Source organism: Sphaerochaeta sp., assembly GCA_022482495.1.
Lineage (GTDB): Bacteria > Spirochaetota > Spirochaetia > Sphaerochaetales > Sphaerochaetaceae > RUG023.
On sequence record JAKVPA010000005.1, the window covers coordinates 1 to 114,808 of the forward strand.

General features: G+C 55.0%; 113 protein-coding genes, 3 tRNA genes, 3 rRNA genes and 5 pseudogenes (1 of these 124 cut by a window edge). 108 read left to right on the forward strand and 16 right to left on the reverse strand.

The annotated features are described in order from the left end of the window. From LKE28_06620 to clpB, 15 genes and pseudogenes are all read left to right on the forward strand, one after another. The coding region (locus LKE28_06620) for a carbohydrate ABC transporter permease (protein ID MCH3907911.1) at nt 1-468 on the forward strand (468 nt) is incomplete at its 5' end. 12 nt (nt 469-480) lie between these two features. Next, the gene (locus LKE28_06625) at nt 481-1,209 is read left to right on the forward strand and encodes a glycerophosphodiester phosphodiesterase (GenBank protein ID MCH3907912.1); all 729 of its coding nucleotides are present in this window, start codon (nt 481-483) and stop codon (nt 1,207-1,209) included. Beyond that, a complete protein-coding gene (locus LKE28_06630) occupies nt 1,206-2,153 on the forward strand; it encodes an MBL fold metallo-hydrolase (GenBank protein MCH3907913.1) in 948 nt (315 codons plus the stop codon). Before LKE28_06625 ends, LKE28_06630 begins: the two co-directional genes overlap by 4 nt. A gap of 2 nt (nt 2,154-2,155) precedes the next feature. Next, nucleotides 2,156-2,728 (forward strand): glycerol-3-phosphate responsive antiterminator, encoded by a 573-nt coding sequence (locus LKE28_06635; protein MCH3907914.1) that lies wholly within the window; start codon nt 2,156-2,158, stop codon nt 2,726-2,728. A gap of 332 nt (nt 2,729-3,060) precedes the next feature. Continuing rightward, nucleotides 3,061-4,598, forward strand: a 16S ribosomal RNA gene (locus LKE28_06640). 132 nt (nt 4,599-4,730) lie between these two features. Beyond that, nucleotides 4,731-4,804 (forward strand) — tRNA-Ile (locus LKE28_06645). 44 nt (nt 4,805-4,848) lie between these two features. After that, a 23S ribosomal RNA gene (locus LKE28_06650) occupies nt 4,849-7,790 on the forward strand. 66 nt (nt 7,791-7,856) lie between these two features. Further along, nucleotides 7,857-7,970: ribosomal RNA gene (gene rrf, locus LKE28_06655) — 5S ribosomal RNA — on the forward strand. Together the 16S, 23S and 5S rRNA genes with 1 tRNA gene alongside form the textbook arrangement of a ribosomal RNA operon. Nucleotides 7,971-8,097: 127 nt before the next feature. Next, a pseudogene (locus tag LKE28_06660) lies at nt 8,098-9,107 on the forward strand (methionine ABC transporter ATP-binding protein). Beyond that, complete coding sequence (locus LKE28_06665) at nt 9,097-9,762, forward strand: ABC transporter permease (protein ID MCH3907915.1); 666 nt, start codon at nt 9,097-9,099, stop codon at nt 9,760-9,762. Before LKE28_06660 ends, LKE28_06665 begins: the two are co-directional and overlap by 11 nt. 287 nt (nt 9,763-10,049) lie before the next feature. Further along, nucleotides 10,050-10,868 (forward strand): MetQ/NlpA family ABC transporter substrate-binding protein, encoded by an 819-nt coding sequence (locus LKE28_06670; GenBank protein MCH3907916.1) that lies wholly within the window; start codon nt 10,050-10,052, stop codon nt 10,866-10,868. Between the two features lie 71 nt (nt 10,869-10,939). Continuing rightward, nucleotides 10,940-12,091, forward strand: a complete 1,152-nt coding sequence (gene rmuC / locus LKE28_06675; GenBank protein MCH3907917.1) for a DNA recombination protein RmuC — start codon at nt 10,940-10,942, stop codon at nt 12,089-12,091. A 68-nt stretch (nt 12,092-12,159) separates the two neighbouring features. Then, complete coding sequence (argF, locus tag LKE28_06680) at nt 12,160-13,191, forward strand: ornithine carbamoyltransferase (GenBank protein MCH3907918.1); 1,032 nt, start codon at nt 12,160-12,162, stop codon at nt 13,189-13,191. A gap of 106 nt (nt 13,192-13,297) precedes the next feature. Continuing rightward, the gene (locus LKE28_06685; protein ID MCH3907919.1) at nt 13,298-13,921 is read left to right on the forward strand and encodes a TetR/AcrR family transcriptional regulator; all 624 of its coding nucleotides are present in this window, start codon (nt 13,298-13,300) and stop codon (nt 13,919-13,921) included. Nucleotides 13,922-13,999: 78 nt separating this feature from the next. After that, a pseudogene (clpB, locus tag LKE28_06690) lies at nt 14,000-16,574 on the forward strand (ATP-dependent chaperone ClpB). On the opposite strand, the gene LKE28_06695 reads toward clpB, so the two are convergent. Then, complete coding sequence (locus LKE28_06695; protein MCH3907920.1) at nt 16,546-17,136, reverse strand: nucleotidyltransferase family protein; 591 nt, start codon at nt 17,134-17,136, stop codon at nt 16,546-16,548. The pseudogene clpB and the gene LKE28_06695 overlap by 29 nt on opposite strands. Nucleotides 17,137-17,201: 65 nt before the next feature. Between LKE28_06695 and LKE28_06700 the strand changes: the two genes are divergently transcribed. Further along, nucleotides 17,202-17,888: a DUF554 domain-containing protein gene (locus LKE28_06700; protein MCH3907921.1), complete on the forward strand. Its 687-nt coding sequence runs from the start codon at nt 17,202-17,204 to the stop codon at nt 17,886-17,888. 3 nt (nt 17,889-17,891) lie between these two features. On the opposite strand, the gene LKE28_06705 is transcribed toward LKE28_06700, so the two are convergent. Beyond that, a complete protein-coding gene (locus LKE28_06705; GenBank protein MCH3907922.1) occupies nt 17,892-20,411 on the reverse strand; it encodes a glycogen/starch/alpha-glucan phosphorylase in 2,520 nt (839 codons plus the stop codon). Nucleotides 20,412-20,596: 185 nt separating this feature from the next. Here LKE28_06705 and LKE28_06710 point away from each other — a divergent pair. The 13 genes from LKE28_06710 (at nt 20,597) to rpsG (ending at nt 33,060) form a co-directional block, all read left to right on the forward strand. Then, nucleotides 20,597-20,668, forward strand: a tRNA-Thr gene (locus LKE28_06710). Nucleotides 20,669-20,713: 45 nt separating this feature from the next. Beyond that, nucleotides 20,714-20,890, forward strand: a complete 177-nt coding sequence (rpmG, locus tag LKE28_06715) for a 50S ribosomal protein L33 (GenBank protein MCH3907923.1) — start codon at nt 20,714-20,716, stop codon at nt 20,888-20,890. A 19-nt stretch (nt 20,891-20,909) separates the two neighbouring features. Further along, nucleotides 20,910-20,982, forward strand: a tRNA-Trp gene (locus LKE28_06720). A 34-nt stretch (nt 20,983-21,016) separates the two neighbouring features. After that, entirely contained in the window at nt 21,017-21,196 is a 180-nt protein-coding gene (gene secE, locus LKE28_06725; GenBank protein MCH3907924.1) for a preprotein translocase subunit SecE, read from the forward strand. A gap of 9 nt (nt 21,197-21,205) precedes the next feature. Continuing rightward, nucleotides 21,206-21,775 carry a transcription termination/antitermination protein NusG gene (nusG, locus tag LKE28_06730; protein MCH3907925.1) on the forward strand — a complete coding sequence of 190 codons (570 nt, stop codon included), beginning with the start codon at nt 21,206-21,208 and terminating at the stop codon, nt 21,773-21,775. A 181-nt stretch (nt 21,776-21,956) separates the two neighbouring features. Continuing rightward, on the forward strand, nt 21,957-22,385 hold the full coding sequence (rplK, locus tag LKE28_06735; protein ID MCH3907926.1) for a 50S ribosomal protein L11: 429 nt from the start codon (nt 21,957-21,959) through the stop codon (nt 22,383-22,385). 2 nt (nt 22,386-22,387) lie between these two features. Further along, on the forward strand, nt 22,388-23,086 hold the full coding sequence (rplA, locus tag LKE28_06740; protein ID MCH3907927.1) for a 50S ribosomal protein L1: 699 nt from the start codon (nt 22,388-22,390) through the stop codon (nt 23,084-23,086). Between the two features lie 10 nt (nt 23,087-23,096). Continuing rightward, on the forward strand, nt 23,097-23,642 hold the full coding sequence (gene rplJ, locus LKE28_06745; protein MCH3907928.1) for a 50S ribosomal protein L10: 546 nt from the start codon (nt 23,097-23,099) through the stop codon (nt 23,640-23,642). A 64-nt stretch (nt 23,643-23,706) separates the two neighbouring features. Then, the gene (gene rplL, locus LKE28_06750; GenBank protein MCH3907929.1) at nt 23,707-24,090 is read left to right on the forward strand and encodes a 50S ribosomal protein L7/L12; all 384 of its coding nucleotides are present in this window, start codon (nt 23,707-23,709) and stop codon (nt 24,088-24,090) included. Between the two features lie 120 nt (nt 24,091-24,210). Continuing rightward, complete coding sequence (gene rpoB, locus LKE28_06755) at nt 24,211-27,726, forward strand: DNA-directed RNA polymerase subunit beta (protein ID MCH3907930.1); 3,516 nt, start codon at nt 24,211-24,213, stop codon at nt 27,724-27,726. Between the two features lie 10 nt (nt 27,727-27,736). After that, entirely contained in the window at nt 27,737-32,038 is a 4,302-nt protein-coding gene (gene rpoC / locus LKE28_06760; protein MCH3907931.1) for a DNA-directed RNA polymerase subunit beta', read from the forward strand. 165 nt (nt 32,039-32,203) lie between these two features. Further along, a complete protein-coding gene (rpsL, locus tag LKE28_06765; protein ID MCH3907932.1) occupies nt 32,204-32,578 on the forward strand; it encodes a 30S ribosomal protein S12 in 375 nt (124 codons plus the stop codon). An 11-nt stretch (nt 32,579-32,589) separates the two neighbouring features. Then, nucleotides 32,590-33,060 (forward strand): 30S ribosomal protein S7, encoded by a 471-nt coding sequence (gene rpsG / locus LKE28_06770; GenBank protein ID MCH3907933.1) that lies wholly within the window; start codon nt 32,590-32,592, stop codon nt 33,058-33,060. 58 nt (nt 33,061-33,118) lie between these two features. On the opposite strand, the gene LKE28_06775 is transcribed toward rpsG, so the two are convergent. Next, on the reverse strand, nt 33,119-33,769 hold the full coding sequence (locus LKE28_06775) for a hypothetical protein (protein MCH3907934.1): 651 nt from the start codon (nt 33,767-33,769) through the stop codon (nt 33,119-33,121). A 386-nt stretch (nt 33,770-34,155) separates the two neighbouring features. Here LKE28_06775 and tuf point away from each other — a divergent pair, with 386 nt between their 5' ends. The 32 genes from tuf (at nt 34,156) to LKE28_06935 (ending at nt 52,294) form a co-directional block, all read left to right on the forward strand. Then, on the forward strand, nt 34,156-35,346 hold the full coding sequence (gene tuf, locus LKE28_06780; GenBank protein ID MCH3907935.1) for an elongation factor Tu: 1,191 nt from the start codon (nt 34,156-34,158) through the stop codon (nt 35,344-35,346). A 64-nt stretch (nt 35,347-35,410) separates the two neighbouring features. After that, complete coding sequence (gene rpsJ / locus LKE28_06785) at nt 35,411-35,719, forward strand: 30S ribosomal protein S10 (GenBank protein ID MCH3907936.1); 309 nt, start codon at nt 35,411-35,413, stop codon at nt 35,717-35,719. 15 nt (nt 35,720-35,734) lie between these two features. Then, a complete protein-coding gene (gene rplC / locus LKE28_06790; GenBank protein ID MCH3907937.1) occupies nt 35,735-36,355 on the forward strand; it encodes a 50S ribosomal protein L3 in 621 nt (206 codons plus the stop codon). Nucleotides 36,356-36,366: 11 nt separating this feature from the next. Then, nucleotides 36,367-37,011, forward strand: coding sequence for a 50S ribosomal protein L4 (gene rplD, locus LKE28_06795; GenBank protein ID MCH3907938.1), 645 nt, complete (start codon nt 36,367-36,369; stop codon nt 37,009-37,011). After that, on the forward strand, nt 37,008-37,310 hold the full coding sequence (rplW, locus tag LKE28_06800; GenBank protein MCH3907939.1) for a 50S ribosomal protein L23: 303 nt from the start codon (nt 37,008-37,010) through the stop codon (nt 37,308-37,310). The genes rplD and rplW overlap by 4 nt, the downstream gene beginning before the upstream one ends. A 15-nt stretch (nt 37,311-37,325) precedes the next feature. Further along, the gene (rplB, locus tag LKE28_06805) at nt 37,326-38,150 is read left to right on the forward strand and encodes a 50S ribosomal protein L2 (GenBank protein MCH3907940.1); all 825 of its coding nucleotides are present in this window, start codon (nt 37,326-37,328) and stop codon (nt 38,148-38,150) included. Between the two features lie 9 nt (nt 38,151-38,159). Beyond that, nucleotides 38,160-38,447 (forward strand): 30S ribosomal protein S19, encoded by a 288-nt coding sequence (gene rpsS, locus LKE28_06810; GenBank protein MCH3907941.1) that lies wholly within the window; start codon nt 38,160-38,162, stop codon nt 38,445-38,447. An 11-nt stretch (nt 38,448-38,458) separates the two neighbouring features. Beyond that, nucleotides 38,459-38,821, forward strand: a complete 363-nt coding sequence (gene rplV / locus LKE28_06815) for a 50S ribosomal protein L22 (GenBank protein MCH3907942.1) — start codon at nt 38,459-38,461, stop codon at nt 38,819-38,821. Beyond that, nucleotides 38,822-39,553: a 30S ribosomal protein S3 gene (gene rpsC, locus LKE28_06820; protein MCH3907943.1), complete on the forward strand. Its 732-nt coding sequence runs from the start codon at nt 38,822-38,824 to the stop codon at nt 39,551-39,553. It begins immediately after the preceding gene. 3 nt (nt 39,554-39,556) lie between these two features. Continuing rightward, nucleotides 39,557-39,973, forward strand: coding sequence for a 50S ribosomal protein L16 (gene rplP / locus LKE28_06825; GenBank protein MCH3907944.1), 417 nt, complete (start codon nt 39,557-39,559; stop codon nt 39,971-39,973). 4 nt (nt 39,974-39,977) lie between these two features. Further along, complete coding sequence (rpmC, locus tag LKE28_06830; protein ID MCH3907945.1) at nt 39,978-40,187, forward strand: 50S ribosomal protein L29; 210 nt, start codon at nt 39,978-39,980, stop codon at nt 40,185-40,187. A 10-nt stretch (nt 40,188-40,197) separates the two neighbouring features. Beyond that, nucleotides 40,198-40,452, forward strand: coding sequence for a 30S ribosomal protein S17 (rpsQ, locus tag LKE28_06835; protein ID MCH3907946.1), 255 nt, complete (start codon nt 40,198-40,200; stop codon nt 40,450-40,452). A gap of 18 nt (nt 40,453-40,470) precedes the next feature. Beyond that, nucleotides 40,471-40,836: a 50S ribosomal protein L14 gene (rplN, locus tag LKE28_06840; GenBank protein ID MCH3907947.1), complete on the forward strand. Its 366-nt coding sequence runs from the start codon at nt 40,471-40,473 to the stop codon at nt 40,834-40,836. A gap of 10 nt (nt 40,837-40,846) precedes the next feature. Further along, nucleotides 40,847-41,152, forward strand: coding sequence for a 50S ribosomal protein L24 (gene rplX, locus LKE28_06845; GenBank protein MCH3907948.1), 306 nt, complete (start codon nt 40,847-40,849; stop codon nt 41,150-41,152). 83 nt (nt 41,153-41,235) lie between these two features. Further along, complete coding sequence (gene rplE, locus LKE28_06850; protein ID MCH3907949.1) at nt 41,236-41,778, forward strand: 50S ribosomal protein L5; 543 nt, start codon at nt 41,236-41,238, stop codon at nt 41,776-41,778. 13 nt (nt 41,779-41,791) lie between these two features. Beyond that, a complete protein-coding gene (locus LKE28_06855) occupies nt 41,792-41,977 on the forward strand; it encodes a type Z 30S ribosomal protein S14 (protein MCH3907950.1) in 186 nt (61 codons plus the stop codon). A gap of 10 nt (nt 41,978-41,987) precedes the next feature. After that, nucleotides 41,988-42,386 carry a 30S ribosomal protein S8 gene (rpsH, locus tag LKE28_06860; GenBank protein ID MCH3907951.1) on the forward strand — a complete coding sequence of 133 codons (399 nt, stop codon included), beginning with the start codon at nt 41,988-41,990 and terminating at the stop codon, nt 42,384-42,386. A gap of 11 nt (nt 42,387-42,397) precedes the next feature. Beyond that, nucleotides 42,398-42,946 (forward strand): 50S ribosomal protein L6, encoded by a 549-nt coding sequence (gene rplF, locus LKE28_06865; protein ID MCH3907952.1) that lies wholly within the window; start codon nt 42,398-42,400, stop codon nt 42,944-42,946. Nucleotides 42,947-42,962: 16 nt separating this feature from the next. Then, a complete protein-coding gene (rplR, locus tag LKE28_06870) occupies nt 42,963-43,322 on the forward strand; it encodes a 50S ribosomal protein L18 (GenBank protein ID MCH3907953.1) in 360 nt (119 codons plus the stop codon). A gap of 9 nt (nt 43,323-43,331) precedes the next feature. Continuing rightward, on the forward strand, nt 43,332-43,859 hold the full coding sequence (gene rpsE, locus LKE28_06875; GenBank protein ID MCH3907954.1) for a 30S ribosomal protein S5: 528 nt from the start codon (nt 43,332-43,334) through the stop codon (nt 43,857-43,859). Between the two features lie 3 nt (nt 43,860-43,862). Then, nucleotides 43,863-44,051 carry a 50S ribosomal protein L30 gene (gene rpmD / locus LKE28_06880; GenBank protein MCH3907955.1) on the forward strand — a complete coding sequence of 63 codons (189 nt, stop codon included), beginning with the start codon at nt 43,863-43,865 and terminating at the stop codon, nt 44,049-44,051. A 1-nt stretch (nt 44,052) separates the two neighbouring features. Beyond that, nucleotides 44,053-44,484 carry a 50S ribosomal protein L15 gene (gene rplO, locus LKE28_06885; GenBank protein ID MCH3907956.1) on the forward strand — a complete coding sequence of 144 codons (432 nt, stop codon included), beginning with the start codon at nt 44,053-44,055 and terminating at the stop codon, nt 44,482-44,484. Between the two features lie 11 nt (nt 44,485-44,495). Next, entirely contained in the window at nt 44,496-45,809 is a 1,314-nt protein-coding gene (secY, locus tag LKE28_06890) for a preprotein translocase subunit SecY (protein ID MCH3907957.1), read from the forward strand. A gap of 18 nt (nt 45,810-45,827) precedes the next feature. Further along, on the forward strand, nt 45,828-45,944 hold the full coding sequence (gene rpmJ, locus LKE28_06895) for a 50S ribosomal protein L36 (GenBank protein MCH3907958.1): 117 nt from the start codon (nt 45,828-45,830) through the stop codon (nt 45,942-45,944). 41 nt (nt 45,945-45,985) lie between these two features. Further along, on the forward strand, nt 45,986-46,351 hold the full coding sequence (rpsM, locus tag LKE28_06900) for a 30S ribosomal protein S13 (protein ID MCH3907959.1): 366 nt from the start codon (nt 45,986-45,988) through the stop codon (nt 46,349-46,351). A 14-nt stretch (nt 46,352-46,365) separates the two neighbouring features. Further along, nucleotides 46,366-46,743: a 30S ribosomal protein S11 gene (gene rpsK, locus LKE28_06905; protein ID MCH3907960.1), complete on the forward strand. Its 378-nt coding sequence runs from the start codon at nt 46,366-46,368 to the stop codon at nt 46,741-46,743. A gap of 18 nt (nt 46,744-46,761) precedes the next feature. Then, nucleotides 46,762-47,403 (forward strand): 30S ribosomal protein S4, encoded by a 642-nt coding sequence (rpsD, locus tag LKE28_06910; GenBank protein MCH3907961.1) that lies wholly within the window; start codon nt 46,762-46,764, stop codon nt 47,401-47,403. A 10-nt stretch (nt 47,404-47,413) separates the two neighbouring features. Next, the gene (locus tag LKE28_06915) at nt 47,414-48,481 is read left to right on the forward strand and encodes a DNA-directed RNA polymerase subunit alpha (GenBank protein MCH3907962.1); all 1,068 of its coding nucleotides are present in this window, start codon (nt 47,414-47,416) and stop codon (nt 48,479-48,481) included. After that, a complete protein-coding gene (gene rplQ / locus LKE28_06920; protein ID MCH3907963.1) occupies nt 48,471-49,043 on the forward strand; it encodes a 50S ribosomal protein L17 in 573 nt (190 codons plus the stop codon). The genes LKE28_06915 and rplQ overlap by 11 nt, the downstream gene beginning before the upstream one ends. Before the next feature lie 160 nt (nt 49,044-49,203). Continuing rightward, nucleotides 49,204-50,733, forward strand: a complete 1,530-nt coding sequence (rny, locus tag LKE28_06925) for a ribonuclease Y (protein ID MCH3907964.1) — start codon at nt 49,204-49,206, stop codon at nt 50,731-50,733. Between the two features lie 2 nt (nt 50,734-50,735). Beyond that, nucleotides 50,736-51,533 (forward strand): TIGR00282 family metallophosphoesterase, encoded by a 798-nt coding sequence (locus tag LKE28_06930; protein MCH3907965.1) that lies wholly within the window; start codon nt 50,736-50,738, stop codon nt 51,531-51,533. Further along, nucleotides 51,533-52,294, forward strand: coding sequence for a TlyA family RNA methyltransferase (locus LKE28_06935; GenBank protein ID MCH3907966.1), 762 nt, complete (start codon nt 51,533-51,535; stop codon nt 52,292-52,294). The genes LKE28_06930 and LKE28_06935 overlap by 1 nt, the downstream gene beginning before the upstream one ends. On the opposite strand, the gene LKE28_06940 is transcribed toward LKE28_06935, so the two are convergent. Further along, complete coding sequence (locus LKE28_06940; protein MCH3907967.1) at nt 52,283-52,798, reverse strand: GerMN domain-containing protein; 516 nt, start codon at nt 52,796-52,798, stop codon at nt 52,283-52,285. The genes LKE28_06935 and LKE28_06940 overlap by 12 nt on opposite strands. 67 nt (nt 52,799-52,865) lie before the next feature. Here LKE28_06940 and ptsP point away from each other — a divergent pair, with 67 nt between their 5' ends. From ptsP to LKE28_07010, 14 genes and pseudogenes are all read left to right on the forward strand, one after another. Beyond that, nucleotides 52,866-54,584 (forward strand): phosphoenolpyruvate--protein phosphotransferase, encoded by a 1,719-nt coding sequence (gene ptsP / locus LKE28_06945; protein MCH3907968.1) that lies wholly within the window; start codon nt 52,866-52,868, stop codon nt 54,582-54,584. Then, nucleotides 54,565-56,109 (forward strand): ribosome biogenesis GTPase Der, encoded by a 1,545-nt coding sequence (gene der, locus LKE28_06950; protein MCH3907969.1) that lies wholly within the window; start codon nt 54,565-54,567, stop codon nt 56,107-56,109. Before ptsP ends, der begins: the two co-directional genes overlap by 20 nt. Further along, nucleotides 56,099-56,794: an HAD family hydrolase gene (locus tag LKE28_06955; protein ID MCH3907970.1), complete on the forward strand. Its 696-nt coding sequence runs from the start codon at nt 56,099-56,101 to the stop codon at nt 56,792-56,794. Before der ends, LKE28_06955 begins: the two co-directional genes overlap by 11 nt. Before the next feature lie 11 nt (nt 56,795-56,805). Then, nucleotides 56,806-58,419, forward strand: coding sequence for a hypothetical protein (locus tag LKE28_06960; protein MCH3907971.1), 1,614 nt, complete (start codon nt 56,806-56,808; stop codon nt 58,417-58,419). Between the two features lie 195 nt (nt 58,420-58,614). Further along, a pseudogene (locus LKE28_06965) lies at nt 58,615-59,167 on the forward strand (nucleotide exchange factor GrpE). Between the two features lie 92 nt (nt 59,168-59,259). Beyond that, entirely contained in the window at nt 59,260-61,197 is a 1,938-nt protein-coding gene (gene dnaK / locus LKE28_06970; GenBank protein ID MCH3907972.1) for a molecular chaperone DnaK, read from the forward strand. A 90-nt stretch (nt 61,198-61,287) separates the two neighbouring features. Continuing rightward, nucleotides 61,288-62,427 carry a molecular chaperone DnaJ gene (gene dnaJ, locus LKE28_06975; GenBank protein MCH3907973.1) on the forward strand — a complete coding sequence of 380 codons (1,140 nt, stop codon included), beginning with the start codon at nt 61,288-61,290 and terminating at the stop codon, nt 62,425-62,427. 8 nt (nt 62,428-62,435) lie between these two features. Beyond that, a complete protein-coding gene (gene rlmB, locus LKE28_06980) occupies nt 62,436-63,209 on the forward strand; it encodes a 23S rRNA (guanosine(2251)-2'-O)-methyltransferase RlmB (protein MCH3907974.1) in 774 nt (257 codons plus the stop codon). Between the two features lie 93 nt (nt 63,210-63,302). Continuing rightward, nucleotides 63,303-64,547 (forward strand): DUF3798 domain-containing protein, encoded by a 1,245-nt coding sequence (locus LKE28_06985; GenBank protein ID MCH3907975.1) that lies wholly within the window; start codon nt 63,303-63,305, stop codon nt 64,545-64,547. 116 nt (nt 64,548-64,663) lie between these two features. Beyond that, the gene (locus tag LKE28_06990; protein MCH3907976.1) at nt 64,664-66,289 is read left to right on the forward strand and encodes a sugar ABC transporter ATP-binding protein; all 1,626 of its coding nucleotides are present in this window, start codon (nt 64,664-64,666) and stop codon (nt 66,287-66,289) included. Further along, nucleotides 66,282-67,322: an ABC transporter permease gene (locus tag LKE28_06995; protein MCH3907977.1), complete on the forward strand. Its 1,041-nt coding sequence runs from the start codon at nt 66,282-66,284 to the stop codon at nt 67,320-67,322. The genes LKE28_06990 and LKE28_06995 overlap by 8 nt, the downstream gene beginning before the upstream one ends. After that, nucleotides 67,319-68,440, forward strand: a complete 1,122-nt coding sequence (locus LKE28_07000) for an ABC transporter permease (protein ID MCH3907978.1) — start codon at nt 67,319-67,321, stop codon at nt 68,438-68,440. The genes LKE28_06995 and LKE28_07000 overlap by 4 nt, the downstream gene beginning before the upstream one ends. After that, on the forward strand, nt 68,440-68,625 hold the full coding sequence (locus LKE28_07005) for a hypothetical protein (GenBank protein ID MCH3907979.1): 186 nt from the start codon (nt 68,440-68,442) through the stop codon (nt 68,623-68,625). Before LKE28_07000 ends, LKE28_07005 begins: the two co-directional genes overlap by 1 nt. 18 nt (nt 68,626-68,643) lie before the next feature. Beyond that, a complete protein-coding gene (locus tag LKE28_07010; GenBank protein MCH3907980.1) occupies nt 68,644-68,922 on the forward strand; it encodes a hypothetical protein in 279 nt (92 codons plus the stop codon). 68 nt (nt 68,923-68,990) lie between these two features. Here LKE28_07010 and purD read toward each other — a convergent pair whose 3' ends face one another. Genes purD through LKE28_07025 form a run of 3 tightly spaced genes read right to left on the reverse strand, consistent with a single transcriptional unit; the run spans nt 68,991 to nt 72,057 of the window. Further along, nucleotides 68,991-70,247 carry a phosphoribosylamine--glycine ligase gene (purD, locus tag LKE28_07015; GenBank protein MCH3907981.1) on the reverse strand — a complete coding sequence of 419 codons (1,257 nt, stop codon included), beginning with the start codon at nt 70,245-70,247 and terminating at the stop codon, nt 68,991-68,993. Between the two features lie 26 nt (nt 70,248-70,273). Next, nucleotides 70,274-71,278 carry a tRNA-dihydrouridine synthase family protein gene (locus LKE28_07020; GenBank protein MCH3907982.1) on the reverse strand — a complete coding sequence of 335 codons (1,005 nt, stop codon included), beginning with the start codon at nt 71,276-71,278 and terminating at the stop codon, nt 70,274-70,276. After that, entirely contained in the window at nt 71,275-72,057 is a 783-nt protein-coding gene (locus LKE28_07025) for a TatD family hydrolase (GenBank protein ID MCH3907983.1), read from the reverse strand. The genes LKE28_07020 and LKE28_07025 overlap by 4 nt, the downstream gene beginning before the upstream one ends. Nucleotides 72,058-72,236: 179 nt before the next feature. On the opposite strand from LKE28_07025, the gene LKE28_07030 reads away from it, so the two are divergent. The 13 genes from LKE28_07030 to LKE28_07090 all read left to right on the forward strand — a co-directional run bounded on the left by LKE28_07030 (nt 72,237) and on the right by LKE28_07090 (nt 84,303). Then, nucleotides 72,237-73,355 carry a hypothetical protein gene (locus tag LKE28_07030; GenBank protein ID MCH3907984.1) on the forward strand — a complete coding sequence of 373 codons (1,119 nt, stop codon included), beginning with the start codon at nt 72,237-72,239 and terminating at the stop codon, nt 73,353-73,355. Between the two features lie 133 nt (nt 73,356-73,488). Further along, the gene (gene rpsT, locus LKE28_07035; protein MCH3907985.1) at nt 73,489-73,803 is read left to right on the forward strand and encodes a 30S ribosomal protein S20; all 315 of its coding nucleotides are present in this window, start codon (nt 73,489-73,491) and stop codon (nt 73,801-73,803) included. A gap of 30 nt (nt 73,804-73,833) precedes the next feature. Further along, on the forward strand, nt 73,834-74,151 hold the full coding sequence (locus LKE28_07040; protein MCH3907986.1) for an integration host factor subunit beta: 318 nt from the start codon (nt 73,834-73,836) through the stop codon (nt 74,149-74,151). Nucleotides 74,152-74,224: 73 nt separating this feature from the next. After that, the gene (lnt, locus tag LKE28_07045; GenBank protein MCH3907987.1) at nt 74,225-75,793 is read left to right on the forward strand and encodes an apolipoprotein N-acyltransferase; all 1,569 of its coding nucleotides are present in this window, start codon (nt 74,225-74,227) and stop codon (nt 75,791-75,793) included. 1 nt (nt 75,794) lies between these two features. After that, on the forward strand, nt 75,795-77,045 hold the full coding sequence (locus LKE28_07050; protein ID MCH3907988.1) for a nicotinamide-nucleotide amidohydrolase family protein: 1,251 nt from the start codon (nt 75,795-75,797) through the stop codon (nt 77,043-77,045). 187 nt (nt 77,046-77,232) lie between these two features. Then, nucleotides 77,233-79,026 carry a transcription termination factor Rho gene (gene rho, locus LKE28_07055; protein MCH3907989.1) on the forward strand — a complete coding sequence of 598 codons (1,794 nt, stop codon included), beginning with the start codon at nt 77,233-77,235 and terminating at the stop codon, nt 79,024-79,026. A gap of 73 nt (nt 79,027-79,099) precedes the next feature. After that, nucleotides 79,100-79,312: a 50S ribosomal protein L31 gene (gene rpmE / locus LKE28_07060; GenBank protein ID MCH3907990.1), complete on the forward strand. Its 213-nt coding sequence runs from the start codon at nt 79,100-79,102 to the stop codon at nt 79,310-79,312. 301 nt (nt 79,313-79,613) lie between these two features. Further along, complete coding sequence (locus LKE28_07065; protein ID MCH3907991.1) at nt 79,614-80,780, forward strand: galactokinase; 1,167 nt, start codon at nt 79,614-79,616, stop codon at nt 80,778-80,780. Next, nucleotides 80,781-81,572: a 5'/3'-nucleotidase SurE gene (gene surE / locus LKE28_07070; protein ID MCH3907992.1), complete on the forward strand. Its 792-nt coding sequence runs from the start codon at nt 80,781-80,783 to the stop codon at nt 81,570-81,572. It abuts the gene before it with no gap. After that, entirely contained in the window at nt 81,565-81,813 is a 249-nt protein-coding gene (locus LKE28_07075; protein MCH3907993.1) for a hypothetical protein, read from the forward strand. Before surE ends, LKE28_07075 begins: the two co-directional genes overlap by 8 nt. 44 nt (nt 81,814-81,857) lie before the next feature. Next, nucleotides 81,858-83,042, forward strand: coding sequence for a cysteine desulfurase (locus LKE28_07080; GenBank protein ID MCH3907994.1), 1,185 nt, complete (start codon nt 81,858-81,860; stop codon nt 83,040-83,042). Then, entirely contained in the window at nt 83,035-83,652 is a 618-nt protein-coding gene (locus tag LKE28_07085) for an iron-sulfur cluster assembly scaffold protein (protein MCH3907995.1), read from the forward strand. The genes LKE28_07080 and LKE28_07085 overlap by 8 nt, the downstream gene beginning before the upstream one ends. A 288-nt stretch (nt 83,653-83,940) precedes the next feature. Continuing rightward, a complete protein-coding gene (locus tag LKE28_07090) occupies nt 83,941-84,303 on the forward strand; it encodes a hypothetical protein (protein ID MCH3907996.1) in 363 nt (120 codons plus the stop codon). Between the two features lie 300 nt (nt 84,304-84,603). Here the strand turns inward: LKE28_07090 and LKE28_07095 are convergent, their stop codons facing one another. Beyond that, nucleotides 84,604-85,719, reverse strand: coding sequence for an IS110 family transposase (locus LKE28_07095; GenBank protein MCH3907997.1), 1,116 nt, complete (start codon nt 85,717-85,719; stop codon nt 84,604-84,606). Between the two features lie 171 nt (nt 85,720-85,890). On the opposite strand from LKE28_07095, the gene LKE28_07100 reads away from it, so the two are divergent. Beyond that, complete coding sequence (locus tag LKE28_07100; GenBank protein ID MCH3907998.1) at nt 85,891-86,835, forward strand: hypothetical protein; 945 nt, start codon at nt 85,891-85,893, stop codon at nt 86,833-86,835. A gap of 219 nt (nt 86,836-87,054) precedes the next feature. Here LKE28_07100 and LKE28_07105 read toward each other — a convergent pair. The 3 genes and pseudogenes from LKE28_07105 to LKE28_07115 all read right to left on the reverse strand — a co-directional run bounded on the left by LKE28_07105 (nt 87,055) and on the right by LKE28_07115 (nt 88,568). Beyond that, nucleotides 87,055-87,291, reverse strand: a pseudogene (locus LKE28_07105) (hypothetical protein). Beyond that, a complete protein-coding gene (locus tag LKE28_07110) occupies nt 87,249-87,854 on the reverse strand; it encodes a hypothetical protein (GenBank protein ID MCH3907999.1) in 606 nt (201 codons plus the stop codon). The pseudogene LKE28_07105 and the gene LKE28_07110 overlap by 43 nt, the downstream one beginning before the upstream one ends. A 15-nt stretch (nt 87,855-87,869) precedes the next feature. Beyond that, nucleotides 87,870-88,568, reverse strand: coding sequence for an AAA family ATPase (locus LKE28_07115; GenBank protein MCH3908000.1), 699 nt, complete (start codon nt 88,566-88,568; stop codon nt 87,870-87,872). A gap of 579 nt (nt 88,569-89,147) precedes the next feature. On the opposite strand from LKE28_07115, the gene LKE28_07120 reads away from it, so the two are divergent. The 5 genes from LKE28_07120 to LKE28_07140 all read left to right on the forward strand — a co-directional run bounded on the left by LKE28_07120 (nt 89,148) and on the right by LKE28_07140 (nt 95,130). Next, nucleotides 89,148-90,410 (forward strand): ABC transporter substrate-binding protein, encoded by a 1,263-nt coding sequence (locus tag LKE28_07120; GenBank protein MCH3908001.1) that lies wholly within the window; start codon nt 89,148-89,150, stop codon nt 90,408-90,410. Between the two features lie 62 nt (nt 90,411-90,472). After that, the gene (locus tag LKE28_07125; GenBank protein ID MCH3908002.1) at nt 90,473-91,372 is read left to right on the forward strand and encodes a sugar ABC transporter permease; all 900 of its coding nucleotides are present in this window, start codon (nt 90,473-90,475) and stop codon (nt 91,370-91,372) included. Next, complete coding sequence (locus tag LKE28_07130; protein ID MCH3908003.1) at nt 91,372-92,196, forward strand: carbohydrate ABC transporter permease; 825 nt, start codon at nt 91,372-91,374, stop codon at nt 92,194-92,196. Before LKE28_07125 ends, LKE28_07130 begins: the two co-directional genes overlap by 1 nt. 2 nt (nt 92,197-92,198) lie before the next feature. Next, nucleotides 92,199-93,401, forward strand: a complete 1,203-nt coding sequence (locus tag LKE28_07135; GenBank protein MCH3908004.1) for a family 1 glycosylhydrolase — start codon at nt 92,199-92,201, stop codon at nt 93,399-93,401. Then, a complete protein-coding gene (locus tag LKE28_07140) occupies nt 93,388-95,130 on the forward strand; it encodes a hypothetical protein (GenBank protein MCH3908005.1) in 1,743 nt (580 codons plus the stop codon). The genes LKE28_07135 and LKE28_07140 overlap by 14 nt, the downstream gene beginning before the upstream one ends. Here LKE28_07140 and LKE28_07145 read toward each other — a convergent pair. Then, on the reverse strand, nt 95,104-96,033 hold the full coding sequence (locus LKE28_07145) for a helix-turn-helix domain-containing protein (GenBank protein MCH3908006.1): 930 nt from the start codon (nt 96,031-96,033) through the stop codon (nt 95,104-95,106). The two genes, LKE28_07140 and LKE28_07145, sit on opposite strands and share 27 nt — an antisense overlap. A gap of 200 nt (nt 96,034-96,233) precedes the next feature. On the opposite strand from LKE28_07145, the gene LKE28_07150 reads away from it, so the two are divergent. The 8 genes from LKE28_07150 (at nt 96,234) to LKE28_07185 (ending at nt 105,408) form a co-directional block, all read left to right on the forward strand. Then, on the forward strand, nt 96,234-97,205 hold the full coding sequence (locus LKE28_07150) for a LacI family transcriptional regulator (GenBank protein MCH3908007.1): 972 nt from the start codon (nt 96,234-96,236) through the stop codon (nt 97,203-97,205). 11 nt (nt 97,206-97,216) lie between these two features. After that, a complete protein-coding gene (locus LKE28_07155) occupies nt 97,217-98,485 on the forward strand; it encodes an extracellular solute-binding protein (GenBank protein MCH3908008.1) in 1,269 nt (422 codons plus the stop codon). 20 nt (nt 98,486-98,505) lie between these two features. After that, entirely contained in the window at nt 98,506-99,399 is an 894-nt protein-coding gene (locus tag LKE28_07160; protein MCH3908009.1) for a sugar ABC transporter permease, read from the forward strand. 2 nt (nt 99,400-99,401) lie between these two features. Further along, nucleotides 99,402-100,217, forward strand: a complete 816-nt coding sequence (locus tag LKE28_07165; GenBank protein ID MCH3908010.1) for a carbohydrate ABC transporter permease — start codon at nt 99,402-99,404, stop codon at nt 100,215-100,217. Continuing rightward, complete coding sequence (locus LKE28_07170) at nt 100,214-101,542, forward strand: hypothetical protein (protein MCH3908011.1); 1,329 nt, start codon at nt 100,214-100,216, stop codon at nt 101,540-101,542. The genes LKE28_07165 and LKE28_07170 overlap by 4 nt, the downstream gene beginning before the upstream one ends. Beyond that, a complete protein-coding gene (locus tag LKE28_07175) occupies nt 101,535-102,644 on the forward strand; it encodes a cellulase family glycosylhydrolase (protein MCH3908012.1) in 1,110 nt (369 codons plus the stop codon). Before LKE28_07170 ends, LKE28_07175 begins: the two co-directional genes overlap by 8 nt. Before the next feature lie 234 nt (nt 102,645-102,878). Beyond that, on the forward strand, nt 102,879-104,462 hold the full coding sequence (locus LKE28_07180; GenBank protein MCH3908013.1) for an IS66 family transposase: 1,584 nt from the start codon (nt 102,879-102,881) through the stop codon (nt 104,460-104,462). A 58-nt stretch (nt 104,463-104,520) separates the two neighbouring features. Further along, nucleotides 104,521-105,408: a GIY-YIG nuclease family protein gene (locus tag LKE28_07185; protein ID MCH3908014.1), complete on the forward strand. Its 888-nt coding sequence runs from the start codon at nt 104,521-104,523 to the stop codon at nt 105,406-105,408. A 110-nt stretch (nt 105,409-105,518) separates the two neighbouring features. Here the strand turns inward: LKE28_07185 and LKE28_07190 are convergent, their stop codons facing one another. Then, complete coding sequence (locus LKE28_07190; protein ID MCH3908015.1) at nt 105,519-107,198, reverse strand: nucleoside kinase; 1,680 nt, start codon at nt 107,196-107,198, stop codon at nt 105,519-105,521. A gap of 66 nt (nt 107,199-107,264) precedes the next feature. Between LKE28_07190 and LKE28_07195 the strand changes: the two are divergent. Beyond that, nucleotides 107,265-108,043: pseudogene (locus LKE28_07195) on the forward strand (hypothetical protein). A gap of 18 nt (nt 108,044-108,061) precedes the next feature. Further along, the gene (locus LKE28_07200) at nt 108,062-108,823 is read left to right on the forward strand and encodes a hypothetical protein (protein MCH3908016.1); all 762 of its coding nucleotides are present in this window, start codon (nt 108,062-108,064) and stop codon (nt 108,821-108,823) included. Here the strand turns inward: LKE28_07200 and LKE28_07205 are convergent. Further along, a complete protein-coding gene (locus LKE28_07205; protein MCH3908017.1) occupies nt 108,796-109,320 on the reverse strand; it encodes a YfcE family phosphodiesterase in 525 nt (174 codons plus the stop codon). The genes LKE28_07200 and LKE28_07205 overlap by 28 nt on opposite strands. Before the next feature lie 164 nt (nt 109,321-109,484). On the opposite strand from LKE28_07205, the gene LKE28_07210 reads away from it, so the two are divergent. Genes LKE28_07210 through LKE28_07220 form a run of 3 tightly spaced genes read left to right on the forward strand, consistent with a single transcriptional unit; the run spans nt 109,485 to nt 112,131 of the window. Beyond that, on the forward strand, nt 109,485-110,411 hold the full coding sequence (locus LKE28_07210; protein MCH3908018.1) for a lysophospholipase: 927 nt from the start codon (nt 109,485-109,487) through the stop codon (nt 110,409-110,411). Beyond that, nucleotides 110,411-111,640, forward strand: a complete 1,230-nt coding sequence (locus LKE28_07215; GenBank protein ID MCH3908019.1) for a YihY/virulence factor BrkB family protein — start codon at nt 110,411-110,413, stop codon at nt 111,638-111,640. Before LKE28_07210 ends, LKE28_07215 begins: the two co-directional genes overlap by 1 nt. A 20-nt stretch (nt 111,641-111,660) precedes the next feature. Then, nucleotides 111,661-112,131: a hypothetical protein gene (locus LKE28_07220; GenBank protein MCH3908020.1), complete on the forward strand. Its 471-nt coding sequence runs from the start codon at nt 111,661-111,663 to the stop codon at nt 112,129-112,131. On the opposite strand, the gene LKE28_07225 is transcribed toward LKE28_07220, so the two are convergent. Together LKE28_07225 and LKE28_07230 are read right to left on the reverse strand one after the other, a co-directional pair. Next, nucleotides 112,114-112,749 (reverse strand): Crp/Fnr family transcriptional regulator, encoded by a 636-nt coding sequence (locus LKE28_07225; GenBank protein MCH3908021.1) that lies wholly within the window; start codon nt 112,747-112,749, stop codon nt 112,114-112,116. The genes LKE28_07220 and LKE28_07225 overlap by 18 nt on opposite strands. Next, nucleotides 112,746-113,861: an endonuclease/exonuclease/phosphatase family protein gene (locus LKE28_07230; GenBank protein ID MCH3908022.1), complete on the reverse strand. Its 1,116-nt coding sequence runs from the start codon at nt 113,859-113,861 to the stop codon at nt 112,746-112,748. The genes LKE28_07225 and LKE28_07230 overlap by 4 nt, the downstream gene beginning before the upstream one ends. Nucleotides 113,862-114,089: 228 nt before the next feature. Between LKE28_07230 and LKE28_07235 the strand changes: the two genes are divergently transcribed. Further along, nucleotides 114,090-114,808 carry the 5' portion of a hypothetical protein gene (locus tag LKE28_07235; GenBank protein MCH3908023.1) on the forward strand. Its footprint extends 493 nt past the window's final position, so only the first 719 of its 1,212 coding nucleotides appear in the window; it begins with the start codon at nt 114,090-114,092; the stop codon falls past the right edge of the window.

Sequence of the window (114,808 nt, forward strand, 5' to 3'; positions counted from 1 at the left end):
ATCCCCATCTACGTGATGTTCGCCCATTGGGGGCTGACAGACACCTATCTGGGATTGATCCTTCCGGAAGCGGTCAGTCCATACTACATCTTCATGCTTCGGCAGACATTCCTCTCTATTGATGACAGTTACATCGATGCGGCGAAGATCGACGGGTTGGGAAAGGTGGGGATCATCACCAAGATTTTGGTGCCGATGTGCAGCTCGACGTTGTTCACCGTCACGTTGGTCACCTTCACTTCCGGTTGGAACAGCTATTTCTGGCCGAAAATCATCGCCAAAGAGGAATCCCATCGTGTGCTTACGGTCGGATTGGCCAAGTTGCGGGAGACGTTTGCCGGCCAGGGGACGATGAACAATCATGAGATCATGGCGGGCGCGGTCATGGCGATCCTCCCGGTGGTAATCTTGTTTTTCATATTCCAAAAGTACATGCTTTCCGGGTACAGTAAAGCTGCAATGAAATGAGGAGGCAGTCAGATGCACGTCGTTGCACATCGTGGATATAGTGGGAAATATCCGGAGAATACCATGGTGGCGTTCCGGATGGCGGAAGAGGCCAAAGCCGATGAGATCGAACTGGATGTCCAATTGACCAAGGACGGTACGGTCGTCGTCATTCATGACGAGCAGGTTGATCGGACGACGGATGGAACCGGACCGGTTCGGGAATATACGTTCAAAGAGCTGGAAAAGCTGGATGCTTCCCGGATCCGGCCGGGTGACTATCCCGTCCAGCACATCCCTTCGTTTGAGGAATACTGTGAATGGGCGTCCCATGCCCACATCACCACCAACATCGAGCTGAAGACCGGATTGGTCTACTACCCGGAGATTGAGCGGAAGACCATCGGGATTTTGGACAAATATGGATTGATGGACCGGGTGATGTTCTCGTCGTTCAACCATCTTTCGTTGGTGGAGACGAAGCGGCTCGCGCCACAGATTCCCGTCGGCGCTCTGATTGGCAAACAGGGGATCGTCAATGCGGGCTATTACTGTGAGAAATATGGATTTGAGTACTATCATCCTAGTTATGAGGCGCTCACTGATGCAGCGGTGGCTGAGTTGAAGGCCCATCACGTAAAGATGAATGTATGGACGGTTGACGCCATGGGGCCGCTTGAACAACTTGCAGCCTGGGGTGTTGACGGGGTGATTTCCAACTACTGCACGGTGTGCCGACAGTATCTGGATGGAGCGAAATGAAACGGAAGGTTGTTGCGATCCTTCTCATGCTGGTGGCGGCGTTCTCCCTGTTCGCCGCGGACCGTGCTGACCAATTCGCCGAGGTGGTGGACCGCTCGTCGAATGCGGGAAACCTCACATTGTACTTCGTGGATCTGGATGTTCCGGAAGGCAGCAAGGACAAGAGCGGGGATTGCACCATCATCATCAGTCCGGATGGGAAGGTGATGATGGTCGATTGCGGCCATCCTGATTCGGGTAAGGATGTACGCCGGGTGATGGACGCGCTGGGCTTGAAGCGGATTGACATCTTCCTCAACACCCATCCGCATATTGATCATCTGGGTGCGTTCCCTGAGGTGGCTGACACGTATGAAATCGGAACGGTGTATCGGTCCGCGTTGGCGTACGATACCCAGTACACCCGGGCGTTCGATGCTGCGATCAAGACGCACAATCTCCCGGTCCAGGTAGTGGCGAAAGGGGATTCGTTCATGCTGGGTGATGCGGTGAAGGTTGAGGTGCTGTGGCCTGAGGGAGAAAAGATATCCTATCCGAAGGGATATCCCATGAACGCCACCCAGTTCATCAATGACCATTCCATTGCGTTGCGTCTGACATATGGGACGAGCACCGTGTTGCTCTGCGGGGATCTTTACCGCTCTGCGGAACGCGAGGTGTTGGATCTCTATGGGGATGCGTTGAAGAGCGTTGTAGCCAAGGCGAACCATCATGGGATCGATACGTCCAACCAACGCAAGTGGATCAAAACGGTGCATCCCCAGGTGGTCGTGGCGATGAACGATGTCATGGGAAGCATGGACGTGTATCGTGATTACGTGAAGTATGGAGCTACATTCTACCATACGTTGTACAATGGAACCGTTCGGGTCCGGTTGGATGACAAAAGCCATGTCTCCGTGCTCCCGCAACGGGAAAGTTGGGTGGATAAAGGCGGAACCTAAGCATGGATGTGCGTGGCATCAAGGATCTGTTCGAACAGTCGCCGATCATCGCGGCGGTGAAATCCGAAGAGCTTCTGCAGAAAGCGCTGGAAAGCGAGTGCATGATGGTGTTCATCCTGTACGGCTCGATCTGCACGATTGACGCCATCGTGGACCAGGTCAAGGCTCGGGGGAAGATCGCCATCGTCCACACAGATCTGGTGGCGGGGCTGGCCGGCAAGGATCCGGTCGGGGCGGAATTCATCCGCCGCCACACCAAGGCGGATGGAATCATCAGCACCAAGCAGCAAATGGTCCGGAGGGCAAAGGAACTGGGCTTGATCGCAGGAGAGCGCACCTTCATGATCGACAGCATGGCGTTCGCCACTGTCACCCAGCACCTTGCCACCTGCCGGCCCGATTTTCTGGAAATCATGCCCGGTGTGGCTACAACCATTATCCATGAGCTTCATGAGATGACGGATGTGCCATTGGTCGCAGGAGGGTTGATCCGGAACAAAACGGACATTCTCCGGGCGTTGGATGGGGGCGCCTGCGCCATCTCCACGACGAAAGCCGAGCTTTGGGCGCTGTAAGCCGCCAGAGATAAGAAAAAAAAGAAGAATTCCCCCTTGACATGTTTCAAGAGTTTTGGCTATGTTATTTGGGCACGCTCAAAAAACCAAGTTGATGAGCGATGGGTTTTTGACAGTTTATAAGTGAAGAGAAGAGAAGTAAAAAATTGACTGGACGATTGCCGAAAGGTCGTTGGTCCAGTTGGTGATGTGGAAGCTTGAGGGCTTCCTTGTCAATTCAGATACGAACAGAAAACGGGATCGAATAGAGAACGTTGGTGTTTGTTTGAGGGACTGGGGAGGATTTGAAGCAGAGATTTCCGGCGTGCCCGCGAGGGCTGCGCCGGGTTTCAATGACGGAGAGTTCGATCCTGGCTCAGAACGAACGCTGGCGGCGCGTCTTAAGCATGCAAGTCGGGCGGCAGCCGCAGCGATGCGGCGAGAGCGGCGGACGGGTGAGTAACGCGTGGACAACCGACCCTCCGGACGGGGATAGCCGCGGGAAACTGCGGATAATACCGGATACGACCCGGGGAGCGAAGGCGCTCCGGGGGAAAGCCGCTGCGGCGGCGCCGGGGGACGGGTCTGCGTCCCATCAGCTAGACGGCGGGGTGAAGGCCCACCGTGGCGACGACGGGTAGCCGGCCTGAGAGGGTGGACGGCCACATTGGGACTGAGAACGGCCCAGACTCCTACGGGAGGCAGCAGCTAAGGATCTTCCGCAATGGGCGAAAGCCTGACGGAGCGACGCCGCGTGGACGATGGAGGCCGTGAGGTTGTAAAGTCCTTTTCCGTGGGGTGAAGAGCCGTGCCAGGGAATGGGTGCGGGGTGACGTGACCACGGGAATAAGCCCCGGCTAACTACGTGCCAGCAGCCGCGGTAACACGTAGGGGGCGAGCGTTGTTCGGAATCATTGGGCGTAAAGGGCGCGCAGGCGGCTGCGGGAGCCCGGCGTGAAATCCACAGGCCCAACCTGTGGGGGTCGCCGGGGACTCCGCGGCTGGAGTCCAGGAAGCGGTTCAGGAATTCCCGGTGTAGGGGTGAAATCTGTAGATATCGGGAAGAACACCAATGGCGAAGGCGTGGGCCGGGCCATGGACTGACGCTGAGGCGCGAAGGTGCGGGGAGCGAACAGGTTTAGATACCCTGGTAGTCCGCACAGTAAACGATGTGCACCAGGTGGCGGGGGGCTGACCCCCGGTACCGGAGCGAACGCAGTAAGTGCACCGCCTGGGGAGTATGCCCGCAAGGGTGAAACTCAAAGGAATTGACGGGGGCCCGCACAAGCGGTGGAGCATGTGGTTTAATTCGATGATACGCGAGGAACCTTACCAGGGCTTGACATGCGCCGGGAGGGGGCTGCGAGGCCTCCGCCCTTCGGGGCCGGCGCACAGGTGCTGCATGGCTGTCGTCAGCTCGTGCTGTGAAGTGTTGGGTTAAGTCCCGCAACGAGCGCAACCCCTGCCGCCAGTTGCCACCAGGTGAAGCTGGGCACTCTGGCGGGACCGCCGGCGACAAGCCGGAGGAAGGCGGGGACGACGTCAAGTCATCACGGCCCTTATGTCCTGGGCCACACACGTGCTACAATGGCCGGTACAGAGCGCAGCGGAGCCAAAAGGCCGAGCGAACCGCAGAAAGCCGGTCACAGTACGGACTGGGGTCTGCAACCCGACCCCACGAAGTTGGAATCGCTAGTAATCGCGCATCAGCATGGCGCGGTGAATACGTTCCCGGGCCTTGTACACACCGCCCGTCACACCATCCGAGTCGGGGGCACCCGAAGTCGCCTGGCCAACCGCAAGGGGGCCGGTTCCGAAGGTGTGTCCGGTGAGGGGGGTGAAGTCGTAACAAGGTAGCCGTACCGGAAGGTGCGGCTGGATCACCTCCTTTCTGGAAAGAAAGGGCGCCGGAGGGCCTCACACCCGAAGGCGGAGACTGACGTACGTAGTACAGCCGGTGAGAGTCCGGCAATTCCTCAGGTTTCCACAAAACTTTTCTTCTCTTCTCTTATAGACTGTCAAGGGGACTGTAGCTCAGGTGGTTAGAGCGCGTGCCTGATAAGCACGAGGTCATAAGTTCAAGTCTTATCAGTCCCATGTTGATTTTTTACAGTTGAGCGAGAGGACGGGAAGGATGATATGGTCAAGCGAAGGAAGGGTTCGCGGAGGATGCCTGGGAGCCGCCAGGCGAGGAAGGGCGCGGCAAGCTGCGAAAAGCCGGGGGGAGGAGCCGACATCCCGAGATCCCCGGGTGCCCGAATGGAGTAATCCGCGCGGAGCAATCCGCGCGCCGCGGTGCTGAATACATAGGCGCCGCGGGGAGAGACGCAGGGGAGTGAACCATCTAAGTACCTGCAGGAAAAGAAATCAAACGAGATTCCCCCAGTAGCGGCGAGCGAACGGGGAGGAGCCCAAACCGCGGGCCTTCGGGGCCGCGGGGTTGTAGGGGTGCGCCTGGGATTTGGTCCCGGCGCGCGCCGCATGCACAGCGGAACGGTCTGGGAAGGCCGGCCGGAGCGGGTGAGAGCCCCGTACGCGAAGTGGATGCGGTGGCGCTGGGCGCGCTGCCTGAGTACGCCGGGACACGAGGAATCCCGGCGGAAACAGGGGGGACCACCCTCCAAGGCTGAATACTCGGCGGCTACCGATAGCGTATAGTACCGTGAGGGAAAGGTGAAAAGGACCCCGGGAGGGGAGTGAAAGAGAACCTGAAACCGCGGACCCACAAGCGGTCGGAGCCATGGCGACATGGTGACGGCGTGCCTTTTGTAGAATGAGCCTGCGAGTTGCCGTGCGCGGCGAGGCTAAGGGACAGGAGTCCCGGAGCCGGAGGGAAACCGAGTCCGAAGAGGGCGCGAGTCGCGCGGGGCAGACCCGAAGCCAAGTGATCTAGCCGCGGCCAGGCTGAGGCAGGGGTGGAACCCTGTGGAGGGCCGAACCTAAGTCCGCTGAAAAGGGCTGGGATGAGCTGCGGCTGGGGGTGAAAGGCCAAACAAACTTGGAGATAGCTGGCACTCTCCGAAATAGCTTTAGGGCTAGCGTCGCGCGGACCGCGCGGGAGGTAGAGCACCGGATAGGCGAGGGGCCGTCACTGGCTGCCGAGCTTAACCGAACTCCGAATGCCCGCGCGCCATACGCGGCAGTCAGGCGGCGACTGATAAGGGCCGTCGCCGAGAGGGGAACAGCCCGGACCGCCGGCCAAGGTCCCGAATGCGCGCCGAGTGGGAAAGGAAGTGCGGATGCACAGACAGCCAGGAGGTTGGCTCAGAGGCAGCAACGCCTCCAAGGAGTGCGTAACAGCTCACTGGTCGAGTATCCGCGCGCCGATAATGTAACGGGGCTAAGCGCGCAACCGAAGCCGCGGGGGCGGGCGCCGTAGGGCGTCCGTCCGGTAGGAGAGCATCCCGCATACGGGAGAAGCGGGGGCGGGAGCCCCCGTGGACGGGGCGGGAGAGAGGATGCAGGCATGAGTAACGTGAAAGACGGGTGGGATCCCCGTCCGCCGGAAGCCTGAGGTTTCCAGGGTAAAGGCAATCTGCCCGAGGGTCAGCCGGCCCCTAAGCCGAGGGTGAAGACCGTAGGCGATGGGAAGCGGGTCAACAATCCCGCGCCGCCGGGCGCTTACGATGGGGCGAAGCATTGCGCAGTACGCCGCGGGGCGGCGGTATGCCCCGCCAAAGCCGCGAGGCGCTGAGGGGTCCAGGGAAGTCCGGGCCCCGAGCCGAGCGGTGAGGGAGGGTCCTTACGGGGGCCTGAAGGGTGTGCTGTGCGGTGACGAGAAAGAACCCCTGGGTGCTACGCCCGGGACCGTACCAGAGACCGACACAGGTGGGCGAGCTGAATATGCGAAGGCGACGGAAGAGTTCGCGTCAAGGAACTCGGCAAACTGCATGCGTAACTTCGGGATAAGCATGGCCCCCGCGAGGGGGCCGCAGAGAAACGGCCCATGCGACTGTTTACCAAAAACACAGGTCCGCGCGAACCAGCGATGGGAGGTATGCGGACTGACACCTGCCCGGTACCGGAAGGTCAAGGGGAGCCGTCAGCGCAAGCGAAGCGGCGAGCCCAAGCCCCGGCAAACGGCGGCCGTAACTATAACGGTCCTAAGGTAGCGAAATTCCTTGTCGGGCAAGTTCCGACCCGCACGAATGGTGTAACGATATGGGCGCTGTCTCGACGCGAAATCCGGTGAAATTGAAGTCCAGGTGAAGATGCCTGGTACCCGTGGTTAGACGGAAAGACCCCGTGAACCTTTACTTCAACTTGGCGTCGGCGCGCGGACAGGGATGTGTAGGATAGGTGGGAGGCAACGAAGCGGGGCCGTCAGGCAACGCGGAGCCGCCGGTGAAATACCACCCTTCCCTTTCCGCGCGCCTAACCCGGGCCGCGAACCGGTCCGGGGACTGGGCCAGGCGGGAAGTTTGACTGGGGCGGTCGCCTCCTGAAGGGTAACGGAGGCGCGCGAAGGTCGCCTTAGGACGGTCGGGAATCGTCCGGCAAGCGCAAAGGCACAAGGCGGCCTGACTGCGAGGCGTACATGCCGGGCAGACGCGAAAGCGGGTCTTAGTGATCTGGCGGTGGCGTGTGGAAGCGCCGTCACTTAACGGATAAAAGGTACTCCGGGGATAACAGGCTGATCTTGCCCAAGAGTTCACATCGACGGCAAGGTTTGGCACCTCGATGTCGGCTCATCGCATCCTGGGGCTGGAGCAGGTCCCAAGGGTTTGGCTGTTCGCCAATCAAAGCGGTACGCGAGCTGGGTTCAGAACGTCGTGAGACAGTTCGGTCCCTATCTGCCATGGGCGCTGGACGTCTGAGGGGTCCTGCCTCTAGTACGAGAGGACCGAGGTGGACGGACCTCTGGTGTACCGGTTGTCCCGCCAGGGGCAGCCGCCGGGTAGCCATGTCCGGAAGGGATAAACGCTGAAAGCATCTAAGCGTGAAGCCCCCCCCAAGATGAGACGTCCCCGAGGGTATAACCCTCCTGAAGGAACCAGGGAGACTACCTGGTCGATAGGCCGGGGGTGCAGGCGCCGCAAGACGCACAGCCCACCGGTACTAATCAGCCGTGAGGCTTGGCCATATCATCGTTCCCGCCGTCGCGGGGAGGCTCGGGGGGCGTCCGTCCTGCGGACGGACCCGGAGCCGGCCCGGTGGCCACAGCAAGGCGGACATACCCGTTCCCATCCCGAACACGGTCGTCAAGCGCCTTCGCGCCGATGGTACTGCGGTTCTTCCGCGGGAGAGTAGGTAGCTGCCGGGCCCTTTCTTTTTCCTTTTCCAACACCCTTTCCCAAGGGTGTTTTTCTTTGCCCAATGAACGCTGACTTCTTTGTCTTGAGCAATGATACCATTTCAAGTACTATGGGACAAAGTAAGGAAGCGGTTGTATGCGAATCACGTTGAAGAATCTGAAGCGCTCCTATGGCCAGCTTCACGCGGTGAACGATGTCAGCCTGTCGATTCCCTCCAATACCATATTCGGAATCATCGGAAAAAGTGGTGCAGGGAAATCAACATTGGTGCGTTTGGTGTCACTGTTGGAGAAGCCGGATTCCGGAGAAGTATACTATGACGACAAACGTGTCGATAATTTGTCAAAAAACGAACTCATGATGCGACGCCGTCATATCGGCATGATCTTTCAGAACTTCAACTTGTTTTCAAGTCGGAACTGCGCCCAGAACATCGCATATCCCATGGAGATCAACGGGTACAAACCGGAAGAGATCAAATCGAGGGTGCATGAGTTGCTTTCCTTGGTGGATTTGGAAGGCAGGGAAAATGCCCGTATCAGCACGCTTTCCGGAGGCCAGAAACAACGGGTCGCCATTGCGCGCGCCCTTTCCTGCCGTCCGGACATTCTGTTCTGCGATGAGGCGACCAGCGCGCTGGATCCCCAGACGACCAGCTCAATTCTGGATCTGATCAAGGACATCCAGAAGCGATGAGCCTGACGGTGGTGATGATCACCCACCAGATGGAAGTGGTCCGCGACACCTGCAAGGAAGTGGCAGTCCTGAATGACGGAGAGGTGGTGGAACAGGGCAAGGTTGCCGATATCTTCAGTAATCCGCAGAATCCTGTCACCAAAGATTTTCTTTCCCGTCTGTTGGGGCATGACGAGCGGACCAGCAGGGTATACCAATGGTCCCACCAGAAAGGATCGTACGTGCTTCGCTTCCCCGGCAACGTGACCGACCAGCCGATCATCTCGCAACTGAGCAGGAAGTACGGAGTGGATTTCAACCTCCGTGCCGGTGGCGTCCAGGTGGTGGATGGCGAGGAGATCGGGACGATGATGGTGGATATCCTCAGCCCTGATGAAACAGTGGTTCCGTCCATCCTGAAGGATTTACGTGCGCAGGGCGTCATCGTGGAGGATCATCATGGGAGCTAAGCTTTGGATTCTGGTAGGCCAGGCCACCTGGCAGACGTTGGTCATGGTGTTTTTCTCAACATTGTTCAGTCTGATTCTTGGGCTCCCTTTGGGGATTTTGCTTACCGTCACCAGTCCGGAGGACCAGGGTGGCATCAGCCCGCGCCCGGTGATGAACAACATCATCGGACGTATCGTCAACGTTCTTCGTTCCTTCCCGTTCATCATTCTGATGATTCTGCTGTTCCCCCTTGCCCGGTTGATCTTGGGCACCAGCATCGGGACGGCAGCCACCATTGTGCCGCTTTCCATCGCGGCGGCTCCGTTTGTCGCCCGTGTCATCGAAAGCGCCTTGAAGGAAGTGGACCCCGGTGTCATCCAGGCGGCCCGCGCCATGGGATCGACCAACAGCCAGATCGTCTTCAAGGTGATGATCCCCGAGGCGATGCCGTCGCTGGTAAGCGGTGTGACGCTGACCATCATCAATTTGATCGGCTATTCCGCCATGGCGGGAGCCATCGGTGGTGGAGGCCTGGGAGACTTGGCCATCCGGTACGGATACCAACGGTTCCGCGGGGACGTGATGTTCGTCTCCGTCGTGGTGATTCTGGTGCTGGTCGAAGTGATCCAGATGATCGGCAACCGGATCGCGGCCAAGATGATGGCAAAGCGGTAAGCTGTTGTTTGCAAAGAAGTTGGATCGTTGTGTTGCGCAAAATATGTCAGTGGGCGGGAAATCCTCTTGCATCTCTTCGTAAAATGATGTATGTTGTCGACAACGTAACAAAAAGGAGAGAGATCATGACGAATACATCCATCATCATTCGTTCCACCATGATGTCTCTCATGATGATGCCCGTCAGGGCATAACATCTATACTTCAAATCTATCTTTATTTTTTCGGTCTCAAGGAAAAGCGCTTTGCTTTTAATACCTGTAATCTGTCTCTGAGGAGAGATTTGTATGAAAAAAACATTTGTCATCGTGTTGTCTGTATTGTTGGTGTTGGGTTCTGTCGCGTTCGCGCAGGGCACCAAGGAATCCGCGGCTCCCGTTAAAAACCAGGTGCTGAAAGTCGGCGCCACGCCGGAACCGCATGCCGAGTTGCTCAATCTGGTCAAGGATGACCTGGCCGCCCAGGGCATTACGCTGGATGTCATCGAGTTCACCGATTATGTGACGCCGAACGAGGCGTTGGAGAGTGGCGAGATTGATGCCAACTACTTCCAGCACATCCCGTACCTTGAGAGCTTCAACAAGGAGAAGGGCTATCATCTGGTCAATGCCGGGGGCATCCACGTAGAGCCGTTCGCTGTGTACTCCAAGAAATACACCAAGCTTGCTGATCTTCCCAACGGTGCTACCATCGCCATCCCCAACGATCCGACCAACGAAGGCCGCGCATTGCTGCTTCTGCAGAGCGCAGGGCTCCTGAAGCTGGCCGATGGAGTTGGTCTGACCGCCACTCCGCTGGACATCGCTGAGAACCCGAAGAACTTCAAGTTCAAGGAGATCGAGGCCGCCTCTCTTCCCCGTGTCCTTTCCGATGTTGATGCCGCGACGATCAACGGCAACTACGCCATCCCCGCCGGCTTGATCGCCACCCGGGACGGTCTGTTCATCGAAGGCGCCGACAGCCCGTACGTCAACGTTGTCGCCGTCAAGGCCGGCAACGAGAACGACCCGCGTGTCGTCGCGCTGGTCAAGGCGCTGAAGAGCCAGAAAGTGGCTGACTACGTCGCCAAGCGCTATCCCAACGGGGAAGTCGTCCTGGTGAAATAACCTTACGTTCCGTAATCTGGGGAGACCGGTTTGGTCTCCCTTTTTTTTGTCCGGTACGGTATGCTGGCATCATGGAATATCTTTTCTTCGGATTACTTGGCGTGGTGATCGTCCTCCTTTTGATCCTTGTCTTCCGCTCTGGTCACCGTACGGATACGAGAGAGACGGCCTATCTGAAAGCCTCGCTTGACCAGCTTTCCCGGGAAAACTCCCAGACCCGCAAGGAGTTGCTGGACATGCTGGAGCAGTACCGATTCTCCGTCACCCAGTCGGTGACCACCCTGCAGGGACAGGTGTCCTCCGCTTTGGACCGGATCCGCGCGGACAATGACGCAAAGCTGGAGTTGATGCGCCAGAGCGTCGACACCCGGCTGAAGAGTTCGCTTTCCGAATCATTCTCCCTGGTTTCCCAGCAACTGAACGAAGTGCACAAAGGACTGGGGGAGATGCAGAACCTGGCAAGCGGCGTTGGAGATCTGAAACGGTTGATGGGCAACATCAAGAGCCGGGGGGTCCTGGGGGAAGTGCAGGCAAAGCGCATTCTGGATGACATCCTCACTCCTGGCCAGTATGACACCAACGTGGTGTGCAAGAAGGGAAGCTCCCAGTACGTCGAATTCGCCGTGAAAATGCCTGGAGCCGGTTCGACTCCGGTGTACCTTCCCATTGACTGCAAATTTCCCAAGGAGGATTACGAACGGTTGATGGATGCCCAGGACAAGGCGGACAAGGAAGGGGTGCGGGTTGCCGAGCAGGCGCTCCGCACGCGGTTGCTCTCCGAAGGGAAGGCGATCGCCAAGGGGTATCTCGATCCTCCGAACACGACGGACTTCGCCCTGCTGTTCCTCCCATCCGAAGGACTGTACGCCGAGGTGCTCCACCTGCCAGGTTTGGCTGAGGAGCTGCAGCTGCAGGATAAGGTGGTCGTCGCGGGTCCTACCACGCTGGCCGCCATCCTGAACAGCCTGCAGATGGGCTTCCGCACACTTGCCATCGAGAAACGGACCGACGAAGTGTGGAAGATCCTCTCCGAAGTGAAGACGCTGTTCGCCCGCTTCTCCGAGGATCTGGAGACCACCCACAAGCGGATCACCCAGGCGGCGTCCTCGCTGGACGAGGTGTCACGCAGGACGGAGACGATGGGTCGGAAATTGCGTGATGTGGAAGTGTTGGATACCCACACAATGGATGAAAATACAAAACTACCGGAGAATACCGTATAATTTTGCAAAACTATGGACAGAGTTTGCATAAAAATGTAGGATAGAAGAGTGAGTTTGGAGGAATTGGTATGGAAAAGAAACAGCTGAACCTGAAAGGCCGGAGTTTTCTGACATTGAAGGATTATTCCAAGGAAGAGATCCTGTATCTGTTGGATCTTGCCGCTGACCTGAAGGCGAAGAAGAAAGGGGCGGCCCATTCCGCCCGTGTGGATGGACATCTTTTGGAAGGCAAGAACATTGTCCTGATCTTCGACAAGACATCCACCCGTACCCGTTGTTCCTTCGAAGTCGCCGCGTTTGACGAAGGCGCCTGCGTGACCTACCTGACCAACAGCCAGATGGGGAAGAAAGAGTCCATCGAGGATACGGCGAAGGTGCTGGGCAGGATGTATGACGGCATCGAGTATCGGGGATATTCGATGGACCTGGTCAAGGATTTGGCCACCTACAGCGACATCCCGGTGTGGAACGGACTGACCGATGATGATCACCCCACCCAGGTGCTGGCCGATTTCCTCACCGCCATGGAGCACACCGGCAAGAAGCTTGAGGACATGAAGCTGGCCTACATCGGCGATGGACGGAACAACGTCTCCAACGCCCTGATGATCGGGGCGGCCAAGGTGGGGATGGATTACAGCATCGGCACGCCGATCGAACTGTTCCCGTCCACCAAACTGTTGGAGGAGATGCGGGATGTCGCCGATGATTCCGGTTCCCACATCAAGGTGTACACCGATCCATATGAGGCGGTGCTGGACGCCGACATCATCTACACGGACGTCTGGGTTTCGATGGGGGAGGAGGCGAAAACCGCCGAACGCATCAAACTGCTCAAGCCGTACCAGGTGACGATGAAGATGCTTCAGGCGACGGGCAACGACAAGGTGATCTTCGAGCACTGCCTGCCGTCGTTCCATGATCTGGGGACGACCATCGGGCAGACGATCTACAACGAGTACGGCCTGAAGGAGATGGAAGTGACCGACGAGGTGTTCCGCTCCTCCCACTCGGTGGTGTTCGACGAGGCGGAGAACCGCATGCACACCATCAAGTCGGTGATGGTCGCCACGATGAGCGACGTGCTTGCCGCTCGCTGAAACATGGTTTCCGTTCGGGCAGGGGGATGGACAGCCATCCCCTTGTCGCTTGTGATTATGCTCCGTTCGGAATATGCTATGATACGAAAGACAAGGGTGACGGGCCATGCCAAAACGAATAGATCATGATGAACGGAAAGAACGGATCGTACAGACGGCGCTGAAGGTGTTCGCCCGGGAAGGGTACAAGAACTCCAATCTCAGCCTGATCGCCAGCGAATGCGGGATTTCCCGTCCGACGATCTACCAGTATTTCCATGACAAGGAACAGATCTACTACTATGCGGTGAAGCTGGTCACCGGCCGGATGTTCGCCAAGTACGTCTCCTATGCCTGGGACACCACTTCCAACTGCATCGACCGGATCATCCACATCTGCAACGACATCATCGACACGGCCAAGGTCAGCGAAGGGGAACTGACCAACCTGCTGGACGTGATGTTGCAGATGAAGCGGGAAGGAAAGGACTTCAACGACATCGTGCTCCGCAGGACGGCAAAGCTGACCATCCTGTTCAAGCGTCTCCTCCGGATGGGTATCATGAACCATGAGGTGATCGAATGCGACGTGGACAAGGTGTCCGACCACCTGTTGATCCTCCTGGAGTCCAGCTGTCTCCGGCTGGGATTCTTTGAAGTGGTGGACCTGGAGCGTGACAAACAGTTGATCGACAACTACCTGGAGTTCTACAAGACCCACCCGCGTTCCACATCCGTCGTCAAACGATAGTGGCCGTTCGGCCGTTTTCTTACTATATTCCATGCGTACAAGACAGGTCTCTTTAGCAAGATAAGGAGAATCATCACCATGGATTTTGAAAAAATGACCATCAAACTGCGTCAGGCCATCCAGGACGCTGATCAGATTGCCGCGCAGAACGGCAACCAGGAAATTACCACGGAGCACGTCCTGTTGGCGTTGCTCAGGCAGAAAGATGGGTTGCTTCCGCCGCTGTTGGACAAGATCGGCGTCTCAGCGGGTCAGGCGGAGCAGGCCTTCCGGGAGCTGGTGGACAAACTCCCCAAAGTATATGGCAGCAACGTCCAGCGTTCCCTTTCCGGCGCGCTGGGTACGGAGTTGTATGCCGCGCAGAACGTCGCAACGGAGTTCAAGGACGAATATCTGTCGGCGGAGCATCTGCTCCTTGCCGTCTTGGATGAGGACAATCCCTCTTCCCGGGCGTTGAAAGGATTGGGCGTCTCCAAGGACGCCGTGATGCAGGCGCTGAAGGCCGTCCGGGGCAACCAGACCATCACATCGGAAGATCCGGAAAGCCGCTACCAGAGCTTGGAGAAGTACTGCAAGGACATGACCGCCCTGGCACGCAACGGAAAACTCGACCCGGTCATCGGACGGGACGAGGAAATCCGCCGGGTGATGCAGGTGCTTTCCCGCAGGACGAAGAACAACCCCGTGTTGATCGGAGAGCCGGGTGTCGGCAAGACGGCCATCGTCGAAGGACTGGCCCAGCGGATCACCAGCGGGGATGTGCCTGAGTCGTTGAAGGACAAACGGATCCTTTCGCTGGACGTTGGCTCGCTGGTCGCCGGCGCGAAGTTCCGCGGAGAGTTTGAGGAACGGCTCAAGGCGGTGGTCAACGAAGTGGTTTCCAGCGAGGGCAGGATCATCCTGTTCATCGATGAGCTGCACACCATCGTCGGCGCAGGGCGCCGCGGAAGGTTCCACCGATGCGTCCAACCTGATCAAACCGGCGTTGGCGCGTGGCGAATTGCACGCCATCGGCGCAACGACGCTGGATGAGTACCGCAAGTACATCGAGACGGACAAGGCGCTGGAGCGCCGGTTCCAGCCGGTGTACTGCAAGGAACCGACGGTGGAGGATACCATCGCCATTCTGCGTGGGCTTCGGGACAAGTACGAGGTGCACCATGGCGTGCGGATCAAGGATGATGCCTTGGTCGCCGCGGCGGTGCTGTCCAATCGGTACATCACCAACCGGTTCCTGCCGGACAAAGCCATCGACCTGATCGATGAGGCCGCCAGTCAGCTGAAGATGGAGATCGAGAGCCAGCCGGTCGAACTGGACAAGATCGAACGGAAGATCCTCCAGCTGAACATCGAGGAGAAATCCTTGGAGAAGGAGACGGACACCGCCTCCCTGGCACGGCTTGAGAAGATCAAAGGGGAGCTCGCCGAGCTGAAGAGCAAAGGCGACGCGATGAAGCTGCAGTGGCAGAATGAGCGGTCCGCAATCTTCGGCATCAAAGAGAAGAAGGCAAAGCTGGAGCAACTCAAGGTGGAGGAGCAGCAGGCGGAGCGTCAGGGAGACCTGACCAAGGCCGCCATGATCATGCACGGCGAGATGCCCAAGCTGCAGGCTGAGATCCAGAAGGAAAGCGACAACCTGGCCAAGGCGCAGAAAGACGGGAAACAGCTGCTTCGGGAAGAGGTCAGTGAAGATGACATCGCCCGGATCGTCAGTTCGTGGACCGGGGTGCCGGTAGCCAAGATGCAGTCCAGTGAGAAGGAGAAATACCTCAAACTGGAGGAGACGCTCTCCAAGGAAGTGGTTGGTCAGGACGAGGCCATCAAGGCGGTGGCCAACGCCATCCGCCGGAACAAGGCGGGCATCGGCGACGAGCACCGTCCGTTGGGTTCGTTCCTGTTCGCCGGTCCCACCGGTGTGGGCAAGACGTTGCTTGCCAAAGTACTTGCCGGCTTCCTGTTCGACGACGAGAAGGCGTTGACCAGGATCGACATGTCAGAGTACATGGAAAAGTACTCGGTCAGCCGTCTGATCGGAGCGCCCCCGGGGTACGTGGGGTATGACCAGGGCGGTCAGCTCACCGAAGTGGTGCGGCGCCGGCCGTATTCGGTGATCCTGTTCGATGAGATCGAGAAGGCCCATCCGGATGTGTTCAACATCCTGCTTCAGGTGTTGGATGACGGGCGGCTTACCGATGGACAGGGCAGGGTGGTGGACTTCACCAACACGGTGATCATCATGACGAGCAACCTCGGTTCTTCCGAGTTGTTGTCCGCCACGGATTACCTGCAAGGGAAGAAGGAAGTGATGGAAGCGATCCGTCGCGCCTTCAAGCCGGAGTTCATCAACCGTATCGATGAGATCGTCGTCTTCAAGAGTCTTGGGGAAGCACAGCTTCGGCAGATCGTCACGTTGCAGCTGAATGCTCTTTCCAAGCGGATGGAGGCCAAAGGCCTGCACCTCGTCTGGACGGAGCCGGTGGTCGATATGGTGTTCAAGGCTGGCTACAGCCCTGAGTACGGCGCCCGGCCGATCCGCAGGGCGTTGCAGGATCTGGTTGAGGATCCGCTGGCGATGAAGCTCCTGGAAGGATCGTATCCGGAAGGAAGCACGATCCATCTGGGGATCACCGCGGGAAAACTGGCGATTTCGTAAGGATCTCCTCATAGGCCTGTGCGGTGTCGATGTCCGTCACATACGCGGGATCGTCCGTCGCATAGGCCATGATGTCCGGTCGGGATAGCAGGTGGTGCATCGTTTCCGTTTTGTCTGCGCTTTGGATCAGCGGGATGAACAGGGGACGGAGCAACACCGGGTGTCCCGGCCGTTTTTGTTGGAAGAACGGGCGGACGCCGTTGTAGCCGTCCATCGCCCGGGCCAGCTGAAGATAGTGGTTCGGCTGGATCAGGGGAAGATCCCCCAGAGTGACGAAAAAATCTTCGTCAGGACGGAGGAACCCAACGCCTGCCTGGGTGGAGGAGAACTGTCCGTCCAGGTAGTGGTCGTTGGGGACGAGCAACAGCGACGGGCACGCCAGATCCCTCAGGGACGCCTCCACCCGGGCTTTCTGGAAACCGGTCACCACGATGGTGTACAGGCCCGCTTGGAGTGAAGCCTCCACGCTGTGATGGATGATGTCCTTTCCGTTCCACGGATAAAACAGTTTCTCTCCGCCGCTTCGCGATCCCAGCCCTGCGGCAAGCATGATGTTCTGCATGGACCCATCATACACCAACCGGTCAAATTGACCAAACGCTTTCTTTTCTGGTATTCCTTATCTATATGTTTGCAACCTATGTGAATTGTCTGGCGGTGATCGCGGGAACCTTGGTCGGCTTGCTGCTGAAGAAGGTGATCAAAGAGTCCTTCAAGGAGATCGTCATGACCAGCGCCGGTCTGGTGACGGTGGTCATCGGTCTGGGAATGGCGTTGAAAGCCGGTTCGTATCTGGTGATGATCTTCTCCGTGATCTTGGGTGGTTTCGTCGGATACGCGCTCCGCATCGAGGACCATGTGTTGGGTCTGGGTGGCTGGATCCAGCGCAAGACCAGCAAGAGTGGCGACAGTGTCACGTTCGCCCAGGGATTCCTCAACGCGTCCTTGCTCTTCTGCACCGGCGCGATGTCCATCGTCGGCTCCATCCAGGCGGGGACGGTGGGCGACTACCAGCTGATTCTGGTCAAGTCGGTGATGGATGGATGCATGGCCATCGTCTTCACCGCGGCGTACGGCATCGGCGTGCTGTTCAGTTCGGTGGTGGTGTTGGTCTACCAGGGATTCTTCACGCTGGCGGGAGGATGGTTGCAGCCGCACCTCGGGGAAGTGGGCATCAATGAGATGGGGGCCGTCGGCGGAGTGCTGCTTCTGATGATCGCCGGCAATCTCCTGCAGATAAAAAAATTCAGGACGGGGGATTTCCTCCCCGCCCTGGTGTTCGCGCCGATTCTGGCGCGGTTCATCACCGTCTGATCATCACCTGAGCAGGCTCTTGGCGTTTGAGATCGCCGTATCGTTCTCGATGTCTTTCTGCACCGGACACGGCTTCAGGTTCCAGATCTCCTTGGCGTACTCGTTGATCGTACGGTCACTGGAGAACTTGGCGCTGGAAGCGATGTTCAGCACGGCCATCCGGTTCCATGCCTTGGGATCCGCATGGTACAACGCCGTGGCCTTGTGGTGTTCATCACGATACATGGCCAGGTCTGCGAAGGTGAAGTACCGGTCACCCTGCTCAAACAGGGACTTCCACAGCGGGTCGAAGATGTTCGGCTCATTGATGTTGAAGAATCCGGAGAGCAACAGGTTGACCCCTTCCTTGATTCCTTCGTCCTTGGATATCCACTCCTTCGGTTGATAGGAGGCGCGGAGCGCTTCGATCTGCTGTTCGGTATGGCCGAAGATGAACAGGTTCTCCTGGCCCGCTTCCTGGGCCATCTCGATGTTGGCGCCATCCAGCGTGCCGATGGTCAGCGCGCCGTTGACCATGAACTTCATGTTGCCCGTACCGGAAGCTTCCGTGCCGGCGGTGGATATCTGCTCGGAAAGATTGCTCGCCGGAATGATACGTTCGGCCATGGTGACCCGATAGTTGGGCAGGAACTGTACCCTGAGGATGTGGTTGGTCTGGGGGTCTTCATTGACCGTCTTGGCGATGTTGTTGATCAACTTGATGATCAGCTTGGCGTTGACGTATCCCGGGGCGGCCTTCCCTCCGAAGAAGAAGGTGATCGGCTCCATATCCTTGGTCAGCGGACCGTGGTTCTTCAGGTCGTTGTACAGCAGCACGATATCCAGTGCGTTGAGCAGCTGCCGCTTGTACTCGTGGATCCGTTTGACCTGGGTGTCGAACAGGGAGTCGGGATTGACCAGCACGCCGCAGTCCTTGCGGATGAACGCCGCGGCGCTTTCCTTTGCCTGCCGTTTGATCTTGGCGAAATCGTCCAGAAAGCCTGCGTCCGTTGCGAACGGCTTGAGCTTGGAGATCTGGGAGAAATCGGTGATCCATCCGTCTCCGATCGCTTCGGTGATCTTCGCAGCCAACGCCGGGTTGGCGTCAAGCAGCCAGCGGCGCTGGGTGATGCCGTTGGTCTTGTTGTTGAACCGGTCGGGGAAGATCATGTTGAATTCGGGGAACATCTTGGTCTTCAGCAGTTCCGAATGGAGCGCCGCAACGCCGTTGGTGCTGTGGCTGCCGATGATGGCCAGGTTGGCCATCCGGATCTGCTTGGGGTTGGTCTCTTCGATGATGCTGACTTTGGCCACCTGGTCCCCACGCATCGGGAAGTAGGAGACGGCTTGCTGGAGGAACCTGCGGTTGATCTCGTAGATGATCTGCAGATGGCGTGGCAGCAGGTGCTCGAACATGGGAAGCGACCATTTCTCCAATGCTTCCGGCATCAGGGTGTGGTTGGTGTACCCAAGGGTACGCACCGTCAGGTCCCACGCCTCGTCCCAGGAAAGGTTTTCCTTGTCCAGCAGGAGCCTCATCATCTCCGGTACGGCCAGGGACGGGTGGGTGTCGTTCATCTGGATGGCGGCGTGGTCGGGAAAATCCAGCCAGTCGGTATGGTGCCGTTTGTACCGCTTGAAGATGTCCTGCAGGGAGCAGGAGACGAAGAAGTACTGCTGTTTCAGCCTGAGCTCCTTGCCCAGGTACTGGGTGTCATTGGGGTAGAGCACCTGGGAGAGGTTCTCCGCCTGGACTTTCTGGCGCACCGCTTCGGTGTAGTCGCCTTCATTGAACTCCTGGAAACTGAACTCGCTGGGGGCTTTCGCCGACCACAGGCGGAGCGTGTTGACCGTCTTGCAGCCGTAGCCGATGATCGGGGTGTCGTACGCCATGCCCAGTACGGTTTCGTCGGGAATCCATTTGAACGAGTCGTTTCCGTTCTCCCGGATCATCTGCACGTAGCCGCCGAAATGGACGGGATAGACGGTGTCCGGCCGCTGGATTTCCCAGGGGTTGCCATCCCGGAGCCAGTCATCCGGTTGTTCCTGCTGCCAGCCGTTGACGACCAGCTGGCGGAAAATGCCGTAGTTGTACCGGATGCCATAGCCGTATGCCGGATATTCCAGCGTGGCCAGGGAGTCCAGGAAACAGGCGGCAAGCCTGCCCAGTCCTCCGTTGCCCAGCCCGGCGTCCGGTTCCACGTCGGCCAGTTCCTCGTAGGTGTAGCCCAGGGAAGCCAAGGCGTCCTTGACCTGTTTCTCCAGACCGAGGTTGATGATGTTGTTCGTCATGGCGCGGCCCATCAAAAACTCCAGGGAGAGGTAATACACCCGTTTGGCGTCGGTGGCCCGCTGGGTCTGCCGGCTCTTGTCCCATTGCTGGATGATGCGGTCACGGATGGAAAGGGCCAGGGCGGCATACCTGCCTTCCGGAGTCGTATGGTAAATGTCGGCGTCTTCGCTGTACTTCAGATGTTCCGCGAAATCCTGCGCAATGGCTTCCGCCGTATGCCCGAAACGGGTATTGCTGCTGTGTTTGTTCACGTTTTCCTCCCGAGGGTTGATAAACCGGTTTTGTTCCAATATACCAAGGAGGGAGGAAAATTGCGATACCTCAACGAAAAAAGCCAGGCGAAGAACCGCTCTGGTGTTACTTGACAAAGAAGGCACACCTCTGGTAACGTACCAGATGCGCGTTTGAATTTTGCGCGAGTGGTATGTCCATTCATGCCCTTGTAGCTCAGCGGTAGAGCACCACCTTGGTAAGGTGGGGGTCAACGGTCCAATTCCGTTCGAGGGCTTTTCTTTTTTTTTCAACGGTGATGTTTCGCCGAGGAGCAGGAAGTATGGGTGAGAAGAAGAAAACCAGTGTTGAGAAAGTCGCACTGCAGTGCACGGTATGCCATCGGAAGAACTACACGACCGAGCGGAACCGCAAAAACGGTGGGGAGAAGCTTGAGCTGAACAAGTACTGCCCGTTCGACAAAAAGCATACCCTCCACAAGGAAGCTAAGATCAAATAAGTCCGTTCAAGAAGCAAATAGGCCAATAGCTCCAATGGTAGAGCACTGGTCTCCAAAACCGGGTGTTGGGGGTTCGAGTCCCTCTTGGCCTGTCTGCTTCTTGAGCGTTTTTGAAGGAGTCTTTCGATGAAGAAAATGATGAAGTATTTCAAAGAGTGCCACAACGAACTGAAGAAGGTCGTCTGGCCGACCCGCGAAGTAGTCCTCAATTCGACGAAAGTCGTCATCGTTTCCACAATTTTGGTAGCCATCTTCCTCGGTTTCGTGGATTTTGTGCTGCTGAAGATTTTGTATGTGATGTTCTAAGGATACAACATGGCAAAGGGCTGGTACGTCGTACATACATACTCAGGGTATGAACAGAAGATTGAGAGGATCATCCGCAAGATGCGTGACAATGATCCCAATTTTGCAGCCGTTTGCACCGATGTGAAAGTTCCGTTTGAAACAGTCGTTGAGGTGAAGGATGGCGTGAAGCGTGATGTGAAGCGCAAGATTCTTCCCGGATACATTTTGGTTGAGATGGATCTTCCCGTGGATGCATGGAAGCCGTGGTGCTTCCAGATCAAGCGGATCCCGGGAGTGACGGGTTTCCTTACGTCGGATGATGACCGTCTGAAGCCGCCGGTGCCGCTCACCGCCGCTGAGGTGAAGGGCATCTTCCAGAAAACGGGTGACCTGCCTGCGGACAAGGTGTTCAAGCCGAAGCAGAGTTTCTCCCAGGGCGATCATGTGAAGATCATCGAAGGACCGTTCGAGTCGTTCACCGGTGTGGTGGAAGAGGTGAATGCCGAGAAATCCCGCCTGCGTGTCAGCGTGGGGATTTTTGGACGGTCGACGCCGGTAGACGTTGACTTCCTCCAAGTGGAAAAGGTGGTCATGTAAGCGTTGGACGAACGCTGCTGACCGTGCATCAGTTTTTTTACATTCGTCCATTGTTTCTGTTGTACACTCCCTCGGAGTAATCCGAGGCGTGGGAGCCTGCCGTATGGCAGGCGTTATTACCAGCGTGCAGGCCGGATCTATCAGCCAACTCAGGCAGGCCAGGGCACGTAAGGAGAGAGATATGGCAAAGAAGGTAACTGCGATCATCAAGTTGCAGTGCCCGGCTCAGAAGGCCACACCGGCGCCCCCGATCGGACCGGCTCTTGGTCCTCATGGAGTCAGCGCTCCCAAATTTGTCCAGGAATTCAATGCCCAGTCCAAGGATTATGAACCGGGCTTGGTGGTTCCTGTCGTCATCACCGTCTACGCGGACAAGAGCTTCACGTTCATTCTGAAAACCCCTCCCGCATCCATTCTGATCAAGAAGGAGCTGGGGTTGCAGAAGGCAAGCGCCACGCCGAACAAGGCGAAGGTCGGCAAATTGACCAAGGCGCAGTGCGAGAAGATCGCGAAGATGAAGTTGAACGACCTGAACAGCAATTCGCTGGAGACGGCCATGAAGGTCATCGCCGGAACTGCTCGGAGCATGGGCGTTGAGGTGGAGAAATAACTATGGCGCATGGAAAGAAATATCGCGAAAGCGCGAAAAAGATTAACCACGAGAAGAGCTATTCCTTTGACGAGGCTGCGGCCTTGGTGAAGGAAATGGCGTACGCCAAGTTCGACGAGACGATTGATCTCGCCGTCAAGCTCACCTTGAAGAAGAGCCAGAGTGTCCGTGACACCGTGGTGCTTCCCAACCAGTTCGCCGCCCAGAAACGGGTGTTGGTGTTCGCCAAAGGCGCCAAGGCTGATGAGGCCAAGGCCGCGGGTGCCGCGTACGTTGGGGATGACGATCTGATCGAAAAGATCAAGGGTGGCTGGCTTGACTTCGACGTTGCCGTCGCTACGCCGGACATGATGAAGGATGTCGGTCGTCTCGGCCCGATCCTTGGACGCAAAGGCTTGATGCCGAACCCGAAGACCCAAACGGTTACGTTTGAAGTAGGGAAGGCGGTCGCCGAGTTGTCCAAAGGCCGTACGGAGTTCCGCTCCGACAAGACCAACGTCGTGCACCTGCCGATCGGCAAGGTTTCCATGGAGCCGCAGAAAGTGGCGGAGAACGCCAAGGCGGTCGTCCAGGAGATCATCCGGAAGAAACCCAGTGACGCCAAGGGCGATTACATCGGTTCTGTGGCGCTGTCTTCCAGCATGGGCCCTGGCGTCCACGTGGAAACGGCGAACTTGATGCAGGCTGACGCCGCGGTATAAGGAGAGAGATATGGAAGGATATAAGACTCGTATTACTCCCGAGAAAGAGGCTGCCGTCAAGGCGCTGCATGACGAATTCGCCCAGTACGACGGATTCATCTTCACCGATTACCGTGGGATGACGGTCGAGCAGATCACCAAGGTCCGCAAGAACCTGATGAAGTCCCAGGGCAACTATCGGGTGGTGAAGAACCGCTTCGCCAAGATCGCATTGAACCAGCTGGACTACAAAGGGTGCGACGCGCACCTGAAGGGGCCCACCGGCATCGCGCTGGTCAAGGGAGACACGACCAACGTCGTTGCCAAGGAGCTGTTTGCTGCGAAGGATGACGGTGCGCCGATTGATATCAAGGGCGGCCTTGTGGATGGTCAGATGCTGGATGTCGCGCAACTTGAGGCGTACAGCAAACTGCCTAACCGTGAAGAGCTGCTCTCCATTTTGCTTGGCACGATGAAAGCGCCGGTGCAGAAGCTGGCCGCTACGTTGTTGGCGTATGTGAAGAAGATGGGTGAAGGTGAGCCTGCGAAGCAGGAAGCCGCGCCCGCCGCGAATTAACAGTCTTAGTCTTCGTTTGCAGTAACCTGCTATGACTGTAGAAATAATTGAAGGAGAAGGTAATATGGCTACCAAAGAAGAAATTATTGACGCGATTTCGAAGATGACGGTTCTTGAGATCTCTGATCTCATCAAGATGATGGAAGAGAAGTTCGGCGTTCAGGCCGCTGCGGCTGCCGCCGCACCTGCTGCCGCCGCTGCCGCTGGTCCCGCCAAGGACGAGCCGACCGAGTTCAACGTGATCCTGAAGAGCTCCGATCCGACCAAGAAGATCGCTGCCATCAAGGAAGTCCGTAACCTGACCGGTGTTGGTCTTGGTGATGCCAAGGCGATTGTCGAGGCCGGAAACAAGACCATCAAGGAGAATGTTTCCAAGGCTGACGCGCAGTCCATCAAAGAGAAACTTGAAGCGGCTGGCTGTGTGGTTGAAGTCCAGCCGGCAAGCTGACCTTCATCGATTGCTGTGTGAGCGCGCCACCAATGGGTTTTTCCCCTTGGTGGCCTGCTCTGTCTTTCGAAACTCCGAGAGGAGTGAGTTCGTTTGTCCGAAATGTCTGGAGGGTACATGATGGTTGCCAACGGCAAAGCCATAACACGCACGTACATCGGCTCTGATTTTCAAGAGGTTTGTGAGCTTCCCAACCTGATCGGCGTACAGCTGGACAGCTATGAGCGTTTTCTGCAGCTGGACGGGTACAAGAAAGGCGAGGCTCCCAATCCCGCGTATGGACTGGAAAAAGTGTTTCAGTCCACGTTCCCGATTGAAGTTCCAAATGGCGAGATGCGGCTCGTTTACAAGGGCTACAAGATTGACCTGGACAACATCAAGTTCTCCGAGACCGAATGCAAGAAGAAAGGACGCACCTACAGCGTCCCATTGAAAGCTACCATCAGCCTGGAGTTCAACACCGGGGAGATCCGTGAGAAGGAAATCTTCTTCGGTGACATCCCGTTGATGACCGACCGTGGCACGTTCATCGTCAATGGCGCTGAACGGGTTGTGGTAAGCCAGATCCACCGGAGCCCCGGAGTCATCTTCAGCAATGAGAAGGACGTCTATTCGTCCCGCATCATTCCGTACCGCGGTTCCTGGCTGGAGTTTGAGATTGATGAGAAGAAACGGTTGATCTACACCAAGATCGACCGGAAGAAACGTATCCTGGGCACCCTGTTCCTCAGGGCCATCGGATACGATACCCGGGAAAAGATCGTCGCCGAGTTCTACAAGAGCCAGGCGGTCGAGCTGAGTGACGCCACGAAGAATGAAGTGGAGAACCGCTACCTGTTCAAGGACATCTACGATACGGTGGATGGGGAGCGCAAACGAATCCTTCGTGCCGGTGACCAGCTGCATGCCCACGAGATCGACGAGCTGATCCAGCGGAAGATCACCAGCGTGGAGCTGGTTGACATGGACAACGCCGATACGCTTCACTCGGACATCGTTCTGAACTGCTTCAAGGAAGAAGACGCCAAGTACACGTCCGAAGGGCTGGATGAACCGTCCAAGGAAGATGTGCTGACCCCGATCTTCACCGTGCTGATGCCCGGTGAAATGGTCGCCGTGGATCGTGCCGAGAAGGATCTGCCTGAAATGTTCTTCTCGCCGCGCAAGTATGACCTGGGCGCCGTCGGCCGGTACAAGTTCAACAAGAAGTTCGGCAGCGAGGATGATTCCACGGACATCACGACGTTGCAGCCGAAGGACATCGTCAACACGATGGCCTATTTGATCCGTGTATTCATCCGTGAGAAGAACATCGATGATATCGATCACCTTGGTAACCGTCGTGTCCGCTCCGTCGGCGAGCTGTTGCAGAACGCCCTGAAAGGCGCGTTCGCCCGTATGGACAAGATCGCCAAGGAACGGATGAGCCTGATGATGGCCGACGAGCATTCCAAAGAGTCGGCCAAACCGCAGGATTTCATCTCCATCAAGCCGATCGTGGCCGCGGTGAAGGAATTCTTCGGTTCTTCCCAGTTGTCCCAGTTCATGGATCAGGTCAACCCGCTTTCCGAGCTGACCCACAAGCGTCGTCTGAACGCCCTCGGCCCCGGTGGTCTTTCCCGTGACCGTGCCGGATTCGAAGTCCGTGACGTCCATTACACCCATTATGGTCGTATCTGCCCGATCGAGACTCCTGAAGGTCCGAACATCGGTCTGATCGTCTCTCTGGCCAACTATACCCGGGTCAACGAGTATGGCTTCCTGGAGACGCCGTACCGCAAGGTGGTGGATGGCATCGCGACCAAAGATGTCAAATACCTGGATTCCAACGACGAGGAAAAGTACATCATCGCCATGGCAAACGCCAAGTTGGACAAGGAAGGGCACTTCCTGGACAAGGAAGTCCCTGTCCGCCACGCCGGTGATTACACCACGCGTCCCGCTTCCGAAGTGTCCTGGATGGATGTCTCCCCGAAGCAGGTAATCAGTGTCGCCGCCAGCTTGATTCCGTTCCTGGAACATGATGACGCCAACCGTGCGTTGATGGGTTGTAACATGCAGCGCCAGGCCGTTCCTCTTCTGTTCCCCGAGGTTCCGCGTGTCGGTACCGGTATGGAGCAGAAAGCGGCGTATGACAGCGGTGTGTTGGTCAAGGCCAAACGCGCCGGTGTCATCCAGTACGTCTCCTCCACCAAAGTCATCATCAAGCCGGACAAGAGCGACATTGAAGGCGAGGTGGACTACTACGAACTGCAGAAGTACCAGCGGACCAACCAGGATACCTGCTTCAACCAGCGCCCGATCATCAGTGTCGGCCAGCATGTGGATGCAGGCGGGGTGCTTGCCGATGGACCGGCGACCCAGAACGGGGAGCTTGCCCTGGGACGCAACATTCTGGTCGGATTCGTGCCGTGGAACGGGTACAACTACGAGGACGCTGTTCTGATCAGCGAACGGGTGGTGAAGGATGATATCTTCACGACGATCCATATCAAGGAGTTCACCACCGACATCCGTGAGACCAAGCTCGGACCGGAGAAACTGACCCGTGATATCCCCAACACCAACGAGAAGCTGCTCGAGGCGTTGGATGAGGACGGTATCGTCCGCATCGGGACGATGGTCCGGCCGGGATCGATCCTCGTCGGAAAAGTCACCCCGAAGAGCGAGAGTGACACCACACCGGAGTTCAAGTTGCTCAACTCGATCTTCGGTGAGAAGGCCAAGGAAGTGCGTGACACCTCCCTGAAGGTCCCCCATGGGACGGAAGGGACGGTCATCGACATCCAGCGCCTCTCCCGCGCGGAGAACGATGAGTTGCCCGCCGGTGTCAACGAGACGGTCAAGGTGTTGATCGCCACCAAGCGCAAGCTTCGTGAAGGCGACAAGATGGCTGGACGCCATGGAAACAAGGGTGTCGTCTCCCGGATCCTTCCGGAAGAGGACATGCCGTACATGGAAGACGGCACGCCGCTTGATGTCTGTCTGAATCCGCTGGGCGTACCTTCCCGTATGAACATCGGACAGTTGATGGAAACCCAGCTCGGCTGGGCCGCCGTCTCACTGGACGAGTGGTACTCCTCTCCGGTGTTCCAGAGCGCGTCGATGGACCAGATTGAGGCGAAGATGAAAGAGGCGGGGCTTCCCACCAATTCCAAGGTGACGCTGTACGATGGCAGGACGGGTGTCCCGTTCGTCAACAAGGTGTTCTGCGGGTACATTTACTACCTGAAGCTGCACCACTTGGTCGACGACAAGATGCATGCGCGTTCCACCGGTCCGTACTCGTTGGTCACCCAACAGCCGCTGGGCGGCAAGGCCCAGTTCGGTGGCCAGCGTCTCGGAGAGATGGAGGTCTGGGCGTTGGAGGCGTACGGCGCCGCCAATACCTTGCAGGAACTCCTGACCATCAAGAGCGACGACATGAACGGCCGTGTGAAGATCTATGAGAGCATCGTGAAAGGCGAGCCCGCCACGGCGGTCGGCATGCCTGAGGCGTTCAACGTCCTGGTGCAGGAGATCAGGGGATTGGCATTGGATATGTCCGTGTATGATTCCAATGGGAAACAGGTTCCGCTCACCGAGCGTGATGAAGAGCTGATCAACAAGCAACAGAAAGGCTCACTGAACAACTAGGAGTAGACGGATGAATGAGATTCGTGATTTTGATAGTGTAATGATCCGGCTCGCTTCGCCGGAACAGATCAAAGCGTGGTCCTATGGCGAAGTGAAGAAACCGGAGACGATCAACTACCGGACGTTGCGCCCGGAGCGCGACGGGTTGTTTTGTGAGAAGATTTTCGGAACCACCAAGCAGTGGGAATGCTACTGCGGAAAGTTCAAGTCCATCCGGTACAAGGGCGTGATCTGCGACCGGTGCGGCGTCGAGGTGACGGATACCAAAGTCCGTCGTGAGCGTATGGGGCACATCACCCTTGCCGCTCCCGTGGCCCACATCTGGTACTATCGTGCCGTTCCCTCCAAGATGAACATGTTGCTGGACATCAGCCGCAATGCGTTGCAGAGTGTCCTGTACTACGAGAAATATATCGTCATCGACAAGGGCGACACGACGCTGAAGGACAACCAGATCCTCTCCGAAGAGGACTACCAGAAGTATCTGGAGCAGTTCGGGGAAGGAAGTTTCGACGCCGAAATGGGCGCCGAGGCGATCCGCAAGCTTCTGTCTCGCCTGGATCTGCAGAAACTGTCCACCGAGCTCCGCAACAAGATGCGGGAGCGTGAGGACAAGGCGGACAAGCGGCTTCTGCAACGGATCGAGGTGGTGGAGAACTTCCGCGACAGCGGCAACAAGCCTGAGTGGATGATCCTGACCGTCATTCCGGTCATTCCTCCTGATCTGCGCCCGATGGTCCAGCTGGACGGTGGTCGGTTCGCAACCAGCGACCTGAACGATCTGTACCGCAGGGTGATCAACCGTAACAACCGTCTGGAACGGCTGGAGACGCTGAATGCCCCGGACATCATCATCCGCAACGAGAAACGGATGCTGCAGGAGGCGGTCGACGCCCTGTTCGACAACTCCAAGCGGAAGAAGGTAGTCAAAGGCGCCTCTTCCCGTCCGTTGAAGAGCCTCTCCGACATGCTCAAGGGAAAGCAGGGCCGGTTCCGCCAGAACCTGCTGGGCAAGCGTGTCGACTATTCCGGACGTTCCGTCATCGTCGTCGGACCGGAACTCAGGATGCACCAGTGTGGTCTTCCTTCGAAGATGGCGCTGGAGCTGTACAAGCCGTTCTTGATGAAGAAACTCGTCCAGGACGGTGTGGTGTACAACATCAAGAAAGCAAAAACGCTGGTCGAGGAAGAGACTGAAGCGGTGTGGTCCATTCTGGATGACGTGGTGAAGGAACACCCCGTCATGCTGAACCGTGCCCCTACGCTGCATCGTCTGGGCATCCAGGCGTTTGAGCCGGTGCTGGTGGATGGCAAGGCCATCAAGCTGCACCCGCTGGTATGCCACGCGTTCAACGCTGACTTCGACGGCGACCAGATGGCAATCCACGTACCGCTTACCCATGCGGCCCAGATGGAGTGCTGGACGTTGATGCTCTCCGTCACCAACCTGCTGGATCCGGCGAACGGCAAACCGATCGTTTATCCGTCCCAGGACATGGTGCTTGGCATCTTCTATCTCACCCGTGAGATGAAGGGCGCCAAGGGTACCAACAAGTACTACGACAACATCGGGGAGATGGAAATGGCCATCGAGAGCGGCGCGCTGTCCTACAACGCGGCGATCCGGTACAAGATGCCCAGCGGCGAGAAGATCCAGACCACAGCAGGTCGTGTGATCTTCAACAGCGTACTGCCCGAAGGGATCCCCTACCAGAACAAGTGTCTGGGAGACAAGGATCTGAAGAAGTTGATCGGGGAGACGCTGAAGACCCGTGAGAATTCCGTGGTCGTCCAGATGCTGGACTCCATCAAGGATGTCGGCTACAAGTACTCCACGCTGTTTGGCGCGACGATCGGTCTGTCCGACATGATCGTTCCGGAGGAAAAGAAAGAGCTGGTATCCAAGGCGGAGCAGGAACAACAGAAGATTCTCGACCAGTACCGCCAGGGCCATATCACCCAGGAAGAACGGTACAACCGTGTCATCGACGTCTGGACGCAGACCAACAACAAGCTGTCCAACGTGCTGATGGGCGAGTTGGAAAAGAGCCAGAACAGCTTCAACCCGCTGTTCTTGATGGCCGATTCCGGCGCGCGTGGTTCCAAGACGCAGATCAGCCAGTTGGGCGGTATGCGTGGCTTGATGGCCCGTCCGAACGGCGACGTCATCGAGTTCCCGATCAAGTCCAACTTCAAGGAAGGTCTGTCCATCATCGAGTTCTTCATCTCCACCAACGGTGCCCGTAAGGGATTGTCCGATACGGCGTTGAAGACCAGTGAGGCAGGTTACCTGACCCGTCGTCTCGTCGACATCAGCCAGGACCTCGTCGTCACGATGGATGACTGCCATACGATCAACGGCATCGAGCGATCCGCCATCAGGGATGATACCGGTGAAATCGTCGAGTCGCTGGCTGACCGTATCGTCGGCCGCTGCCCGGCTGAGGATGTGCGCCATCCGTTCACCCATGAGATCATCGCTCCGGCCAACGTGGAGATTTCCGACGCCAAGGCGAAGGAGATCGAGGAAGCCGGTGTGGAGCATGTGCTCCTGCGCACCGTGTTGACCTGTGAGGCGAAGCACGGCGTCTGCCGCAAGTGCTACGGACGCAACCTGGCGACCAACCGGTCGGTGGATATCGGGGAGGCGGTCGGAATCGTGGCCGCCCAGTCCATCGGACAGCCTGGTACCCAGCTGACGCTCCGCACGTTCCACAGCGGCGGTGCCGCTTCGGCAAGCGCTGAGGAGAACAAACTGGTGTTCAAGTTCCCCGTCATCATCGGGGAGATTTCCGGCAGCATGGTGGAGCGTCAGTCCGACAAGGTGGACGTGTTCACCCGCAAAGGCCACATCGAGTGCTACAAGGTCAACTTCGAGTTGTCCAAGGAAAGCTACGACGAGTTACTCGTCCAGGATGGGCAGTCCATCGGACGCGGCACGCCGATGTACAAGAAGGATGGCAAGGAGTTCAACGCTCCGGAGAATGGTTCGGTACGGATCACCGACGGCGTTGTCCGTCTGCTTGACCATCCGACCGACCAGGTGGTCAAGGCCGGCAGTGAGCTGGTCGTCGCCACCGGGAAGTACGTTCCCGCGGGAGCCGCCATCGTCACGTTCGACCCGTTCAGCGAGCCGATCATCACCGAGGAGGGTGGTTTCACCCACTTCGTGGACATCAAGCTTGGCACGACGTTGATCGAAGAGCTCAACTCGGAGACGGGAAACATCGAGAACCGTATCACCGAACATGCGCTGGAGCGGCTCTCGCCGACCATCCAGATCACGACGGAGAAAAACGGAAAAGGTGACGTGCTGGCGTCCTACCAGCTTCCAGGCAACTCCTACCTGCAGGTGAAGGACAATGTTTCTGTCGCCAAGGGTGAAGTACTTGCCAAGATGCTGAAGGAAGGCGTCAAGACCAGTGATATCACCGGTGGTCTTCCCAGAATCGGAGAGCTGTTCGAGGCGCGCAAGCCGAAGAACGCCGCCATCCTCGCCCAGGTCAGTGGAACGGTTTCCATCGGACCGACGGTCAAGGGCAAGCGGAGTGTCATGGTCACCGATGCGTTCGGGCATGAGTACAAGCACCTGGTGCCGATGGGCAAGAACCTGCTGGTTCGTGACGGTGATACCGTCGAGGCGGCGGATCTCCTGTGTGACGGAGCGGTCGATCCCCATGACGTGCTGGATATCTGTGGTGAAAACGCGTTGCAGGCATTCCTGGTGGACGAAGTCCAGCAGGTCTACCGGATGCAGGGCGTTGACATCAACGACAAGCACCTGGGCATCATCGTCCGCCAGATGCTCCGGAAGGTCGAGATCGTCCATGTGGGCGACACCAACCTGATCCAGGGCCAGCGGATCGACAAGTACAAGTTCTTCGAGGAGAACCAGAAGGTCATCAACGAAGGCGGTGAGCCTGCCGTGGCGAGACCGTTGCTGTTGGGCATCACCCACGCATCGCTTGCCATCGACTCGTTCATCAGCGCCGCGTCGTTCCAGGAAACCACCCGGGTCTTGACAAGTGCGGCGATTGCTGGTAGTAAAGATGAGTTGCGCGGTCTCAAGGAGAACGTCATCATCGGACATCTGATTCCCGCCGGCACCGGCATGAAAGTGTATCGGGATATCAAGATGAAGGATGAGGAACTCTTCGCATTGAAGCGGAAAGCGGCTGAGGAGCAGATGAAGGCTGAACGGAAACAACAGCAACAGATGCCCGAAGACGATGACCTCGATGTGGAGAATCTTGCGGATATGAAAACCGTAAGTGACAAAGAGGGAGTGGACGAGGAGAACGACGAGGAGTGATCGGCGCCTGTTGGCGCCAATCGCCTTGGCGGACTGCCCGTCAGGAACACACCTGGCTGTCCATGCTGAGTTGCGGTTTTTGATGAAGTGGCGGCGCTGTGCCGCCACAGACCCCCGTTTGGTGAGGGACGGTGGGCCAAACAATACAAGGGAGTGTATCGAAAGATGCCTACGATTAATCAGCTGGTACGAAAGGGCCGGAAAGATGTCTCCAAGAAGACAAAAGCCCCGGCTCTCGAGGGTTGCCCTCAGAAGCGCGGTGTTTGCACCCGTGTGATGACGGTCACCCCGAAGAAGCCGAACTCCGCTCTGCGGAAGGTCGCACGTGTGCGCCTTTCCAACGGGTATGAAGTCACCGCCTATATCCCCGGTATCGGGCACAACCTCCAGGAGCACTCGGTGGTGCTCATGAGGGGCGGAAGAGTCAAGGACCTTCCTGGTGTGCGGTACCACATCATCCGTGGCGCCAAGGATACCCAGGGCGTTGCCGATCGCAAGAGAAGCCGCAGCAAGTACGGTGCCAAGAAGCCAAAGGCGTGAGGGGGTAGCGTATGTCAAGAAGAGCAAGTGCCCATAACAGGGAAGTGTTGCCTGATCCTCTGTACAAGAGTGTGGTGGTGGAGAAGTTCATCTGCCGCATGATGGAGGATGGGAAGAAGTCCATCAGCAGCGCGATTTTGTACAACGCCATGAAGACGATGGGGGAGAAGACTGGTGAGAAACCGCTTGACGTCTTCCTCAAGGCCGTTGACAACGTCAAGCCGCTCGTCGAGGTGAAGAGCCGCCGTGTCGGTGGTGCAACCTATCAGGTGCCTACCGAGATTCGTGACAGCCGCCGCGAAGCGCTGTCCATGCGCTGGATCATCACCGCTGCCCGCGCCCGCAACGGCCGGAATATGAGCGAGAAGCTCGCCGCCGAGTTGCTGGATGCGATCAACAACACCGGTGCCGCCTTCAAGAAGAAGGAAGACACCCACAGAATGGCAGAGGCCAACAAGGCGTTCAGCCATTATCGCTGGTAGACCTGTTTCAGGCCACACCAAACCACCGACGTTGTGCCGGTGGTTTTTTTGTTTTCTTTTATCGTGTCAGGTGGACGTACAGATGGGAGAGCGTGGCGGATGCCGTCATGTTCTGCCGCTGTGCGTGGATCGTCAGTACTTCCTGCTCCTTGACGGGGAACGAGAATGTGTGTGCAGAGAGGTGTCCTGCGGTCCGGATGGTGGTCTCCCATCGGATGATGCCGTTTTGGTTGGTGATCCAGAGCCGGAGCTCCGGGGTGACCTCATCCCTCACCGGCTCTTTCCCTTTTCCGGCAAAGCCGTCGCAGAACCGGTATCCGGCCGGAACGGTCACCGTCGCTAGGTGGGAGGTGACGCCTTGGTGGCCCGCTTCCAGGGTGCGATCCACCGGGACGTACACCCATTGGGTCGGATCGTCCCGCCTGGGATCGGTCTCCTCGTATCCCCGTTTTTGGAGGATCCGGGCGTACCGCTCCCTGCTGGAGAACGAGAAGAGAAGATTGCACAGGAAGATGCCGGCGTACCCGATTCCTCCGGTGGACAGGCCGATGAAGCCGAACAGAATCGTAGAGCCGAGAAGCGGTATGCCGTATGCCCAGTCACCATGGGGGAGCACGGCCAGCGGGCCGAACAGGAACGTGGGGAAGGACCATCCTTGAGTGATGCGGATGATTCTGCCGTTCTTCTGGAATTCCCTGACGTGACGCATGCTCCAAGTGTACGTTTCTGACGGAAAGAAGGCAACATTCTGAGGCGTGCAACTCATTGGGAGGCAATCAGTTTCCCAAATGCTTGACACAATGATACGATTTCCGTATAGTAGTCGAGTGCGCCTAAGGGGTAGTAGTCTCTTTATGCGCGTAGGGCCAAACCGATTATTGCCAGCGCAATGATAAGGTGGTTCCAGAATGAAAAGTTTTTTCAAAACTTTGCTATGTCGGCCGGATCGCTTCTGCCTTGCCCGTCGACCTCTGGATCCTCTTGTTATACAGCTACCAACAATCAGTGTGTCCCCAAGACAGGTAAAGGCCTTGCCTTTATGGTAACTTATATGATTTGCGGCGATACAAGGATGATCGCCACAAGGAGGAAACGATGGCAAAAGAAAAATTTGTGAGGAATAAGCCGCACGTAAACGTCGGGACCATTGGGCACATCGACCACGGCAAAACGACCCTCACCGCCGCAATTACCTTGCATTGCGCAAGGCTGTACGGTGACAAGGCATTGGACTACGACCAGATTGACAATGCCCCCGAAGAGAAGGCTCGTGGTATCACGATCAACACCAGACATGTTGAGTATCAGACCAAGAACCGCCACTACGCGCACGTTGACTGCCCGGGACACGCCGACTACATCAAGAACATGATCACCGGTGCCGCCCAGATGGACTGCGCAATCGTTGTTGTCGCTGCTACGGACGGACCGATGCCGCAGACTCGTGAGCACATCCTGCTGGCGCACCAGGTTGGTGTACCGTGCATCATCGTGTTCATCAACAAGTGCGACCTTGTCGACGATCCCGAGCTGATCGACCTCGTCGAAGAGGATATGAGAGAGCTGCTGACGAAGAACGGATACGATGGGGAGCATTGCCCTGTAATCCGCGGATCCGCCTTCCAGGCCATGACGCACCCGGATGATCCGGAGAAGACCAAGTGCATCGACGAGCTGCTGGACGCGATGGATACCTACATCCCGCTTCCTGTCCGTGATATGGACAAGCCGTTCCTGATGCCGATCGAAGACATCTTCACCATCAGCGGCCGTGGTACGGTTGTTACCGGTCGTGTGGAGCGTGGAACGGTCAAGGTGAACGATCCGGTTGAGATCGTCGGTATCAAGGAAACCAAGGCTTCCGTCGTTACCGGTGTCGAGATGTTCAACAAGACGTTGGATATCGGCGAGGCTGGCGACAACATTGGTACCTTGCTCCGCGGTGTCGACAAGAAGGACGTCGTCCGTGGTCAGGTTCTGGCCAAGCCGGGTTCCATTCATCCGCATTCCAAGTTCACCGGTGCCCTGTATGTACTGAGCTCCGAGGAAGGTGGACGGCATTCTCCGTTCTTCACTGGGTATCGCCCGCAGTTCTATTTCCGCACCACGGATATCACGGGTACGGTTATGCTGCCCGATGGTGTCCAGATGGTCAAACCGGGCGATCACTGCTCGATCAACGTTGAGTTGATCCACCACATCGCTATGGACAAAGGTCTCCGCTTCGCTATTCGTGAAGGTGGAAAGACCGTTGCTTCCGGCCAGGTCACCGATATTCAGGACTGAGGTTTTTTAGGAATGCCTTGCCGGCATTCAAATGTGCTGGCAAGGCCCGTTTTTTGGAGGAATAATGGCTAAAGAAAGAATCCGGGTAAGACTGAGAGGCTTTGATGTGGAGCTCGTTGAACAGAGCGCCAAAGCCATCGTCGATACCGTAGTGAAGGCCGGTGCTACTGTTTCCGGACCTGTACCGCTCCCGACTCGTATCAATAAGTATACAGTCCTCAGATCGCCCTTTGTTAACAAGAAGTCTCGTGAGCAGTTCGAGATGAGAACCCACAAAAGGCTGATTGACATATTGGATCCCACATCAAAAGTCATGGATGCCCTCATGAAACTTGAGCTCCCTGCCGGTGTTGATGTTGAGATTAAACAGTAAGAGTTGAGGTAAGAAATGTTAGGGCTTATCGGCAAGAAAATTGGAATGACCCAGGTGTTTGACGCGCAAGGCAGGCTCACACCTGTAACGGTTATAAAGATTGAGGATAATGTGGTTGTGGCACAGCGCACCGATGCGAAGAATGGCTATAACGCGGCAGTCCTCGGTTCCATTGACAAGAAGAAAAGCACCGTCACCAAGCCGTATGCCGGCCAGTTCAAGGATATTTGCGAACCGAAGCAGGTTGTTGCTGAGTTCCGTGATTATGAGAAGGACGTGAAGGTCGGGGAAGTGCTTGGAGTTGATGTTTTCAAAGACGCGACGTACGTCGACGTGTCAGGAACATCGAAAGGAAAAGGATTCGCCGGCGCCATAAGGCGTTACGGATTCAGTGGCGGCCGTGATACGCATGGTTCCAAGTTCCATCGTGATCTCGGTGGTACTGCTATGTCATCTACGCCAGCACGCACGTTCAAAGGCCACAGAATGGCCGGCCACATGGGTGTTGATGCAGTTACGGTGCAGAACCTGAAAGTCGTCAGGATTGACGAGGATCTGCAGGTTCTCATGGTGAAGGGAGCGATCCCCGGTCCCGCCCATAGCGTCGTCATCGTGAAGAAAGCGATTAAGAAGTAGGGGCGAGAGATATGGAAGCGAAAGTTTTTTCTACTGATGGGAAGGAAGTCAGAAGCATCGAGCTGAACGATGAGGTGTTTGGCCACAAGGTCAGCAACGGATGCATCTACTACGCCATCAATAACGAGCTTGCCAACCGCCGTGTTGGTACGGCCTGCACCAAAACGCGGGCTGAAGTCAACTACAGCAATACCAAACCGTACAAGCAGAAGGGTACGGGTAACGCCCGTCAGGGTGACAAGAAGTCCCCGTTGCTGGTCGGTGGCGGTACGATCTTCGGACCCCGCCCCCGCGAGTATGGCTGGGTGCTGCCTAAGAAGATGAAGCGGTTGGCCATGAAAAGCCTCCTGACGCTGGGCGTCAAGGAGAATCGTTTGGTGGTTGTTGAGGATTTCACTGCCGCCAATGGCAAGACCAAGGAGTTGATCTCCATCCTGAAGGCGTTCAATCCGGACGAGACCCGCACGCTGGTCGTCCTGAAGGGCAATGACGCGTTGCTTCGCCGTGCCGCACGGAACATTCCGTATGTGCACGTCCAGGCGTACGACAAGCTCAGTGCTCACGAACTCCTCTACGGACGGAAGATTCTGGTCCTTGAGACCGCCGCGAAGAATCTGAACGATTTTTACGGTGAAACCAAAGAGGCCGCGAAATGAGAGCTGACCAAGTGATTATTGCCCCGGTGTTGAGCGAGAAGAGCAATCTTGCCCGTGAAGGGGAGACGAAGAAGTACACGTTCCGGGTGAACATGGACGCGAACAAGCTGCAGATCAAAGAAGCAGTGAAGACGTTGTTCAATGTGACGCCGGTGAAGTGCAACACCATGATTGTGAAAGGAAAGCCTAAATTTACCAGAGGCAAGGCGGGATTCGTCCTCGGTACTACTGGTGACTGGAAAAAGGCTGTCGTGACCCTGGCCAAGGGTGAAAGCATCCAGGCCATCGAAGGCGTATGAGGAGAGAGGTAGCATATGGCTCTTAAAAGTTACAAGCCCAATACTCCTGGCCTTCGCCAACGGACCACTTTGGTCTTCGACGAGTTGACCACGAACAAACCGGAGAAGTCCCTGACCAAGTTCCTGCACAGGACTGCGGGCCGTGACACCTTTGGTCGCATCAGTGTCCGTCGCCGTGGCGCAGGTTGCAAACGGAGATATCGTATCATCGATTTCAAGCGGGACAAGTACGGCGTTCCTGGTACGGTGAAGACCATCGAGTATGATCCCAACCGGACGGTGAACATCGCGCTGGTGTTCTATGCCGATGGCGAGAAGCGGTACATCATCGCTCCGCAGAACCTGAAAGTCGGACAGAAGATCGTCAGTGGACCAGACGCGCCCCTTACCACGGGAAACGCCCTTCCTCTGAAGAACATTCCGCTTGGGTTGATCGTCCACAACGTCGAGCTGACCAAGGGCCGTGGCGGCCAGTTGGTCCGCGCTGCCGGGCTTGGCGCCACGGTGGTCGCCAAGGAAGGCGACTATGTGACGCTCCGCCTGCCTTCCGGTGAAATGCGCATGGTGTTCAACGAATGCTACGCCACCATCGGTACGCTGGGGAACTTCGACCACATGAATACCAACCGTGGCAAAGCCGGTGTGACCCGCCATTTGGGCATCAGACCGTCGGTACGTGGTACGGCAATGAACCCGATCGATCACCCGCATGGTGGTGGTGAGGGCAAGACCCATACCGGTCGTATTCCTGCGACGCCTTGGGGCAAGTTGGCAAAGGGCGGACATACCCGCTCCCTGAAGAAGCCGTCCAACGCATTCATCGTCAAGAAGAGGAAATAGGAGTTTACCGTGGCTAGATCAATCAAGAAAGGACCGTTCGTAGAGCGCAAGTTGTACAAGCGGATCCAGGAATCAAGCAAGACGAATCAGAAGTCGATGATCAAGACGTACTCCCGGGCCTCAACGATCATCCCTGAGATGGTGGGATTCACGATCTCCGTGTACAACGGAAAGACATGGATTCCTGTGTATGTGACCGAGAACCTGGTCGGACACAAACTCGGTGAGTTTGCTCCTACCAGAATTTTCCGCGGGCACTCATTGAACGCCGACAAGGCTGTGCCGGCCGGTAAGTAAGAGGTACCACGATGCAAGAGAAAAAAGGATATACCGCTACGGCAAAATACCTTCTGGTCTCTCCGTCCAAGGTGCGCCCTGTCGCCGACCTGGTGCGGATGAAGCCCTATCCTGAGGCAGTCGCCATTCTGGAGTCAATGCCACAGAAGGGTTCACGTCTGATCCTGAAGGTGCTGCAGAGCGCCTGCGCCAACGCGTTGGATCGCAACAAGAAGATTGACGAGGAAAACCTGGTCGTCTCCGAGCTGCACGTCGACGACGGCCCGAGGCTGAAGAGAGTATGGCCCAGATCCCATGGGAGGAGAGACATTCTCCTTCGCAGGATGTCGCACATTACCGTCACTGTTGACGAGAAAACGAGTGTGAGGAAATAAATGGGCCAGAAAGTTAATCCAATTGGACTTCGGTTGGGCATCAACAAGACCTGGAAGTCGAAGTGGTTTGTGGATCGCAAGGAGTATGCAGACACGCTGCATGAGGACCTGAGGCTTCGCAAGGAGCTTCTGGAATGCCCTGAGGTCCAGGGTGCTGAGATTTCGGATGTGGAAATCATCCGCAAGCCTCAGCGTGTCACCGTGGTCATCACCACCAGCCGGCCGGGGATCATCATCGGCAGCAAGGGTGCCAACGTTGAGAAACTTGGCCTCCGCCTGCAGAAGCTTTCCGACAAGAAGGTGCAGATCAAGATCAAGGAGATCAAGAAGCCCGAGGCTGACGCCCAGCTGATCTCCGCCAACATTGCCCGCCAGTTGGTCGCCCGCGGTTCGTTCCGCAGAGCGATGAAGATGGCGATTTCCAAGGCGATGCAGAGCGGTGCGCAGGGCATCAAGGTACGTCTTTCCGGACGTATCGGCGGTGCAGAGATCTCCCGCAGCGAGTGGATGAAGGAAGGTCGTGTGCCTCTTCACACTCTTCGCAGTGACATCGATTATGGGTTCACCACGGCGAACACCTCGTTCGGATGCATCGGCGTCAAGGTGTGGGTGTTCAATGGCGAAATCTATGAGCACGTGCAGAAAGATGATGCCGGTATGGTAGCCAAGAAACCGCTGAAGGTTGACGACAGTGGGGACGTGGTTGACAGCACTACCGGGGCAAGGAGTTAAGCCATGCTGAGTCCGAAGAGAGTAAAATACAGAAAGAGGCAGCGTGGTGACCGCAAAGGCATCGCCCAGAGCGGCAACACGATTGCGTTTGGGGAATATGGCTTGATGGCGACGGAGCCGTTGTGGGTGACCAACCGCCAGATCGAGGCAGCGCGTGTCGCGTTGACCCGTCACGTGAAGCGTGGCGGCAAGATCTGGATCAGGATCTTCCCCGATATGCCGTACACCAAGAAGCCTGCAGAAACCAGACAGGGAAACGGAAAGGGTGCGCCGGAAGGCTGGGTTGCCGTGGTGAAGACCGGAACCATCATGTTCGAGATGGGTGGCATCAGCAAGGATGTCGCGAAAGAGGCTTTGACTTTGGCCGCTTCCAAGCTACCCCTCCGTACCAGGTTCGTCGCAAGACGGGATGTGGAGTGAGCATATGAAGAATTCGTTTAAAGATTTGACCTTGGAAGAGCTGAAGGCGAAGAAAGAGGAACTGCACAAGCAGTACCTGAACCAGAGAATGGACAAGGTGCTTGGACATGTGGAGAACCCTCTTGCTGTACGCACGACGCGCAGAGCCATCGCCCGTGTCAACACTCTGATCTCCGAGTATGAGCTTGGAATCCGCAAGCCTGCAACCAAATAGGGAGTGAGATATGGAAAAAGCGTGGAGAAAGACGATGACAGGCCAGGTGGTCAGCGACAAGATGGATAAGACGATTACGGTCGCCATCACCAAGAAGACGCTCAACCCCCTGTACAAGAAGTATGTGAGCACCACCAAGAAGGTGAAGGCCCACGATGAGAACAATGAGGCGAAGATCGGGGACACCGTCCGTGTGGAGGAGTGCCGCCATCTGAGCAAGGATACATGCTGGCGTCTCGTTCAGATTGTCGAGCGTGCCCGCTGAGAGGACAGGAGAGACATTATGATCCAGATGCAGAGCTATTTGAATGTAGCGGATAACAGCGGGGCCAAACGGGTGCAGTGCATCAAGGTTCTCGGTGGAAGCCATCGGTATGTCGCCGGAATCGGTGATGTCATCGTGGTCGCCGTCAAGGACGCGCTGCCCAATGGCGCCATCAAGAAGGGTGATGTTCTGAAGGCTGTGATCGTCCGTACGAAAAAGGAATACCGGAGACCTGACGGTACCTATATCAGGTTCGATGACAATGCATGTGTCGTCATCGATGCCAACAATAACCCGCGCGGCAAGCGTATTTTCGGACCAGTGGCCAGGGAACTTCGTGACCACTATATGAAGATCGTTTCCCTCGCGCCGGAAGTGTTGTAGGAGATCAGCTATGAGACTGAAGAAAAATGACACCGTAAAAGTCATTTCGGGAAAGGACAAGGGCAAGACTGGACGTATTCTTTCCATCGATCATGACAAGGAACGCGTGGTCGTACAGGGTGTCAACATGGTCAAGAAGACCATGAAAAAGAAGAACCAACAGGACAAGGGCGGAATCATTGAGATCGAAGCCCCACTTTCTGTTGCCAATGTCGCATACGTCCTGAAGGACGGAAAGACGACTCGCATCGGGTATAAGTTCGACGATAATGGAAACAAAGTCCGTGTCGCCAAGAAGACTGGGGAAGTAATCTAATGGCAGAAGAGAAGAATGTAAAGGCCGCGGCTGAAAAGAAGCCCGCAGCCCCCAAGAAAGCTGAAGCTCCCGCCGAAAAGTTTATCCCGAACTTCAAGAGGAAGTATCTGGAGACGGTTGCTCCCGCCATGTTCAAAGAGCATGGTTACAAATCCCCGATGCAGACTCCCAAGTTGGAGAAGATCGTGGTCAGCATTGGCTGCGGCGACGCCATCGAGAACAAGAAATTGCTCGATTCCGCCGTCAAGGAGCTGGAGCAGATCACTGGTCAGCATGTCGTGAAAACCAAAGCGCGGAAATCCATCGCCAACTTCAAGCTCCGTGAGGGGCAGGAGATTGGTGCCATGGTGACCCTGCGTGGTGACAATATGTGGTACTTCCTGGAGAGGCTGATCTGCATCGCGCTTCCCCGTGTGAAGGACTTCAGGGGCGTCAATCCCAACGCATTCGATGGACGCGGGAACTACTCGCTCGGCATCACCGAGCAGATCATCTTCCCGGAGATCGACTTCGACAAGATTGAACGGATCAGTGGCATGAACATCGCGATCGTCACGACGGCGAAGACCGACGAAGAAGGGTATGACCTGCTGAAGAAGCTCGGAATGCCGTTCGCGAACAAATAAGGGTGAAGCAATCATGGCAAAGAAATCATTGATCATCAAATCCAGGAAAGAGCCGAAGTTCAGCACGAGAAGATACAATCGGTGCAGGATTTGCGGGCGTCCTCGTGGGTATATGCGTCAGTTTGATATGTGCAGAATCTGCTTCCGTAAACTGGCAAGTGAAGGCCAGATTCCTGGCGTTACCAAATCGAGTTGGTAAGGAGAAAGACATGGCTGTAAGTGATCCAGTAGCAGATATGCTCACCAAGATTAGGAACGCTAGTCTGGCGAAGCACGAGAAAGTAGATATCTCCAACTCTAAGATCAAGATCCAGATCATCAAGATCTTGAAGAATGAGGGATATGTGAAGAATTTCAAGAAGGTCACCAAAGACGGTTTCCCGTATGTCCGTGTCTTTCTGAAATACGACGAGGCACAGTCTCCGGTCATCCATGGGATCGAGCGCGTCAGCACTCCGGGTCGCCGTGTGTACACCGGCTACCGCGAAATGCCGCGTGTGTACAACGGCTACGGCATTGTGGTTGTCTCCACGTCCGCAGGTGTGATCACCGGGAAGAAGGCGACTGAGTCGAAGATTGGCGGCGAGCTGATCTGCAAAGTTTGGTAAGGGGGAAGAGAATGTCCAGAATTGGAAGATTGCCTATTACGATTCCCCAGGGCGTGAAGATTACCGTGGATCCGACCAACATGGTCCATGTGGAAGGGCCCAAGGGAAAACTGAACTGCGCAGTACACTCGGAAATCAAAGTGGAAGTGAAGGACGGTAAGGTGGAACTGAGCCGCTCGACGGATGACCTGCAGGTGAAGAGCTACCATGGTTTGTACCGCCAGATGATCAGCAACATGATCACCGGCGTGACCAAAGGCTACTCCAAGACGTTGGTCATCAACGGCGTTGGATATCGTGCCGAGGCGAAAGGCAAGTACGTGTTGTTCACGCTTGGCTTCGCCAACCAGATCGAGTTCATGCTTCCGGAAGGCATCACCGCTGTGTGTGAGACCCCAAACAAGGTGACCATCAGCGGAATCGACAAGCAGAAGATCGGGCAGACCGCAGCTGAGATTCGCAGTCTCCGTGCGCCGGAGCCGTACAAAGGCAAGGGCATCAAGTACGAGACTGAGAAGATCCGCCGCAAGGCCGGCAAGACCGCTGCCGCGAAGAAGTAATGGGTAGGCGAAGAAAATGAACAGAGTGATGGATAAAAGAAGAAAGCATCTGCGCCGCAAGCTCCACATCAGAAAGACACTGAGTGGGACGGCTTTGCGCCCACGGATGACGGTGTTCCGCAGCAACCTGCATATGTACGTCCAGGTCATCGACGATGAAGCCGGCAACACGCTGGTTTCCGCAAGCACCGTGGAGAAAGAGCTGGCCGGCTTGAAGAACAACGTGGAAAACGCCGAGAAGCTTGGCGAGATTGTGGGGAAGCGTATGCTTGAGAAGCATATCGACACCGTGGTGTTCGACCGGAACGGGTACATGTACCACGGGATCGTGAAGGGCATCGCCGATGGCGCTCGTAAGAGCGGCATCAAGTTCTAGGGGGATACTGTGGATAACTCGAGAGAAAGAGATCGGGGCAAGGACAAGAACGACGGCTTCACCGAGAAGCTGGTCAAACTGAACCGTGTCTCCAAGGTAGTCAAGGGTGGTAAGCATCCCTCGTTTGCCGCCTTGGTGGTGGTCGGAGACCAGAAGGGGAAAGTCGGGTACGGATTTGGAAAATCCAATGACGTGACCGAAGCGATCCGCAAGGCAACCGACAGGGCCAAGGCTCATCTGATTTCCGTTCCGCAGAAGAACGAGATTCCGATGATCCCTCATGAGATCATTGGCAATTACAAGAGCGCCAGCGTGTTGCTCCGCCCTGCTGTTCCTGGTACCGGAGTCATCGCCGGTGGCGCCGTACGCGCCGTCTGCGACGCTGCGGGCATCAAGGACGTGCTGAGCAAGTCACTGGGCTCGAAGAATTCCATCAACACCGTCAAGGCGACCTTCGATGCGCTTGAGCATCTGTTGGACGGCAAGACGTTGGCGAAGGAACGGGGCAAGAAGTCTCTTGCCGAGTTGTGGGGGTAAGGTATGGCGGAAGCGAAGAAACTCAAGATCACATTGGTCCGGAGTCTCAATGGCGGCCTTCCTGTACAACGCAAGACGGCCAGAGGCCTTGGACTGGGGAAGATCAGCAGTTCCGTGGTGCAGGAGGATAACCCCTCCATCCGTGGAATGATTCGCGTGATCGAGCACCTGGTGAAAGTCGAGGAGATATAACATGGCACAGATTCAAGTACCGGTTGGTGCGCATACAAAGAAGACCATCGTCGGTCGTGGGATCGGCGGCAAAGGCAGAACCTGCGGCAAAGGAAACAAGGGGCAGAACTCTCGTTCCGGTGGCGGGGTCGCTCCGGGGTTTGAAGGTGGACAGATGCCGATGTATCGCCGTGTGGCGCGCAGAGGTTTCTCCAACTACCCGTTCAAGAAGGAATATTTGCCGATTTCCCTTGATGTGTTGAACGCCAACTTCAATGATGGCGACACGGTGACGCTCGATGCCCTGAAGGACAAAGGGTTGGTTCGTGGATGCCGGACTCTGGTCAAGATCCTCTGCGACGGGGAACTGACCAAGAAACTGGTCATTGAAGGGCTGAAGGTTTCCGCAGCGGCTGGTGAGAAGGTCAAGGCTGCGGGTGGCGAGATCAAATAAAGAAGGGCGTTATGGCAAACTCCTTGGTTGAGATGTTTCGGATTAAGGATCTCAGGAAGAAGATTCTGATCACCCTGGGCCTGCTGGTCATCAGCAGGGTCGGGGCGGTCATTCCTATTCCTGGCGTGGATCCCCAAGTCCTGAAAACCTATTTTCTGTCACAGAGCAACAGTTCGAACTTCGGACTAACCGAATACCTGAACTTTTTCTCTGGCGGCGCGTTTTCCAATTTCTCCCTCTTCATGCTAGGCGTCATGCCCTACATCAGCACCCAGATCATCATCCAGTTGTTGCTGTTGATTATGCCGTCTCTCAAGAAGTTGGCTGAGGATCCCTCCGGACAGAAGAAGATTCAGCAGTACACCCGCTACGGGACGATTGCTGTGTGTCTGATTCAGTCATACGTGGTCACGATCTACGCGAAGTCCATTCCGAACGTTCTGACCATGGGGATTGTGCCGTTCACGTTGATCGCGATGCTCACCGTCACGACCGGATCGATGTATCTGGTCTGGCTTGGTGACAAGATCACCCAGTGGGGTGTGGGAAACGGCATCAGCCTGCTGATCTACGCAGGCATTGTCGCCCGTATCCCTGACGCAATGGTCACGCTGGTGAAGAGCGTTTCCGCGGGAACGCTGAACCCGATCGTCGTGGTGGTGGTCCTGGTGATGTTCGTCATCGTCGTCGCATTGGTTGTGTATGAAGAGCAGGGAGTTCGCAAGATTCCGGTGAACTACGCCAAGCGTGTGGTCGGACGGAAGATGTACGGTGCGCAGAACACCTACATCCCGTTCAAGATCAACCCGTCCAACGTTATCCCGGTCATTTTCGCGAGCGCGCTGCTTTCATTCCCATTGCAGATCGCGACGTCCCTCGGACCGCAGGTCCGTTGGTTGGCGCGGTTCGCGAATTGGTTGAATCCGCAGGGAGCCCCCTATCTGATTATCTACACCCTGTTGATCATAGCGTTTGCGTTCTTCTATACCCAGGTGAGCATGAACCCGGTAGAGATGGCGAAGCAGATCCGTGAAAACGGTGGTTCCGTACCAGGTGTCCGGAGCGAGAAGCTGGAAGAGTATCTGACCAAGGTGCTCAACCGCATCGTGCTCCCTGGCGCCATCTTCCTGGCCTTCATCGCCTTGATCCCCACGTTGGTACAGAAGTTGTTTAACTTCCCGTCTTCCGTCGCGATGCTGTTCGGCGGCACGTCGTTGATCATTTTGGTCGGCGTCGACCTCGACACGATGCGGCAGGTGGAAGGGTTGATGAAGATGCACCACTACGATGGGTTCACCAAAGTGGGCAAAAACAGAAGTCTATAGGCTGAGGAGCTTGGAATCATGAAAGTAAGAGCAAGTGTGAAGCCGATCTGTGACAAGTGCAAGGTTGTACGCCGCAATGGCGTCGTGCATATCATCTGCGAGAATCCGAAGCACAAGCAGAGGCAGAAAGGCTAAGGTTCGGCGAAAGCCTACCCGTTAAAGGAAGGAGACCACGAATGGCTAGAATTGCAGGTGTAGATGTGCCGAACAAAGCGGCGAAGATCGCACTGACCTATATCTATGGTATCGGCAGAAAAACGGCAATGGATATTTGCGAGAAGAGCAAGATTGATCCGAACGCAAACATCAACACCCTTTCGAATGATGACTTGGCGGCGGTCCGCAAGGTCATCGATGAGAATTACAAGGTTGAGGGACGGCTCCGCACGGAAGTGGCCCTGAACATCAAGCGCCTTATGGACATCGGCTGCTACCGTGGCCTGCGTCATCGTAAGGGTCTTCCGGTACGCGGACAGCGGACAAGAACCAACGCCCGTACCCGTAAGGGTAAGAAGAAGACCGTAGCGGCGAAGAAGAAATAAGGAGCAGGAAAGAAATGGCGAATACGAAACGCAAAGTGAAGAAGACGGTATATGAGGGGAACTGCTACATTCAGGCGACCTTCAACAATACCATCATCACGATTACGGATTTACAGGGGAATGCTGTTTCTTGGGCAAGCGCCGGCGGGCTTGGGTTCCGCGGTGCCAAGAAGTCCACTCCGTATGCCGCGCAGACCACGTGTGAGAAAGCCGCCAAAGCGGCCATCGACAACGGGCTGCAGGAAGTCAACGTGTTTGTGAAGGGACCTGGTGTAGGGCGTGAGAGCGCCATCAGGACGCTTGGTGTGCTTGGCCTGAAGGTCAAGTCCATCCGTGACTGCACTCCGATCCCCCACAATGGTTGCAGACCTCGCAAGAGCAGAAGAGTGTGATGAGGAGTAAGGAAAGTTATGGCAAGATATACTGGACCTAAATGCAGATATTGCAGAGCTGAGAAGACCAAGCTGTTCCTCAAGGGAGAGCGGTGCCACACCGGTAAGTGCCCGTTGACCGACGCTAGGAATGTAGGGCTTCCGGGCAAAGATCCGCATGCTCGCGCAAAGAAGCCGACCGAGTACGGCCTGCAGTTGCGGGAGAAGCAGAAACTCAAGAGAACGTATTGCATGCTGGAGAAGCAGTTCAAGCTGACCTTCAAGGAAGCTGCCCGTATCCCCGGGAAAACCGGTGAGACGTTGATCAGCCTTCTGGAGTCACGTCTGGACAATGTGGTATTCCGCCTGCATTTCGCAACCAGCCGCAACCAGGCGGCGCAACTCGTCAACCATGGCCATATCCAGGTCAATGGGAAGCGGGTGACCATTCCTTCCTACCGGCTGAAGGCGGGGGATGTGGTCAGTGTCGCCCCGAAGAGCCAGAAGATGGTCGCCATCAAGCAGAGCCTGATGGAATACTCCAAGAGTGGCGTCAATCCGTGGCTCACGTTGGATCCGGATACAATGAAGGGAACCTTCGTTGCCGTTCCGAGAAGAAGTGAAGTAACCGAGCTCGAGAAGATCAACGAACAGCTGGTCGTCGAGTTGTATTCCAAGTAAGGAGTAGTTCATGGCACGCAAAAACCTTCTGAAGGGTTTCAAGAAGCCCAAGGGGATAACATTCGAGCATAGCGCAGTAGAGCCTAATTACGGGAAGTTCATCGCCTATCCGTTTGAGAGAGGCTTTGGAACAACCATCGGCAATACGCTCCGCAGAGTGCTCCTTTCCTCTATCCAGGGGTATGCGGTCACTGCCGTGAAGTTCACCAGTTTCAACGAGGATGGCGCACCCCATCTGATCAGCAGCGAGTTCGAGCAGCTTCCTGGCGTTCGTGAGGATATCACGGACATCATCGCCGCTCTGAAGAAGCTGCAGATCCGGATGCCTGAGGATTCGGAAGGCACGAACCTGCTGATCGAATGCAAAGGGCCGGGCGTCATCACCGGGGCGAACTTGGAGCGTGACCAAGTAGAGATCACCAACAAGGATCTGGTTCTCTTCACCATGATGGATGATGCAAATCTTGAGATGGAAGTCCAAATCGATCTCGGAAGGGGCTATGTTCCGTCCGAATTGAACGAGAAGTACATCGAAGAGATCGGCACCATCCCCATCGATGCGTGCTTCTCTCCGGTCAAACGGGTGAAATACTCCATCGAACCGACCAGGGTTGGCTATCGCAACGACTACGACAAGCTGACGCTGGAAGTGTACACCGACGGGACCATCGCACCGCAGAACGCGCTTGCCGAAGCGGCGAAGATCGCCAAGGATCATTTCCAGATCTTCATCAACTTTGATGAGACCCTGATCAACAGCAACGATGAGGTTGACGAGGAAGAGGAACGGGTCCGCAAGATCCTGAACACTTCCGTCGAGGAACTGGAGCTGACCGTGCGGTCCTCCAACTGCCTGAAGAACGCCAACATCAGGACGATCGGAGATTTGACCAAGAAGACCGAGGATGAGATCGCCAAGACGAGGAATTTCGGAAAGAAGAGCCTCCAGGAGATCAAGGAGAAACTCAAAGAGTGGAACCTGAGTCTCGGAATGACAGACTACAGCGTACTGAAGACCGCTATCAAGGTCCCCGGTGCAGCCGAGAAGAAGGAAGAGGATACAAAGAATGAAGCATAGGATTGGATTCAACGCGCTGGATCGGCGTTCGGCGGAACGCCGGGCCCTGAAGCGTTCCATGGTGACTTCACTGTTCAGATATGAACGGATCGAGACCACCAGGCAGAAGGCGCTTGAGGTCCGCAAGATGGCCGAAAAGATGATCACACGCGCCAAAGTGGATGGCGTCCATCAGCGCCGTATCGTCAGCAAGGATATTGCTGACCAGGCGGTCGTGGACAAGCTGTTCACCGAAATCGCGCCGCTCTTCAAGGAGCGCAACGGCGGATACACCAGAATCCTGAAGACAGGCAATCGTCTTGGCGACGCAGCCGAGATGGTGATCCTGGAGTTGGTGGAGAAGACCGAAGCGGAGAAGAAGAAGGCGGAGAAGAAGGCTGCCACCAAGGAAGCCAAGGCTGAGAAGAAAGCCGAGAAGAAGACCGAGGAGCCGAAGACGGAGGATAAAGCCGTCAAGAAGCATGCAACCTCTGTCCGTTCAGCAAAGGCCAGAGCAGGAATGCAGAAGGCCGCGAGTGTACGCAAGACGATGGCCGGCGGTGCCGGTGGCGGGGACAAATAAGACCCGGATTTCCGTCAAACGTACCATTGCAAGTCAGATATCTGACGAAGCCGCTGTCCTACGGGATGGCGGTTTTTTTGTGCTTGTATGAAAAAACGACGAACCTTGACAAGTACTGATGGCATAACTAGAATGTTACCAATACAATTAGGGGGGTTCCATGAATATTTTAATGTACCTCCTGATTGCGTTTGTTGGGATTGCAATTGGTTGGTTATGCCGTTGGCTGTATGCGAAATTTAAGCTTACGTCGGTGGAACAGCGCGCTGAGCGCCTGAGCCGCGAAGCGATAAAGGAAGCGGAAGCAAAGAGCAAAGAGCTCGTGCTTGAGACTCGCAATCAACTGCTGATAGAACAGCAGCAGCAGGAACGAGAAGAAAGGGAAAGACGGAGCGAACTCCAAAGGACAGAGCGTCGCTTACAGGATAAAGAAGAGAGCCTGGAGCACAAGCAAACCGAACTGGATGCCATAAAAACGCAATTGGGCGAGCAGGAAACTGCGTTGCAAAAGCGTGAGCAGGCGATTGGCGAGAAAGAAGCCAGCCTGATCAAGGAACTGGAAAAGATCGCGTCAATGACCGCTGACGAAGCGAAGGCAGTCATCATGGCGCAGATGCAGGAAAGCGCCAAGCGGGACGCGCAACTGGAGATCAACAAGATCGAACAGGAAGCGCAGCTGACTGCGGAAAAGAAAGCCCGTGACATCATCATTTCCTCCATCCAGAGACTGGCCACCGAAGTGACGGGGGATACCACCGTCGCGTCCGTGTCTCTGCCCAGTGATGAGATGAAAGGGCGGATCATCGGCCGGGAAGGCCGGAACATCCGCACCTTGGAGACACTCACCGGGGTGGACGTCATCATCGATGATACCCCGGAAGCGGTGGTGCTTTCCTGTTTTGACCCGGTGCGCAAGGAAATCGCCCGTGTTTCTCTGGAACGTCTGGTGCAGGATGGACGGATCCATCCGGCACGGATCGAGGAAGTGGTCAACAAGGTGACCAAGGAAGTGTCCCGGATCATCATGGACCAGGGCGAGTCGGTGGTGTTCGACCTGGGCATCAGCAACATGAGCCAGGAAACAATCCGCGCCTTGGGCCGTCTGTATTTCCGTACCAGTTACGGCCAGAGCGTGCTGAACCACAGCAAGGAAGTTGCGTTGCTTGCCGGTATGATCGCCAGCGAAGTCGGGGCGGACAGCCAGCTTGCCATGCGCGCGGGCCTGCTGCATGACATCGGCAAAGGCATCGAGTCGGAAAGCGACGCCAACCACGCCGAGTTGGGAGCGGACCTGGCCAAACGGCTGGGGGAGGATCCCCGGGTGGTCAACGCCATTCTGGCCCACCACAACGATGTGGAGCCCCAGACTCCGGAAGCGGTGATCGTCCAGATCGCCGACGCCATCTCGGCCGCCCGGCCGGGTGCCCGCCGCGAGACGCTGGACAACTACATCAAGCGGCTTGAGTCATTGGAGAAGATCGCCATGAGCTTCGAAGGCGTGGACAGCGCGTTCGCCATTCAGGCGGGACGTGAGTTGCGCATCATGGTGAACAACGAGAAGGTCTCCGACGAGAAAGCGAAGGAGATCGCCAAAGGGATCGCCGAGCGGATCGAAGCGGAGCTCCGCTATCCCGGAAGGATCAAAGTGACCATCATCCGTGAGACACGGGTGGTGGAGTACGCAAGGTAGTCATGGCTGAGAAACGTCTGTTTCGCGCCCTGATGCTCGGGGATGTCTGCGGACAACCCGGGTGCAGGGCGTTGTTTGTAGGATTGCAATCGTTGGTGAAGGAAGTCCGCGCGGATTTCGTCGTCGTCAATGGGGAGAACGCTGCGGATGGGTTCGGACTTTCCGTACCCCAGATGAACCAGTTCTTCTCGTTGGGCGTGGATGTGATCACCAGCGGGAACCATATCTGGCAGCAGGAGGATATCCTGCCGTATCTGGACAGTGAGAGCAGGTTGCTTCGGCCGGCCAACTACCCGGCAGGGGTGAAAGGCCACGGCATCGGGGTGTTCACCTCAAAACTGGGACCGGTCGTGGTGATCAACCTGCAGGGACGGCAGGAACTGCCGGCCATCGATGATCCCTTCCGGATCGGACATGAACTTGCCGTCAAAGCGCGGCGGCAGAGCCCGATCATTCTGGTGGATTTTCATGCCGAGGTGACCGATGAGAAGGAAGCGCTGGGCTTCTACCTGGACGGCAAGGTAAGCGCCGTGGTGGGGACCCATACCCACGTGCAGACAGATGACGCCAAGATCCTGCCCGGTGGAACAGCATACCTGACCGACCTGGGATTCTGCGGTCCCCAGGATTCCGTCATCGGAAGCGACCCCAAAGGCGCGGTGGAAAAACAGCTTTCCCAAATGCCGCTGAGGAACGCCATCGCCGACCACAGCCCGGTGATCCAGGGTGTGGTGATCGACATTGACATGGACAGCGGCAAGGCGCTCTCCATCCAGCGGATCCAGAAAACGTACCTTTGATGAAGAAACGGCCCCTGCTTGACCTTTTGGCGAACCGATATCCTGAAGACTCCCGCGACACGCTCACGGCATACATCGTCTGCCGGAACGTCCGGGTGGCAGGAGAGATATGCGCCGATCCCAAGCGGTTGTTTCCCTGTGACGTTCCCCTTTCCCTTGATTTCGAGAAATATGTGTCCCGCGGCGGCACCAAACTGGAGCACGCCCTCTCTGCCTTTTCCGTTTCAGTGGACGGCCTGGTGATGCTGGATGCCGGCTCTTCCACCGGAGGCTTCACCGATTGTCTTCTCAAGCACGGCGCATCGATGGTCCACGCGGTGGATGTCGGCACCAACCAGCTGGATTGGAGCCTGCGCAGCGACAGCAGGGTCATTGTCCATGAGAAGCAGAACATCATGACCCTTTCCCAGGGGATGTTGCAGCCTCCTCCGGTCGGGGCCGTCTGTGACCTCTCCTTTCGTTCCATCGCCGGGGCCGCGTCCCACATCCTCTCGCTGGTCGGCGGCACATTTCTGATCTCGTTGATCAAACCCCAGTTTGAGACACCCAAGGGCCTTCCCGGCTTCCATGGCGTGGTGGAGGACCCGGTGCTTCTTTCGCATATCATGCGGTCCGTCTACCAGCTTCTCCGTCGGGACGGTGTAGGAGTGAAGGATGTGACCAGGAGCCCGATCAAAGGGGCCAAAGGCAACGTGGAGTATCTGGCGTTGCTGGTGCCGGGAAACGGTCTGGACGAAGAGGCGTTTGCCTCACGGCTCTAAGGAGAACGGTTCTCCTTCCACCAACAGTACGATGGTTTTCACCCCGCCGACGGCAAGCGCCGTGGTTTCCACTTGCGTGAACGCCCGCTGGATCTCTGTGGAGGCGAGGAACGTCTTGCTCAGGTTGATGAACAACACGCGGTTGCTCAAGCTGCAGCCAATGAGGTTTGTCCCCGATGCGATGTACGTCACCGCCCCCTCGGCGATGGCGGCCTGGTCCGGTCCTGCGAGCAACGCTTCCAACGTATCATGATAGACATCACCGCCCATCCGTTTCTGGGTGATGGGAAACAGCTGGATATCTCCGCGGAGGGTGACGAATGCGGCCTGGACGGCGCGATAGCCGGTGGCGACCTGCTTTTCCGTCTGGCTCTCGATCGCCTCAGGTACGCCGCTTTGGGCGATGGAACGGAGGATCACCGGACGGGCGATGATGACCGTCACCGCCATGGCGACGAACCAGATCAGCCAGAGAAGCGGCATGCGGTGGCCTTTGTGTTCCATACGTGGAAGTGTAGTAATTTCTTGTACGCTTTACAACGTTTTGGAATCAAGGGTATGATGTTGTATCATGAGAATCATGACTGGCATCCCTTCTTCATCCGGTTTGGCGGACGGACCCGCGCTGGTCTATCTGCATTCCGCGCTCGTCACCGAAAAGGAGCATATTCCACCTTCCCGGGTACAGAAAGAGGTGGATCGTTTCCATACGGCGGTGGAGAAGGTCTCCATCGAACTCTCCGAGATGGAGGACGACGCGGCGTCAAAGGATATTCTTGAGACGCACCGCATGATGCTGGGGGATCCTGAGTTCATCCGCGCGGTGGACACGATGATCCAGAACGAGCAGGTGACGGCCACTTGGGCGGTGAAGGCGACGATCGATGAGATGACCAAACCGCTGGTCTCCAGCAAGGACGCCCTGTTCCGTGAACGTGCCGCCGATTTCGAGGATGTTTCGCTGCAGATCATCCGGGTGCTGCAAGGCCAGCCCCAGCACGGTCTGTCCCACCTTGACCGTGACGTGATCCTGGTTGCCGACAAACTGCTGCCTTCCGAACTCTTTTCCATCGACAAGACCCATGTGCTGGGCATCGCGCTGGACGGCGGCGGCTCCACCAGCCACATCGCCATTCTGACCCGTTCGCTCCGCATTCCCACGGTGCTCGCCCTGGGGTCGTTCAGCTCCAAGGTGCACAGCGGCGACGAGGTGATCGTCGACGGCAACTACGGCGAGGTGTTCGTCCGTCCTGAACTGAGCACCCGGCAGATGGTCAAGGAACGGAACGAGCGGATGGAGCGGGAGCATCACCAGCTGGATGAGCTGTCAAAACTGCCCACGGTGACCCAGGACGGACACGCCATGGTGATCCTCTCCAACATCGAGATGGTCCGTGAGGTCCCGCTGGTCAAGCAGGTCGGCTCGGATGGCATCGGGTTGTACCGCTCCGAGTATCTGATCATCGAAGGCGGGGAGAAAATCTCCGAGGACGTCCAGTTTGAGAACTACAAGTCGGTCATCCAGGCGATGGCGCCCCAGCCGGTGACCATCCGTACGTTTGACATCGGCGGAGACAAAGTGGTCCCCGGCCTGGGCATTGACGAGCAGAACCCCATTCTGGGGTGGAGGGCCGTCCGCTTCTGTCTTGCACGAAAGGACATTTTCTCGGTACAGTTACGCGCGTTGCTCCGCGCCAGTGTGTTTGGAAAACTCAGGATCATGTTCCCGATGATCAGCGGCGTGAAGGAGCTGGATGATGTCCTGGCCGTGCTGGAGCATGTGAAGCAGGGGATGGATGCCCAGCACATCCCGTACGACCATGACGTGCAGATCGGGACGATGATCGAGGTACCGTCGGCGGCCTTGTGCGCCGATCTGTTGGCGGGGAAGGTGGACTTCTTCTCCATCGGAACCAATGACTTGATCCAGTACACGTTGGCGGTCGACCGCGGCAATGAGAAGATCGCCTACCTGTACCAGCCGTTGCACCCCGCCGTGCTGCGGTCCATCAAGATGATCATCGACAAAGGGCACGCCGCCCACATCCCGGTGGGGATGTGCGGAGAGATGGCGGGCAACAGTTTCCTCTCCCCGTTGCTGTGCGGATTGGGACTGGATGAATTTTCGATGGACCCCCAGTCGGTGCTGGCGGTGCGACGTAGCCTGAGAATGGTGACGTACGCCGAATGCCAGCAACTGGCCGAAGCCGTGTTACGGCTGGACGAAAGCGAGGCCATCAAAGCGTACATGAAGGATTGGATGGAACACCATGAGCGAATATCAGAATGAGACGGGCAAGATTCCTGTCGTAGCGATCATCGGACGGCCCAATGTCGGCAAATCGACGTTGTTCAACCGTCTGCTTGGCAAACGGCGGGCCATCACCAGCCCGGAACCCGGGGTGACCCGGGACGCCATCGAGGAACGGTGGTATCTGGGCAACCACCCGGTCACGCTGGTGGACAGCGGCGGCATCAAGCAGGAGAAGGAAGGATTGGACGACCTGGTGACCGACCGGAGCGTCTCGCTGTTCGCCTCCAGCGACGCCATTTTGTTTTTGATGGACTGCACCGAGGTGACCGGAGAGGATCGCCAGATCATGGAAGATCTGCGTCCCTACACCGACAAGGTGGTTTTGGTGGTCAACAAGGTGGATGATGAGAAGCGGCAGAACCTGGTCTGGGATTTCTTCCAGTACGGGTTCCAGCGGGTTGTCGGCATCTCCGCCGCCCATGGTCTGGGAATGGATGAACTGGAAGACTGCCTGATGGGCATGCTGGATCTGACCACCGTGGAGGAAGCGCCGGAGAAAGAGGCGACGGTGAAGATCGCCATCATGGGCAAGCCCAACACCGGCAAGAGCACGCTGACCAACCTGCTGGTCGGGGAAGAGGTGTCGCTGGTCAGCGACATCCCCGGCACGACGCGGGATGTGGTCCAGAGCCGCTTCACCTACAAGAACACCCTGTTCTCCGTGATGGACACGGCGGGAATCCGCCGCAAGGGGAAGGTCAGTGATGACGTGGAGTACTACTCGGTCAACCGGTCCATCAAGGCGATCGAGGAAGCGGACGTGGTGCTCCTGATGATCGACAGCGAGGAAGGCATCTCCGAACAGGACAAGAAGATCGCCAACCTGGTGGTACGCCGCGGCCGCGGCATCATTCTGGTGCTGAACAAGATCGACCTGCTGCATGGCCCGCAGAACCAGCTGAACGCCATCGAGGACCGGACCCGGTACCTGTTTCCCGTCCTGGGATTCGCTCCGCTCGTCCCCATCTCCGCCAAAGACGGAAAGAACATCGGCAAGCTTCTGGATACCGTATGGGCTGTCTGGAGACAGAACAACAAACGGGTGGAGACGGCGCAACTGAACGTCGCCATCAAGGAGTGGGGGGAGAAATACCAGCCACCCCGCGGAGAAGCCGGCCATTACAAGGTGTACTACGGCACGCAGGTCGGGGTGAACCCGGTGCGGTTCCTTCTGTTCGTCAACCGGATCAAGGACTTTCCGCCGATGTACATCCAGTATCTGAAGAACTGCATCCGGCGTGATCTTGGCTTCACCATGATCCCGGTGGAGGTGGATCTCAGGGAACGGACCCGCAATCCATCGTTGCATGACCGGGCTCCCAAGGCCCCGTCGCTGACGGATATCAAGAAGAATGCCGCGGCCAAGGCCGCCCCGCGCTCCGGCGGCCGTGCCAAACCGCGTCCCCGGCCGGTCAAGCCAGGCAACAAGGCGGCGTTGGGAAAAGCGATCGAACGGGCGCAGAAACGGGCGAAGTCGAGCGCCTCCAAACGTGGATCCTGAGATCAAGGTCGTCGCGTTCGATGTCGACGGCACGCTGTATGGGAAATGGTCCTATCTGTGGCGCATGACCCTGAGCGGTTTCCCTGATCCCTTGCTGGCCTGGGCATACAACCGGGCCAGGATACGCTACCGGGAGGTGCAGGGGACGGATCCGGTCCTTCCGGAAACCAGGGAAGGGTACCTCCGCCGTCTGTCCCTTCTGATGCTGAACGCACTGGGAAGAAAGCCCAGTGAGAAGGCCATCGCCCGGATCACCCGGCGGGTGGAGCGGCAGATGTACCACCGCTGGGCTGTGCTGTACCGAAGCGTCCATGGACGGAAGGGAATGCGCTCTGCCGTCGAAGAGCTCCACCGCATGGGCTACCGGATCGCCATCCTGTCGGATTTCCCGTTGGTGGAGAAACTCAAAGCCCTGGGCATCGCCCCATGGGTGGACGTCGCCCTGTCCAGCGAGGATATCGGATACCTCAAGCCGGACGGGCGGGTGTTTTCCCGTCTTCTTGACGCCATCGGGGTGCCGGCAGGGCAGGTGTTGTACGTCGGGGACAGTTATCACAAGGACGTTCTGGGAGCCAAAGGGGCGGGAATGCATACCGTTCTGCTTTCCCGAGGCCGTCGAAGCGTGTACCCCGAGGCGGAATATGTGGTACATTCTTTTCAGAGACTGATTTCCTTGTTTCGGTAATGGAGGTCTGTATGGATCGGTTGTGGATTGTGGTATCCCTCGCATTGTCCCTGTTGACGCTCGTGATCATGTTCCTGCTGCGCGCGGAGGACAAGAAAGAAAAGAGCTTCTCCCGGGTGATGGAGTTGATCAGCCGATTCCGCTCCGAAGCGGGCAAGACGGAATCCCAGCTGAAAGAGACCAGCCAGCAGGCGAGCAATGAAATCAACGCGCAGGTCAACAATGTCCACAACCTGATGCGTTCCATTGACGCGAAGATCCTGGATCTGGAAGGCCGTAGCGAAGACCTTTCTAAACTCCAGGCGGTGATGAACAACTACCGTGACGTAATGGTCCAGCTGAACGCCCTGACGGATCAAGCCGAGGGCAAGATCCAATTGGTCAACGAACAGGTCGCCGAGGTGAAGCGGATCGAATCGGTCATCGCTGGTTTCCGCGAGGAGATCGCCCAGGCCCGGCAGGCCATCCAGAACGATCTGGACGCCTCCAAAGCAACCATTTCCACGCTGGAAGCGGAGACACTCCAGCGGTTGGGAGATACCAGGCAGACGGTGGAGAAGACGATGCAGAATTGCAAGGATGTCGTCTCCGGACTGAAGACAACCCTCCAAGAGGAGGAGGACGCCGCCATCGCCGCCGTACACAAAGAAACGGAAGAGCTTCGTCAGTTGGGGCAGAAGACCGATACGCTGGTCGAATCCTCCAAAGAGCAGTTCAACCAGTTGCAGGCTGATTCCGTCGCCCAGGTGAACAAGGATCTTTCCGCGTTCACCATCGCCAGCACGCAGAAACTGGAGACGGTGTTCAAGCAGACCATCGAGCAGATCGACGCGTCGTTCCTCACCATGGTGCACACCTCCCAGGTGTTCATCAATGAACTGGACAGCAGACTGGCTTCCACCAAGGAGATCACCTCATCGCTGGAAGCGAAAAGTGCCGATAACCTTGCCCAAGCCTCCCGGCGTCTGGATTCCTATTCCCGGCAGATCGCCGCCGCTCAGGCGGAAATCGTCTCCCAGGAGAACCGGAAGAAACAGATGGAGGAGAGCATCCATGCCATCCAGGAAGAAGCCCAGGCGCTGCATCAGGAATTGAACCATCTGAAAGAAGAGAAAGCGGCCATCATCAAGGAACGGGAGGAACGCCCCCAGCCGGTGATCATCCCCGCCCCCATTCCAACCAACCCCGTCCAACCGACCACCACCGAAGCTCCTGAAGAACCCCAAGTTCCTGAAGAACCGGAGGCCACCGAGGAACCCGAGGCCACCGAGGAACCCGAAGCCACCGAGGAACCTGAAGCCATCGAAGAACCTGAAGCCATCGAAGAACCTGAAGCCATCGAAGAACCTGAGGCCACCGAGGAACCGGAAGCCATCGAGGAACCGGAAGCCATCGAGGAACCGATACCTGAACTTGAGGATCTGGTGACCAGTCCGGAGCCTGTGGAGGATGCCAAGCCGCTTCCCCTTCAGGAGTTCGAGCCGGAGTTTGTGGCGGAGGACAAGGAGCCGGAACCGGTGGATATCCCTGATGAGAAAGAGTTGGGGAAGAAGAAACCGGAGAAAACGGTCAGTTACGTTCCTGTCGGCAAAGAGGAAGAAATTCGTCTGGACGATGAGAGCTGACGCGGCTTGACGATAGCGGATTGTCTCAGTACCTTACAGGCATCTACCGGGTGGGTTTGTAACACATTCAGTGAGAATACAACATGGGCGTTTCCGGACGGCTCCGGGAAGGCCTAGAAAAACTGAGGGATACCTATGGAAACAACTGAGCAGTCCAAAGAGACGAAAACGCCGGAAAAGCAGCAGGATATGGCCATGGACCAGAAGGAGGCCAAGCGTCCGGTCAATGACGCCGATTTGGAACATGCCAAAGCGGAGAACGCCAAGCTTTCCGAAGAAAATACCAAACTGAAAGCAGAGAATGCCGCGTTGCAGGAGAAAGTCAATCTGATCCTTCTGAAGTACGCGGATATGGACAACGCGCGTAAGCGTGCCATCCGTGATTGCGACGAGGGGATCGCCCGCGCCAAGGCCAATATGGTCAGGGATCTGCTCCCTACGTTGGATGATTTCCAACGTGCTGTCGCAGCCGCGGAAAAAGGGGATGACTACGGCAAGATGCTGGAAGGGGTGAAGATGATCCAAGCGAATCTCTTCTGCCATGTTGCAGAAGAACTACGGCTTGGAAGTGATGCATTCCGAGGGCAAGCCGTACGACCACAACCAACAGGAAGTGTTCCTGGTCGTCGAGGATGAGAAGCTGAAGGATGAGGTTGTCCTGGAGACCTTGATCCCCGGCTACACCATCGATGGCAAAGTGCTCCGCCCGGCGAAGGTCAAGCTGGGGAAACCGAAAGCAAAAAATTGACGATTGCACGTGGCGTGAGTATTTTACAAGCAGTTCGAGAGAACAATTGATTGATATGAACATTGGTAACGACAAGTGAGGAGATAGAGAGTATGGGTAAGATTATTGGTATTGATTTGGGCACCACAAACAGCTGTGTCGCCGTCATGGAGGGGAATGAGCCGAAAGTCATCATCAACAGTGATGGCGCCCGGACCACTCCGTCCATTGTGGCGTTCACCGACAGCGGCGAGCGCCTTGTCGGTCAGCCCGCGAAGAACCAAATCATCAAAAACGCTGAGAATACGGTGTATTCCATCAAGCGGTTCATGGGGCATAAATACAGTGAAGTGACGGAAGAGGCCGCACAGGTTCCGTACAAAGTGGTCGCCAGCAATGAAGGCTATGCCCGTGTGTTGATTCACGGCAAGCAGTATTCGCCGGAAGAGATCAGCGCCGCGATCCTTCAGAAGATGAAGGAAAGCGCCGAGGCCTATCTTGGCGAGAAAGTGACGGAAGCGGTCATCACCGTTCCCGCGTACTTCAATGACTCGCAGCGTCAGGCCACCAAGGACGCCGGCAGGATCGCCGGTCTGGATGTCAAGCGGATCGTCAACGAGCCGACCGCATCCGCCCTTGCCTATGGTCTGAACAAGGATACGTCCAAGGAAGAGAAGATCGTCGTCTACGACTTCGGTGGTGGTACGTTCGATGTCTCCATCCTGGAGCTGGGTGATGGTGTCTTCGAAGTGAAGTCCACCAACGGTGATACCCACCTTGGCGGTGATGACTTCGATGCCCGCATCATCGAGTGGATGAACAGCGAGTTCAAGAAACAGTACAACATTGACCTGAAGAACGACAAGGTCGCTCTGCAGCGTCTGAAGGACGAGGCGGAGAAGGCGAAGATCGCCCTGTCCACCACGATGAGCTATGAGATCAACCTGCCGTATATCGGCAACGTTGGTGGCAATCCGGTGCACCTTCAGATGACGTTGACCCGCGCCAAATTCGAGGAGCTGGTCGATGATCTGATCCAGCGGTCCAAACAGCCGGTGCAGAATGCGTTGCGTGACGCCGGCCTGACGGTCAATGATATTGATGACGTCATTCTGGTTGGTGGTACGACGCGTATCCCCAAAGTCCAGGAGACGGTTCGCCAGATTTTCGGCAAAGAGCCGCGTAAGGGCGTCAACCCGGATGAGGTCGTTGCCATGGGCGCCGCCATTCAGGGTGGTATTCTTGGCGGAGACGTCAAGGACGTCGTCCTGTTGGATGTCACGCCGCTTTCGCTGGGCATCGAGACCCTCGGTGGCGTCGATACCAAGATGATTCCGCGCAACACGACGATTCCTACCAAGAAGAGCCAGATCTTCAGTACGGCTGCTGATGGACAGACGGAAGTCACCATCAACGTCCTGCAGGGCGAGCGTGAGATGGCCTCGCAGAACAAGTCGCTTGGTCGGTTCAACCTGGTTGGTATTCCCGCCGCTCCGCGTGGGGTGCCTCAGATCGAGGTGTCCTTCGATATTGATGCCAACGGCATCGTCCACGTTTCGGCGAAGGACCTTGGCACTGGCAAGGAACAGAAGATCCGTATCGATGGAGCTTCCGGTCTTTCCGATGACGAGATCAACCGGATGGTGAAGGACGCTGAGTCGCATGCCGAAGAGGATAAGAACGCCCGCTCGAAGATTGACGCCCGCAACGAAGCGGAAAGCATCCAGTACAGCACCGAGAAGTCTCTGAAAGACTACGGTGACAAGGTGTCCGCCGATGAGAAGGTGAAGATCCAGAGCGCGTTGACCGACCTGAAGAACACGTTGGCCAACCAGAACGCCTCCGCTGAGGAGATCAAGGCGAAGAGCCAGGCCGTCCAAGAGGCTGCCTACAAGCTCTCCGAGGAGATCTACAAGGCAGCAAGCGCCAACGCCCAGGCCAATGCTGGTGCCCAGCAGCAACAGCAGCAGGCTGAGCAACCCAAGAAGGACGAGCCCAAGAAGCACAAGGGCAACGGTCCTGATGACGCCGACTATGAGGTGGTGAACTGATTGCCGGTTTTCTGCTACACTATCGGTTGAATGTGCATCATGTCGGCCAAAAGCCGACATGATGTATGTTAAAGGGTTGGAAGAGGTTGTATGGCGACAAAACGTGATTACTATGAAGTGCTCGGCGTCTCCAAGGACGCGACACTGGAACAGATAAAGAAAGCCTACCACAAGCTGGCGTTGCAGAACCACCCGGACACCCATCCCGGTGACAAGGCTGCTGAGGAACGCTTCAAGGAAGCCACCGAAGCCTACGAGGTCCTGGGGGACGAGAAGAAACGTGCCGCCTATGATCAGTTTGGATTCGCCGGCATCGATGGCGCCGGTGGGACGGGGCATGATTATTCCCATGTCTACCAGGATTTCTCCGATATTTTCGGGGGTCATGGCGGTTTTGAGGATATCTTCAGCTCGTTCTTCGGCGGTGGCATGGGAGGCGGCGGTGGTGCCAGACAAAGCCAGCAAGGCCCAGGGCCAGGCGCCAACCTTCGCTACGATGTGACGATTGATTTCGCCCAGGCGCTTGCCGGGACGAAAGTGGATATTTCCTACGCCCACCAGGTGATGTGCGACACCTGCCATGGAACGGGAAGTGAAGGCGGGGATGGAGGGACGAAAGTCTGCCCGACCTGCGGTGGCAGTGGACAGGTGCGCCGCAACAGCGGTTTCTTCTCCATCGCCACCACCTGCCCGACCTGCGGTGGAACCGGCCGGGTGATCGATCATCCCTGCTCCGATTGCCACGGCAGCGGCGTCAAGCGCAAGCAGACCAAGGTGCGGGTGACCATTCCTGCCGGGGTGGATACCGGAAACCACATGACGCTGCGCGGCATGGGGGATGCGGGAGCCAACGGAGGGGAGTCCGGTGACCTGTATGTCTACATCAACGTCAAACCGGACAAGTACTTCGTCCGTGATGGCGCCGATCTGTACCTGCAGATCCCCGTTTCGTTCCCCCAGGCAGCCCTTGGCTCGGACATCCAGGTGACCAACTGGGATGGCACGGTGCTGAAGGTCAACATCCCCAGCGGGACGCAGAGCGGCAAGTTGCTTCGCGTCCGTGACCAGGGAGCGCCAAAGCTGAACAGCACGGAGCGTGGGGACCTGTACATCAAGATTCAGGTGGATACCCCCAAGCGGCTTGGCCTGAAAGCCAAGAAGTTGATGCAGGATCTTGCCGAGGCGATGGGCTCTGATGACCATCCCTCTCCAGTGACGTTCGAACAATGAGGTGAATGATGGGCGAGAAGGTCTACGGGAAACATAACATCGAGGAAGCCATCAAGGTGGCTTCGATGGGTTCCACGCTGTATGTGTCCCGGTCGGTGGGGAAGGCGTACGCCGATGTGGAGCGCGCCGCGATGCTCACCGGGAAGATCGCCATCAAACGGATCAGTCCGGTCGAGATGGACCGGATGGTCCCCGATGCTGATCACCGGGGTGTGGTGCTGGACATCGGAGGCCCCCGCAAGGGTGGCGGCCGGTTGATCCAGACCTCAGTGGAACAGTTTCTCAAAACCCTTCCCGAAGGTCAGGGGGCGGTGGTGCTGGTGCTGGATGAGATCACCGACCCGCACAATCTGGGAGCGATCCTCCGCTCTGCCGACCAGTTTGGCGTGGATCTGGTGGTGGTCCCCCAGCGCAATTCCGCCGGTTCCACCGAGACGGTGACCAAAGTCTCTTCCGGAGCGGCACAGTACGTGCCGATGGCGGTGGAGACCAACCTGAACCGGGTGCTGACCACCCTGAAGAACAGTGGATTCTGGGTGTATGGCGCTGACATGAGCGGAACCTCTTCGTATGCCACCGAGTTCTCCTCCCGCACCGTATTGGTGATGGGCTCGGAGGGATCGGGAATCCGTCAGATGACCCGTTCCCTGTGCGATTTCATTGTTTCCATCCCGATGTCCGGACATATTGATTCGTTGAATGTTTCCGTCGCCACGGGGATTCTCCTGTATGAATTCCGCAGGCAAAAGCCGTTGGCGGATTCAACGAATATGCAGAATTAGGAATATTTCAGTCATAAAATATCATTTATTCTTGCAAGTTGCCGCTTCTCTCAATAAGATGGTACCATCCTATGAAAGAGGAGTGAGGAACCAATGAAAAAAACGCTCGCTGTTTTGCTCTGCTTGTTGATGGCCTTCTTTGCCTTTGCGCAAGGAAGCTCCGAACCTGCCGCCACAGCGCCTGCCGCAGCACCTGCCGCGGCCGCTAAACCGGCTGCTCCGAAGTATCACATCGGTGTCGTCACCGGAACGGTATCCCAGTCTGAGGATGACCTTCGTGGTGCCGAGGTACTGATCAAGGAATATGGCGCCGTCAAAGACGGTGGCATCATTCAGCACGTCACCTATCCTGACAACTTCATGGACGAAGCGGAGACCACCATCAGTGTGATCGCCGGTCTCGCCGATGATCCGTTGATGAAGGCCGTCATCGTCAACCAGGCAGTCCCTGGCACGACCGAGGCGTTCCGCAGGATCAAGGAGAAGCGCCCTGACATCCTGACCATCGCTGGTGAGGCGCATGAGGATCCGGCCGTCATCGAGAGCGCGTCCGACCTGGTCGTCCAGAACGACTTCGTCGCCCGTGGTTATCTGATGGTCCACACCGCCCATGAGCTTGGCTGCGACACCTTCATCCACATCTCCTTCCCGCGCCACCTCTCCTACGAGACGATGAGCCGCCGTGTCGCCATCATGAGGGCGACCTGTGAGGACCTTGGCATGAAGTTCGTCATGGAGACCGCTCCGGATCCGACCAGCGATGTTGGTATCCCGGGTGCCCAGCAGTACATGTTGGAGAAAGTCCCCGCGTGGATTGAGAAGTACGGCCAGAAAGCGGCGTTCTTCTGCACCAACGACGCGGAGACCGAGCCGCTTCTCAAGCAGCTGCTCGCCTATGGCGGCTACTTCATCGAAGCCGACCTTCCTTCTCCGTTGATGGGCTATCCTGGAGCCCTGGGCATCGACCTTTCCGCGGAAGCGGGCGATTTCTCCGCCATTCTGAAGAAGGTTGAGGCCGCTGTGGTCGCCAAGGGTGGCGCAGGCCGCTTCGGCACCTGGGCATTCTCCTATGGCTATACCACGACCGCCGGTCTTGGACAGCATGCGATGAACGTGTTGGATGGCAAGAGCGAGCTGACCAAACTTTCCGACCTGATGAAGGCGTACAACAAGTACACCCCGGGCGCCAAGTGGAACGGCAGCTACTACACCAACGTTGACACCGGTGTTCGCGCCAAGAACCACGTGTTGATCTATCAGGATACGTACATGATGGGCAAAGGCTACATGCACGCTACTGACGTCACCGTGCCGGAGAAGTACTTCACACTGAAGTAGGTTTCCTTGCACATACCAAGGGGGGGGAGGTCATCCCCCCCTTCTTGTAGCAGGGTGTGCTTCCAGCTGTTCGTTTCCTGAGCGAAGAGCTGGAACCATACAGAAGGATGGAGCAGATGAGTGAACAACAAACACCGTTGTTGGAAATGAGGAAGATTTCCAAAGACTTCTTTGGAAACAAGGTGCTTCAGGATATCAATTTTACCTTGGGTAAAGGAGAGATCCTTGGATTGGTTGGTGAGAATGGAGCGGGAAAGTCGACGCTGATGAAGATTCTCTTCGGCATGGATGAGATCCGTGAGACGGGAGGATACGGCGGGGATGTGCTGATGGACGGACAGGTCGTCCATTTCAACTCCTCGCGTGACGCGTTGAACCTGGGCATCGGCATGGTACACCAGGAGTTCTCCCTGCTTCCTGATTTCACCGCCGCGGAGAATATTCTGTTGAACCGGGAGCCGGTCAAACCGAGCTTCCTGTCTGATTTGTTCGGGGACCGGCTGGATACCATCGACCGCCCCAAGCTGGAAGAGATCAGCGAAAAAGCCATCAAACGGCTCGGTGTGCCGCTTGATGAGGACATGCTGGTTTCCCAGATGCCGGTAGGCCACAAACAGTTCACTGAAATCGCGCGTGAGCTTTCCAAGGAAGACAGCGAGAGCGCCGGACATATCCGGCTTCTGGTGCTGGACGAGCCGACGGCGGTGCTTTCCGAAAAGGAAGCCGATACGTTGCTGACGGCAATGAAGAAGCTTGCCAAGGAAGGCATTTCCATCATTTTCATCAGTCACCGGCTGCAGGAGATCATCGACGTCTGCGACCAGATCATGGTGATGCGGGACGGAAAGATCATCAAGCAGGTGCCCAACGACAAGAGCATCAACATCGCGGAGATCGCCCAGTGGATGGTCGGACGTGAAGTCTCCATCGGTTCCGGAGAAAAACGACCGTATGACTACCACAAAGCCAAGGTCGCGCTGTCCATCCGGAATCTCTGGGTGGATATGCCCGGTGAAATCGTCCGGGACGTCAACCTTGATGTGTACGATGGAGAAATCCTGGGCATCGGCGGGTTGGCCGGACAGGGCAAACTGGGAATCCCCAACGGCATCATGGGCTTGTACAACGGTGGCGGTTCGGTGGAGTTCGAAGGGAGGATGATCCCGATGAACATGCCGCGCGCCATGCTGGATTCCGGGCTCTCGTTCGTCAGTGAGGATCGCCGGGGTGTCGGCCTGCTGTTGGACGAATCGCTGGAGTGGAACATTTCGTTCACCGCCATGCAGGTGGAGAACAAGTATCTGAAACGGAAACTGGGATTCATCAAATGGCGTGACGAGGACGCCATCGCAGAGGAAACGAAGAAGTACGTGGACCAGCTGGCCATCAAATGCACCTCGACCAAACAGAAGGCGAAGGAGCTCTCTGGTGGAAACCAGCAGAAGGTCTGCCTGGCCAAGGCGTTCGCCATGGCCCCCAAACTGCTGTTCGTCGCCGAGCCCACCCGGGGCATCGACATTGGCGCGAAGGCACTGGTGCTCCAGGCGCTGAAGCGGTACAACCAGGAGCAGGGGACGACGATCGTGATGATTTCAAGCGAACTGGAGGAGCTCCGGTCGGTGTGTGACCGCATCGCCATCGTGACGGATGGACGGGTCCACGGCATCCTGCCGGCGACCAGCCCCAGTTCGGATTTCGGCCTGCTGATGGTCGGCCAGGGAAAGAAGGTGGCAAATGCATAGGATCAAGCAATTCATCAACAGTTTTGGACTGCCCCGCATCATCATCGGGTTGTTCCTGCTGCTGTTGTTCGTCGTGGCGCCGTTTGTCGGCGTCAAGGTATCGACCAGCATCAACGACACCATCGTGCGTTTCGGCATGAATGGCGTGCTGGTGCTCGCCATGGTGCCGATGATCCACAGTGGGTGTGGTCTGAACTTCGGTCTGCCGCTTGGCATCATCGCCGGTCTTTTGGGTGCGACACTCTCGTTGGAAGCGGAGCTGCACGGCTTCGCCGGCTTCTTGATGGCCATCGTCTTCGCCACGCCGTTTGCGTTGGTGCTGGGGTGGGGCTATGGCAGACTGCTGAACAAGGTCAAAGGCGGCGAGATGATGATCGCCACCTATGTCGGCTTCAGCTCCGTCGCCTTCATGTGCATGATGTGGCTGCTGCTTCCCTACAAGAACCCGACGATGGTCTGGGGGTACAGCGGCAGAGGCCTGAGGACGACCATTTCGACGGAGGGCTACTACCTCCACATCCTTGATTCGTTCCTGGAGATCAAACTGGGACCGATCACCATCCCGACGGGAATGATTTTGTTCTTCGCCATCCTGGCGTTTGGCATGTGGGCGTTCCTCCACACCAAGACCGGCACGGCGATGACCGCCGTCGGGTCGAACCCGGTGTTCGCCCGGGCAAGCGGCATCAACATTGATCGGATCCGCACGTTGTCCGTCATCATGTCCACCTGGCTTGGCGCGGTAGGCATTCTGGTCTACCAGCAGAGCTTCGGGTTCATCCAGCTGTACATGGGGCCGTTCTACATGGCGCTTCCCGCCGTCTCGGCCATCTTGATCGGAGGAGCCAGCGTCAACAAGGCGAGCATCCCCAATGTGATCATCGGGACGCTCCTGTTCCAGGGCATCCTGACGATGACCCCGTCGGTGATGAACTCTGCGGTGCACACCGACATGTCCGAGGTGGTGCGTATCGTGGTGTCCAATGGTATGATTTTGTACGCTCTGACCCGTAAGACGGAGGCGACACGATGAAAAAGGTACGCAAACAAACGGTTGGAGGGAAGATTGGAAACTTCATCTCCAACAACATGGTTCCCGTGCTGTTCGTCATCATCTGCGCGTTCAGCATTCCGCTTTCCGGGTACAGCGCAAACTATCTGTTCTCCGAGATCATCGTCCGGATGAGCCGGGATTCGTTCTTGATCGTCAGCCTGCTGGTCCCCATCATGGCCGGCATGGGGCTGAACTTCGGCATGACACTGGGCGCCATGGCGGCGGAGATCGGATTGATCTGCATCAGCGACTGGGGTGTGGTTGGCATTCCCGGCATGGTGCTGGCGGCCATCATCTCCACCCCAATCTCCGTGCTGTTGGGTTGGTGGTGCGGCAAGATCCTCAACTTGGCCAAAGGCCGTGAAATGGTGACCAGCTACATCATCGGCTTCTTCATGAACGGCATCTACCAGTTGATCGTCCTGTACTGCATGGGGGCCATCATCCCGGTGCGGAGCTCCAAACTGGTGCTTCCCCGTGGCTACGGCATCCGCAACACCGTCAACCTGTCCGGCATCCGCAAGACGCTGGACAACCTGGTGTCAGTGAAGATCGCCGGCATCAGCATCCCCATCGCCACCTTTGCCGTGATCGCCATCCTCTGCCTGTTCATCGTCTGGTTCCGCAAGACCAAACTGGGGCAGGACATGCGGGCCGTCGGGCAGGACATGGAAGTGGCCCGTGCCGCCGGCATCCGGGTGGAGGAGACCCGTATCATCTCCATCATCATCAGCACGGTGCTGGCCGGCTATGGCATGATCATCTACCTGCAGAACATGGGGACGCTGAATACGTACAACAGCCACACCCAGGTCGGCATGTTCTCCATCGCCGCGCTCCTTGTCGGTGGCGCGTCGGTCGCCAAGGCCAACATCCGCAACGTGTTCCTCGGCGTCATCCTGTTCCACCTGATGTTCATCGTCTCCCCGATGGCAGGAAAGAACCTGATCGGTGAAGCGCAGCTCGGTGAGTACTTCCGGGTGTTCGTCTCCTACGGCGTCATCACGCTGAGTCTGGTGCTGTACGAAGTCAGGAAGAAACGGGAAGCCAATCAGGAAGGCATGGAGCTGGCCGCTGACCAGAAGGAGGATGCGTGATGAACAGGAAACGGTTGTTGGTCCGCACCATAGCCATTGTGGCGGTGATCGCCCTGGCGCTGTTGATGTACTTCATCGGACGCCAGCATACCATTCTGGTGGACAACAAGACGGTCACCCTGGCCGATGGCAGTGAGATCAAGGCGCTCTCCACCGTGGTGGTGCGCGTTCGACAAGCAGGATGAGATGGAACTCGCCGGCCCGTGATCGTGACCAGTACATCGTCATGGCCCAGCGCCATACGATCTACCATCACCTACACGGATGCCCAGTGGGAGGAGCACACCTTCTCCCGCACGTTCTCCGTTCCGGTGGGGCTGGATATGGTGATCATCTCCATCCCGACATTGGTCGCCCATCAGGACGCCCCCCAGTCGGAGTGGTTGACCGAATACGTCGCCCCGACGGCGGTGGTCCGGCAGGATGCCCAGGCGGAAGAGGTGATCACTACGGAAGATACCGGATTGGGTACCAGTTTCTGAGACAAGGATCGCAAAGAAACAAAAAAGGGCCGGAGCAATCCGGTCCTTTTTTGTATGCGGTATGGGTGTCAGTTCTCGAAGAACTTGTTTCCGATGTCCTGGCGGTACCACGATCCGGGGAACGAAATGTACTTGGCTCCCTGGTACGCCTGCTTGTTGGACTGGACGATATTCTCCTTGATGCCTACCACGGTGACGCAGCGTCCACTGGTGGTCACCGCTTTGCCCCCGATGTTCTGGACACCGCCGAAGAAGAACAGCGGAGCGTCCTTGAAGGCGTTCAGCTGGATGGCTGCCGGCATGGGATCCAGCACCTTGCCGGTCTGTGGATTCTGGGGATAGCCTTCACTGGCGATGACCAAAGCCACGGCGGAGTTGGTGGAAACGGAAAGCTGGAAATCGGAGAGACGATCCTCGCGCATCGCGTTGATGATGTCGATGGCATCACTCTTGACCAACGGAAGGAACGCCTGGGTGGCCGGATCGTTGAACCGCACATGGTAGTCCACCAACATCGGACCCTGGGTGGTGACCAGCACACTGAACGTCAACACGCCGCGGTAGGCCATCCGTTCGACCTTCATGCCATACAGCGTTGGATCGATGATCCGGTCGATCACCTCTTTTTTGACTTCTTCCATCAATGGTACCGGGCAGACGGAGCCCATACCACCGGTGGGGATGCCGGTGTGTTCCGATTTCATGTAATCACTGCAGAACGGCATCAGAAGGTAGCCTTTCTGGTCGATCAACGCCGTGATGGTGACCGGAAGCCCGGTCAGGTGTTCCTCCAGGATGATCGGGCCGGTGGCGAGCAGTTCCTTGGAGAAGTCCATCAATCGGGAATACTGGTCGGAATCGACCATCACCCGGCTGGGTGCCACGCCGTTGCTCTTGACGACGAATCGTTCCCCTTCATGCCGCTTGAGGAATTCAGACAGGGAAGCCTCATCCCGGAACAGGTAGTGTGTCGGGGTGGGGATGTTGTGACGGTCGGTGAACGCACGGGAGAAGTCACGATCTCCTTCCATCTTGAGGGCTGCCGTCGGGGTGCCGAACGTCTGGATGCCTTTTTCGTTGAGTTTGTCGATCATGCCGGCGAACAGGGGTTCTTCCGTTCCGATCATCACGTATTCGATGGCATGTTTCTGGCAGACATCGTACACTTGGGCGAAATCGGCAGGATTGATGTTCAGATTGACGGCGAACGTATCCGTCCCGATGTTGCCGGGCGCCACGAACAACGCGTCAATGAAATGGCTTCGGGAAAGCCACCATGCCACGGCGTGCTCTTTTGCGCCGGATCCCAACACAAGTATGCGCATGCTTCACCTCTCCCTTGCAAACGGTATCATGTTCCAAGCGGAGTGGTCAACAACTGGCATACCGCAAGGTAATCGCCCCGGCTCTCCGCTTTTGTCAGCATTCGTTTCGCCTCTCCGACATCCCGCATTCCTTTCAGATAAAAGGTTGCGCACTTGCGGAACTGATGGCAGGCGCTCTTTTCCCCGTACAGCGCGATGGTCTTGTCCAGGTGCTCCATCATCACTTCGGTACGTATCTGCGGGGTGAGTTGCAGCGCTTCTTCCCCCTGTGCGAGCGCCTTGACGTCCTGGAAGATGAACGGGTTGCCGATGGCCCCCCGTGCGATCATCACGGCATCGACCGGCGTAGTGCGGAGCATCCGCACCACATCCTTGGCGGTGAACAGGTCGCCGCTTCCGATCAACAGGGGATGTTCGCCCTTCTTGTCCAGATATTCTCCCAGTTCGGTCAGCCGTTCCCAATGGGCGTACGGCGCGTATCCTTCCGTGCGGAGCCGTGCATGGAGCGTCAGCGCTTCCGCCCCGCCATCCAGTGCCGCTTGGGCGAACTCCAGGAAGTTCACATGGTCGGCGTCCCATCCCAGTCGGAACTTCACCGAAACGGGAATGGAGGTGTACCGTTTGATCTCCTGGACGATGGAGGTGATCATCTGGGGCTTTTTCATCAACGCCGAACCACTACCTGTCTTGGTTACCTTGGGAACCGGGCAACCGCAGTTGACGTCGATCATCACGGGATTCAGCGGCTGTACCTGTTCGACCGCCTTGGCGATCGGAGTGGTGGAACCCATGAACAATTGAATCACGTAGTCCGTCTCGCCGGGGGCGCGCTGCATCATGTCCGCCGTCTTGTCGCTGTCACGGTACAAGCCTTCGGCGCTGATCATCTCCGTATAGGTAAGATCCGCCCCATGGGCGATGCAGATGGAACGGAACGGCATGTCGGTGAATCCTGCCATCGGGGCGAGGAACAGATTTCCTCCGATGGTCTTCCCCCCGATGGTCACCGGATGGCAGAGAGGACGCTTCATGCGCTCTTCTCCTCCAGATTGAACGCCCGGAGGCTGTTCTCGTACAGCACCGGCGCGATCTCCTCAGGGTCGACGCCCCGGAGGGACGCGATGCATTTCAACGTTTCCGGCAGGAACGCCAGTTGGTTGCGTTGGTTCTGGTAGGGAACCGGAGCGATGAACGGCGCTTCACTTTCGATGACCATCCGGTCCAACGGCATCAGGCGGGCCACCTCCCTGAGGGAATGGCTGCTGGTGAACGTGACGTTGCCGGCGAAGCTGATCATAAGGTTCATGGACAGCGCCTCTTCGGCAAACTCCCAGTTTTCACTGAAGCAGTGGAGGATTCCCCCCGCTTCCGGCAGTTTGTCCCGGAGAATGGTAAGCACGTCGCCTCCGGCCATCCGGTTGTGGATGATCACCGGATAGTCCAGCTTGCGGGCGATATCCAGGCTTTTCAGAAACACTTCGATCTGGGCGTTCCGCTCCCCGTCGCGATGGTAGTAGTCCAGCCCGGTCTCGCCGATGGCGATGACCCCGGGAAGTTTGGCGTACTCCATCACTGTTTTCTCCCAGTCCTTGCCGGGATCCAGTGCGGTGGTCGGGGAAACCCCTACGGCATGGAAGACGTCATGCTGGCTCTCCAGATTGGCGTAGGTGCGTTTGAAATCGGCGAGGGTGTTGCAGATGCTGACCATGTGAGCCACTCCCTTGACCTTCGCCTTTTGGACCGCCATCAGCTGTTCCAGCTGGTTGGTGTCGATGAGACCGATGTGTGCATGTGTATCAAACAACCGCATGACGTGCTCCTTGAGGTGGTTCTCTTTCGGGATTATACGATGATGATACCATCACGGAGAGGGAAAGTCAAACGGCGTAATTCACAATCTTGACAATACTTACATCTTCCGTCTGTTTGACAAAACACCATGCATGTGATAGCGTGGGCAACATGAGAAAAGAGCATTACCACTCCACGATGGAGCAACAACATATCACCCGTCCCTCCAAGGCGTACATCTATCTGGTGCGCAATCCGTCCACCAACGAGATGACCGTGTGCGCGTGGGATGGAGTCCTGTACCCAGGCACTTCCGTCGTCACACCGACCCGCTATGGTCTGGACATGGGGGTTATTGTGGCCAACGCCGCCCACCTGGGTGGGGCCTACACCCCGGGGGACGCAACCTGCCGGGGCGCCTGCACCCGATGCGCCCAAGCCAGGGAAGAAGAAGCGGAGGAGGACGAACAGCCGCTGGTCGCCGCCGGCCAACCGGGGCCGGACGGAGAGCCGGTCGTCGCCCAAGGTGATGACCTGGATGAGATCATCTGGAACGAGGAGCCTGATGTCGATCCCTGCAGTGAGTGCGAGATGTGCACCAACGCCCGGGAGCCGGAGATGGTGGATATCTCCGGGGACGCCGTGTGGATCGACCGGCTTGCCACGCCGGCAGACCTTACCCGCTCCCAGGAACTGACCGCCAAAGAGGATGACGCCATGCGGATCTGCCGGGAGAAGATCGCCCAGCGAAAGCTGGAGATGAAGCTGGTCACCGCCCATTTCCTGCTGGGGGAGCCGAAGGTCCTGTTCTTCTTCACCGCTGATGTCCGAGTCGATTTCCGGGAACTGGTCAAGGACCTGGTCTCCGTGTTCCGCATCCGCATCGAACTCAGGCAGATCGGCGTGCGGGATGAGAGCCGCGTGCTGGGTGGCTTGGCCGTCTGCGGCAGGGACTTCTGCTGCCACTGTGTCACGGACAAGCTCAGCCCGGTGTCCATCAAGATGGCCAAGGAGCAGAACCTTTCGCTGAATTCGATGAAGATATCCGGACCTTGTGGCAGACTCCTTTGCTGTCTGGCATACGAATATGACTTCTACGTGGAGGAGAAGGCCAAGTATCCTCCGGAAGGAAGCCGGTTGAAGATCGGGGACGAACTGATGAAGATCACCGAGGTGAACATCCTTTCCAAGAAGGTATCCCTGTCGGGAAGCGAGGGACGGATGATGACCATCCCCACATCGGCATGCACGTTCAATCCGACGGAGAAGCGGTGGGAGCTGACCAAGGAATACCAGGACCAGTTATTCTCGGAGTGAAAAAGGGATAGGTCTGTATTGACCCATTTCATTGTCTGTGGTATTTTGTTAGACCGTCAGCCATTCGAGGCTGTGAATAGAAATCTTTCATTGAAAAGAACATACGTATCAGGAATGTGTTCGGAGGAAGTACATGAGAAATCGGTCTGCTGAGAAGAGAGAGCGCCAGGATGCCGTTCGCAGATTGCGCAATCGCGCGACGAAAGGTGCCATGCGCACTGCCTGCAAGAAGTTCGAGGCTGCAGTGGTAGCCGGAGACAAAGAGAAGGCTGCCACCACGTTGGCGCTTGCGCTCAAGTTGGTGGATACCGCGGCATCCAAGGGTGCGATCCACAGGAACACCGCCAATCGCACCAAGTCCCGTCTGAGTGGTCGGTACAATCGTTTGGTGGCTCCCGCCGCCGAGCAACCGAAAACCGAAGCTGCCCCCGCTCCCGCGGCCAACTGACGTCATACGGAAAGGATTGAGGAGTAGATCATGGCAGAGTCCAAATTGACAAAAGCGGCGATTATCGAAAACCTTCATGAAACTCACGGATTCAATCGGAGTGACATCCATATGATTATTGATGAGTTCTTTGAGGAAGTGAAAAAGGGACTCAAGAACGACAAGGTGATCGAACTCCGGGGTTTTGGCACGTTTGAGGTTCGCACCCGCAAGGGCCGTGAGAAAGCCCGCAATCCCAAAACAGGCGAGATTGTCGCCGTCGAGACCCATGGTGTTGCGATTTTCCGGCCCGGGAAAGAGTTGAAGGACTACGTCTGGAATCTTCGGGAAGCGAAGTCCGATACATAGGAGCAGTGGTTTGTCCGGTATTTCTCTTCGTAGGAACCTCAGGGCGGTATGTTCTGAGGTTCTTTTGTTATTGGTGAGTTCATTTGTCTACGCATTGGCTTTTCCCGGGTTCGTCACCAAGACGGGAATCGGCTTCATCGCGTTCTTCGCCCTGATCCCTGTCTTCATGGTGATCCGCAGGACATCCTGGAAACTCATCCCATGGTACGGGTTCTTCTATGGCTTCATGTTCTACCTGTTCTTCAACTACTGGCTGAAGTCATTCCATCCCCTTGCCATTCTGATCGTTCCGATCATCAAGGGCGGGGAGATGCTCCTGCTGTTCCCCTGTCTCAAGGCGGCGGACCGGTGGTTCCGCAAGCGTGGTTTTTTGGTGCAGGCGATCATCTGGACGGCATACACCTATCTCAGCCAGAGTTGGTTCGCCGGATATCCGTACGGCACCATCGCCTACGCCATCTGGCAGTATCGCCCGTTGATCCAGACCGCCTCCCTGTGGGGCATCTGGGGCATCAACTTTCTGATGATCCTTCCCCAGGCGTTCTTTGCCGTCCCGCTTGCCGACCATACGTCGGTGAAGGAATGGCTGGGAGAACGGAAACCGACGATGATCATCTACGCGGCGGTCATTGTCTTCTGCCTGGTCTTCGGCTTCGTCAGCATGGTCCATTGGGACGACGCCAAGCCGGATCGGACCTGGAGAGTGGCGACGGTACAGCACAACGCAAACTCCTGGCTGGGTGGCTACACCACGTACAAGCGGAACTTCAACAACCTGAGGAAGATGAGCCTGGAAGCGTTGGAACAGAAGCCACAGATGATCATCTGGTCGGAGACGGCGTTCGTCCCGTCGGTGGCATGGCACGAGAAGTATCCCTCCGATCCCGACACCTCCGCCCTGGTGGAGGAGTTCACTGATTTTGGCAAGAGCCTGCCGGTGCCGCTTCTGACCGGCAACCCGGAAGGGGTGCTGGATGATCCATCCAAGCCGGCCGTTTCGGAAGACGGCTCGTGGAACCGAAAGGACTACAACACCGTCATTCTGTTCGAGGACGGGGCCATCAAGGAGACGTACCGCAAGCAGCACCTGGTGCCGTTCACCGAGCACTTCCCGTACCAGAAACAGATGCCCCATCTGTACAACCTGCTGAAGGCCAACGATTACCATTGGTGGGAGAAGGGGACCGACCCGGTGGTGTTCCGCACCACCGACGGCCTGACGTTCTCCACGCCGATCTGCTTCGAGGATGTGTTCGGCGACCTGTGCGCCCGCTTCATCCGGGAAGGGGCCGACATGCTGGTCAACATGACCAACGACAACTGGTCGCAGTCCGTGGCGGCTGAAATGCAGCACATGGCCATGGCGGTGTTCCGCTCGGTGGAGAACCGGCGCACCACGGTGCGTGGCACCAACAGCGGCATGACCTGCGTCATCACGCCCGCCGGCAAGGTGGTCGACCCGATGACGCCGTTCAAGGCCGGCTGGCACATCTACGACGTGCCGGTTTACCAAAGCGCCACCCACAGCCAGACATGGTACACCACTTGGGGAGACCTGGTGGCCAAGCTGTTCGTCGGTCTGTCCATCACGCTGCTGTGTATCGGCGCGGTGGAAGCGATGTGTTCGAGAAGAAGGCATTGAGATGGAATACCAGCAGGTTTCAATCATCATCATCGGGACGGAGATCACCCGCGGGGTGATCGGTGACAAGCATGGACAGGTCATCTCCAGCGAGCTTTCCCGCCTGGGCTATACGGTGGGGCGGATCATCGTCGTGCCGGATGACGGGACGATCGGCAAGGTGCTGGGGGACTGTGTCCATGACAGCGATGTGGTGCTGGTCACCGGAGGTCTGGGGCCGACCAGCGACGACCTGACCCGCCGGGTGATCGCCTGCGCCGCCGGGGTGCCGTTGGTGCGCAACGAAGGCGTATACGACTGGCTGCATGACAAGATCGGGGAGCGGATCCATGGGGCCAATGAGATCCAGACGATGTTCCCCCAAGGCTTTGATCCGATCGCCAACCCCCATGGGACGGCTCCGGGATTCCGGGGTGTCATCACCGACGGGGATCGCCAGGTGGTCTGCATCTCCATGCCGGGGCCTCCCCGGGAAATGGATCCGATGTTCTTCAACGACGTGCTGCCGTACCTTGCCGCCCTGCGCGGGCACATCGACATACAGCGGGATGAATACTCCTCGTTCCTCATCGCCGAGGCGAAGCTTGATGAACTGTGCCAGAAGGCGGCCGTCCCCGGCGTCACCTGGGGGGACCGGTTCCAGGATTTCCGCATCAGCCTGTACGTCTCCGGGCCGGATCCGGCACGCAAGCAGTTCGTCGCCCGCCTAAGGGATCTGGTGGGGCCGGACCTGCTCTCCGACGGGGACCATGAGGCGGTGTCCCTGCTGGAGGATGTACTGAAAAAGGATCATCTGACCATCTCATCCGCCGAGTCGTGCACCGGGGGCCTCCTTGGCAAGATGCTGACCGACCAGGCTGGTTCTTCGGCGTGGTTCTGGGGCAGCATGGTCACCTATGCCGAGGCCGCAAAACAAACGATGCTGGGGGTGGATCCAAAGATTCTGGAGACGGTGGGCGCCGTTTCCAAGGAGTGCGCCATTGCCATGGCCGAGGGTGTGTTGCGGAAAAGCGGTACCTCTCTGGCCCTGTCCACCACCGGGTATGCCGGCCCGACGGGGGGTGATGTGGGTACGGTGTGGTTCGGTTTCGCCGCTCCAGACCGTGAGAGTCAGGCGGTGCGCCTCCATTTCACCACGCTGGGACGGGAATCGGTGCGCCGCCGAACCTCCGTCGCCGCCTGTATTCTTGCCGTACGGTATCTGGAAGGGTGTCGATTGCTTGACACGGTAGAAGCCTGGCAATATATTTAATCTATACTTTTTACGGGTACCAAGCGGAATACAATGGCAATTTCTGCCAGGGTCCGTATCATTCTCAATTCAATCTAAAAAAACATGAACAACGCCTCAGCGCGGCCTTGTTCCAAGTGGAGTACACTACATGTCTGATACCTTATTTGACGATTCTCAAATGCCGCAGGTCCCGGAGAGCCAAGGAATGAAGCCCCAAGCACCGGTTGAACGAAAAGCAATCGTACGCAGGGTTCATAAACCTCGTATGGTGGTGGCGAAACAAGCCGCCGCCCCGGAAGTGGAAGCTCCGGCGCCTTCGCCTGTGGAACCAGCGCCCCAGGTGGTGGAGGAAGAAGCGAAACCACCGGTTGCCGAGGAATACGTCGAAGCGGTGGAGCGGGAACGCAGTGAGGATCGCCAGTCGGTCAACGATGGGGTGAATCCCGAGGAACAGGCCATCCAACGCGTCGCAGAACGGGAAAACGAACGGATCGAGGAACGTGAGAATTCCCCGGAACCGATGAGCCGGATGGATCGTGGTGACGGCCGTCGGATGAACAACAACAACTATCGTGGGCGGAACAACCGCAACAACCGCCAATTTCAGAAGAACAAGAACAACAACAATAATAATCCAAACAACCAGAACCGGAACCAACGCCACCAGGAAGACTATCCCCAGGACATCAACATCGAGGAGCACCCCGAAGCCGAGATCCTGAACGTCAACGATTATTCCGTGCTTCCCATCGAAGCGCTGAGGAAGATCGGGGTGGAGAAGGGGATCGACCCGGATATGATCCTAGACCTGCGCAAGCAGGAGATCATCGCCGAGCTCCTGAAGCGGCATTCTTCCAAAGGCGGCGTGATCGTCGGCAGCGGCACGCTGGAGATCCTGCCGGATGGGTTCGGCTTCCTCCGCAGCGCCAACAACAGCTATCTCTCCGGACCGGAAGACATCTACATCTCCCCGGCCCAGGTGAAGAGCCTGTCGTTGAAAACAGGGGATGTGGTGTACGGACAGGTCCGCACGCCGCGTGACGGAGAGCGGTTTTTCGCCATCCTTCGGATCCTGTCCATCAACGGGGATGACCCCATCAAGGCGAAGACCCGCGCGTCGTTCGAAAGCCTGACGCCGCTGTTCCCCAACCAGCGGATCAACCTGGAGACGCCGGAAGAGGACATCTCCATGCGGATCATCAACATGTTCTGCCCGATCGGCAAAGGCCAGCGTTCGTTGATCATCGCTCCGCCCCGGACCGGCAAGACGGTGTTGATGCAGAAGATCGCAAACGCCATCAGCACCAACTATCCGGACATCGTCCTGATGGTTCTTCTGGTTGATGAACGGCCGGAAGAGGTCACCGACATGCGCCGCCACGTCAAAGGCGAGGTGATCGCCTCGACGTTCGACGAACAGGCCTCCCGCCACGTACAGGTCGCAGAAATGGTCATCGAGAAAGCAAAACGCCTGGTGGAGCACAAGCGTGATGTGGTGATCCTCTTGGATTCCATCACCCGTCTCGCCCGGGCGTACAACCAGACGGTGCCTGCCAGCGGCAAGATCCTCTCCGGTGGTGTCGATTCCAACGCCCTGCACAAACCCAAACGGTTCTTCGGCGCGGCGCGGAACATCGAGGAAGGCGGATCGCTCACCATCATCGCCACCGGTTTGATCGAAACCGGCAGCAGGATGGATGAGGTGATCTTCGAGGAGTTCAAAGGCACCGGCAACAACGAGATCATCCTTGACCGCAAGCTTGCCGACCGGAGAATCTTCCCTGCCATCAACATCAAGAAGAGCGGCACCCGTCGTGACGACCTGTTGCTTCCCGCCGATGAGGCCGCCCGTGTGTGGTTGTGCCGCAACGCGGTGGGCGATATGGACGAGCAGGACCTCACCCCGTTCCTCATTGACAAAATCAGGAAGACCAAGGATAATGAGGCGTTCTTACGTTCGATAAATACGGATGTGCAATCCAGCGCACCTGCCTATTGAGGGACGGAGACGGATGTGAAACACAATCCGCTGCATCATCCAGCGGATGATCATAGATCTGGAGGGTTTTATTATGAAGAAAGGCATTCATCCCGATTATCAGCTGCGCGAAATCCATTGCTCTTGTGGCAATGTCATCAAGACCAAAACCACGTCGCAGAACCTGCAGGTGGAAATTTGCTCCGCCTGCCATCCGTTCTACACCGGTGAGCAGAAAGTCGTCGATACGGCAGGACGCATCGAGCGCTTCAACAAGCGGTACGGCCTGGACAAGAAGACGAAATAAGCGGATTGTAGGGAAAAAGAAGCCGTCTTGTGTACAACAAGATGGCTTTTTTCATGTTTTTTCGGAAACATGCTTTTTTCATATTTTCAGGAATTGATGTCGGAAAAATGGAGAAATACGAGGGACACGCTTCTTGAAAAACCATCTAACTCCATACAACACAGTGAATTGAAGTATCTGTGAAAATGATACGAAATCTCTTATTTCCTGTATATTGTTGCAACAACATCATAACTTTTTGTTGCAATATGGCCACTTGTGCCATAAAATGAGGGGCAAAGCTACTCGTAGACGGCGTTTGATGGAAAAGATTTATGAAGCACATATGAAGGAGTTCGGGGAAAAACCTCAGGTGGTGGGTGAGGTCCCGGGAATCTGCACGCTTTTCGGCAGTTTTTCCGATTTGTGCGGCGGTTTTTCCTTGGTCGGAACGGCCTTCACCATCCTTCGGATCGCCGTCAGCAAACGGGACGATGACGCCGTGCGGATGTACAACGCAACGTTGAACGACCGCAAGCGCTTCACCCTCCCTTCGATCAAATATCGCAAGGAAGACCGGTGGGCGAATTTCATCAAAGGAGTCATGTACACGCTGGCCGCCGACGGCCATGTGTTCCAGGGCATGAACTTCACCGTGGAGGGAAACCTGCTGTTGGGGGACCAGATGTCCGTCAGCTCGGCGCTCTCCTTGGGCACCTGCATGGTGCTGGACGCTCTGTATCGCATGAAGCTGGATCCCCAGACGATCATCCGTATCGCCTACCAGTCCAACATTTCGTTCAATGACAAACCGTGCCGCATCACCGATCTGCTTGCCATGCTGAACTGCAAGAAGGACAACCTGCTGTTCTATGACCTGTCGATGGTCAAATCTTCCCTGATCCCGTTCCCGTTCAGCGATCCCCAAGGGGAATACGTTGCCATCGTGGTGGACAGCAAGATTTCGCCGGTGGCGATGCGTGAAGAGATGAAGAGCAAGCGGGAGGATACCAAGGCTGCGTTCCAGGCGCTGAAGAAGATCAAGCCGAACGGACCGATCCGCGATTTCCCCGAGGGGGATCTGCACGCCCGTGCCGTTTCCCTTCCCGAGTCGATGCGCCACATCTGCACCTACGTGCTGATGGAGTCCCACCTGGTCCAGGATGCGGCCGGTTTGATCATCAAGAAGGACGCCCCGGGGCTGGGAAAGGTGATGGGCCGCATCCAGAACGGGTTCCGTGACCTGATGGAGATCACCTGTCCGGAAGTGGACTGGTTGATCAAACGGGCAAGCGAGACGCAGGGATGCCTGGGCGCCGTCCAGGTTTCCAACGGGCTTGCCGGCAATATTTTGCTTCTCTTGAGCAAGGACGTCGTGCCACAGTATATTAGCCGTATGGAGGAATACGAACACATCTTCGGTTTCCATCCCAAATGGCATGTGTACCAGAGTCAGGATGGCGCCAAGATCGTGCAACCCACCGCGTAAATGAAGATACTGTTGGTCAATGATGACGGCTATCAGGCCGAAGGCATCCGTGTGCTCGAGGATGTCCTCTCCTCGCATGGCCACGAGGTGTGGGTCTGCGCCCCGACGACGCAGCGCAGCGCCTGCAGCCATTCGATGACGATCAACGGTGGGGTGGTGATGACCCGCTACGGCGTGCATCACTTCCACTGCAACGGATACCCCGCCGATTGTGTCCTGTATTCCCTGAAAGGCGGCTTGTTCCCTTCCACGCCGGACGTGGTGGTTTCCGGGGTGAACCACGGCTTCAACATCTCCACCGATACGTTGTATTCCGGTACGATCGGCGCGGCCAGCGAGGGCGCGTTGATGGGTATCCCGTCCTTTGCCGTCTCCTGCCAGAAGCGGGGTGATCGTCCCTATCCGTTCCGGCTGTCCGCCACGTTCCTTGCCGACCATCTGGAGACATTCCTGCCGCTGTGCTCCGACAAGTGCTTTATCAGCATCAACGTCCCGGCGGATGCGACAGGTGCCTGGAAAGCATCAGGTCTTTCCTTTCTGGACTATCATGATGAAGTGAAGAAACGGATGGACAAGGACGGAGACGTGGAATACAAAGGGGGCCAGGGCTTCCTCTCCTCCGACATGTTGATCGTCGGGGGCTCGCCGTCCCAACGCTATGTGGATGAGGACGCCGATTTCGCCGCCGTGGGGCGGTCGTTCATCTCGGTGAGCGCCCTGTCCGTCCTGTTCTCCCTGGGGGAGAAGCAGCAGGAAGCGCTCCATCGCCTCCAGGAGGCCGAGGGTGTGTGACTGCGTCCATTGTACGGTGCGTCGGCATGGAGGACGGTGCGCGTGGCATGACAAGCTCACGCGCCAGTGCCTGCTGAGGCGTATCCGGCTTGGACAAACCCGGAAAACGGTTGTGTTCCCTCTTCCGAAACAACCAGGTTCTCCGCCTGATGCGGATGTCTGTTTTGATGAGGTGGTCAAACTCCTTGTGGTGACGCATCCCCGGCTCTGCGAGCCGGCGGGAATGCCGTTCTTTGCTTGACCTTTCGGTCGGGCGTCACTACGTTAACAAAGGAAGTATTATCTATGCCAGAAAGAATTGTGTATCTCGATAATAACGGGACTACCCAGATGGATGAGACCGTCCGCCAGGCGGTCGACCAGGCGGAGACGTTGTATGGAAACGCGTCCAGCATGCACGGATTGGGCCGTGATGCCGAGATGGTCATTGAGATCGCCCGCAAGCAGGTCGCTTCGTTGATCGACTGCACCCATGGACGGATCGTGTTCACCAGCGGGGCGAGCGAATCGAACAATACGGTGTTCAATATTTTCCGTGACCGCATCGACGACAAGGTGGACGGCAGGGATCGGATCGTCACCACGACGATCGAGCATCCGTCCATCATCGAGACGGTCAAATACCTCCGAAAGAAAGGGTACAAGATCGACGAATGCCCGGTGGACCACGAAGGCCGGGTGAAGATGGACGAACTGCGGAAGTTGATGGGACCCGATGTGGCGTTGGTGTCGGTGATGACCGGCAACAACGAGGTGGGAACCATCCAGCCGATCGCCGAGATCGCCAAGATGGCCCATGCCTGCGGTGCGTACATGCATACCGACGCCACCCAGGCCATCGGGAAAATCCCGGTGACGATGGAAGCCTGGGGTGTCGATTACCTCTCCCTGTCCGGCCATAAGTTCTACGGCCCGAAAGGGGTCGGGGTGCTTGCCGTTTCCAAGAACGCGCCGTACTGCCCGTTCCTCCATGGCGGCCACCAGGAGCATGGGATGCGGGCCGGTACGTACAACACCGCCGACATCGTCGGAATCGGCGCTGCGGCGGAACTTGCCGAGAAGAACCTGAAGGACGAGCATGACCGTCTGTGGCACCTCAGGGAGATGCTCCGCAAGGGCATCGTCGCCGCCGTGCCTGATGTGGTGGTCAACGGGCCGAGCAAGGCGGAGGATTGCCTGCCGGGAACGCTGGACATGTCGTTCCCCTGCGCCGAGGGTGAGTCGATTCTGCTGTACCTCGACCTGGAAGGGATCGAGGTGTCCACCGGTTCGGCATGCGCAAGCGGCAGCCTGGAGCCCAGCTACGTGCTGCTTGCCTGTGGCATTGACGTGGAGCTGGCCCATGGATCCATCCGGTTCAGTTTCGGCCGGTACAACACGGAAGAGGACGTGAAGTACGTCCTGGAGAAGCTCCCGCCGATCATCGCGAAGATCAGAAAGATGTCTACAAGGAAGTTGCCAAATGAGTAATACGAACAGTTTCATGGCCAATTGGGTGTACACCCCGACGGTAAAAGAGCATTTCATGCACCCCCATCACCTGTGGGAGGATGACGATGATTTCACCCCGGATGGGGTCGGAGAGGTCGGTTCCTTGGCCTGTGGCGACCAGATGCGGGTCGGAATCAAGGTGAAGGACGGGAAGATCGCCGATCTGAAATGGCTGACCTACGGATGCGCGTCGGCCATCGCCAGCACGTCGATGATGAGCGACATGGCCATCGGCATGACGCTGGAAGAGGCCTACCACATTACGCCGACCCAGATCATGGATGCCCTTGGAGGGCTGCCGGAACACAAGTTCCACTGCTCGGTGCTGGGTGACAAGGCGCTTCGGGCGGCCATTGACGACTACCTGGAGAAGAACAACCTTCCCAACACGTTCAAGAACACCATCGCGAAGATCATCTGCGAGTGCAAGAACGTCACCGACATGCAGATCGAGGATCTGGTGAAGAGCGGCAAGGCCAAGACGTTGGAAGACCTGCAGCGCCTTACCAACTACGGCACCGGTTGCGGCAAATGCCGTGACAAGGTCAAGGACCTGTTCGAGGACTACAAGCACATCTACAACAAGTAAGCCAGTTTGGGCCTCGGTTGTGGTTCTAATCTTCATTTCTCATCCCTACTAAATGAGACAAGCCATACTCCTGTGGGGGTATGGCTTGTTTCGTACGCTGACGAACAGTCCTTTCTTTTTCCTGCAAAGATGAGCCTCTGAGGTTGCAACCCATCAGGGAGAAGACGATCGGGAACAGAATCGACACATTTGTTGTAAAAGTACGAAAAATTTCAAATTCTGATATTACAGAATTGGGAATTCCTGTACACTTTGCCCATTGTTGTCATCTTCATGAGAAGTCCACATATGATGAAGTCCCCACGATCCCGAACTGTCATCTCGGTATCTCTCGTCCTGTTGCTTTTGGCGTTCCTGTCAGGATGTCAAACCGAGTCGCAACCACCTTTGAACTATACGGGTTCTGGTACTGCATCCAATCCACATGTCATCTATGATGCCCAAGCTTTGGTTGGTGTGGCTCATATCATTACGGATTCCTATACCTATTCCGACAATGCCCAGTTGGGTGCATACATCGAACTGGGAGCTGATATCGATATGAACGACATCACGGAAACGGAGTCCGGAAACTGGACGCCGATTGGAAAGTATGGTGAAGCTTGCTGGAAAGGTGTATTCTTCCGGCTCATTCGATGGGAATGGGCATGAGATCAGAAACCTGATATGATGTGACCGTTGTCAAGCAGAATCTTTGTTTTCTTTTTCCTCCAGTTTTATCGCTACATGAAAAGGATTGATAGACAGCAAATCAGTTGTTCGGCACTTGACCATTCTGATATACGTGGATTGGTTACCACAGGCCAATGGTCCGCCTACAGCCCTTTCTGTCTAATAACGTGAATCACCACAGGGGTGTCAACATAGGTTTCTCGAAGATGGCAGGATCGTTGCCCGATTTGCCTGTCTATCAATCCCTCTCATCCCACGGTTCCTTCTTTTCCCTGGTGTTCAGTCAAATCTGTTGTTCATCATGCCCCAGATGAAGCAGGATAGTTCCCTTGCCACGGCAACCGTCGCCTTGTTCTTGATTACGCCGCGGTTGGTGAGGTTGTTGTACACCCGGTGCAGCCTCCGGTTCGCCTTGTCCGCATAGGCGATGACATCCGCCTCGTTCCCTTCCTGCCTTGCTTTCAGCCTCTTTGACTTCTGTCCATACAGGCTGCTTCGTAGTGTTGAGTTCGCCCCTTCTATGAGCAGCAACCTCAATCGGGTGTTTCCGGCTTTTGTGATACCTCCCCGTTTTTCCCGCTGTCCGCTTGAGTCCTCCCTAGGCACCAAGCCCAGATAGGCGGAGAACTGCTGGGCGTTGGCGAACCGGGAGAAATCCCCGATCTCTGAGACCAGCGACAACGCCGTATGGGTCTCGATGCCCCGGAAGCAGCGAAGTTTTGCCACCTTATCCCGATACGCCTCAAGTTGGGAGAGCTGCTCTATCCTCTGGTTGTACCGGTCGACCTTCTCCTGCTGGTCATATACCTCCTGCAGGTACTCATTGAAGGTCTCCTGGTCCACCGGGTCGGTAAACTGCTGCCGTTTCAGCCAAGTGTAGTGAATCTGGGTCCAGTAATTCTTTCCTTCCGAAAAATCCCTGCCACAACGCAAGAGAAACGAGAGCAAATTCTGCTTCGATTTCTTCAGGGCCTGCAGACGGGTGTTGCGAAGCCTGGTGTAGTTCTTGACCGCCTCATCCTCGGATGTGGGAACGTGTACCGCACTGTAGGTGCCGAACGCAAGGTGCTTCGACAGCTCCATCGCATCAAGCCGATCATTCTTCACATGATTCCCGGATGCCTTCGGCAGCGTTGTGGGCGCCATGATCACGCATCCGATGCCCGCTTTTTCCAGGTCGCGGTACAGGCCGTAGCCTGTCGGACCCGCCTCATAGCCGCACAGGACCTCAACGTTCGGTTGCGATTCCTGTAGTTTCCTAACATATTTAATGACCAGATTGCTGTTGCTTGCTATCCTGGTCTGGCCGAAGGCCTGCTTCGTTGCAAACGAATAGGAGCAGAGTGAGTAGGAATCCTTGTGGACATCGATGCCAATGTTGATTACAGTATTCATGTGGTGACCTCCATTTGCATGCGGTAGCCGCATACGGTTTAGTTGATATTCCCAGTATGCAAGGTGAATCCACGATTTGCAAACTGGGAGGTCACTTCATATTGTCTAAAGATACACCTGCCTGATACCGATTATGGAGGTCTTTTCGGATATACACGCAATGCGACGATCATGGATGTCAAGCTTGTTGATGCCGATGTGGAAGGGCAATCCTCCGTCGGAGCTTTGATCGGTTATGCAGAATCCACAGACATCAGCAGATGCTCCTCGGACGGTACGGTGTCCGGACAGGAATATGTTGTTGGAGGTTTGGTTGGGGAAATAGATGCGGGATCACTCTCATTCTGTTCTTCATTCTCCATTGTATCATCTTACGGAATAAGCGGAGGTCTTGTCGGGGCTGTTAGTTCTGGCGCAGTTGTCAGTTCCTGTTATGCCACAGGAGAAGTAAGGGTTGAAGTAAGAAGAGAAGGAGATGGTTCTTCGGGAGGAGGGCTGATCGGATTTTCCCAAGGCTCCTCTACCGACTGGGTAACGGTGAGTTCCTGCTATGCCACAGGGAATGTCTCCACAGCGGATGATCATGCCGGAGGGTTGATCGGGTATGTGGATAACACGGAGATTGAAAATTGCTATGCCAGCGGAGATGTATCTGGTACATCCTATGTTGGAGGACTTGTGGGGCGTGCGGCCAATAATACCGTTGTCACATTTAGCTACGCCACGGGAGCCGTAACCGCAGAAATCGGTTATGCCGGAGGGCTGGTAGGGTGTGCCGACAAAACTACAACCACCATCAGGGATTCCTTTGCAGCGAATGGAACGATCATATTCACAGGGGAGGATGCCACACCCACGTTTCATCGTGTTGCAGGATTTTCCTATACAAACCAATTAACTAACTTGTATGCGAATGTGGCCATGGCAGTTGGAAACGTCACCGTGACTACAGAGTCCAATGCATCAGGGGTTGATGGAGATAGCAAGTCAATTACAGAAGATTTCCAGTCGATTGCTTTCTTCTCTGATACCCAATGGACGGATGCAGACGCCTGGAGCACAGATGTCTGGACCTTCAGCGATGACGATTATCCCCATCTGAACTGGGAGGGTTGAGAGGGAACAGTGGGGAGGAAACCTATCCTGTCTCCATCCGCCCGGCCAGGAAACGATACCCTGCAGCACGCATGGCAATGAATGCTTGAGAGTCGGTATGGGGTGTGAAGAAACGGACTGAAAAGAGAGCACGATAGTCACATTCTCAATACATGAGTCAATTCAATAGACTGCTTCCACCAACGCCATCTTTCCGCAGGGGGGATGGCGTTGATGTCTTCAGGCTTTCGTCACGATTGCAGAGAGGTTGTGGTACACGATGACGTAGTCCAGGACGGAGAAAACTTCCTTTTGATATGCGGCATCGTAGGTATGTACCTGCATGAGGACTTCTTGCCGTTTGGTCAGGACATCTTCCTGACGTACAGCCACTTTCTCTTCGATGATGATCACCTGGTTGGTCACATAGTTGATCAACGTGAAATCTGTTCGGCCATTCCCTTTGACATCTTGGCTTTTGGTCTGCCAGCCTTTGCTTTTTTCAAATGCGAAATATCCCGCAAGAAAATAGTGATAAGGGTTTCATTTCGTTTCTGATCCTGTTTGTCCGCCTTGTCGGTATAGCAAAGAATGGATTGGATTTTTTCCGTCAGTATCTCACTTGCGCCGATGGCATCCTGTTGTACGAGCAATCGAATGAATGCATTGACGTTTTTCCCCCGTTCTTCCTCGTTGCATGCATCAACCAATGTCCGGAAACAGGAAAGGACTTCATAGTTGGGAATCCGAAGAAGGTATCGTCCGTCTGCCAATTCTTTTTCCGCTGTCAGATATCCAGAGAAAAGGAGCGTCCCCATGATGGCCGCATTACTTTCCATCATGGTGTCATACACGATGGTTTTGTCTACCAGCACGTCAACCGTCTGTCGGGAAAGCAACCGCTCAAAGGCGTATTTGAGTTCCGTATTAGTGTTGCTTGAAACAAGCATTTCCTTCAGTAACGCATCTCCTGACGAGGATGCCCAATAGTTTCCACAGAGGGCGTTCTTGTCGGCTATGGCGCGTTCGACAAAGTTCAACAAGCTGAACGGATTCTAGATGTCTTCCTTCCCTATATGGTATCCATCATAGTTGTTCTTGACGTCTTCCATTCGCCCCTGTAATCCAAAAGTGGAAAGCAAGGCCTTTGTTTCCTCTTCAGTAAACCCGAAACCTGTCGTGAACAGAGGATCGGTGACGGTATAGATGGCAAGATTGTTCAAACCGGTGAATATCTGGTTTTTGGCGATCTGAAGGCAACCCGTGATGATGGCTGCCTGTACATTCATGTTGGTTTTCAATCCTTTGGAAAACATCGCTCCGATTATATCCCGTACAAAAGGAAAACATTCCGCTTGGTGGGCTGTATTCAAAGGTACGTCATATTCATCGATCAAAATGATGGGGCGGATGTGATGGTAGGTGAACAGTCCCAACGAAAGGAGCGAAAGATATTTGGTGAAATCGTCCGGGGTCGCTTTTCCATTGATGATCCGGTCAAATGTTTCCTGGTCACTTTCTGCGGTCAGTACGTTCCGGATGTAGGCGTGCCGTTGATATTCGTCTTTCAGGCAATCATTGAACTGGGCAAGAAAACCGTTGGTGTCGTTTCCCTTGATATCCTTGAAGGTCAGGAAGATGATAGGGTATTGATTTTGGAACTGCTGGCAAATCTCTTTCTCTTTGGAGATGGCAAGCCCATGAAAAAGGTATGCGTTGTCACGTTCGTCGATATCAAAGAAGTAGCGGAGCATGGAAGTGTCAATGTTTTTCCAAAACGACGAGGGCTGATGAACAGAAACAATCCATCGAGTGAAGGCTTCCCATGGAACGTTGTTTCCGTATCCGATTGGGTGAGCATCTCCCGGACAAGAGAGGTCTTGTCCACATAGTAATATTCTCCGTCGATAAGTCTCTTGAAATCTTCCAGGCCGATCGCCGTCTTTTTCCGCATGTTGCTGGTCGTCTCCGACTGAAAGTATACCGTGAAAAAGGAAAGGAATGAATCATAGTTCATCGGAAAGAATGAGAAAAGGGTCTTCCTTCATGAGAAGAATATAAAGCAATTTCGTATGGATTCGATGGTGTCAAAAACTGTTTGTTTTTGAACGTTTGTTGGATATCTGCATGAGAAAGAAAAGCAATCACCATGATTTTCATCATAACAATCTAAATCTATTTCTTAATATATCTGAAATTATTGATTAATAAAAATATGGTAATATTATAATAATTATATATTATATAAATAAATATAATTTATTAATTAGTAATGATAACAAAATTGACAGCTAATATATATCATGATAATCTAATATTAAAAGGAGACCGTTATGAAAAAAGTGAGTATCATGTTGCTTATTGGTGTAATGGTTATTGGTTCTCTTTTCGCTCAAGGAAGCAACGAGAAGAGCAAGGCTCCCGGCAAACAGACGGTAGTGTTCTGGAATGGGTATACGGGACCAGACCGTACTGTCTTGGAAGAATTGGTGAAGAAATACAACGAATCTCAGAATACAGTTGAGATTAAAATGGAGATCATGCCGTGGGATACGTTGTATCAAAAGTTGATGCCAGCAATGATCGCGGGTAATGCCCCTGACCTTATTGCAATGTCTGTAGGGCGATATATGGAGTATGCACAGGCAGGGAAACTGGCGAATTTGGATGATTTGCTTGCTTCGTCTTCGTTGAAGCGTGATGATTTGGTGCCAGGTTTAATGAATGCCGGTATGTACCAAGGATCGCAATACGCAATGCCGATGGCATTTGCTGCAATGGTCATGTATTATAACAAAGACATGTTCACGGCAGCAGGATTGGACCCAGACAATCCTCCAAAAACATTGACTGAGTTGCAGGACGCATGGGCTAAGCTTGTGAAAAAGGATGCCAATGGGAATGTGACCCAATATGCTCAGGCCATTGGGGTGAAATCCACCGTTGCGATGATTCCTGTCTTTATGTGGATGTACGGCGCGGAATACATTCAGGATGGAAAAAGTGTCTTGAATTCACCTGAGGCTGTTCAGGCGCTGGAAATGCTGGCCCAAGCCTTTCAACGCAATGTGTCCCCTGTTGGGCTAACCGGTCAGGAAGCTGATAACCTGTTCAGCGCGGGAAAAGCTGCGATTGAGTTCAATGGCCCATGGGCGATTCCTGGATTCCGTGGTGCAGGTATCAATCTTGGTATTGCGGAAGTTCCCGCGGGAAAGAATGGACGTAAAACTTGGGGTGGGGACACGATTCTAAGTATCTCAAAGGATTCCAAAGTAAAAGAAGCGGCTTGGAATTTCATCGAGTATTGGAACAGTGTTGAAGCCCAACGGACGTGGGCGCTGAAAGTAGGGTTCCCGCCAACCCGTGTGGATATGTCCGGAGATAAGGAATTGCTTGCAGGAAATCCTGATATTATCTATTTCCTGAATTCAGCAAAATACGCGGAAATCTTCATGGCTGATCAGCCCAAAAGTGGCCGTATCGATGAGGAGATCTTGGTACCGTTGTACGAAGCGGTGACAAGAGGTACTACCAAGCCAGCTGAGGCTTTGCAAGCGGCCGACGCAAAACTGAATGCGTTGTTGGCGGAAAAATAAGCGGTAATAATGTTTCCGAAGGGGGGATTTCCCCCCTTCTTGAAATGGGGGAGGTGGGAGTCATGAAAAAACCTGTAACGTTGTCATCTCGCGTCGCCCGAGCGGGGACCCTGATGGTTTTGCCATCATTATGTATCATTGCGGTGTTTGTGTTGTATCCGATTGCAGACTCTTTCTGGATGAGTCTGCATAATTGGAATATTTTGAAAAACACGAAATCTTTTCTTGGGCTGTCAAACTATATGCAAGCGTTTCATGACGAGCGTTTTCTCAATGCATTGAAGAATACTGTGGTTTATACCATCACCTATGTTCCGATTCTGGTTGTTTCCTCCTTACTGATTGCTGTGTTTTTGAACTATGGGTTTTCTGGTGCAGGTTTTTTTAAAAGTCTGTTTTTCCTTCCATCCATCACCAGTATGGCTATCATTGCCATTGTGTTTCGTTTTCTTTTGGATGGAGATATAGGATGGTTTTCTCTGTTTCTCCAGCGACTGGGATTCCGGTCAATGGATATTTTACGGACTCCCAGTACAGCGATGATTGCTGTCGTACTTGTTGGTGTCTGGAGATGGATGGGATTTAACATGGTAATCCTTTTGTCCGGATTGAACTCCGTTCCGGAAAGTCTCTATGAAGCAGCGGAAATGGATGGCGCAGGAAAAGTCAGACAGTTTTTCTCCATCTCATTACCTTTAATTGTTCCTATTTTGGGGTTCACGCTGATTACCAATATTATCAGCTCCTTTCAGGCGTTTGATCAAATTTATGTAATGACGAAAGGCGGTCCGATGTTTAGTACGGAAGTTCTTGTCTACTATATCTACTATCGAGGATTCAATGTATTTGATATGGGCTACGCCTCTGCCATGGCGTTCATTTTGTTCTGCATCATTTTAGTGTTCACGTTGTTGCAGTTACGGGGCTTTGGGAAAAAGGAAACAGAGGGAGGAATTGCATAATGAAACTCTCAAAAACCGCCAATGGGATTATCCTGTTTGTTTTTTCTCTGGTAGGCATTGTCTTCTTTGTCCCTTTCCTCTGGATGGCATGTTCTTCATTGAAACCGGAATCAATGATCATGGGGCATCCTGAACAGATGTTTCCTCGTTCTGTTACCCTGCAAAATTATTCGAGTCTCCTTTCAAAGATTCCCTTTGGAAGATTCTTGTTCAATTCGTTTGTATTTGCCGGTGGTATCACCATTTTTTCGTTGTTTTTTGATTCTTTGGCGGGCTACGCATTTGCCAAACTGCCATTCAAGGGCAGGGATGTTGTGTTTGTCTTGGTTCTGGTGACAATGATGATTCCCTTTCAGGTGACAATGATTCCTTTGTATCTTCTCATGAACAACCTGCATATTTTGAACACATTCCCGGGAATGATGCTGCCAAGATTGACGAACGCATTCGGTATCTACTTCATGAGGCAGTCGTTTCTTTCCGTACCTGGTGATTTAATAGATGCAGGCCGGATCGATGGCTTGAATGAATGGGGGATTTACCAACGAATTATGCTTCCTGTGGTGACAGCGAGTTTATCCACGCTAGGCGTTTTTCATTTCATGTACAACTGGAACGATTTTCTCTGGCCCATGTTGATGACAAATACAACTGATATGCAAACGCTTCCTGTGGGATTAGCCTTGTTCCAAGGAGAACATGTGATGGAGCATGGCCCCATTTTTTCCGGGGCGGTGTTGTCCATCCTGCCCATATTGATAATTTTCCTGTGTGCGCAAAAAACGTTTATCAAAGGAATCGCCCTGAGTGGGATTAAAGGATAAAGATGATGGATACAGAATTCTTGTTTTGTTGCGGGATTGAGGATACGTTTATTGCTGATCCTTATCCTAAAACAGGAAAGGTCCTGGACGAATATGATTTGACAGGGCATTACCAGCACTGGAAGGATGATTTTGATAGAGTAAAAGGTCTTGGTTGTGATGCACTTCGTTGGGGTATCCCATGGTATCGTGTGCAACCCCAAAAGGATACGTGGGATTGGTCTTGGACGGACCAAACCATTCCGTACCTTGTTGAAGAAAAAGGCATTACGGTAATCCTTGATTTAATGCATTATGGAACACCGTTATGGATGAAAAAATCGTATCAAGATCCTGACTATCCTTCCTTTGTGGAAACATATACAGCAAAAGTAATAGAGCGATACCAGAAATACTTAAAGTTTGTCGTTCCGTATAATGAGCCCCATACAGCAGCAGAGTTTGCGGGAAGACAAGGGGTATGGCCTCCATATTCCCAAGGATTTGATGGGTATCTTTCCGTCATGAAGGCAGTGGTGCTTGGGGCGCAGAGACAAACGAACCTCATCCAAAGGAAAGGATTACAAACCGTTCAGGTGGAGTGTTCTGGTGGATCGTTTGCGTTGGATGAAGCGACCAAAGATTTGGCACAATGGGAAACTACGGCACAGTCAATGTATTTCGACTTGTTGACTGGGCATGTGGAACGATTGTTGCCGTATGCCTCATTTTTTGGAGCGCATGGTTGGAATGAGCATGTATTAGCTGAATTCCAAACTCATGCGGCAGAAATTGGCATTATGGGCGTTAATTTTTATCCCCAATTTTCTTTTCAAGATATTTGGATGGGGAAAGATGGTACGGTAAAAAGAAAGAACCATCCGGTATGGATTCCCGATCTTGAGCGCCTGTTACGAAAACGGTATAACGCATATGCATGTCCAATGATCATCACCGAGACAAGTGTTCGTGATGATTTGACGATGAAGCGGTTTTGGTTGAAGGAATCGATGGAGAAAACGGTGTCTCTTTTTCGGAGTGGGTTCCCCATTCTCGGGTATACATGGTTTCCGATTATTGATATGGTCGATTGGTCTTATCGGACACAGGATGGGGAAAAAGAAAACTTTATGGCTCGGTTTGGCTTTTGGGATGAACAGAGAAAAGAGAATTCCTGTGCGGAATTATATCGTGAATTGGTGAGGAACTATCATGGCGACAATTGAACGAAGCGGATATCCGTTTCCTGATAGGGAACGGGATACATGGTCATCTCTGGATGGAATGTGGACGTTTGAAACGGATGACAGGGATGTCGGTTTGCAGAAAGAATACGGGGAGAAAGGCGTACCGTCTTCAACACAGATTCTTGTTCCTTTTGCCCCTCAGTCCCAACGTTCTGGGATCAATGATGCGTCATACCACCCTATCCTTTGGTATGAACGGCGATTTGCCGCACCAAAAACCTCGCAACATGTTTTCCTCTGTTTTGCTGCGGTTGATTGGCATGCGGACGTCTGGGTGAATGGTCGGTATATTGGTTCTCATGATGGGGGATATACCCCTTTTTCGTTTGACATCACTCTGTGGCTTCAGGATGATAACCGGCTTACCGTGCGTGTTTTTGACTCAAATGATACGGCGCAACCGAGGGGAAAACAGTATTGGGGGGAACATGGTGATCGTTGCTGGTATATTCCTTCTTCCGGTATTTGGCAGACGGTCTGGTTGGAATCTCGGCCCCAAATCTTTATTGAGGGTGTCGCAACCCAAACGGATGTCGACCACGAACTGGTGGAAACGACAGTGCTCGCATCATCGGAATTGGATGGTACGTATGAGGTTCATGCGAATGTCTTTTGGAATGGGCAGCAGTTGTTGCACACAGCTGTCACTGCACAAGGACGTGAGAATCGTTTTGTTTTTCCTTTGAAACCTCTTGACGCCATTGATCCTGTCCACTTTTGGTCGCCTGAGACGCCAAACTTGTTTGATATGGAAGTCCTGTTGGTCAAAGAGGGTATTGTCTGTGACAAAATTCGGACGTACTTCGGAATGCGTAAAATTTCCGTTGAACAGGGCAGAGTGTTGTTGAACAACAGGCCGTTGTATCAGAAGTTAATCCTTGACCAAGGGTATTGGCCGGAAGGTCTGCTTACTGTTGATGATGATGAGGCGATCAAGAGAGATATCCTTCTTGTCAAGCAGATGGGTTTCAATGGGGTACGTATGCACCAGAAGATTGAGTGCAGTCGGTTTTTGTATTGGGCTGATAAATTGGGGCTCCTTGTGTGGGAGGAATTGCCGAGTGCATATCAGTTTTCTACCACAATGAAACAGGATATGTTTGACTTGCTCCAAGAAACCATCAAGCGTGATAAAAACCATCCATCAATCATATGCTGGGTATTATTGAATGAATCCTGGGGGGTGAGGGATATCTATGCCAATGAAGCGCAACAACGGTTTGCGGTCGCCTTGTACCATATGGCAAAATCATTGGATCCTACTCGATTAGTGGATAGCAATGATGGATGGGATAACGTGACCTCAGACCTGTGTACAATTCATGATTACGCAAAAAATGGAAATGGTTGGAAAGAGACTTCACATTTGGTGCAAGGTTCGTTGCAAGGCCGTTCCCGGTATGCAAAAGGATATGCGTATGGAGGTCAGCCTGTTCTGATCACTGAATTCGGAGGGATTGCCCTTACAAAGGATCTCCATGATGGGAATTGGGGGTATGAAAAAGGAGAACCTAATGTCCTTTCCTTTACCGAACGGTTTTCCCAGCTTTTGCAATCGATCACCTCAAATCCTGATATCCAAGGGTTTTGCTACACACAACTGACGGATGTGATGCAGGAAGTGAATGGATTGCTTGATGAGCAAAGAAATCCGAAGATCCCGGTGGAAGAGATCCGACGCTTACTCCAAGGAAACAACGAGCTTTAGGTCTTGGGCATAATTCCCAAAGGTAGATCCGAAAACATTCAGTCCACCACGATTGATTGCGGATTCTTTCACGCCTATTCGTATGGAGATGGAGTCGTATGCTTGGATGCGTAACGCATTGACGGTGACGTCAGTGCGTTTGGTATGATCGATCCATGTTCCTTGATGATCGATCACCCAAGTTTTCAAGAACCCGTATTGTGTGTCATTGGTGTTCCACCATCCAGGGGTGAATGAGCCTCGATCCCCTCCCATATCTCCCGGAGAAGTCCACGTTCCGACTTCCAGTCCGTTGATCCACAATGTGATGTCTGATGGCCAGTTGTTGTTATGGCCGGGATATTCGGAACAGATTTCCGCAGAAAAGCTGATACATCGAATATGGGCATCTTGGGTAAAATTCTTTGGGAATCGGTATTCGAGAAAACCATAGGAAAACCAGATGAGACCGGCAGATGCTCGTCGTGGGTCCAGGAATGAACTGGGGTTGTCATACAGCCCAATCACGGAATGGTCTGAAATGATGCCGCAAGGTGCAGTAACTGAATAATCGGAAAATAATCCGATGGGCATTTCTGTTTCTATGGTTCTGGATTTCTTCTGTTCTTGGATTGTGTTTTCAAAGAGCGGAAGTAAGATTTTGTCATACTTTAAAGAACAAAGCTTCTGGACGCCTTTTCCCTTTGCCGGGATCTGTTTGGACTCAACCAATCCTGCTTTCTCAAGCAATAACATATTGGTGGTACAGGTTGATTGCGGAATATCCAATGCGACGCATAACTGTGATATGTTCATAGATTGTTTATGCAGAAGTACAAGCATTTCCCTACGTATAGGGGAATCAAGTGCCCGAGCAATTACAGCGATATCAGAAAATGAAGAGAAACAAAGTGGTTGGCTCATGAGGCAAAGATATCATGTTCAATGGATACAAACAAGGGAGTTGAGTAGAGCTTATGTATCATTTCCTAATCATCTGCATTATTTAGTATACAATTCCAACAAAGATTATGGATTGATGATCAATACGAAAATAACTTGACGTGTGGGGAAAAGAGTGTATACTAAATAAAAATGATAGCGCTAACATAGCAAAGGAAATCATGACGATCAAGGATATTGCGGAACAAGCAGGCGTTTCAATGATTACCGTTTCTCGTGTGATTAATACACCAGAGAAGGTGGCAGAACACACCCGAAAGAAGGTATATGACCTGCTTGCAAAAAATGGATATGTCCACAATATTGCAGCCCATAATTTGGCCTCAAAGCGATCTGGGATCATCAGCATTTATGCATCAAAAGATATGGGAATGCTAGATCCTTTTTTTCAGCAGTTTCTTGTTGGTGTAGGTTCTGCGCTTTCAGAAACCAATTATTCAATGTCCTTGGTAAATGATATCCGTGATACACAATTCTGTGATGGGTATATTTTTTCCGGGCATAACTATTCTGACACGGCACTGGAAAACGCAAAGGAAACGGGAAGACCGATTGCCTTGTTTGGAACAATCCCCGATCAGTCTGTAGACTGTATTGATACGGACAATGTCAATTCTGCGAAAAAGGTTGTTGCATATTTGATGCAAAAAGGCCATCAGAAAATTGATATCATTCTCAACACCGTAAAAGGCGACTACGTAAACGAACGTTTGGAAGGGTATAAACAGGCACTCCAAACAGGAGGGATTGAATTTGAGGATAAACGTGTGCATGTTGTTGAAAATACCATTCAAGGTGGAATGCAGGTCGCTCGTTGGTTTCATGAGCATACCTGCGATGCAACAGCGGTTTTCTTCATCACTGACTTGATGGCGGTAGGATTCGTCATGGGGATGCAGGGACTTGGGTACCACATTCCTCAGGATGTGTCTGTTGCTGGTTTTGATGGATTGGGGCATCACTTGCTTTCGAATCCAAGACTTACCACCGTGGTACAACCGGTCTATGAAATTTCCCAAACGCTTACCAAATGTCTTCTTGAAAGAATTCGAAATCCCGAGACTCCACCGGTACGAAAATTGTTCGACGGGAAGCTTCTGGAAGAAGAATCTGTTATACAAGTAAAACGATAGGAGGATTGAGTATGAGACGGATTAAAAAAGGTTTTATCGTGTGTATTATGGTAGCGCTATCATTATCTGGAATGGTATTTGCTCAAGGCTCAAAGGAAACAACGCCAACAGGGCCGGTGACACTTGAAGTGTGGGCGCGTGGAGATGAGATCAAACAGTTCGTACCTGGATTTGAGGCGGAGAATCCAGATATTACGGTCAATGTGACGGTCATTCCTGATGCGGAAATGACTCCGAAACTGATCACCGTTCTTGCCAGTGGGAAAGGTGTGCCGGATTTGTTCATGCAGGAAGCGAGTTACATAACCTACCTTGTTGAGGCGGGGTGTTTTGCGGATCTGAATAAAGCGCCATATCACATCAATGATTATCGGGATAATATTTGGCCTGCTACTTTGGATGTGGGAACGGATTCTACCGGTGTGGTTCGTGCGTTAACCTGGCAGACGAACCCAGGCGCCATCATCTATCGCAGGGATATTGCAAAAAAGTATTTTGGTACGGACGATCCTGATACGGTATCACAACTGCTCAATACCGATGAAAAAATGTTGGCTGTAGCTAAACAGATGAAACAAGATGGAATCCATTTTGTTTCTTGCTTCAAAGATATCTATGATAGCAAGATCGCACAAAGGACAAATCCGTGGGTTGTTGATGGCAAATTAACGATTGATCCAGTGCTCTTGGATTTCATGGATATGGCGAAAACCATCTTGGTCAATGGGTATGATCTGGGTGTTGACCAGTGGGCAAGTGAATGGATCGCGGCTGTCGAGTCTGATGATTTATTCTGCTACATATTGCCTCCGTGGGGATATCAATACGTGATTAAACCTGCCGCCAACAAGACGATAGGAAAGTGGGCGATAACAACGCCTGCGACAGCATATATTTCTGGAGGATCCTATCTTGGTATCTATGATAAGACACCTCACAAGGATGCTGCGTGGAAATTCTTTTCCTATGTACTGCTGAACGAGAAGAGCTTGTATGACTACGCAAAACAGAGCGGCGATTTCGTGGTTCTGAAGAGCGTCTGCGACAAACTCGCTGCTGGAGAAGGAGAGGCGGTGTTGGGAGGTCAAAATCCGAATGGAATCTTCATCAAGGAAATGCAAAACAGCTTCAAGAAGCTGAATACTGTGTATGATTCTCAGCTGAATGATTCGTTCATTTCCGCCATCAAAGCCTATGCTGCGGGGAGTACAAAGGAACAAGCACTTTCCCAATTCAAGCAGGATGTCAAAACGGCATTTCCTGAAATTGTTGTTGAGTGAGGAATCAGGGAGGGTACCAGATGACTTTTTCACGACTTGAAAAACGAAGGAATATCTGGGGGTATGTATTCATCACCCCATTCCTCGTGATGTTTGTTTTGTTTGGTCTGTATCCAATCATCTACACCTTCCAGTTGAGTTTCCAGAAGTGGAATGGATTCTCGGCAGTGCAAAATGTTGGATTTCAGAACTGGGCAAGACTGAAAGATGATGGTACCTTCCCGTTGACCCTTGCTAACACTGTGAAGATCTGGCTGTGGGATTTCATCCCACAGCTGGGAATCGCATTGTTGCTTTCCATGATTTTTACGTTCCGGAAGATCAAAGGAATGAGCTTTTTCCGTGCCGTATTTTATCTTCCCAATCTGATCACAGCCGCTTCCATTGGTTTGTTGTTCAATATTCTGTTCAATGGTGATAAATCCACTATCAACCAATTGTTGATACGTCTGGGATTGAAATCCCAGCCCATTGCGTTTTTCAAATCGGGTGTGATCACCCAAGGAATTGCTTCTTACATCCTTTGGTGGATGTGGTTTGGCTATACCATGATTTTGATCATGGCGGGGGTCACATCGATTGACAGCTCATTGTATGAGGCAGCGGAATTGGATGGTTGTACCTCGTGGCAAACGTTCCGGTTGATCACTATGCCACTTATCCGGCCAACCATCCTATATATCACCATTACCTCAATTATTGGAGGGATGCAGATTTTTGATGTACCTGCAAACCTGACTAACTTGGCAGGAGATCCTCAAAAAGCAATTCTTACGACCTCAATGTATGTGTATCAACAAGGTTTTAAAAATACCTCATTGGGATATGCGTCCACGTTGTCTGTGGTCCAGTTCCTTATCATCGCAGCGTTGAGTTTTATCGCCCTGAAGATGATGCGAAGGAAGGGGGCGTGACGATGAAACATATTGGCACCGTCTTTGTATACGTGTTTCTTCTCTTGTTGCTGGTGCTTTCTTTGTTACCGTTTTACCTTGTGTTGATCAATTCAACATACAGTTCTATTGATATTGTTACCAAGCTGAAATTTCTTCCCGGAACAATGTTCGGAGCAAACTATCAGAAACTGCAGGAATTGACCAATATCTGGCGAGGTTTTGGGAATAGTCTCATTGTTTCTGTACCCTTCGTTGTCTTTTCTTGCTATTTTGGAGCGTTTGCGGGGTATGGGTTCGCAAAGTTCCAATTCAAAGGAAAAACGTTCTTTTTCTTTCTCGTACTTGCGAGCATGATGCTGCCTTCCCAGCTGAGCATCATTGGTTTTTATACGACAAGTCTGAAACTGGGAATGCTGAATACCTATTGGCCATTGATTCTTCCTGGTATTGCCAATGCATCTGCGGTTTTTTTCCTCCGTGGCATGATAGAACAGAGTGTTCCAGAATCCTTGTTGGAAGCTGCGCGGATGGAGGGTTGCTCAGAACTTACCATTTTCAATCGTTTCGTTCTTCCTTGCATCATGCCTGGGGTTGCTACCATCGGAATCTTTAACTTTGTATCCTCTTGGAACAATTATCTGGGACCATTGATCATCCTTAGTGATGCCAAGAAATTTACGATGCCAATTTTGATAGCGACTATCAAAGGGATCTTTCTTTCCAACTATGGTGCCATGTATGTGGCTATCGCGATCTCAATCTTCCCTGTGGTCATCGTGTATTGCTTTTTGTCTCGGTATATTATCAATGGTTTGACAATCGGAGCTGAGAAATGAAAGCATCTTCATTGTGTACAGGCCTCGGATGGGTCGAGGTGCCGGTTACGCGTCATGCCAATGACCGTAAAATGGAAACAAACATTATTGAACTCTGGCCATCGATGGAACGGCAGACAATTAATGGGTTCGGTGGTGCTTTGACGCATGCTTCTGGGGATGTCCTCAACCATATGGATCCTAGAGAAGCCCAAGAAGTGATCAATAACTATTATGATCCTTGTAAGGGGGACTATCGTTTTGTAAGAATTCCAATCGATAGTTGTGATTTCTCCCCATCGCAATTCAATGCGGCTTCCTCAGTACAAGACATCCAAGAAGATTGGTTTGATTTCTCGTATGATGAAAGATACATCTTCCCTTGGTTGGATGAGATATGCAAAGCTGCAAAGAAGAACATCCCCATTTTATTCTCTCCTTGGTCTCCTCCCGCTTTCATGAAGGATAACCATTCCCGGTTGCAAGGAGGTCATCTGCTGGAGCAGATGAGATCCTGGTGGGCTCAGTATCTTGTCCGATACCTGAAAGAGTATCAACGCAGAGGGTATCATGTTTGGGGTTTGACAATCCAAAATGAACCGAATGCAGTGCAGACATGGGACAGTTGTCTGTATTCTGCCGAGGAAGAACGTGATTTTCTCAAAGATTATTTAAAACCTGAAATGGATCGGCAAAACCTCCAAGAAGTGAAGGTTTTCTTTTGGGATCATAATAAAGAGCGTCTTCTTTCCCGTTCAAAGACATTTTTAACCCAAAATGTTGCGTCGATGGTGGCGGGTATTGCATTCCATGGATATTGTGGTGATCATTTTCAAGCCCTTGAATTGTACCGAAAACAACATCCTGATCATCAAATGATACTTTCTGAGTTTTGTATGGGCGTACAGGACCGATATGATTTTACCAAACAACTTGCTGTTTATGGTCATGAATTTCTTGGGGATCTCGCTTATGGGGCAGATACGTTTCTCGATTGGAATTTGATCCTCGACCAAACAGGCGGACCGAACCATGTCGGTAATTACTGTATGGCTCCGATCATGACGGACAAGGCGTTTCATCCGTGGTATACCATGGCCTTTTCCGTTTTACGGACTCTTTCTTCTGTTATAGTACCTGAAAGCAAGGTGATTGAGCATACCGCATTCACCAACAAACTGGATATTGTCGCGGTAAAACGTCCGGATGAAAGCATTTGTCTTATCATCGGGGCAACACATGAGAACAACGAAGTCAACGTCAGGATAGGCGAGACAGTGTATGCGTTTCCCGTTCGACCAGATTCGTTGACCATATTTGAAGTGGGGAAAAAAGAATATGAGTGAAATAAAAGGCGTGAATCTTGGGGAATGGCTTGTGCTTGAGCGTTGGATGGACACTTCCGTGTTTGCCGGTACAGATGCACGAGATGAGGATACCCTGTGCAGACGGTTACAAGGAGAAGAGAAGCTGGAAAGATACCAACACCATCGAGATACCTTCATTACAGAATCAGACATCGCGTTTATCGCAAAGTGCGGCTTGAACGCAGTTCGGTTGCCAGTTCCTCATTTCCTATTTGGAGATGATCCTCGGTATTGTGACCCATACGTTCCCTGTGTATCGTATGTGGATCAATGCTTTACTTGGTGTCAACGGTATGGGTTGGGTATCATTCTTGATATTCATACTGCTCCGGACTGTCAGAATGGGTTTGATAATGGTGGTATTTGTGGTGTTTCAAAATGGCACCAAAAGCCAGAGAACATCAATCGAATGCTAGATGTGCTTGAGATGTTGGCCGATCGTTACGGTAAAAAAGAAAACTTGTTGGGGATCGAATTGCTCAATGAACCTGCTTCAGAGGCGGTTTGGGAACGGAACAAACGGTTTTACGAAGCTCATGACAAAGAACGGGCAAAAGGATCATCAGCGGTTCCTCTTCCTGTCATCTTTGACTTTTATACACGTGGATATGAACGCCTTCGTTCCCATATGGGAAAAGAAAAGTTTGTCGTCTTTCATGACGCATTCCGCTTTCCATTAATGAAATATTTCTTCAAGGAATCTCATTTGGAAAATGTTCTTTTGGACACCCATTTATATTTGGAAATGGAAGGAGTTTCTGATGTGACATCTACGACGAATCATCTTCATCGTATTCTTGTCGATTGGAATCAAGAAATATACGAAATGCAGAAGATTGTACCTGTCATGGTGGGCGAGTGGTCTCTCCCCCATAATATTCTTCCTTCATTTACGCCGGAACAAAAATACTATTCCTATCGCTTGATGGCTGATGCCTTTTTATTGACGTGGGAACAGGCCTTCGCCCAATTTTTCTGGTCATACAAGGTCAAATGTTATGATAAGCTTGGATGGGATTTTCGTGATGGTGTTGCCCGAGGGTGGCTTCCTGCACGGTTTGACGGAAAAGCATCAATGTAGTGATGCAATTGTACTTTGCCTTGTATAAAAGGGAACAAACATTTTCGAGAACTTGCTACCTCTCTCTATTTTTATAATGAGATAGATGATGTAGCGTAAGTACTCAGGTGGCATACATCAGGGCTTAAAACACTCCCATCTACAACCTCTTAGTGCCCTCTTTAAGTTGATATAAATCTTTGGAAAGTATGCAATTATCATAGACTTTTATTGCGGTTTATGGTATCATAAACCATGTCTGAAAAAGGATTTATCGATTTCCAGAACTTTGAAAAAGCACTCCAGGAGAAAGGGGTCGAGCTCTCATCTTATGAGCTTTCTGCCATTTTGGAACTCATAAACCTTCGGTTTGATGAAGTCATCTCCAAATCCGAACAACAGGCAGAGTCCTTTGCCAGGACCATCACCGAACTCAACAAGACCATAGCGAGCCTGAATGATGTCATCGAAACCCTGAAGGGAAAGAACAACAGGAACGCATCGAATTCAAACAAGCCGTCGTCATGGGATCATTTCAGCAAACCAACCCCAAAGCCATCGTCAATCAATGCGGGTGACGGCGGGTCGATAAAGAAGTCATCCGGTGGGCAGAAAGGTCATAGCGGCACCACGATGAAAGTCCAGGATACGCCTGACAGGATTGAGAACCTGTATCCCCGCAGGTGCTTCGGATGCGATCGTTTCGCCGAATGCCTTGCCCGGGCAAGCGAGAAGGCATCCAGGACTGTTGTTGATGTCGAAGTCAGGACGATACAGACCGAGTACAGGCAGATGAGCTTGTGCTGCCCTGTTGACGGCACGGAGCAGTGCGGCCAGTTCCCGGCTTTCGCAAGAAGCAATTTCCAGTACGGGCCTACCGTCAACGCCATTGTGACCGAACTCTCCTCGGACGGCAGTGTCGGCATGCACAAGATAAGCACGTTCATGGATGACGCCTTCGGCATCCGGATGACGGACGGCACGGTAAGCAACATCATCGGCAAGTGTTCCGATTTGAGCGAAAGCCTCGTCGAGAAGTTCAAGGATACCTTTGCACAAGTCCATATCGCACATTTCGATGAAACCGGCTGCAGAATCCAGAAGAAGAACGGGTGGCTGCACATAGCCGCCAGCAGACGCTTCTCGGTATTCGGGTTCCACAAGAACCGTGGGGACAAGGGCATCAAGGCCCTTGGGGTCTACGACAGGATGAAGGATCCCTCGCAGGTCGCCGTCACCGATTTCTGGGGCTCCTACCTGAAGATTGATGCACAATTCCCCAAGAAGCATGCATTCTGCGGCGCCCATCTGGACAGGGAGATCCAGAACCTCATTGACAACTACGGCAGCCCGGCCTGCGCCAGGAAGATGAAGAAGCTTATGAAGTCCGCCTACGTCGAAGTCCAGGAACTCAAGGGCAAAGGCATGACGGAAGCACCGCAGAGCCTGCTTGACGAGGTCTCCGAGAAATATGACAAGATTGTCACGGCAGCCTTGAACAGACACAAGCCTCCCAAGAAGACCAACAAGCGAGGCAGGCCTGGCAAAGGCACCATCAGGGCCTTGTTCGAGAGATTCCGGGACTACAAGGAAGGGGTCCTGATGTTCCTGCATGACTTCGAGGTTCCTTTCTCAAACAACCAGGCCGAACGGGCTGCTCGAGGTATGAAAACCAAGCTCAAGGTGTCTGGATGCTTTCGGAGTGAAGACGGAGCCAAGGCTTTCTGCAATATAAAGTCCATTATGGATACATGCAGAAAGCATGGACTGAACCATTTTGCCGTTCTTCAGGACTTGTTTTCGGGAAAGGACATTTCAGGCCAGTTCTGCTTGGTGTAGGCCACTTTCTACATTCAAAACACCTGAGTAATTACGATAATTGACCTAAGGATTGGCGATGAAAACACAAGGAAAAACCATCACGCTTTTTTTGATGGATGGCGACGCTACAGGACGAATCAAGACAAAACTTTCCAATAGCACGGTGTTGGTGTATCGAATCCCAAGAGGCGCGTTGGATTCCTGTGATGATATGTCTGTGCTCGATCAGAGCGGGGTCTATCTCTTGTTTGGTGTGGATGGCAATACCGGGAAAGAAGCGGTATATATTGGGCAAGCCGGGATTCGGAAGAACGGAAAGGGTGTCCTCTACCGTTTGAAAGAACATCGGCGGGATGCGCAAAAGGATTTCTGGACCGAGGCCTTGGTGATTACGACTTCAGATGATAGCTGGGGTCCGACAGAGATCAGCTGGCTGGAAAACCAGTTCACCAATCTGGCGATCTCCGCCAAACGGTATGTGGTGAAAAACAACAACGAACCCTCATTAGGGCATGTCACCGAAGAAAAGGAAAGCGAACTGAGTGAGTTCACTGAGAAAGCTTTGATCGTGGTAGGTGTCCTGGGCCATCAAGGATTCAATCCGTTGTTGCCAAAGCCGTCATACCCTGAAATTGGAAACGCCAACCAATCTTTGGAATTCTTTTTGTCTTCACGCAATGGTGTCAGTGCACGTGGTCGTTTGACTCATGAAGGTTTTGTCCTCTGTGCGGGAAGTGTATTGAGAAAAGAGCTTCTCAAGAGTGCTTCTGATTCCACTCGGCATTTGCGTGAGCAACATCGCGGGGATGTGGATGATCAGAACAGGACGACCAAGGACCTCCTCTTCACTTCTCCCTCGGGAGCTTCGTCATTTGTGCTCGGAGGCTCCTCAAACGGAAGACGGGATTGGAAAACCAAAGAGGGAAAGGTATTGGCCGAAGTTGAAAACAACGAAATACATTGAATCTTCCATGGAAACATTCATTCTCTCTGTTCATGATCATGCTATTTCGTCTTACAAGCGCAAACGAAGAGATGATTCCCGTTTCTCAGAAAACAAAATGTTCTTCCCCCTCACGTCACCCCATACTCTGACCCTCCGATGAATTCCCTGAGGAGGGAGTCGGAGGGGACGAGGGTGTCGGGGATGGGTTGGAAGTTGTCCAGGAACTTCAACAGGCGTCGGGCGGTGACGTAGACGACGGTGGCGGAGGGTTTGACCATCTTCAGCAGGGGTTGTGCGAACGGAGCCAGGACGGCCAGTTCGTAGTCCAGCGCCGAGTTGATCATCATGTCGGCGTTTCCCTGGTAGGGGAAGATGTACAGGTTTTCTCCCCGTTGGATGGACGGGATCATCGAGAGGGTCTGCTCGGCAGAGGCGCCGCGGGTGCGGTGGTCCCGGACGATGCGCCGGATGATCCGGTTGTCCGTCGTGCTGATCCGGTTGTGGTCGTCGATGTTCACCTGGGTGAACGCCGAGATGTAGACGCGGAAGATCAGATCACTGTCCAGGCTCCCTGTCAGGGCGGGGTTCATCCCGTGGATCCCTTCCATCACGACGATCGTCTTGGCATCCAGTTTGATCTTCTCCCCGAACGTGGTCTTCTTCTGGACGAAGTCATAGGTGGGAAGGGATACTTCCTCTCCGTCCTGGATTGCCTGCAGGGTGTGTTGCAGCAAGGGAAGGTTCAGCGCTTCCAGACGTTCGAAGTCCGGTTTTCCGTCCTGGTCCTTGGGACACTGGTCTGGTGGCAGATAGTAGTCGTCCAGCGTGATCTTCAGCGTCTTTTTCCCTCTGACCTGCAGTTGGGTGCACAGCTTGAACGCGAAGGTGGTCTTGCCTGAGGAAGAGGGACCCGCGATGGCGACGAACCTCACCGTGCTCTTCTGGCAAATGGCGTCGGCGATGTCGGCGATGTGCTTTGCCTGGAACTCCTCGGACAGACGGATGAACGGGGCGATGGCGTTCTCGTAGGAGAGCCGGGAGAGATCGCCGATGCTGGAGACCTGGATGATCGGGGCGTTCTCTTTTCCATGTTTCAGCGCGTCAAACAGCTTGGAGTTGTCCTTGAAGGTGTCAAGCTGGGTGAAGTCAAACGAGCGGGGATAGCGGAGCAGCAGTCCGTTCTGCTGGTACGTCCTGAGTTCCCATACGGTGATCAGGCCGCTGTTCGGGACAATTGGCTCATAGCTGATGTCTCGAAATCCGTCCATCTGGTACAGCGGGACGGTGGGTTCGTTGTCGGTGGACAGCAGCCCGACGGTCTCGTCGAACTTTTTTTGCTTGAAATAGGAGAGGGCCTCGTCGTACGGGACGGTCACCTTGTCGATGGACAGGTGCTGGTCGGAAAGATCCCGCATCGTCTTGGTGATCGTGGCGATGGTCTCCTTGCTGACGATGTACCGGTCCTGGAACGTGAAGTAGTACCCATCGCCCAGGGCGAAGCCGATGACCAGCCGGCGGTTGGGGTACAGTTTGTCCACCGCGGCGTACAACAGGAAACAGATGCTCTGCCGATAGACCCGTTTGCCGATGTCGGAAAACAGCCTGATCGGCACGATGACGCTGTCGCAGGTCAGATGGTCGGAGAAGCTTTCCACCTCGTTGTTGACCAGGGCACAGACGTACGGGTTTGCCTGGTAGTCGGTGGTCATTTCCCCTTCCAGGTCGAACTGTTTCAGCGCATCCCCCACGGTGCTGCCCAGGGGAATCTGGATCTTGGAATCTTCAAACGTCGCGGTGATGGTGCTCATGTCTTGCATCATAGCGCGTTTTTGCTTGGATTGACAGGCTCTTCCGGGGCGGGTACAGTTTTCGGTGTGAAACGAAGGACCCGTACATTCCCGTATCGAGAACGATCGATTTTGGTCATCGACCTGGACAAGGAGCGCTTCCGGTTCGTCAAACTGGGAGAGGCTCAGGCCAAGAAGATGCTGGGTGGACGCCTTATGGCCCTTACGTTGTGGAATTCCTACTGCAACTACCAGAAGCTCAAGCCTTCCGACTATGAATCAGGGAACCCGATCGTCATCGCCATCGGGGCGGCCAGCGATCTTGACCATCCGCTTCTGGACGGCTATGTGCTTGCCACCCGAAGCCCGGTGACCGGTTCCCTTTCCGTCACCGCAGGGGAAGGGCGCATCGCCAAGGCGCTCTCTCGGGGTGGGGCATCTGCGCCATGGTGATCCAGGGAAGACGGAGCCGCATCACCCACCTTGCCATCACGGATCATGACGTGACGTTCTCCACCCGGGAGGACCTGCACAACCTGACGGTGGGCTCCTGCCACGCCCTTAGTCCGGAGACGCCGATGATCGTCATCGGACCGGCGGCTGAGGCGCAGGTGCCGCAGAGCAGTGTGGACTTCGATGGACGGAACCTTGGCCGGGGTGGCGTGGGGATGGTGTTCGCCTTGAAGAACATCAAGGCCATCACGTTCCCGGTGGGGGCGGTGCACGTCGAACGGACCAGCTATGATCCCGCAAGCCTGGGGCGGCTTTCCGCGTGGGTGGAGAAGCTCCAATCCTGGCAGCGGAAAGGTTCCCGTCTTTCATGGGGCAACCGCAACGGATGGCTTGCCATCAACGGGCTTCCATGATCGTGTGGATGGACGGATGTGGGCGTTGGAAGGACAGAAGCCCCTGCTTCCCCTGTTGGCCTGGGCCCGAACCTCGGTGTCTTTGATCCCGCCCATATCCGGCCTACGCTGGCTGCGTGTGATGATCTTGGGCTGGATCCTTTTTCTGCCGGGGTTCTGCTGCTCTGGGCGTCCCGGAACGGATCGGTCGACCCGGTGCGGGTGCTGGAGAGTGTCGCCTACGGCAAAGGGCCGTGGATGAACCTTCCCAAGGAGATGCCCGGATCCTTCTATCGGATCGGCGGTCTGGAGATGGCTCCGTTCGACCTCAGGGCGCTTCCGTCCCAGGCGGTGCTTGCCGCACTGGGTGACGATACCATCGTCTATCCCGCGTTGCTTCACCAGAAGGGGTTCCACAGCGGCAGGGAGATGTTCCATGCCCGCGTCTCCGTCTACTGCCAGGATCTTCGGTACGCCATGGAAAGCCTGGGCATCGCCTATCGGCGCAGCTACGTGGTCTTCAACCAGTATTTCCCGTTCTGGATGATCCATCCGTTCGCGTTGCTGGCGCGGCTTGCCTCAGACAGTGAAGGCTATCCGTTCTCCGCCATGGGGATCCGGAACGTGGGGATATCCTGCTACCGGGTGCAGCGGGAGATCAACCGGCAGTTGGGCTGGCATGAGCCGGAGCGTGTGCCGGATCCGTTGATGACCGATGGCTCTTCCAACCACCGGTACGCGTCGGTGGTGACGCTTCCCCGGTTGATCGAAGCTTACCGGCTGATCAGATCCAGGATCTGAAGTTTCTTGTCGTCCAACAGACGGTGGATGGTGATACATTGGGTTTCCATCACGGCGTAGCTTGCCGGGTATCCGTCCCGGGGGTAGGTGGTCGAGCCGGGGTTGAGGATGACCACGCCATTTGGGTCACGGTACAGCCGGGGGACGTGGATGTGCCCGAAGATGAAGATGTCGTCGGCCTGCATGTCCAGGCCGTACGGCGACGGCCATCGGTCCCCATGGGTCATCACTACCGTTCTTCCGTTCCAAGGAACCCGTTGGACCAGCGGGGGAAGCATCCGGCCCGCTTCAGAAAATCCATAGGAGGAATCACAGTTTCCCCTGACCAGGGTCAGGGAATACGGGCAGAGGGAGAGGTCGGGGAGGGAAGAGATTCCGATGTCTCCGGCAAGAAACAGTTCGTCTCCGTGGTGCTCCGCAGCGCGGGTGAGAAGAAGCTGGAACGCCTCGTCACTGCCGTGGATGTCCGAGGCGACGATGATCGTCGGAATATGCATGCTCCCAGTGTACCGTGGAAACCCTTTCCATTTGTAGATGCCTAGCGCTGGTTTTTCTTGGGCTTCTGGGGGAATTTTTTTATCTTCCGGTGGCGGAGCTGATGGAAAAGAGGTATGATGATGCTATAAGAATCATATCAGTTTAGGGAAAACGGGAGGTCATCATGGATGATATACGGACCATCGCCTGCAACGACGGGCATGTGATGTATTATCGTGTGTGGTTGCCGGAGGGCCAAGAGGTCAAAGCGACCCTTCACATCCTGCATGGCATGGCGGAGCACAGCGCGCGCTACGACCGCTTCGCGTCGTACCTTGCCGGGCATGGATTTGCCGTGTACTGCCAGGACCATCGCGGTCATGGATTGACCGCCACGAAGAACAACGAGAAGCTGGGGTTTTTGGCTCCTTCCCATGGCTGGAAGTTGATCGCCGAGGATTCCTCCCTGCTGGATGATGTCATCACGCAGGACTTTCCTTCCGCGCCGCTGTTTCTGTTGGGGCACAGCATGGGTTCGTTCCTGGCCAGGACGGTGATGGTCCAGCATTCCGATGTCTTCTCCGGGGTGGTCATCATGGGGACCGGCGCTTCCAAAGGCATTCTTGGGTGGGTTGGAAAGAAAATCGCCCAGTCCCATGTGCGGCGCTTCGGGGCTGACCATACGGACAACCAATTGGACAAGATGAGTTTCGCTTCCTACCTGAAGAAGATCCCTGACCACAAGACGCAGTTCGACTGGCTTTCCCGTGACGAAGCGGAGGTGCAGAAGTATATCGCCGACCCATGGTGCGGTTTCGTCTGCACCTCGTCGTTCTTCGTCGACTTGCTGGATGGCATTTCGTTCGCCAACGATCCCAAGAGAATCGCCACGCTTCCCAAGGATCTTCCGCTCCTCTTTATCAGCGGGGATGCCGATCCGGTGGGGGATTGGGGCAAAGGGGTGAAGGATGCCTTTTCGTTGTATCAGGACGCCGGAATCTCTGACGTCAGTCTGAAACTGATCCCCGGTGACCGGCATGAGGTGCTCAACGAGACGGATCGGGACGATACGCAGGCGCTGTTGCGCTCCTGGATGGAAGAACGGATCTGATGAGTTTCAAGAAGAAGCTTAAGGCGGCAGGCCAGTTGGGCTACCTTGCCTACCGGATGGGGATGAAGGACAACGTGTTCACCGCCGCCAGTTCGATGGTGTACTCCACATTGATGGCCCTGGTCCCTGGTTTTACGTTCCTGTACGCGTTTTTCGGCGCGTTCGGGGTGCTGCAGTCCTTCATCACCGAGATGGGCAAGCTGTTCGCCCAGGTGTTCGGGGAAACAGCGGCCCAGCAGTTTTTGAACATCCTCAACACCTATACGGGCAACGCCATGAGCCTGGGGGTGGTCGGACTGCTTTCGTTCCTGGTCACCATGGTGCTGTTGATCAACAAGATATGGAACCAGGTAAACCGGATCTTCCGGGCGTCCATCGAGCGGAACATGATCCGCAGGATTTTTTCGTTCGTCACCTTTTTGATATTGGCCGTTTTGGTCGGAGCGGCGTACATCAGCATCGAGGGGAAGCTGAACACCTGGTACTCCCGGATGATCGGCCGGTACGTTTCCGGTTGGGACAAGGTGTTCGGGTTCTTCGCCCCGGCCTTTTTGATTTGGTTCGTCCTGTTCATGATGACCTACTTCGTCCCCAACGTCCGGGTGCAGGCCAAGGCGGCGTTCTTCGCCTCGTTGTACGGGACCATCGGCATGATGATCGCCAATACGATCTTCTCCTCGTTGACCACGTTGGTCACCCGGTATTCCATCATCTACGGTTCGTTCGCCGCCCTGTTCCTGTTCCTCTTTTGGATGTACATCTTCTGGGTGATCTGCTACTGGGTGGTGGAGTTCACCTACGTCTACCAGTTCCGGCCCGATCTGCAGAAGTTCCGCGGACTTCCCCAGAGTCCTGCGCTGCAACTTTCCGAAGGCGTCAACATCATGATGGTCATCGGAGCCAATTTCAAGGATGGAAAAGGGTCGACGCAGACGCGGGAGCTGGTTGAGCGGCTCGCCATCCCGGAGTACCGTCTGTTCGGTTTTCTGGATCTGATGAGCGACCTGAAGTTCATCACGCCGGTGAACAACCAGCACACCGCCTATACGGTGGCGCGTCCGCTGGAGGATCTCCGGGTGCAGGATCTCGCCTCGTCGCTGTACAGTCTGGATTCGGTGGGTGGGGAGGATCATGACACGGCAGGGGAGGCGGTGGCCGCGGAGATCAAGGAGCGGGGGATCACCAGTCTGGGCGATCTTACCATCGAGAACCTGTTGCAACGGGTGTAGGCTCCTGCTAAGGTGAAGGCATGACGATCAACAAAGATACGGCGCCGGTGGTGGACACCCTTTTGTGGCACGGCATTATCGACGCGACGACGGGCATTCTTTCCGATGAGCGGTACACCCTCGGCGGGCTTACCCTGCAGATGCATCAGAATCCCTCCCTGCTTCAGGGAGCTGATCTGGTGTACGTCCCCTATGCCGCCAGCCTGTGGCGTGGAAATTCGTTGATCCTCCTCGTCGCCATCGAGGAGGAGGATTACCGGAGTCTCGCCCAGGCGCTGGGCTGTTCGGTGCGGGAAATCCTTGAGGAGAAACAGACCCGTTCTTACTTCGGGCCTCCCCGGCTGGTTGCCTATGGGGGCTCGGACCGGGAGGATCTGGAGCCGTTTGAGGGAAAGCTGGATTATCCGACGGCAAAAGCGATATTGCAGGAGTGGGTCTGCGACATCATCGAGACGATGGAGGAACCCAAGAAGTCAGTGGAGGGTGTATAGATTCCCTTTCACCGTGACGATGCCTTCTTCCTGAAGCTTGGTCAGTTCCCGGAACAAGGCGCTGGGGTCGACGCACAGAAGGTCTGCCAGTTCTTTCTTCTTCAGCGGTACCCAGAAGCTTTTTCCGTGATGCGTTTGCTGTTCCAACGTAAGAAAGTACAGGATTTTTTCCCGGACGCTCCGCTGTCGGAGGAGCGCGAATTTCCGTGTCAGTTCCATCGCCTCGCCTGCGATGAGCGTCCGGAGGTTTGCCTCCAGTTCCTTGTCCTTGGAGAGTTCCTCCACCGGGATGGCGATGACCACCGTGTTGTCTTCTTGGGCGATGATGTCCACCGGGCTGCGCTCCCCGCTTGACGCAAGGGCGGCGGCGCATACCTGTCCGCGCTGGACTGTCCCCAGATTCGTTCTTCCCTCCCACGCATTCGGAGCCTGGATCAACAGGCTTCCCTGGGCGATGAGCAACACTTCCTTGGTGACCATTCCGACGGAAAGAACGGGTTCTCCGTGGGAAAGGGGGATGGTCCTTATGTCCATGGTGGACAGGAGATTCCTCAGCCGCCGCGCGTCCTCGAGGCGGAACAATGGAGAGATGGCGAACGCGCCGAAGTATTCCATCATGGCTTCAGGGTGAAGGTCAGCACCACCGGCTGATGGTCGCTGTAGGCGAACTGGTTGTCCACGTTCTTCGCCGTGGCGGTGACGTTGTCCGATACCAAAAAACCGTCCAGTACGGCGGTGTAGTTGACTCCCTTCCGGTAGGGCATGTCGGTACTTCGGCAGGTGGGGGTGGTGGTGCGGTTGCCCGCCTTGACGATCCGCATGCCTGCCGTGAGGTCGGCATCGTCGATCACATGGACCCACTCCGGTATTTCCTGCTGGGAGGGGAAGGCCGTCAGGATGTCACTCCCCAACGAATGGTTGAAATCCCCTCCGACGATGACGTAATCGCCGTTGGCTATTGCCTCGGCAAGGTAGGCGTTGAGCACTTCCAACTGTTGCTTGCGGATCACCCCGCCTTTGTCGTAGGCGGACATGTGGCTGTTGATCAACACCAGGTTCTTTCCGTTGGTCACCGGCAGCACGGTGACGGAGAAGGCCCGGTCCAGGTCGAAGAACCGGTTGGGGAACGAGTCATCCACCGGGTACTGCTTGCGGACCGCCTGGGAGATGGGGTGCTTGGACATCGTCACAAGACCCGCTTCCGTTTTCCCATGGGGGTCGGAGAACGGGTAGGCGAGATAGGCGGAATGGAAGTTGGACGCGTAGACGGTGTTCCTGCCTGGAAGGTTGTCCTCCAACATCTGTTTCTCGTTGACACCATGGGCGCGGTTGCTCTTCTTGTCCACTTCCTGGAACAGCAGGATGTCCGGGTCGAGTTTCTTGACGGTGGAGATGATGCCCTGCAGGTTGGACAGAACGACCTGTTTGCTGGTCGCCTTGCCGTATTCGCCCTGTACCGGCGTGCCGTCCTTCATCGTCCCGGTATCCATGAAGAAACTGAACGAGGGGTCATAGGCGCCGAAACCGATGTTGTACGTGGCTGCGGTGTACGGTTTTCCCGGATCCAGCAATGGCCGTGAGGTCTGTCCTTCGATGGCAAGGACGGTATCGTCCGGAATACGGTGGTACTGCAGGGTGACGTACAGCAGGTAGCCAAGGACCAGCGCGATGGCCAACAGCACGATGGTGAGGATCAGTCGTGGAACGGAGAGATGTTTTCTTGTCATCATATATCCTGTGGGCGGCGTACGCCTCAAGCTATGGTACACCTATTTCCCTTACTCTCAAACAGGAATCTGGAGCAATCGTTACGGCTTTGGTCAAAAACCTTTAGAAAATGCATAGCTTGGTTATGCAACATATTGCAACAAAAGGAAATATTTTCTGTGTTTTTTTGATGGATCATCTTGCGCCAAACCGGCGAGGCTCAGTAGTATGCCGGTATGAACATCGAAACCATGGGAAAACGCATTCGGCTCGGAATCGTTGTACTGCTCCTATTCTCCCTGGTGGCGCTCTCCGCCCAACCGATGACGGAACAGCAGACCACAAAAGACCAGGAATATCTTTCCGTGTACTTTGGCATCCAGCCGCTTTCCACTCCGGTGAGTGACCAGGAGCTGGCATCGGCGCTTTCCGCCATTACCGGTTCGTCGTACTCCGGCACTCCATCCCAGATGATCGTCCAGGCTGGGGGATATGAGGAACTGGCGCTGACCTATTCGGAAGGCAAGGCACAGAACCGGCTTTCTTTGGTCGGGGTGGCGGGGAGCGACCCCGACCTGGCGGCGGCAGTGGATTCCGGTCTTGCCGATCCCGCATCGGCCAAGGAACTTGCCTCCGGCGGGGCTTTGAGCGCGCCGACGGCGACCCGCTTGTTGATGAACGTCGCCTCTTCCATCGGCAAGGGCCGGAACATCCTGGGCTTCAGCGATGATCCGGACATCGGGGCCAAACTGGCCAATGCCTTTGCCAAAGTGACGTTGTACCAGAACGACGAGCTGGATGCCATTGGCGCCAAGCTGGTGGAGAGCAAGGCGTCCACCGGCTACGGCTTGAAGCGGGAGGCGGATGACGCCCGCTTCCTTCCCAGCCTGACGCTCCGCTACGGCCATGACGACGCCACCCACGCCCGCCAGTTGATCGCCCTGTTGCACAGCGAAGGCATCCGCGCTGC

Excerpts from the sequence above, each read along its gene's own strand:
- LKE28_07135 (MCH3908004.1), top strand. The coding sequence starts at position 92,199 with ATGATGGATACAGAATTCTTGTTTTGTTGCGGGATTGAGGATACGTTT.
- LKE28_07085 (MCH3907995.1), top strand. The coding sequence starts at position 83,035 with ATGAGTAATACGAACAGTTTCATGGCCAATTGGGTGTACACCCCGACG.
- LKE28_07165 (MCH3908010.1), top strand. The coding sequence starts at position 99,402 with ATGAAACATATTGGCACCGTCTTTGTATACGTGTTTCTTCTCTTGTTG.
- LKE28_07180 (MCH3908013.1), top strand. The coding sequence starts at position 102,879 with ATGTCTGAAAAAGGATTTATCGATTTCCAGAACTTTGAAAAAGCACTC.
- rplC (MCH3907937.1), top strand. The coding sequence starts at position 35,735 with ATGTTAGGGCTTATCGGCAAGAAAATTGGAATGACCCAGGTGTTTGAC.
- rplJ (MCH3907928.1), top strand. The coding sequence starts at position 23,097 with ATGGAAGGATATAAGACTCGTATTACTCCCGAGAAAGAGGCTGCCGTC.
- LKE28_07005 (MCH3907979.1), top strand. The coding sequence starts at position 68,440 with ATGAACAGGAAACGGTTGTTGGTCCGCACCATAGCCATTGTGGCGGTG.
- LKE28_07025 (MCH3907983.1), bottom strand. The coding sequence starts at position 72,057 with ATGCGGTTGTTTGATACACATGCACACATCGGTCTCATCGACACCAAC.
- rmuC (MCH3907917.1), top strand. The coding sequence starts at position 10,940 with ATGGAATATCTTTTCTTCGGATTACTTGGCGTGGTGATCGTCCTCCTT.
- rpsC (MCH3907943.1), top strand. The coding sequence starts at position 38,822 with ATGGGCCAGAAAGTTAATCCAATTGGACTTCGGTTGGGCATCAACAAG.
- ptsP (MCH3907968.1), top strand. The coding sequence starts at position 52,866 with ATGAGAATCATGACTGGCATCCCTTCTTCATCCGGTTTGGCGGACGGA.
- rpmJ (MCH3907958.1), top strand. The coding sequence starts at position 45,828 with ATGAAAGTAAGAGCAAGTGTGAAGCCGATCTGTGACAAGTGCAAGGTT.
- rpoB (MCH3907930.1), top strand. The coding sequence starts at position 24,211 with ATGGTTGCCAACGGCAAAGCCATAACACGCACGTACATCGGCTCTGAT.
- LKE28_06685 (MCH3907919.1), top strand. The coding sequence starts at position 13,298 with ATGCCAAAACGAATAGATCATGATGAACGGAAAGAACGGATCGTACAG.
- LKE28_07160 (MCH3908009.1), top strand. The coding sequence starts at position 98,506 with ATGACTTTTTCACGACTTGAAAAACGAAGGAATATCTGGGGGTATGTA.
- rny (MCH3907964.1), top strand. The coding sequence starts at position 49,204 with ATGAATATTTTAATGTACCTCCTGATTGCGTTTGTTGGGATTGCAATT.
- LKE28_07125 (MCH3908002.1), top strand. The coding sequence starts at position 90,473 with ATGAAAAAACCTGTAACGTTGTCATCTCGCGTCGCCCGAGCGGGGACC.
- LKE28_07150 (MCH3908007.1), top strand. The coding sequence starts at position 96,234 with ATGACGATCAAGGATATTGCGGAACAAGCAGGCGTTTCAATGATTACC.
- LKE28_07230 (MCH3908022.1), bottom strand. The coding sequence starts at position 113,861 with ATGATGACAAGAAAACATCTCTCCGTTCCACGACTGATCCTCACCATC.
- rplP (MCH3907944.1), top strand. The coding sequence starts at position 39,557 with ATGCTGAGTCCGAAGAGAGTAAAATACAGAAAGAGGCAGCGTGGTGAC.
- LKE28_06990 (MCH3907976.1), top strand. The coding sequence starts at position 64,664 with ATGAGTGAACAACAAACACCGTTGTTGGAAATGAGGAAGATTTCCAAA.
- LKE28_07220 (MCH3908020.1), top strand. The coding sequence starts at position 111,661 with ATGACGATCAACAAAGATACGGCGCCGGTGGTGGACACCCTTTTGTGG.
- rplW (MCH3907939.1), top strand. The coding sequence starts at position 37,008 with ATGAGAGCTGACCAAGTGATTATTGCCCCGGTGTTGAGCGAGAAGAGC.
- rpsQ (MCH3907946.1), top strand. The coding sequence starts at position 40,198 with ATGGAAAAAGCGTGGAGAAAGACGATGACAGGCCAGGTGGTCAGCGAC.
- LKE28_07040 (MCH3907986.1), top strand. The coding sequence starts at position 73,834 with ATGGCAGAGTCCAAATTGACAAAAGCGGCGATTATCGAAAACCTTCAT.
- secY (MCH3907957.1), top strand. The coding sequence starts at position 44,496 with ATGGCAAACTCCTTGGTTGAGATGTTTCGGATTAAGGATCTCAGGAAG.
- LKE28_06630 (MCH3907913.1), top strand. The coding sequence starts at position 1,206 with ATGAAACGGAAGGTTGTTGCGATCCTTCTCATGCTGGTGGCGGCGTTC.
- LKE28_07170 (MCH3908011.1), top strand. The coding sequence starts at position 100,214 with ATGAAAGCATCTTCATTGTGTACAGGCCTCGGATGGGTCGAGGTGCCG.
- nusG (MCH3907925.1), top strand. The coding sequence starts at position 21,206 with ATGGCAAAGGGCTGGTACGTCGTACATACATACTCAGGGTATGAACAG.
- LKE28_06915 (MCH3907962.1), top strand. The coding sequence starts at position 47,414 with ATGGCACGCAAAAACCTTCTGAAGGGTTTCAAGAAGCCCAAGGGGATA.
- rpsH (MCH3907951.1), top strand. The coding sequence starts at position 41,988 with ATGGCTGTAAGTGATCCAGTAGCAGATATGCTCACCAAGATTAGGAAC.
- LKE28_07020 (MCH3907982.1), bottom strand. The coding sequence starts at position 71,278 with ATGAAGCGTCCTCTCTGCCATCCGGTGACCATCGGGGGGAAGACCATC.
- LKE28_07210 (MCH3908018.1), top strand. The coding sequence starts at position 109,485 with ATGGATGATATACGGACCATCGCCTGCAACGACGGGCATGTGATGTAT.
- rplL (MCH3907929.1), top strand. The coding sequence starts at position 23,707 with ATGGCTACCAAAGAAGAAATTATTGACGCGATTTCGAAGATGACGGTT.
- rpmC (MCH3907945.1), top strand. The coding sequence starts at position 39,978 with ATGAAGAATTCGTTTAAAGATTTGACCTTGGAAGAGCTGAAGGCGAAG.
- rho (MCH3907989.1), top strand. The coding sequence starts at position 77,233 with ATGAAGCCCCAAGCACCGGTTGAACGAAAAGCAATCGTACGCAGGGTT.
- rlmB (MCH3907974.1), top strand. The coding sequence starts at position 62,436 with ATGGGCGAGAAGGTCTACGGGAAACATAACATCGAGGAAGCCATCAAG.
- LKE28_06665 (MCH3907915.1), top strand. The coding sequence starts at position 9,097 with ATGGGAGCTAAGCTTTGGATTCTGGTAGGCCAGGCCACCTGGCAGACG.
- rpmD (MCH3907955.1), top strand. The coding sequence starts at position 43,863 with ATGGCGGAAGCGAAGAAACTCAAGATCACATTGGTCCGGAGTCTCAAT.
- rpsK (MCH3907960.1), top strand. The coding sequence starts at position 46,366 with ATGGCGAATACGAAACGCAAAGTGAAGAAGACGGTATATGAGGGGAAC.
- LKE28_07140 (MCH3908005.1), top strand. The coding sequence starts at position 93,388 with ATGGCGACAATTGAACGAAGCGGATATCCGTTTCCTGATAGGGAACGG.
- rpsM (MCH3907959.1), top strand. The coding sequence starts at position 45,986 with ATGGCTAGAATTGCAGGTGTAGATGTGCCGAACAAAGCGGCGAAGATC.
- LKE28_07215 (MCH3908019.1), top strand. The coding sequence starts at position 110,411 with ATGAGTTTCAAGAAGAAGCTTAAGGCGGCAGGCCAGTTGGGCTACCTT.
- LKE28_07190 (MCH3908015.1), bottom strand. The coding sequence starts at position 107,198 with ATGAGCACCATCACCGCGACGTTTGAAGATTCCAAGATCCAGATTCCC.
- rpsL (MCH3907932.1), top strand. The coding sequence starts at position 32,204 with ATGCCTACGATTAATCAGCTGGTACGAAAGGGCCGGAAAGATGTCTCC.
- rplQ (MCH3907963.1), top strand. The coding sequence starts at position 48,471 with ATGAAGCATAGGATTGGATTCAACGCGCTGGATCGGCGTTCGGCGGAA.
- secE (MCH3907924.1), top strand. The coding sequence starts at position 21,017 with ATGAAGAAAATGATGAAGTATTTCAAAGAGTGCCACAACGAACTGAAG.
- rplN (MCH3907947.1), top strand. The coding sequence starts at position 40,471 with ATGATCCAGATGCAGAGCTATTTGAATGTAGCGGATAACAGCGGGGCC.
- argF (MCH3907918.1), top strand. The coding sequence starts at position 12,160 with ATGGAAAAGAAACAGCTGAACCTGAAAGGCCGGAGTTTTCTGACATTG.
- LKE28_06635 (MCH3907914.1), top strand. The coding sequence starts at position 2,156 with ATGGATGTGCGTGGCATCAAGGATCTGTTCGAACAGTCGCCGATCATC.
- LKE28_06940 (MCH3907967.1), bottom strand. The coding sequence starts at position 52,798 with ATGGAACACAAAGGCCACCGCATGCCGCTTCTCTGGCTGATCTGGTTC.
- rplR (MCH3907953.1), top strand. The coding sequence starts at position 42,963 with ATGAACAGAGTGATGGATAAAAGAAGAAAGCATCTGCGCCGCAAGCTC.
- LKE28_07100 (MCH3907998.1), top strand. The coding sequence starts at position 85,891 with ATGGATGTCAAGCTTGTTGATGCCGATGTGGAAGGGCAATCCTCCGTC.
- LKE28_06775 (MCH3907934.1), bottom strand. The coding sequence starts at position 33,769 with ATGCGTCACGTCAGGGAATTCCAGAAGAACGGCAGAATCATCCGCATC.
- dnaJ (MCH3907973.1), top strand. The coding sequence starts at position 61,288 with ATGGCGACAAAACGTGATTACTATGAAGTGCTCGGCGTCTCCAAGGAC.
- rplX (MCH3907948.1), top strand. The coding sequence starts at position 40,847 with ATGAGACTGAAGAAAAATGACACCGTAAAAGTCATTTCGGGAAAGGAC.
- rplF (MCH3907952.1), top strand. The coding sequence starts at position 42,398 with ATGTCCAGAATTGGAAGATTGCCTATTACGATTCCCCAGGGCGTGAAG.
- rpmG (MCH3907923.1), top strand. The coding sequence starts at position 20,714 with ATGGGTGAGAAGAAGAAAACCAGTGTTGAGAAAGTCGCACTGCAGTGC.
- surE (MCH3907992.1), top strand. The coding sequence starts at position 80,781 with ATGAAGATACTGTTGGTCAATGATGACGGCTATCAGGCCGAAGGCATC.
- LKE28_06935 (MCH3907966.1), top strand. The coding sequence starts at position 51,533 with ATGAAGAAACGGCCCCTGCTTGACCTTTTGGCGAACCGATATCCTGAA.
- tuf (MCH3907935.1), top strand. The coding sequence starts at position 34,156 with ATGGCAAAAGAAAAATTTGTGAGGAATAAGCCGCACGTAAACGTCGGG.
- LKE28_07175 (MCH3908012.1), top strand. The coding sequence starts at position 101,535 with ATGAGTGAAATAAAAGGCGTGAATCTTGGGGAATGGCTTGTGCTTGAG.
- LKE28_07225 (MCH3908021.1), bottom strand. The coding sequence starts at position 112,749 with ATGATGGAATACTTCGGCGCGTTCGCCATCTCTCCATTGTTCCGCCTC.
- LKE28_06695 (MCH3907920.1), bottom strand. The coding sequence starts at position 17,136 with ATGCAGAACATCATGCTTGCCGCAGGGCTGGGATCGCGAAGCGGCGGA.
- LKE28_07095 (MCH3907997.1), bottom strand. The coding sequence starts at position 85,719 with ATGAATACTGTAATCAACATTGGCATCGATGTCCACAAGGATTCCTAC.
- purD (MCH3907981.1), bottom strand. The coding sequence starts at position 70,247 with ATGCGCATACTTGTGTTGGGATCCGGCGCAAAAGAGCACGCCGTGGCA.
- rplA (MCH3907927.1), top strand. The coding sequence starts at position 22,388 with ATGGCGCATGGAAAGAAATATCGCGAAAGCGCGAAAAAGATTAACCAC.
- LKE28_07130 (MCH3908003.1), top strand. The coding sequence starts at position 91,372 with ATGAAACTCTCAAAAACCGCCAATGGGATTATCCTGTTTGTTTTTTCT.
- LKE28_07090 (MCH3907996.1), top strand. The coding sequence starts at position 83,941 with ATGATGAAGTCCCCACGATCCCGAACTGTCATCTCGGTATCTCTCGTC.
- LKE28_07115 (MCH3908000.1), bottom strand. The coding sequence starts at position 88,568 with ATGCTCCGCTACTTCTTTGATATCGACGAACGTGACAACGCATACCTT.
- LKE28_06625 (MCH3907912.1), top strand. The coding sequence starts at position 481 with ATGCACGTCGTTGCACATCGTGGATATAGTGGGAAATATCCGGAGAAT.
- LKE28_07030 (MCH3907984.1), top strand. The coding sequence starts at position 72,237 with ATGGAGCAACAACATATCACCCGTCCCTCCAAGGCGTACATCTATCTG.
- rpmE (MCH3907990.1), top strand. The coding sequence starts at position 79,100 with ATGAAGAAAGGCATTCATCCCGATTATCAGCTGCGCGAAATCCATTGC.
- LKE28_07000 (MCH3907978.1), top strand. The coding sequence starts at position 67,319 with ATGAAAAAGGTACGCAAACAAACGGTTGGAGGGAAGATTGGAAACTTC.
- rpsD (MCH3907961.1), top strand. The coding sequence starts at position 46,762 with ATGGCAAGATATACTGGACCTAAATGCAGATATTGCAGAGCTGAGAAG.
- rplD (MCH3907938.1), top strand. The coding sequence starts at position 36,367 with ATGGAAGCGAAAGTTTTTTCTACTGATGGGAAGGAAGTCAGAAGCATC.
- LKE28_06670 (MCH3907916.1), top strand. The coding sequence starts at position 10,050 with ATGAAAAAAACATTTGTCATCGTGTTGTCTGTATTGTTGGTGTTGGGT.
- LKE28_07080 (MCH3907994.1), top strand. The coding sequence starts at position 81,858 with ATGCCAGAAAGAATTGTGTATCTCGATAATAACGGGACTACCCAGATG.
- rpoC (MCH3907931.1), top strand. The coding sequence starts at position 27,737 with ATGAATGAGATTCGTGATTTTGATAGTGTAATGATCCGGCTCGCTTCG.
- der (MCH3907969.1), top strand. The coding sequence starts at position 54,565 with ATGAGCGAATATCAGAATGAGACGGGCAAGATTCCTGTCGTAGCGATC.
- LKE28_07205 (MCH3908017.1), bottom strand. The coding sequence starts at position 109,320 with ATGCATATTCCGACGATCATCGTCGCCTCGGACATCCACGGCAGTGAC.
- rplK (MCH3907926.1), top strand. The coding sequence starts at position 21,957 with ATGGCAAAGAAGGTAACTGCGATCATCAAGTTGCAGTGCCCGGCTCAG.
- LKE28_06855 (MCH3907950.1), top strand. The coding sequence starts at position 41,792 with ATGGCAAAGAAATCATTGATCATCAAATCCAGGAAAGAGCCGAAGTTC.
- rplB (MCH3907940.1), top strand. The coding sequence starts at position 37,326 with ATGGCTCTTAAAAGTTACAAGCCCAATACTCCTGGCCTTCGCCAACGG.
- LKE28_06985 (MCH3907975.1), top strand. The coding sequence starts at position 63,303 with ATGAAAAAAACGCTCGCTGTTTTGCTCTGCTTGTTGATGGCCTTCTTT.
- LKE28_07120 (MCH3908001.1), top strand. The coding sequence starts at position 89,148 with ATGAAAAAAGTGAGTATCATGTTGCTTATTGGTGTAATGGTTATTGGT.
- rplV (MCH3907942.1), top strand. The coding sequence starts at position 38,459 with ATGCAAGAGAAAAAAGGATATACCGCTACGGCAAAATACCTTCTGGTC.
- LKE28_07065 (MCH3907991.1), top strand. The coding sequence starts at position 79,614 with ATGGAAAAGATTTATGAAGCACATATGAAGGAGTTCGGGGAAAAACCT.
- LKE28_07155 (MCH3908008.1), top strand. The coding sequence starts at position 97,217 with ATGAGACGGATTAAAAAAGGTTTTATCGTGTGTATTATGGTAGCGCTA.
- LKE28_06960 (MCH3907971.1), top strand. The coding sequence starts at position 56,806 with ATGGATCGGTTGTGGATTGTGGTATCCCTCGCATTGTCCCTGTTGACG.
- rpsG (MCH3907933.1), top strand. The coding sequence starts at position 32,590 with ATGTCAAGAAGAGCAAGTGCCCATAACAGGGAAGTGTTGCCTGATCCT.
- LKE28_07145 (MCH3908006.1), bottom strand. The coding sequence starts at position 96,033 with ATGAGCCAACCACTTTGTTTCTCTTCATTTTCTGATATCGCTGTAATT.
- rpsJ (MCH3907936.1), top strand. The coding sequence starts at position 35,411 with ATGGCTAAAGAAAGAATCCGGGTAAGACTGAGAGGCTTTGATGTGGAG.
- LKE28_07050 (MCH3907988.1), top strand. The coding sequence starts at position 75,795 with ATGGAATACCAGCAGGTTTCAATCATCATCATCGGGACGGAGATCACC.
- LKE28_07185 (MCH3908014.1), top strand. The coding sequence starts at position 104,521 with ATGAAAACACAAGGAAAAACCATCACGCTTTTTTTGATGGATGGCGAC.
- LKE28_06930 (MCH3907965.1), top strand. The coding sequence starts at position 50,736 with ATGGCTGAGAAACGTCTGTTTCGCGCCCTGATGCTCGGGGATGTCTGC.
- LKE28_06700 (MCH3907921.1), top strand. The coding sequence starts at position 17,202 with ATGTTTGCAACCTATGTGAATTGTCTGGCGGTGATCGCGGGAACCTTG.
- rpsT (MCH3907985.1), top strand. The coding sequence starts at position 73,489 with ATGAGAAATCGGTCTGCTGAGAAGAGAGAGCGCCAGGATGCCGTTCGC.
- LKE28_06995 (MCH3907977.1), top strand. The coding sequence starts at position 66,282 with ATGCATAGGATCAAGCAATTCATCAACAGTTTTGGACTGCCCCGCATC.
- rplO (MCH3907956.1), top strand. The coding sequence starts at position 44,053 with ATGGCACAGATTCAAGTACCGGTTGGTGCGCATACAAAGAAGACCATC.
- dnaK (MCH3907972.1), top strand. The coding sequence starts at position 59,260 with ATGGGTAAGATTATTGGTATTGATTTGGGCACCACAAACAGCTGTGTC.